Genomic DNA, 106,687 nt, shown 5'->3' on the forward strand with positions numbered 1-106,687 from the left:
AGATACCGGGGACGTCACTGTAATCCTGCAGAACCAGTATGGCTGCGATTCCGTCGTCGTCACTTCTACCGCACTGCTACCGACCGATTCCACCTTCATTTCCCTGCAGTCCTGCAGCCCTGCCGATACCGGGCACGTCACTGTAATCCTGCAAAACCAGTTCGGCTGCGATTCCGTCGTCGTCACTTCTACTGCACTGCTGCCGACCGATTCCACCTTCGTTTTCCTGCAGTCCTGCAGCCCTGCCGATACCGGGCACGTCACTGTAATCCTGCAGAACCAGTTCGGCTGCGATTCTGTCGTCGTCACTTCTACCGCACTGCTGCCAACCGATTCCACATTCATTTCCCTGCAGTCCTGTAGCCCTGCCGATACCGGGCACGTCACTGTAATCCTGCAGAACCAGTTCGGCTGCGATTCCGTCGTCGTCACTTCTACTGCACTGCTGCCGACCGATTCCACATTCATTTCCCTGCAGTCCTGCAGCCCTGCAGATACCGGGGACGTCACTGTAATCCTGCAGAACCAGTTCGGCTGCGATTCCGTCGTCGTCACTTCTACTGCACTGCTGCCAACCGATTCCACATTCATTTCCCTGCAGTCCTGCAGCCCTGCAGATACCGGAGACGTCACTGTAATCCTGCAGAACCAGTTCGGCTGCGATTCCGTCGTCGTCACTTCTACTGCACTGCTGCCACAAACCATTGACACCCTTAAGCTAAACCTATGCCCAGGCGACAGCCTGCTTATCAATGGGACATATTACCACAGTGGCAATACCAACGGCGTAGATACCCTCGTCAGCAGCAACGGATGTGACAGCATACTGATCATAGCGGTAGACAGCCCGCCTGCAGCGTCTATTTTAACGGTAAAAGATACCCTCTGTGCTGGAGATTTCCGGATTATTAATGGGCAAACCTACAACAGCTCCAACCCGACAGGTAGGGACACCGTATCCTATTCAGGTACAGGATGCGACTCCCTCATCATATCCGTCGACCTATTTTTCAGTGCGCCGGAGGTACAATACACCGTGCTAGCCCCCGGCTGCCCTGGCGAGAGCAGCCGGTTAAGGCTAGACAGCATCTACGGCGGTGTACCCCCTTACGTCGCCGGCGCAGACGGTGGTGGCATCCCTGTCAATAGCCTGCCCGTAGAAATTGCCCTGCCCTTGCCGGAGTTCAGCTTGCATATTGAAGACCTTTACGGCTGTAGACAGACTTACACGGGCATTGCGGATACCCTCCCACCCTTTCAAATCAGCCTTCCAGACACCTTGTACGTCTTGGCTGGCAGCACCATAGCCCTCACCCCCGCATGGGATTTCCCATTGGAGGAAGCCATTTGGGCACCGGCAGCAGGGCTTGAGTGTACCGACTGCCCTGTGGCCCTTGCCTCTCCAGAAGCGACCACTCGGTACACGTTGCAATTAGCCACCACTGACGGCTGCCTGGCATCAGCCGAGGTCCTTGTAATTGTAGAGGATGAGCCCCGGATTTTCACACCCAGCGGTTTTAGCCCTAATGGCGACGGGCAGAATGAGCGCTTCCGGCATTACAGCAGGCCCGGGCATGTAACCTCGACTGAACATTTCGAAATTTACAACCGATGGGGGCAACTGATGTACCAAGCAAGGGACATCCCTGGAGAAGCCACAAACTGGGGTTGGGACGGTATGCTGAGGGGAGAGCCTGCCAATACAGGAGTTTACGCTTATCGCTATACCGTCCTCTTAGGCAATGGGCAATTGCAGACCTATGCCGGCACTGTAACGCTAATGCGGTAAAGGCAAGCAAAATAGCCTTAACTTGCCTTAAAACTAAACCTATGCCTGAGCTGCCCACCTCCAAATGGACCTTAGACAGAATCATCAATATCCTGCTGTATTTGGGCGGGATCGTACTGTTTTTAGCCTTACTCGACTATCTGAGCCCTTACCTTACCTCTTTTTTTGTGGCTTTGCTTGTAGCGTACATCTTAGAACCTATTGTCAGCTTTTTCCAAACCCGTTTGAAATTGAAGCGCCGGTGGCTGGCCGTAATTGCCACCTTTCTGCTGATTTTTGGTTCGTTAAGCCTATTGCTTGCTATCACATTGCCAGCCGTGAGCAGTGAATTTTCCAAGCTTCAGGGGCTAATGGAAGAAAGCCCGCTGCTGCATATCGAAGACTTGCTGCCAGAAGGGCTACAGGAGGAGATTGAAGCTTACCTGTACAGTGAAGAAGTAAAAGAGCTGCTCACAGAAGAGAACCTGGCAGGGTATGGCACCAAGCTGTTATCCTACATCTGGGGAGCTCTGAGTAGTGCCATGGGGCTCGTTTTGGGCTTATTCAGCCTGATCACCTTCTTCCTGTATCTGGTTTTTATCATGCTCTTTTATGACGATTTTTCCAAAAACTGGAAACGGTCCATCCCACCCGCTTACCGACAAGGGGCTGTGACGCTGATACAAGATGTGGAAGCCGGCATGCAGGTTTACTTCAGAGGGCAGGCGCTTGTGGTCTTTTGGGTGTGCATATTATTTGCTACCGGCTTCAAAATCATCGGGCTGCCCCTAGGCATCCTGCTCGGCATAGTTGTCGGGCTGCTCAATTTTGTGCCCTACCTGCAGACCCTTGGCCTCTTGCCCGGCCTCTTGCTTGCAGGGGCACAAGCACTAGAGACTGGGCAAGAGTTCTGGCTATGCGCAACCTTGGTTCTTGTGGTCTTTGCCGTAGTGCAAGGCATACAAGAAGTTTTGCTTGTACCGCGCATCCTGGGCAATGCTACAGGGCTAAACCCGGCAGTCATCCTGCTCGCGCTTTCGGTATGGGGAGGCTTATTTGGCATTATAGGTATGATCATAGCACTACCGATGACGACTTTACTGATCAAGTATTATCAGCGCTTTGTCCTAAAAGAGGGGTAAAACCGCTGGCTCACATCCTTTTAACATGGTAGGTTAACATTCATGTGATTGCACAGCAAGGCATTAACCCGTTTCTTTGTATCGATACTAAGAACAACACTTACTACTGCATACGCAATAGTTCGTAAACGCTTAAACAAGCACTTGAATAGGCACATATTGGAGAGGGGAGAAACTATCAGGTTCAATTCGGAATAGGATTATTTTAAGGAGCGTAATTTCTATTTCATTGCAACTTGTTCTCCTCTTTTTTTTTGCCTAAGCTGAAACGACATTAATTTGACTTCCTGCTCACATATGCACAATTCTACACTTAAGCAGGGGGTGGACAGCAGCATAAACACACTACTCAACTACTTTCAGTAAGCTAGCAGCCTCAACCCATTTGCCTAAGCTTAGCTACAAGCGTTTCTTTACTGTTCACTCCCGCTTTTTTGTAAATCGATTTCACATACGTCCTCACGGTATTGATGCCTACCTCATAGGTATCGGCAATTTCCTTGTACAACATCCCTCTTATTAAAGCGTGGGCTATCTCCTTTTCCCTTGGCGTGAAAGACAAACCTAGCCTTTCCAAAGACTCTTCTAAATTGATGGCAGCCCCTTTTTGGAACGCCGGCTTTTGAAAGGTAGAGATCAGCGGCCCGGAAAGGGCGGGTTCGATATACCCACCGCCCGCCATTGTTGCCTTAATGGCTTCCTTTAGAGAAATAGCAGAGCTCTTGAGGTAAAAACCATTGGCCCCCTTCTGCAGGGCTTCCATCAAGGCTTCTGTATCAGACATTCCGGTCACAATCAGCACTTTAGCATCCGGCACCATCCGCTTGATCTGCTCCAGCTGTGCAAGGCTGCTCCTGCCTGAAAGGTCTAGATCGAGCAATAGCAGGTCGGGTGCCCCTACCTCCGGTAAATGCTCATAAAAGTTGCCAATGCTGTTGTAGCTGCCCTGATGCTCAAACCCTTCAAGCTGAAAGATTTCGAACTCGAGCGCATCGGCCATTAAAGGGTCATCATCTACGATGATTACTTTTTTGATCATAAAGAAGGTAAAGTGTTGTACATATTAGAGGGAAAGGTAACACAGGCTACGGTTTTATTGTTGCCATAGCCCCAATTTATGTGTAATTTGGGATTCGTTTCAGCCTAATTGACCGGGCGCAAACCAGATTGTCGTTTTTCTTGGGGCCTGCCCCTGCCCAATGGGCAGGTGCCGCTATGCTACGGGGCTCGCTATCCGCTCGGCCCTATCGGGCTTCCCACCCCTTCGCAGCGCTAGGCCAATGCCGAACTATAGCGCGAAAAGCATAAACGCCTGCGACATTTTGGTTTACGCCTAATTGACCTTATTCAAGACAAATATGGACACACTGTACCGCCATTTGCACATCGTGCTGATCCTCAGCAGTATCTATCCTTTTACCAATGCCAATGCCGCCCAATTGCCTGCTCCCGCAGTATTGGAAGTCAGAGCATTCGAAGAGGGTGATGCATCATGGCACACACTTCCACTTTCTCCTGACCGCCTGAGGATGCCGGTCCATTATGAGGCTTTTGAACTGCTTCTGCCTGCCTATCCTCAACCTATGGAGTACAAAATCGAAGGCCTTAGCCCAAAATGGTCGGCCTTGCCTCCCGCAAACAAGCTCCCCCTCCACCGGCTGCCCGATGGAGAATACCAGCTCCTCCTCCGGCCTGCAGGCGCTACCGCTGCTACTATGGCGCTGCCGATCAAAGCCCCTAGGGTTTGGTACCTGCAGACCTGGTTCTTGCTGTCTTTTCTAACCGCCAACATCCTAAAAGTCATCGGCTTTTTCCGTTGGAGAGAAAAAAGCCTGCGCAAAGAGCGCGATAAGCTGGAAGGCGAAGTAGCCGCCCGGACCGCAGAAATAGAAGCGGACAAAGCAGTGATCGCCAATCAAAAAGAAGAGCTGGAATCTGCCAACCAAACCAAAGACAAGCTGCTCGCCATGATCGGGCACGAGCTGAGAGGGCCGCTCTATTACCTCAGCAACCTCTCGGCCAGGGTAGAATACCTGCTGCAGAGCAATAAACCAGAAAAAGTGCTTCAGCTCACTTCTCAACTGACCACTTCCACCCGCAACCTCAATCAACTGATGAACAACCTCCTGCACTGGAGCCTGCTGCAAGCCGGGAAAATGAGCGCCCGTAAACAATCTGTAGCCTTGCACAGCATCATAGACCACCTGCTGCAGGTCAATAGCCCCAGCGCCAGCATGAAAAAGGTAGCGATCCGGCAAAATTGCCAACCGGGCATTACAGTTGAATCCGATCAGCAAGGGCTGACCATCGCCCTGCAAAACCTCATCAGCAACGCGGTCAAGTTCACTCCTGAAGGTGGAGAGGTCAATATAGAAGCCCGGGAAGAGGCCAAATACGTGACCATATGCGTGAAAGATACCGGAGTTGGAATGGACGACGCCCAAGTCAGGCAGCTGTTCAGCAACAGCATTAATGAGAGCCAGCAGGGCACCGCAGGAGAGAGGGGCACCGGGATTGGCCTGGCGATAGCCCATGACCTTATACAGCTCAACAAAGGCGAGATCAGTGTCTTCAGCAAGCCGGGCAAGGGGTCAGCTTTCGAAGTGCGCCTGCCCAAAACTACTGTGCAGATAGAGAGGCCAATGCTGCAAGAACGCGCCTGAACAGCAGCAGGGCCTAATCGGCCAAAGCGCTTCCGGAACTAAACGCCGGAAGCGCTTTTTATTTCTCCACAGCTGCCGGGATAGGGCGATACTGCCACCACATCGCTAGAGAGAAGGCGGAAATTAAATGCCACACCCCCCAAAATGCCGCCACAAGCGCCATGCCGCCAAGGCCGTCAAAGAAATTAAAAATCAATATCAGTGCTAGCCCTGAGTTCTGAATACCCGTTTCTATAGAGATCGCCCGCGCATCTGCCTGTGGAAGGCGGTTGCTCATTGCCCAAAAATAGCCTGTCAACAGTGCCAGCGCATTGTGCACAAAAACCAACAGAAAGACAATGTGGAGGTAGTTGATGATGTTGTCAAAATTGGCATAAAGCGCAAAAATCACAAACCCAATAAATATAGCCATAGACAACATCCGGACCGGCTGCTTCAGCCGGGCGGTAAAGAACGGGAACTGCGCGTGCAGCAACATCCCTGCTATCAAAGGAAGCAATATCAGCTGTACTATCGTAGCAACCATACTCCCTGGAGCAACATATATGTCCTGCTGTAGAGCATCCGCTCCAGGGACCAAAGGCGCCAGAAAAGTGAAATAGAGTGGGGTAACGACCACTGCCGCCAGCGTGGACACGCTCGTCATCAGCACGGAAAGGGCGGTGTTGGCCCCTGAGATGTGGACTGCAAAATTGGACACATTCCCCCCTGGGCATGCGGATACCAGCAGCATGCCCAGCGCAATACTGGGCGCAGGGCGGACAGCCGCAATCAACAGTAAGGTGAGCAAAGGCAACAGCAACAGCTGCGAGCTAAGGCCTACCAAGGGCGCTTTGGGCCGGCGCAATAGGTCCCGAAAATTGTCTACCCGCAAATCCAGGGCGACTCCGAACATAATGAATGCCAAGCACACATTGAGCAGTGACAGCTGGTCGGGGTTGAAATTGATCTTTATGGCGTCAATTGGGGTCGTCATAGGCTGCAATTTAAACGATAGCCTGCCAAAATTAGAAATATCTGGCTGAACACAGGTAAACCAGGCATTTTTGTAATTTCACACCAACGCCCTGCTGTTGCCTCAACAGACAGGTATTTTGTTAGCAGCTGCCCAAAACAATTCTCCTTTATGAAAATGCTCTTGCCTACCCTCTTTATCCTATTGGCCGGTACCGCCCTTCCTGCCCAAAACCCCATTTCCGAACTAAAAACGCAGGCCCGCAGCGACTATCATGTACTGAGCCGTAGCCAAGCGGATATGCCCTTACAACAAGCTGTCGATAAAGACTACCCCTACCTCAAACACCTCTACGAATACTACCACGCTCATCCAGAATTATCATTCCACGAGCAACAAACGGCGGCACGCATGGCCCAAGAGCTGAGGGCCATAGGGTTTGAAGTCACAGAACGCGTGGGGGGCACTGGCGTGGTAGGCGTACTGGAAAATGGAGAAGGGCCCGTCATCCTTGTCCGAGCAGATATGGATGCCCTGCCCGTAACGGAAGAAACCGGCCTGCCCTATGCCAGCACAGTTGTTGCCCAAGATGACAGCGGGCAGCAAGTAGGGGTAATGCATGCCTGCGGGCACGATGTCCACATGACTGTTTGGGCGGGTGCCGCCAGGCAGCTTGTGCGCTTGAAGGATAATTGGTCAGGGACGATCGTCTTTATCGGCCAACCGGCAGAAGAGCGCGGAGGAGGCGCCAGGGATATGCTGGCCGATGGGCTGTACGAACGCTTCCCGCTGCCCGACTTTGCACTGGCTCTCCACTGCAGCGCTACCCTTCCTGCCGGGAGCATCGGCCACCGGAGCGAGTATGCGCTTGCTAATGTAGATATGATGGACATCACGGTAAAAGGGGAAGGCGGGCACGGCGCTTACCCTCATACCACCAAAGACCCCGTTATGCTCGCTTCAAGGATTGTAGTCGCCCTACAAACCATCGTCAGCCGCGAAATCTCCCCTTTGGAGCCTGCCGTAGTCACCGTTGGCAGCATTCATGGGGGCACCAAGGGTAATATCATACCCAATGAAGTAAAACTGGAGCTCACGATGCGCTCTTACACCGATGAAGTACGGCAAGCCATCATCGAAAAAATAGAACGCATTTGCCGGGGCGTCGCCATTTCTGCCGGGCTGACGCCTGAACAGTACCCTGTCATACAGCTCCGGGAAGAGTTCACGCCTGCCGCTTACAACGATCCCGCCCTTTCAGCCCGCATGCAGCAGGCTTTTATACAAGCGCTGGGGGCAGAGCAAGTTGTGGAAGTCGCCCCTGTAATGGCTGGCGAAGATTTCAGCCGCTACGGGCGGACCGAGGAGGAAGTCCCCTGCTTTATCTTTTGGCTGGGCACTGTGCCGCCTGAGGACGCAGCGGCCGCAGAACGGGGCGAAACCACCCTGCCTTCTCTGCACAACTCCAAATTTGCCCCCCTTCCTGAGCCTAGCATCAAAACGGGCGTTGTAGCCATGACAACCGCTGTGCTCAACCTACTGAAAAGGCCATAGCTTTTTACCAGAACACAGGCCGCATATTGTAAGCATCAAGGTCTATTGCTGTGCCCCAGCCCATGACCGTTTCGTACCCGCCATCGTTTTGTTGCAGATGTACAACGCTGCGGGGCACAGCACGGGGCGAAGCCGCATACTTGGTCAGGATATCCAAATCGGTATCCCCATCTAAATCGGTCAGGAAACTATCCTGCTGCCGGCAGCCTTTTTCCCCACAATATGCGTAAGCAAGGACATTGATCAAACCCAACTGCTCCCCGTACAAGTCGAAAAGCACCAAGGTATGCTCGCCCTTCTCTGTTGGCAGCCGCAACAGATAATGCTCCCCACGGTTGCCTTTGATCCGGTAGACTGCATAGGCCGTGCCGCCCCGGCGCTGCAGCTCAGACAGATAGGGCTCCGGCAGCATATCCCAAAAGCGTTCTGGCACCGCTTGCCCTTTGAACGGGTACTCCCGGTCTAGCTCGCCATCACGGGCTGCATACACCCGAAGGTTGCCGACGTTTTCTGTATCAAAAAGACGGATGAAAGCTGCCGCCCGCGCAGAGGCCGGCCTGTTGCCCATAGGGTAAGGGCTGACGCTATATGCTTCATCTGCCCTGTCATTTTCCGGAGCTTGCGCAAAAAGGGCAGGGCCGGACAAGCATAATGCGACAAAAATAATCCAGGAAAGAGCAGACTGCTGTAACATGTGTTTAAAATTTATATTGGATAATCACCTGTTCAACAGAAGCCTCCCTGCCCATGTTCGGCTAATGCCCCCGGCGCTGCAAGCGTGCCACCTGCCTAACCTGGACCGGAAATGCCTTTACCTCCGGGATATCTTCGCCCTCATGTGACTGCCCTCCTGATGCCCGCACGGCTTCATGTTGACCAGAAATGATTTCGTAGTGCAGCTCTCCCCCATCCAGATAAGCGGTGCTCAGCAGCAGGCTGCCCATGACTTCAAATCGGCTGTACAAAGCCCCGCCTATATAATTGGCTTCCATAGCGATGGTATTCTGCTCGTCGATCAGATAAATGCCCAGCTCTGGGCGCAGCGGCTTAAGCAGGTAATCCCGCAGGCCCGCAACCTTATCCTCCCCATAGATGATGCGGTAAGTATGCCATGCCGAGTCGGTCGGCAAGATATGGAGCTCCATTGGCAACTCCTGCGCGAGCCCCTTGGCATGGTAAATTTGAAGTATCCCCGCCCATTCGCCTTCCCAAGAGGCCGGGAACCCCAGGCTATCCTGCGCTTGAGCAGCGGCGTTCGCTAGGCTACCGACAAAGGCCGCACAAAAAAACAGCCAACGGGCATTTTTCATTACTTTTAGTATCATCGCTAATCATATTTGTAAGGCAAGATTGCCACATGGTTTGGAATAGGAACTATACGCTGGTTGAAAATAAGGTTTGGAGCTAAAATGCAAAAGGTAAAAATAATTTTCCGGCTCAGGGCTGCATTGGCACTGCTCGCTACCGGGCTGGCAGCCCATTTGGCTGCACAGGGAGGCTACTTCCAACAGGAAACCGGCTACACCATACATGTGCGCCTAGACGACACCTCCCATGTCCTCCATGGGCACTTGGCGCTTGAATATACGAACAACGCGCCCCACGCCCTCGATACCCTTTGGCTACATTTATGGCCCAATGCCTACAGCAGCCGGCAAACGGCTTTCGCCAAACAAGCCCGTGCCATAGGCAGCCTTGATTTCCAATTTGCCCCTAAAAGCCAACTAGGGGGCATCGACTCCCTTTCTTTCGCCCAAGACGGCAACGCAACGCCCTGGCGCCCCCACCCGGAACACCCCGATATTGCCTTTATCCTCCTCCCCTCCCCCATCCTTCCTGGGGCCTCCACGACCATAACCACGCCATTCCGGGTAAAATTGCCAAAAGTCTTTTCCCGCTTAGGGCATACCGGCCAGAGCTACCAGATCACACAATGGCACCCCAAACCTGCTGTCTATGATGCCTCCGGCTGGCACCCTATGCCATACCTTGACATGGGGGAGTTCTATAGTGAGTTTGGCACATACACCGTCCACATCACCCTCGCAGACCGGTATACGGTAGCCGCCACTGGCACTTTGCAAACGCTGGAAGAACAAGAGCGGCTGCAAGCCCTGTCCCAAAACCAGACTGTTGGCCACAGCGGCCGCCTGAAAACCCTGACCTATACTGCAGACCGGGTGCACGATTTTGCTTGGTTTGCCGACGCCCGCTACCAGGTCAGGCAAGATACTGTGCAGCTGCCTAACGGGGACAGCGTACAAACCTGGGCTTTTTTCCTCGATGGCAGCAGCAGCTACTGGGCTAAGGCAGTCCCCTTCCTGAAGCGGGCCTTACGCTTTTACAGTCAGCAGGTAGGCAGCTACCCCTACCCACAGGCCACCGTGGTAGAAACAGAAGCCGGGGCTGGGGGCGGCATGGAGTACCCTATGATCACCAATATCAGCGGCGCATTTGACGAGCAGTCGCTTGACATCCTTATCGCGCATGAAGTTGGGCACAACTGGTTTTATGGCATCCTCGGCTCCAACGAGCGGGACCATGCCTGGATGGATGAAGGGCTCAACTCCTACTACGAACAGCGCTATGCCCGCACCTATTACCCCGGACAAAACACCCTGCTGCCAGAAGTGATCATGCGCAGGACCCCCATTCAGGAGCGGGAGCTGGGCTACCTATTTCAGGCCCGCCGGCACTTGGAGCAGGCGCCCGCAACCCCCTCGGGGGCCTTATCGCCCGCCAATTACTTCGTTGGGGCCTACGAAAAGCCAGCCTTGGCATTGCACCACTTGCAAGGCTACCTGGGCCGTGAAAAGATGGACAGCCTGATGCAAAGCTATTTTGAAGGATGGAGCTTCCGGCACCCCCAGCCCCAAAATTTCAAACAGCACTTGGAAGCGGGCAGCAAAGAAAACCTAGACTGGCTATTTGACGGCCTCATTGGCAGTGCCCAACCACTGGATTATGCCATCCGGAAAGTAGAACGGCGAGGCAGAAGCGTCAAAGTGACGGTGCGCAACCGGGGCGGGATTGCAGCCCCCATCCCCATCGCACTGATGCAAGGCGATACCGTGCTGAGCCAAGAATGGGCCTCAGGGTTCTCCGGCCAACGCACCTTCAGGCTCCGGGGCAAAGCGGCTGATGCCATCGTCATCGACCCTGAACGCCTGACGCCTGACCTGCGCCGGTACAACAACCGGCGGCAGCTAGAAGGGCTGAGCCTGCCAAAACTGCATTTCCTGGCCGGCCTCAACTCAGACGAAAGCGCCAACCTATTCCTCTCTCCCGCCGGTGGCTGGAATGCACACGATGGATGGATGGCAGGCCTGCTCGCCTATAACAGTGCAGTGCCCGAGCGGCCTTTTGAATTTCAGCTCGCTCCTGCATGGGGCTTCAATAGCCGGCAGCTGGCCGGTCTCGGGCATTTGGGCTACCACTTCTACCCCAATGCTTTACAACGCCTGTCGGTAGGCCTGCGCGCACGGCAGTTCAGCTACCGGAATGGCGGCGCAGCCGCCCCCACCCTTTCCTACCGGCGCTGGCAGCCCTACCTGACTGCCGATTTTAAACCCAATTTTTCCGCCACCGCCCGCTGCCAACTCGAGCTCAGCACACTCTGGCTAGACCGGGAAGCCTTCTCCTTCGCCGACCCGGCCAGCCCTTCCCTCGACCGAGACCCTGCACGCCTGCAACAAGCCCGTTTCACATTTGAACAGTACCGGCGGTTCAATCCCTATTCCTGGACTTTCCTGCTCGAACATCAGGGGTTTGAAGATGCATTTGGCGAAAGCCAGCGTTATGTCAAAGCCACGGCTATGATAGACTGGGACTTCCACTACGCACCACGGGCAGCCGTCCACTTACGGCTCTACGGTGGCTATTTCCTTTACAGCACTTTCCGGGAGGCAGGCTTTACAAGCCCTTTTGCCCTCAACCTCATTTCACAGGGGCACAATGATTACCGCTACGAAGGGCTTTTCCTCGATCGGCAGGCGGCAGGCACTTTCGCAGCCAATCAGCTCCTCACTCACGAAGGGGGCTTTAAAACGCCTATCGGGCCGGGGTTCCCCCTGGGGCGCAGCAACAATTGGGTGGCAGCCCTGAATTTCAGCATAGACCTTCCGCCCGATGCACTGCTGGGCATCCCGATCAAACCTTATCTCGATTTAGGCTATTTTGATAATGCTATGCCCACCGGGCAGAGCGATACTTTCGCCGATCAGTTCGTTTGGAACGGTGGCTTCCTGCTTTCTGTAGCAGATGAAGCACTGGCCATCTACCTGCCCGTAATCAGCTCCGCCAATTTGGGCGACCGGCTGGCTGAACGGGGCAGCTTCTTACAGCGGATTGGCTTTCAGGTCAACTTCCAAAAGCTGAACCCTTGGCGTATCCGCGACCGGATTACATACTGACACTGTATGCCCAAAACATCCGCCTTGCGGTAAAAGCTGAAGCTACAGCAGTATAGAGCCTGGCCAAAGGCTACCGCAAGCTCGCAGGACAAGCCTATCACGCAAAATGCCCCCTATCACCGCACAATGGGCAGCGTTAAGGGGCATTTTTTTGCCAATGCGCGCTATGACAGCCGCCCTACTCCCTGCAATCGAGGCATACCAAGCCCTGATCCGTCATCTCCCAGATGCTCCCCGGGTTGTCATAAATGCGGGGCCGGTGAGCAGCCTTGTCCGCTTCCTGAATGGAAAAACGCTCCGCGCCGTCAAAACGGATGAACTTGCCCTCCGGGATCTGCAAGGTGAGCTCCACTTCCTGCACGCGCCACTTCGTACCCCTTGGTATCGACAAATAATCTGGCAGGGTGAGGACATCCCCTTCTACCTTAGGCTCGTAAGCAATACCCAGCGCCAGTTCCTCTGCCAAGGCTTGGTTGGTGCCCCGGGATTGCAAGCGCTCCCGGAGCAGGAAGCCTTCTCCTTCCCCACGCCTGATGGCAATATCGACATTTCTGACCTTCAACTGCTCTGGGTAAAAGGACAGGTCATTGTCGATGGAAAACGCTGCACCGGCAGCGCTGTGCCGCTCAATGCGCAGATTGAGGGTATCAGTAGTGATGGCCGACAGGCCGACGGAGCGCTCAACTGAAGCCTCGTTGCTGAAATCGCGCACCATAAAAGTGAGGACCAGAAAAAGGCTGATGAAGTTGAGCACTCCGAAGCCTGACAGCCCAATCCGCCAAGGGCGGCTCATGCGGGTGCCGTACAACAGCCGGGTGATGGAAAGCCCTGCGCTGAGCAGGAACATCCCAATGATGATGAAAATATTAAAGGCGCCCAGCATGGAGAGCATCGGCCATTCCGGAGAGAAGTACTCCAAGTAAGGCCAGAAAAATACCGTACCGCTGATGGCTGCCATCCAAGAGGCCAGGAAGCCCAGGATGAGGGCACCACCGATAAGCACGAGTATGGGTTTCCACAAATTGCTGATGATGCCGATGATGGCCCCAAGCACTTTGCCAATGATGCTTACTATCTGCCGCAGGGCTTCATTAAGCGCGCTGCTCACGCTCTGTGCTTTTTTTTTACTGTCCTTGCCGCCAAGTTCGCTGCTCAGTTCGCTGACCTTGTTGGAGATATGTGCTACCTCCTCTTCTATGATCTTACCGATATTAGAAACATTGATCGGCTCTCCCCGCATGGCCAAGCGGTCGCTTGCGGTTTCTGCCTTTGGCAAAATAGCCCACAAAATCAGGTACAACGGCACCCCAAAACCACCAGAAAGGACAAAAACAATGAAGGTAAGCCTTACCCAAAGCGGGTCATTGACCCCAAAATAAGCAGCAATGCCAGAACAAACCCCACCAACTACTTCATCCTCAGGGTTGCGGAACAGGCGCTTTCCCGTCCGGTAGGTGCCCTTGGGCCCATCCTCTTGCCGCTGATGATGCCCCCCGCTTTCCTCCAAGGGCTCTGCACCGAAATCTTCGGGGGTGCCCATGATGACGATGGCGTCTTCCACATCTTTTAAAGCGACAATCTGCCGGTGCCCTAAGCCTTCTTGGAACAGCTCTGCCAGGCGGGCCTCAATATCCTGTGTGATTTCTTCATAACCCTCCGACTGACGGAAGTGAGCGTGGATGGTGTCAAGGTACCGGCTTAGGTAGCCGAGCGCGTCCTCGTCTATAGTAAAGGGCACACCCCCCAAATTGATCTGCTGTACCTTATTCATAATCGGGCAAGTTTTTAGTGGATTGATCTACAGCCTGTACAAGGGCGCCCCAGTTGTGCTGAAGCTCCTCTAGCAATTCTCGGCCAGTATCGGTAATAGCGTAGTACTTCCGCGGCGGCCCCATATTGGACTCGCGCCAGTTGTACTCCAGCAGCCCCTGATCTTTCAGGCGGCTGAGCAAAGGGTAGAGCGTTCCTTCCACCACAATGAGCTCTGAAGCTTTGAGTTCGGCTATTATGTCTGAGGGGTAAGCCTCCTTTTTGGAAACGATAGCCAAAATGCAAAGCTCAAGGACACCGCGGCGCATCTGCCGTACCAATTGCTGTCGGGTTTTGTCTATGTCTTTAGCTTTCATAGCCACAAATATAAGGGCACCTAAGGTACTATGCAACACAAAGTACCTTTCAATGCCTGGTATCTTCTATGAACAGCTGCCCTGAGCCGATGAAATCGGTCTGCCCTGCCGATGAGCAGGCGCTGCGGCCAGACTAGACTGCTTGTGGGCAAAAAAAATCCCGGAGCCAGCTCAATTGTGGCCCCGGGATGCTGCCGGCAAAGAGGATCGCCCCTTTTTACTCTTTCACCATTTCTCCGTCCCAGCCTTTCGCAAAGGCGACTTCCTGCAGCTGAGTCATCATTTGGTCCAGCTCTTCAGGGAAGCCATAATACAGCTTCATTTTTTTGGTACGCCCTTCGTGGGTAAATACGATGTAAGTCGTAGGCAGGTCGGTTACGTTGTCCGTGTATTCGTTCTGATATTGGAAAAGGTCCATTTCGACCAGCTGCTTGAAGACTGCATTAGTCGTATCAGCAGCATACTGCCGGCTGTGCTCCCCTTCCAGCTCTACAAAACGGCGGCCGTTGTAGGAGGCCATGCCATCGCCAGACAACTTGAAGGTGTATACGGGGCACTGCCCGAAACAGCCGGTTTTTGACATCTCGATGGAGGTCTCTGGCGTATAATCGTATTTGTTCTTGCTGCACTTTTGGGCGGTGAACAACATAAAGGCGCAGCTCAACATTAGGGCTGTACGAATAGTTTTAAACATAGTTGTGGATTGATTTTCTGTAAAATTAGCAAACGCACTGCTAATCGGCCCTATTATTCTGGCACTGCCGAAAAAAAGCGCTGCCCGTTTGCTTCATCTCCCTACTTGATGGACCGCAAATCCTTTCTCAAACTACTGGGGATCTCACCTCTATTTACACTTTGGCCTATGCAACGAAAAACACTGAGCCAGCTGGCTGCAGGCTGGGAGGCGACCCCGCGCATGCCTGTCCTATTCTTAGGGCATGGCAGCCCGATGAACGCCATAGAAGAAAATGAATTTGTGGCAGGCTTCCGCAGCCTAGGCCAGGCTATTGAAGCCCCGCGTGCGGTACTCTGCATCTCTGCCCATTGGGAAACCCGCGGGACTCAAGTGACCGCTATGAGCCAGCCCCGCACCATACACGATTTCGGGGGCTTCCCCAAAGCGTTATTTGAGGTACAGTACCCTGCCCCAGGCAGCCCTGAACTGGCGGGGGAAGCGCAACAGCTCATCAAAAGCGCCCCTGTTGCGCTCGACCACCAATGGGGCCTCGACCATGGTGCATGGAGCGTCATCAAGCATATGTACCCAGAGGCGAATGTCCCCGTGGTGCAGATGAGCCTCGATTACACCAAACCCCCACGCTATCATTACGAGCTGGCCCGGGAGCTAGCCGCCTTGCGCCGCAAGGGCGTATTGATTGCCGGCAGCGGCAATATGGTGCACAACCTAAGGCGGGTGGCTTGGGACAAGCTCAGCACGCCGGGCTTTGCCTTCGATTGGGCACTAGAGGCCAGCAGCCGGATGCGCGAATACATCCTCAATGGCGACCATCAGCCCCTCATACAGTACGAAGCACAGGGGGCTGCCTTCCGTGAAGCCATCCCTACCCCGGAGCACTACCTCCCTTTGCTGTATGCGCTAGCTCTGCAAGAGGAAGACGAGCAGCCTGTGCTGTTCAACGACAAGGCGCTAGGCGGCTCTTTAACGATGACCTCAGTGAGGATTGGCTAGCTTCCTGGTCAGAGCAGCTTTTTCTTAGAAACGGTAACATTTGGAGGCTTGAGGTAGAAAGGGCTGTAGTAGGCCGTATCCGAAAACGCCCCGGCTTCGAAGGCTCGCAGTGCCAATGGAAGGAGCATAGGGGCAGCACATTGGCCTACAGCACTAAAGATCACCCCATCCTCCGGAAGCACCGCCCTGCACTTTTCGGCCCCATTGCCCGATAAGATTACCGGAATGCCGCGGCGGTGCCATTCTTCGAAGGTGCCGGCTTCCATTATGACCGCTTCCGCCTTGCCCTGAGGGGCGTTCTGAGCATCAAAAGGGGCGGTGTACACTTCCATACGCCGGGCATCTATCATAGGGAAATAAACGCCCTCCTCCCGCTCCGCCTGCAGGCTGGCCAGCGCTAGGGCCTGCAGGGTGTCTACTGCGATCATGGGCTTATCAAGGGCATAACAAATGCCTTTGGCTACAGAGGTACCCACGCGCAAGGAAGTGTATGAGCCTGGGCCGCTGCTCAATGCCACAGCATCGAGCTCGGGCAGCTGCCAGCCCGCTTCCTTCAGGCATGCATCGATCAGGAGCGTTATCTCAGCCGCATGCTGGCGCGGGGCAGAAGCATCTTTGCGGGCAATGACCTGAAGCCCATCGCCAAGAGCGACAGAACAGGTATCAGTTGCAGTTTCTAAAAGCAGTATACGGGCCATAAGCGCGAAAATAGTCAAAGCCGCTGTTTTCTCAATACCCACAGAATATTAACTTTGCACCTCATTGGGCTGCAGCCCGCTACAAAGTGCAAGATGAAAACAACGCGAAACCAATCATTCACTTCCGCTCACCATTTCCATTAGCTAGCGTACTACCCGCCTGCACTGTACCCTTTTGCTATTGATCACTGAATAAAAGACCTCCTCATGCTGGATAAGCTTGAAGCTATAAAAGACCGTTACATCTATCTGGAAGAACAACTGGCCGACCCTGAGATCATTGCCGACATGAAACGGTATACCAAACTGAGCAAGGAATACAAAGACCTCAAGCCTATCGTTGATGCCTACGAAGCTTACGCCCTGGTCATGGGCAATATTGAAACTTCCCGCGAAATGCTGAAGGAATCTGACCCCGATATGCGCGAAATGGCACAGATGGAGCTCGATGAGCTTTTGCCCAAAAAGGCAGAGATGGAAGAGGAGATCAAAGTCCTCCTCATCCCTAAAGACCCGGAAGACTCCAAAGATGTCATCTTCGAAATCCGCTCGGGGACCGGCGGGGACGAAGCCAGCTTGTTTGCCGGCGACCTCTACCGGATGTACACCCGCTTCTTCGACGCCAAAGGCTACCGGGTAGAAACCGTCAGCATCAACGAGGGCACCGTAGGAGGCTACAACAAGATCGTGCTCGAAGTCTCAGGCGAGGACGTATACGGCACCCTGAAGTTTGAATCCGGCGCACACCGGGTACAGCGCATCCCACAGACCGAATCACAGGGCAGGGTGCACACTTCCGCAGCCACGGCAGTAGTGATGCCTAAGCTCGAAATGGAAGATGTAGACATCAATAAAGCAGACCTCAAAATCGATACTTACCGCTCAAGCGGTGCCGGCGGGCAGCACGTCAACAAAACAGAATCAGCCGTCCGGATTACCCACCTCCCCACAGGCATCGTCTCTGAAAGCCAAGATGGGCGGTCGCAGATCAAAAACCGAGAGATCGCACTGCAGCGCCTCTATGTAAAAATCATGGAAGTGCAGCGCGAACAGTTCGAATCAGAGCAGGCTGCCAAGCGCAAATCCCTCGTTGGATCCGGAGACCGGGCAGGCAAAATCAGGACCTACAATTACCCCCAAAACCGGGTGACAGACCACCGCCTCGAAGGCGAGCACAAAAACTTCAACCTCCAACAGGTCATCGAAGGCGATATCGAGCCCATCATAGAGCAGCTCAAGCTCGCTGAGAATGCTGAAAAAATGAAGGCAGGCGCTATGGAATAATGCGCGCCAGGGGGAAAAGCACAGGTGCTCAAAACCAAAGCGACCCCTGGGAGCAGGTTCGGAGCCACAAGGCGTGCAAAACAGTTTACCGTTCTTTTGAAGGGGGCCTGCCCCTGCCAGCAGGCAGGTGCCGCTATGCTCCGGGGCTCGCTATCCGCTCGGCCCTGTCGGGCTTGCCACCCCTGCGCAGCGCTAGGCCAATGCCAGCCTATAGCCCCATAAGCTTAGAGATGTTGGGATTTTGGCCTTCTAGCCGAAACCGGAGCTTAGCCAAGCCCCGCTTTTGATGCACAAAAACGGGAAGGATTTCCGGGGCGAAGCGTAAGCAAAAAAGTGTCCCGCTAGCTTAGCGGGACAGGCCGATTACTTAAGGCCCAACACGCTCGTAAATGCCCGCCACAAGAGGCTGACGGCCATTAATTAACCTAGCCTTAATCTTAGCTTAACTCGGGCTGCCGCTGCCTGCTGTAGTTTTGGGGAGTTTATTTTTCAACCCAAAATACGATCCATGCAGTACCCTTACCCGGTTATCAGGGCTTGGTGCATTCTCCTTTGCGCCGCCTTTGCCCTACCCCTCTCTGCTCAGACCGAGCAAGAATTGTTCCAGGGCTTTGAAGGCAATGAAGCCAACCCCTGGAATTTCACCGCATCACCTGCGGCCTACTCCCTGCCAGACATTGATGATGTCTGGGGCATATCCAATGCTGTCAATGATTTGTCGCCCGCCTCAGGCACTGCCTTTTGGTATATGCGCGACCTCGACAACCCCAACGGAGGCAACGACGGATTCCACACTCTCGATTTCGATGCCGTAGACGTTTCAAGTTTCGTTTTTAACACCGTCTCCTTCAAGTATTACTCCTTTGGGTACGAAGACACAGACTCCATCGGGTACATCATCGAGACAGCACCTGGCTCAGGCTTTGATATGTCAAACTATGTTGCCCTTGACGGGGATACCCAAGGCTGGCAGACGGTTTTCGTCAATTTGCCTGCCGGCATCCCCACCGTCCGCCTCCGGCTGATGGCCAAACAGAATGGCGGCAACGACTATGCCGGTTTTGATGACATAGCGGTATTCAGCAGCGTGGAAGACTTCCTCCCCCCTATCGTCTTGGGGGCAGAGCTGTTGGACGAAAACAGCATCCGCCTGACCTACAGCGAGCCGATGGACGTGGCCAGCGTGGAAAACCCGCTCAACTACACTACCGCCAACGGCACCATTGCCTCTATCGTTTATTCAGCCCCCGGCGGCATGGAATTCCCATTTGTGACCATCACTTACACTGAGCCATTCCTCAACGGCCAGGCCAACAGCCTCAGCCCAGGGCTGGTCACTGATGAGGCAGGCAACTTTCTCCTTGAAGCTTTCACCTTTGATTGGATCTATAACGACGCCACCCCTAACCTCGTCATTACCGAAATCCTGTACAACCCGCCTGGCAGCGACGACCTGGAGTTTATTGAAATCCTGAACGCTGGCAACAGCCCGGCGCCCATTGGCGGGCTTCAGGTCAATTCTGGCTTCAGCTTCACCTTTCCCGAGCTTGAGCTGCCAGCCGGCGGCATTGTCCTGCTGGCGCAAAATGAAGCCGAAGCAGAGGCTTTCTTCGGGATGGACTTCTACGACTGGGGAAACGGCGAAATCACCAATGGTGACGAAGAGATTGCCATCACCAACTTCTCCGGCACCCTCATCGATACCGTCAACTACCTCGACGAATCGCCATGGCCAGCCGAAGCCGACGGCAATGGCCCTTCCATAGAGCTGCTCGACGCAGGCTTAGACAACAATCAAGGCGCCAACTGGTATGCCAACACCATCCCTTTCAATGGCACCGAGATTTTGGCAACCCCGGGCTCTTTCACGCCAGCGATCACACCCGTTGCCGCTTTCGCAGACAGCGACCTTTTCCTTTTGGAAGGGCAAGGCGCTCAGGATATCATCGTTACCCTGACCAACCCCAACAGCCTCGCATCTACCCTGGTAGTGAACGTATCCCCTGCTTCTACTGCTATAGCTGGGGAAGACTACACCCTGAGCGGAGACACCCTGACTTTTGCCGGCAGTACCGGTGGCGACCTTACCCTGCCGCTCCAAGTTTTAGACAACAGCAGTGAAGGCGGGCGCTACCTTATACTCGAGCTTTCGGCTTTGGAAAACGCAGAGGCAGGCTCGGACAATCAGCTCGTCATCCTCATACAAGACAACGACTATGCTACACCTCAGGCTCCGGTTGAGCCTCTCGTTAGGCTCAGCCACTTGGGCAGCTTCGCAAGCGGTGAAGTAGCAGAGATCGTAGCGCACGACCCTGCTACTCAGCGGCTGTTCGTGACCAACTCTGCAACCAATACCTTGGACGTGATCGACTTCTCCAACCCTGCTGCACTGAGCAATATCAATAGCATAGACATGAGCGCCTACGGCGGCGGCATCAACTCCGTAGCAGTCCAAAACGGGCTGGTAGCTGTAGCCATGGAAGCCGAGGTGAAGACCGACAACGGCTCAGTCGTCTTTTTTGATGCCGATGGCACTTTCCTGGGCCAGGCCCCTGCGGGCGCCCTGCCCGATATGGTTGTATTCAGCCCCGACGGCACCAAGGTGCTGACTGCAAATGAAGGAGAGCCCAACGATGACTACACCATTGACCCTGAAGGCTCAGTTACGATCATCGACCTATCAGCGGGAGCAGCCAACCTGACGGCTGCCGATGCGGCCACGGTGAGCTTCGCCAGCTTCAACGCTCAAGAAGCCGAGCTCAAGACAGCAGGCGTGCGCATCTTCGGCCCGGGCGCCACCGTTGCCCAAGACCTTGAGCCAGAGTTCATCACCCTCTCCGCTGATGGCAACACCGCCTATGTTTCCTGCCAAGAGAACAATGCCTTTGTCCTCGTTGATATGGCGACGGCTACAGCCACAGCGGTGCGCCCCCTTGGCTACAAAGACTGGTCGGAAAGTGGGCCTTTCTTTGACGCTTCTAACCGCACAGAGGGCATTTTCTTCGCCAACTGGCCCGTGAAGAGCGCGTACATGCCTGATGCAGTACAGTTTTTTGAAGCAGGCGGGCAAGGCTACATCATCACAGCCAATGAGGGTGACGCCCGCGACTATGATGGCTTTACAGAAGAGTTCCGCATTGGGGATGACGAGATTGTGCTCGACCCCGGCACCTTCCCATTCGCTGAAGCCCTGAAAAACGATCAGCTATTAGGCCGCCTGCGCATTACAGCGGCCAGTGGAGATACCGATGGCGATGGCGATTTCGACGAGATTGTCGCATACGGTGGCCGTTCCTTTTCCATTTTTGATGCAGCGAGCGGCGCCCTAGTCTACGACAGTGGGAGCGAGCTCGAACGGGTTACCGCTGCCGATCCCCTGTACGGTGCCCTTTTCAACAGTGACAATGAAGAGAACAGCTTCAAAAACCGCTCTGACGACAAAGGGCCAGAGCCCGAAGCCGTGCGCGTAGCGGAGATCAATGGCCGCCTTTATGCTTTTATCGCATTGGAGCGCACCGGAGGGCTTGTACTGTATGATGTGACCAACCCAGCTGCACCACAGTACCTGCAATACCTCAATACTCGGACCATTGAAACAGAAGGTGGCGACTTAGGCCCCGAAGACATTCAGGTTATTGACGCGGCCAACAGCCCCAACGGAAAGCCTCTTGTGATCGTTTCCAACGAAATCAGCGGCACCATAGGCGTATTCGAGCTACAGGCAACGCCAACCGTTGAGTTTGCAGAAGGCACCCTAGAGACCTTTGAAGGCATAGGCTTTGAAACCATTGCCTTTGAAGTCACCAATCCGGGCGATTTGCCGGGCACCATCGCCTTTACTATCGCTAGTGCCTCCACTGCGGAGTTTAATGTAGATTACCGGCTGACAGCGCTGCAGCTCCAAGTACCTGCCGGCAGCACCGCACCGATCACATTTGACTTGGAAATCCTAGACAACAGCCATCTTTCCGGGCGCTACCTCATCCTGGAAGCCGACCCGGCCAACAGCACTGTACAAATTGGAGAGGAGAGCAGCATGATTGTCCTCATCAGCGATACTGACGACTTTGGCCCGCAGGCTGCGGACAACCCTGCCGTACAGCTCAGCCATAGCGGCAGTTTTGCACTGCCCAACGGTGGGGCTGCAGAGATTGTAGCTTTTGATGCCGGAACTCAGCGGCTGTTCGCGTCCAACTCCATCAACAACACACTAGAAATCCTGGATTTCAGCAACCCAGCCGGGATCTCCGCCATCAACAGCATTGACCTCTCCGTTTACAACGGTGCCATCAATTCCGTAGCTGTATACGAGGGGCTTGTGGCAGTAGCCATGGAGGCGAGCGTTAAGACAGACCCGGGCTTTGTCGCCTTTTTCGATACCGACGGCAACCTGCTCAGCACCACCACAGTAGGCGCACTGCCGGATATGCTCGTCTTTACAGCAGACGGACAGACCTTGCTGGTGGCCAACGAAGGGGAGCCCAATGATGACTACACCATCGACCCCGAAGGCTCGGTGAGCCTGATCGACCTGAGCAATGGCCCTGCTATGGCTATGGCTACGACGGTAGGCTTCAGCAATTTCAACGGGGACGAAGCCACGCTCAGCGCTCAGGGCGTGCGCATCTTCGGCCCGGGCGCTACGGTTGCCCAAGACCTGGAGCCAGAATACATCACCCTCTCCAATGACGGCTCCACCGCCTACGTTGCCTGCCAGGAAAACAACGCCATTATCCAGGTAGACCTGGCTTCGGCGGCCGCTACAGGTATCCTGCCGCTGGGGTATAAGGACTGGGCTGCAGAGGGCGCTACTTTTGATGCCTCCAACCGGACGGACGAGGTCTTCTTCTCCAACTGGCCCGTGAAGGGGATGTACCAGCCGGATGCCGTCTCTTTCTTCAATGTAGGCGGACAGGGCTATATCATTACAGCCAACGAAGGCGATGCCCGCGACTATGATGGGTACACAGAGGAGTTCCGAATTGGCGATGATGAGATTGTACTGGATGCAGATGCTTTCCCCCATGCGGAGTACCTGAAAGAGAACGTCCTGCTCGGCCGTCTGCGTATCACTGCAGCCACTGGCGATACCGATGGCGATGGCGACTTCGATGAGCTGTACGCCTATGGCGGGCGCTCGTTCTCCATCTTTGACGCAGCAAGCGGTGCCCTCGTATACGACAGCGGCAATGAGATGGAGCAGATCACTGCCAATGACTTCACCTATGGCGGCCTGTTCAACAGCGACAACGAGGAGAACAGCTTTAAGAACCGCTCTGACGACAAAGGGCCGGAGCCAGAAGCTGTGGTCGTAGCAGAAATTGATGGCCGCCCTTACGGTTTTATCGGGATGGAGCGCGTGGGCGGCATCCTGGCCTATGATTTATCTGACCCTGCTGCGCCCCAATTCCTACAGTACATCAACACGCGTACCCTCGATACAGAGGGCGGGGACCTTGGGCCAGAAGACTTGATTTTTGTCTCCAGCGCCGAAAGCCCAGATGGCAAAGCGTACATCCTAGCAGCCTACGAGATCAGCGGCACTATAGGCGTATTCGAGCTACAGCGCCCAAGCACCGTAGAATTTGCGCAAGCCGATTCTCAACTGGATGAAGGGGCAGGCACCATTCAGCTGGAGCTGAGCGTAGCTGAAGCGGGGGGCATAGCCGGTACTGCGCAGATCAACGTCCTCAGCGCTTCTACGGCAGTGGAAGGCGAAGACTTCACCCTGGCTTCTGCCACAGTAACATTTGATGGAAGCGCGGCTTCCCGCTTTGTATCACTGGATATCTTAGACAATAGCAGCCTTGGCGGGCGCTACCTCGTCCTTGAGATCGACGCCGATGGCAGCAGCGTGATGGTGGGCAGCAACAACCGCCACATCCTGCTCATCAACGATAATGACGATATGGCGCCGGTGGCCGCCGTTGATCCCTACGTACAACTGAGCCACCTGGGCTCTTACTTTACCGGAGGGGGCGAAGGGACAGCCGAGATTGTCGCCTATGATGGAGCTGCTCAACGCCTGTTCCTGACCAATAGCAATAATCAGCGAGTGGACATCCTGGACTACAGCGACCCCGCCAACGTTGCCTTGGTCAGTTCTATTGACATTACCCCATTTGGCGACAACGTCAACTCCGTAGCGGTGTACGAAGGCTTGGTCGCCGTTGCGATTGAAGGGGCCGGCACTGCGGATAACGGCATGGTCGGGTTCTTTGATACCGATGGGGTGTTCATCAGCAGCGTGACGGTGGGCGTGCTGCCCGATATGGTCACCTTTAGCCCCGATGGCACAAAGGTCCTGACTGCAAACGAAGGGGAGCCCAACGATGATTACACAGTAGACCCCGAAGGCTCGGTGAGCATCATTGACCTCAGCAATGGCCCTGCCGCAGCTACTGTGGCAACGGCTACTTTTGAGGCATTCAACGGGCAGGCCGATGCACTGCGCGCGGCGGGCGTCCGAATATTTGGCCCAGGTGCTACAGTGGCTCAGGACATGGAGCCGGAGTACATCACGCTCTCTGAGGACGGCACCACTGCCTATGTAGCTTGCCAGGAGAACAACGCTTTGGCTATTGTCGACCTGGCCACTCAGAGCATCACGGAGATCCGGCCGCTTGGCTTCAAAGACTGGACCGCAGAAGGGGTAACCTTCGATGCTTCTGACCGCACCGATGGCATCTTCTTTGCCAACTGGCCTGTGAAGGGGGTATACCACCCGGATGCCATCAGCTACTTCACCGCTGGCGGTGAGGGCTACATCATCACCACCAACGAGGGGGATGCCAGGGATTATGATGGATATACCGAAGAATTCAGGGTAAAAGACGACGAGATCGTACTCGACCCGACGGCCTTCCCAGATGCCGACCTGCTCAAGGAGGATGTCCTAATGGGCCGCCTGCGAATCACCGCCGCCAATGGCGATACGGATGGGGACGGCGATTACGACGAGCTGTATGCCTACGGCGGGCGCTCCTTCTCCATTTTCAATGCAGCGACCGGTGCCCTCGTTTATGACAGCGGCAACGACCTGGAGCAGATCACCGCAAACGACCCCGTTTTTGGCGCACTCTTCAATACAACCAATGACGAGAACGACTTCAAGAACCGCTCTGACGATAAAGGGCCGGAGCCGGAAGCTGTAGCAGTAGCCGAGATAGACGGCAGCACTTACGCTTTTGTCGGCCTGGAGCGTGTCGGGGGTATTATGGTGTACGACATCAGCAATCCGGCGGCGCCTGTCTATCTGCAGTACATCAATACCCGTACGGTGGAGACAACAGGTGGGGACCTGGGGCCAGAGGGCATTGCTTTCATCCCCGCTTCGGCAAGCCCAGACGGCAAACCTCTCCTCGCGGTATCTAACGAGATCAGCGGTTCTGTAGCAATGTTCGAGCTGGGCCTCAACTGCCCGGTCACCGGTCTGCCAGCAACCGTTGCGATCTGCGAAGGCGAGAGCGCTACACTTGAGATTACTGGGACATACGAGGAGGTCATCTGGTCGAACGGCGATATGGGCGAGCTGACCACGGTCACAGCGGCCGGCACCTATACTGTCATGGCCACTACAGACGGCGGCTGTATGGCGGCCGATACCGTTGTGGTAGAGGTGAACCCGCTGCCAGCCATTGAGCTGGGCGAAGACTTGTCCATTTGTGAAAACGAGGCAGCCACGCTTGATGCCGGAGCAGGATTTGAGGTATACGCATGGAGCAACGGGGCGGTCAGCCCAAGCATCACCGTAGCAGAAAGCGGCACCTACAGTGTGACCGTTACCAACGCGGAGGGCTGCACTAATACCGACTCCATCACTGTGAGCGTCAACCCGCTGCCTATGGCCAATTTCCCAATGGACACGGTCATTTGCGTAGAGCAAGCCTATACTTTTGACCCGGGCATGGGCAACCTCCTCCTGATCAACGGTGTGCCCGTGGAATCCTTCAGCACAGAAGGGCTGGAGCCCGGAGCATACAATATCGAGGCGGTAGTCACTAATGGCTTCGGCTGCGAGCTACCTGTTGTACTCAGCTTCGTGATCGATGTTTGCAACAGCACACGGGATCTGCTCACGGAGGAAAGCTTCAGCTTGTTCCCGAACCCGACCACAGGAAAGGCTACAATTGAGCTCGGCCGCTTGCAGGGCACGCCCTATGAGCTATCGGTAGTGACTGTGGCAGGACAGGCCGTACAGCTGCGTCAGATCCCTGCCAGTGCCGGGGCATTCCGTGCACAGATCGACCTGAGCGGGATGCCTACCGGGGTTTATCTGGTGCGCCTGAGCAGTGAGGCGGGCACCCTTACCCGCAGGCTGATCGTGGAGTAAACCCGCTTTAGTATTTTCCTGAATAATTGGGCCCCGCCCGGGATTTTGTTCCGGGCGGGGATTTTTTTGGGCTGTGGCCAAACTCCGGGCGCTGCTTTCCGTTTTGGAAAGACCTGCATTTCGGCAGGTGGCACTGCAGGGCTGCGTGAGCGATGTGGAGGGTGGCCGGTAGGCCAGCCGCCTGCTGCAGGCAAGGCGGCGGCACCCCGGAACGTAGCGCCCCCCAACAGGAGGGGCTGGCGGGCGGGGGGCACGCCCAAATCATCCTCATCCTGGCCGGCAGGGTATTGTAGATATTTGAACTATCACCAACGCCCCATTGATGAGCGGGGCAAAAAAAGATAACTATGGAACTGAAAGGAAAAGTAGCCCTGATCACGGGCGGAAGCAAAGGGATAGGGCTCGGTGTGGCTGAGGCCATGGTGGAGCACGGTATGCATGTAGCAGTGACGAGCCGGGAGCAGCCTGCTGCGGACGATGCGGCGAAGAAGCTGAATGAGCGCGGGCCAGGGAAGGCGATCGGCCTGGCGGCTGATGTGCGGGACCTGGTTGCGCAGGAGCGGGTCGTAAAGGATGTGATCGGGTCTTTTGGACAGCTCGATGTGGTGATCGCCAACGCTGGAGTAGGCCATTTTGCTTCTATTGAGGATATGACGGCGGAGCAGTGGAACAGTGTGATCGACACCAACCTGACCGGCGTATTTTACACGGCTAAGGCGGCCTTGCCGGCCCTTAAGGAATCTAAAGGGTACCTCATCACGATTGCCAGCCTGGCGGGCACCAACTTTTTTGCCAGCGGCTCGGCCTATAATGCCAGCAAATTTGGGCTGGTGGGCTTCTCACAGGCGGTCATGCTAGACTTGAGGCAGCATGGCATTAAGGTGACGACCATCATGCCCGGCTCGGTGGCCACCTACTTCAACGGGCATACGCCCAACGAAGCAGATGCCTGGAAAATACAGCCGGAGGATATGGGGCAGATGGTGATGGACCTGCTGAAAATGCACCCGCGTACGCTGCCCAGCAAGGTGGAGGTGCGGCCGACGATGCCGCCGAAACGATAGCCGGGACAGGACAGCGAGAGGTAAAAGCCCGGTAGCGCAGATTTGCGCTACCGGGCTTTTTGTGTTGGGGGTGGCTAGTGGGAACTATTTCCTAACCACCTGAGCGGTATAGGTCTGGCCACCGGCTTGAATTTGATAAATATAGGTGCCAGTTGGAAGGCTTTGGGCATCCAACTGCAAGGAGTAAACCCCGGGCTGAAGGCCCTCGTGCAATAGTTCGCGCACTGGCTTGCCCCCTATATCCAACAACATAATACGTACCTCTTCATGGCGGGATAAGCTGTAGTGCAAGGTATTGACCGAATTAAAGGGATTGGGGTAAGCTGCCAAAATGGCTAAACTGCCAGATGGTTTGCGGTGCTCGGCTTTCACCTGATTGATGACGACAGGTGGTTCATTGGGCGCAGGGATATCCTGTACCCCTTTTGGGGCTGCCGGAGCACCTGCTTGTTGTAAGCGGTTGGCATTTTCCGCAGTATACCAGCCTTCGCTGAAGGCTTCCTCATTTGTGACTTGGCTGATGATGCTGAAGTACCAATCGGCTTGTGCCTGCTCCTCCGTGATATCCAACAGGAAGTAACCGTGCTGTATAAGATCGGTGTACTTCATGTGAGGGTTGGGATTGCCTAACGAGAGGGGTGGGAAATTGATAGGGTTGTTGATCTGCCCCTGAAACACAGCTGCGGTTGGTGCATCCAAATTTTCATCAAAGTTTGCAGAAGTAATGCTCGGCGTAGCAAACTCAACTGCCACAGCCCCGCTACCGCTGGCAGGGTCGTAAGTAGGAGATGGGTTGTAAAAGGGCAGGGTGCCCACGCCAGGCACTTCTTGAAACTGTAGATCGACAGGCTCTGCTGTGACATCGTACGCAAAGGTGCTGTGAAAGTCTCCGGTAAGCACAACTACATTATCTATCTCTTCCGTACTGAGATAATCGATAATCTGAGCACGCTCTGCAGGGTAGCCGTCCCAAATATCCAAAAAGATACTTTCGAGCTCTTGGAAAGAAGGCCCACTAGGATCAATAAGCGCAGCCCAGCCTACGTTGAACTGCGAGAAAATGACCTGCTGCCCAATCACCTTCCATTTCGCCTGCGAAGTACTAAGTTCATTGAACAGCCAAGCTTTCTGTTCATTGCCCAGCAGCGTACGTTCGGGGCTATAAAGCTCGGGAGAAGTTACGTCTAAGATTTGTTCTTCCCGGCCCTCAAGGCGTGTATCGAGCATAATGAGGTCCATCAGATTACCATAGCGAATGGTACGGTAGATGCTTTCATCTGCATTTTCTCGTATGGGCATCCATTCAAAGTACACTTGCTTGGCTACAGCCTTTCGGTCGGTCCAGCTGCCTTCAGCGCCTTCAGTGTGGTTTTGGGCACCATCGGTATAAGCATCGTTCGCGCTCTCGTGGTCATCCCATACAGCAATAAACGGGTGCTGCTGATGGGCACGGGCCAAGGCGGTATCAAGGCGGTAAGTAGAGTAGCGCGCTCGATATTCCTCAAGAGTCACAATCTCGTTCGCAGGCTCCAAGGGGCGGTTGGAAGTGAGCGTGCTGTCACCGTAGCCACCATCGGCATATTCGTAGATATAGTCGCCCAGATGAATGATGGCATCAAGGTCGGTCCGCTCAGACAGGCGCTTATAGGCATTGAAATAGCCCGCTTGGAAATTGGAACAGGAGACAACGCCAAACCTGAGGTGGCTGGCCTGCCCTGCGATGGGCGTGGTCTTCGTTTTCCCGATAAGGGAATAGGCGCCATTGGCTGAAAAGACATAATAGTAGGTCTGGCCCGGTTCGAGCCCCTCCACGTCTACCTTGACAGTATAATCCCGTTCTGGGCCAGTGGTGTAGGTACCCGTTTGAACAATATTGTCCAAGTTGGGGCTTGTTGCAACAAACCAGTTCACGTCTACCGGCTCGTTACTCATAGATTCGGGAGTGACACGGGTCCAGATAATGACGCGGTCTTCGAGGGGGTCTCCGGAAGCGACCCCGTGAAAGAAGGGGCCCCACTCTGGGTTGATGCTAGTAGGGTTATTCCGGGCTTCAACCCGATCGTTGTGCAGTAGCCGGTCCGACTGTGCAGTGAGGAGGGTGCAGACGAGCAGCAGCCCAGAGAAGAAAAGTATTCGCAACATAGCAGAAGGAGTTTTTGATATGGGCTGTAAGAACGACTTGTCCTATGAATTGGAAGTTAACCAAACTTGAAGTCTGCCATGGCTTTTGTACCGAGCACGCTGCCTTCGTTCGGGGCAAGATTTTCATTTACGCCCCGTGTGGCTGGGCATTCATCCTGACCGATGAACCAAAGGCCTTTGCCCCAAGGTGCTTACAGTATGCTCCTGCTAAAACATCGGCAGCGTATACTGGGGTCCAAAATTGCTGATGCTAATGTCTATCCAACAACAGCCCTACTGCCCCCCTTTGATCCATACATCCCGTTGTGGGAAAGGGATAGTGACCCCATGCTCGCGGAAAGCCTGATCGATGGCAAAGCGCAGCTCGCTCTTGACGTCTTCGATGCCGATGAACTCGTGCGACCAGAAGTGCAGCTCAAAATCTAGGGAGGAAGCCCCAAAATCCTTGAAGCGGACAAACGGCGGGGGGTAGCGGAGGATGTCTGCATTGCCCCGCGCTACTTCCAGCAGCAGCTTCTTGACCAAAGCGGTATCGGAACCGTAGGCCACGCCCACGCCCACGTAAAAGCGGGCTTTATTGTCGTTGTGGCTCCAATTGACGAAGTGCTGCACAATCAGGCGGGAGTTAGGGACGATGACCGTGATGTTGTCCCGGGTTTCCATAAGGGAGGTGCGCACCCCTATGCGGCGGACTGTGCCGACCAGGCCATCTACCTCTACCACATCGCCTACTTCCACCCGGCGCTCGAAGAGCAGGATGACACCGGAGAAGAGGTCTTTGAAGGTCTCTTGCAGCCCCAGCCCTATGCCTACCAAAAGCGCAGCTGCCCCGCCCCAGATAAGGGTGAGCGTAAAACCGAGGGCCTCCAGGGCCATGAGGATGGCGATAATGTAGACGAAGTATTGCAGCAGCTGATTGATGGCGTACTGTGAGCCAACATTTATTTTTTTGTTGCGGTAGTACTGACTGAGGATGAGCTGTATGGCTACCCAACTGGCCAGGCGGGCCATGACAAGGATAAAACCGGCATTGAGCAGGTTGGAAACAGTGAGGCTTCGCGTCTGCCCATCTTCGGCCCCGGAAGGGGTGTAGGTGTAAAACGCCCAGTCTATTTCAAAGGCATTGACGATGAAGAGCATCGCCAGGATGTAGACGGCATATTGTACGGTACGGTTAGTTTTGCCCCGGGTGTCCGTTTGGTAGCGGTCGAGCTCCATAGGCTCCTCCTGCCGGCTTTTGTAGTAATTGGTAATGAGCAGGCGGGAGATGATGAAGTCGAGCAGGCGGGCAAACTGCCAGATGATGAGCGCCTGCAGAAAGGTGGAGATGTAAAGGTTGATCGACTCTTCGTTGGTCGTTTCGATCAGCTGCTGGTCTAGCCTAAAAACAGCCAGCCCCCCCCACGCGCCGAGCAGAATGAGCAACAGCCCAAGGATGCGGCGGGCTCTGCGCCGTTCTTCCGGAGCAATCTCCAAGCGCCCGGCCAGCAAAGGGAAGAGCCGTACGGCCAGCAGCCAATACAAGGCCGACAGCAATAGCGCCAAGCCCACTGCTGCTATCATTTGCCCTAGTGTGATATTGTGTTGGCCCAGGCTAAAAAGGGTTTGTTCCAAAAAGGCTTGCATGGGAGTGGTCTATGTCTCGCTGCAAGGTACACATTCGGATGAATTTGCGGAAGCGCAAGAGCTAAGGCGCCCCTTTTCATCGAAATTGCGCACCGGGTGGCCGTATTTATCGGCTCCCGCCCCATTTTTGCTTTACTTTGCAGCGGAATAAGGGGGAGCAAGCTCCCCTAAAAGGAAGGATTATGGTCATTGATGTCATATTTGCCGTTGCCAGCCTCTGGGGCTTCTATGTAGGCTTCTCCCGGGGCATCATAAAAACGATCTTCACCATTCTGTCTGTGATCTTCGGCTTGATGATCGCATTCCGCTTTGGCCCAGATGTGACCGGCCTGCTCGAGAGCACCGTATCCGACAACCCCCTGATGTTTGTGGCTGGCTTCCTCCTCACTTTCGTGCTCACCATGATGGGCATCCGGCTATTTGCCAACATGCTGGAAGGAGCACTCGAATCAGCCAATATCAACTTCATCAATCAGGTGATTGGCGGGCTATTTATGGCTGCACTGATGATTTTGCTGTACAGCGTGCTGCTATGGTTTGGCGACCGCTCCCACCTGATCAATAACGAAGCCAAAAATGAATCGCGCACCTATGTCTACCTAGAACAATACCCAGAAAAAGTGTGGGACTGGGGCGGCAGGGCGAAGCCAATCTTAGAAGACTTCTGGGACCACTCCATTGAATTTATGGACAAGCTCGATGGCGTGAAAGTAGAACGGGAAGAAAGCGACCCCATCATTTATGACCTGCCCGATGAAGATGAGCGCCCGCGGAGATAATCAATCCGCTTGAAAATCGAGCACCAAGTATTCTGGCCGCTCCTCCCCTATTACATCAATGATAAAGGTGTAAGCCCCATCGTATATCCGGGTCTCCCCCACGTAATCGATCGGCTGTAGGGTCAGGGTATCTGTACCGATAATGGTACGTACATACCCGTAGGCGTAGGTGAACTCAAAAGGCTGATAACCGGATGTCTGTCCAGGCTCAAGCCCGAGGTAAGTCTGCACACTAGGGGTGCCAGGCTGCAGAACGACCTCGTCAAGCTTGAATTTGCTGATATTCTGTACGCGCAGCTGAACCTCCCCCGGCACAAAATCTTCACTCATCAGGCTGTCGCTGCATGAGGCAGTGGCCATCAAAAGCCCAACCAATAAGCAGATGTGTTTTAGCTTGATCATAATATCTTTTTGCACCGTGGGCATGATAATCTACAGCCCGTAAAAATTTGCGCCCCCTGACCCATTCAGGGGCACGGCATAGCTATACCCTGTAAGACACCCTGCAGCCCGGCAAGGTTGGGGCAGCATGCCTACTTTGGACAATTTAGCCAGATTTTAGCACAGTGCTCAATTTAATCTTCCCACCCTTCTACCTTAAAACGGAGGTCGACCAGCCTGAGGCGGTACCGCTTTCCGGAAAGCCGTACTCTTTTGTATTTGAAAAAGCGCCGCAAGCCCAGTCCGGCTAGGGTTGACACACCTGTGACTGCAGCATCGGCCCAGCGGTAGCTCGTTTCGGGGTCCCCGTCTGTGGCATAGCCCACTGCTGCAAACCCGGACCATGCCAAACCAAAGACAACCAGGGACGTGCCCCCCGCCCGTGCCCAAGCGCGGTCAAAGCGCAGGCTTTCAATATCGTGCACATTGACGTAACGGTCACCAAAAATTATCAGGCTGTCCTCCATACGGAAACCTTCGATATACCCTTCTTGATAGTGATCTTCACCAGCCAAGCGGTACTCCAGTATGTCGCCTGCAAAGAATTTTTCTGTATCCGGGCTGCCGTACCGCTCAATCTGCAAGGCTTTTTGTGCGGGCAAGGCCAGGGCGAAAGCAAAAAGGATAATCAGTGTGGGCAAGCAGCGGTAGGTCGTCATATTGATGATAAGTTTGAGCAATGTGTTAGAAGTTGTCAGACTATAAACAGTAGACCTAGGCTTTAGGGTCGCGGTTGCCCGGCTTCCGGTATTTCAGGAAACGCTTGATCATGATATTGACGGCCCGCTCTATCTCATCAAACGGGGCTGGCTCCTTTGCCGTGTAGAGAATCATAAAATCATAAGCTTCGCCTTCTTCCAGCTTGAGGTAAAGGCGGTGTTTGTGCTTTCGCCAAGCTTCCCGCACTTTTCGCCGGATGTAGTTGCGGTCCGTTGCCCGCTTGAACTTCCGCTTGGGCACACTGAAAGCAGCCTGTACGGGGAACCCCGCGCGCGCCGCTTCTGCTTTCTGATAGACCAACCGCAGGGGGTACTGCCCAAAGGAGGGGGAAGCCCCTGAAAAAAGCCCTTCTATAGCTTTACGGCTCTTCAGCCGCTCGGCCCTGTACATTTTTTTTTCCTGCTTCATCGCCTGCAATTACTGGTTTTTTGCCCGCTTCTGAAATTTTTTTGCCCTTTTAATTATGGAAAAAAAGGATTCCTGCGACAGATAAGTAAGCCTTGGGGACAAGGCCCATCTTCAAACACCAAAAAAACCTAAAAACATGGAAAAGCAAGTTCTTTTTACGGAAACGGTCAAGTGTGAAGGGCGCACTTATTTCTTTGACCTCAAAGAAGCCAGCAACGGTAAGCCCTATTTGTGCATTTCCAGCTCCTCCAAAAACAAAGAGGGCGAATTTGAACGCAACCGCATTTTCATATTCGATGGCGATTTCGAGCGGTTTGCCCAAGCCATCGCCTCTAGCATGGAAGCTTACGCCAAACTTGAGAAAGCGGACGCATAAGCCCCGAAAGCGTATTTTCTATCTAATCCTAGAATTCGGTGCCTGCCTGGCATTCAGCCTGGCCCAATCAAGTGTAACGCCTTAATGAGCCGGCATTCTGCTCAGCTAAGCTTACTGAACGGAAGAAAGCCAAATGCCTGCCGCCAGCAGTGCAGCAAAGGGCGGGCACCTTTTTTACACCCCACCTGAAACCATGACTTACACACCCCCAAACCTCTCTATCAAGAGCTGGGCCGAGGAAGACCGCCCGCGGGAAAAGCTCCTGCACAAAGGGAAGTCCGCCCTCTCCGATGCCGAGCTGCTCGCTATACTCATCGGCTCTGGCTCAGCACAGGATTCTGCCGTCAGCCTAGCGCAGAAAGTGCTCCAGTCCGCAGCCAACAACCTCAATGAACTTGGCCGGCGCAGCATACCGGAGCTACAAACCTTCAAAGGCATAGGGCAGGCCAAAGCGGTCACGATCGCTGCAGCTATGGAGCTCGGCCGCCGCCGGCAGCTCTCCCGGATTGTGGATAAGCCGCAAGTTTCCCGTAGCCGGGATGCGTTCGATGCTATCGCGCCCATCTTGGTCGATTTGCAGCACGAGGAGTTTTGGATACTCAACCTCAACCGGGCCAACCGGGTCATGAGCCGTTCCCGGATCAGCATGGGCGGCATGGCCGGCACAGTTGTGGACGCCAAGATCGTCTTCCGCAAAGCCCTGCACGCAGAAGCCAGCGCCATCATCCTTTGCCACAACCACCCTTCCGGCAACCTCAACCCAAGCCAGGCTGATTTAGACCTCACCCGAAAGCTCGTGCGCGCCGGGCAATCTATAGATATCCCCGTGCTCGACCACCTCATCGTTTCGGAACGGGGCTACTACAGCTTTGCCGACGAAGGGAAATTGTAAAGCCTGCCTGCCTTGGGCGCAAACCCAATGGGGCCTGCCCCTGCCCGAGGCAGGTGCCGCTATGCTGCGGGGCTCGCTGTCCGCTCGGCCCTATCGGGCTTGCCACCCCTCCGCAGCGCTAGGCCGTTGCCATCAGGATGTCAAAGCCTGCAATATTTTGGCTCAAGCCCTGGCAACTTATCCTGTACTGCTGTGTTCCTTTAGTTGTGGAAAAAGCGCCTTGCCGCGCCCCAACTGAAACTGTCACCAATATCGCATGGCTTCAAAGGACAAGAACAGCATTGATTACCGCCTGCTCGGCCGGGTGTTTGCCCTGACCCGGCCCTACCGCAATATTTTCCTACTGGCCGCCAGCCTTGCGGTGCTGCTAGCCCCACTATCTACCGCCCGCCCTTACCTGATCAAAGTCATGGTTGATGATTACATCTTCGCCAATGACATCAGTGGGCTGACCAAGATGGCGCTCGTCTTGGTAGGGCTGCTGATGCTCGAGTCCCTATGCCGCTACTGGTTTATCTTCTCGACCAATCTGCTGGGGCAGTCTGTCATCCGCGACCTCAGGGTCCGTGTCTTCAAGCACATTACCAAATTGAGGCTGACCTACTTCGACCGCACGCCCATTGGAACCTCTACGACCCGCACCATCAATGATATCGAGGCCATCAATACTGTTTTTTCTCAGGGCTCTATCACCATCATCGCAGACTTGCTCACCCTCGTCACCGTGCTGGGGGTGATGTTTTATACAAGCTGGAAATTGACGCTGATCTGCCTGACGACCATGCCTTTCCTCATTCTGGCCAGTTATGTCTTCAAAGAGAAGGTCAAGAAATCCTATCAGCGGGTCCGTTCTCAGATTTCCCGTATGAACGCTTTCCTACAAGAGCGGATCACTGGCATGAGGATTGTTCAGATTTTCAACGCTGAAAAAGCGGAACTGAAAAAGTTCAGGCAGATCAACCGGGAGTACACTCAGGCCAACCTGGACTCAATACTTTATTATGCCGTCTTCTTCCCGGTTGTAGAGATCATCTCTGCCGCCTCTCTCGGGCTTATGGTTTGGTGGGGCGCTCAGGATGTGCTCAAGGCTTCGGGGGTCACCCTGGGGGCATTGGTGGCTTTCCCTGTTTATCTAGACATGCTGTTCCGGCCTATCCGGACGGTTGCCAACAACTTCAATAACCTCCAAATGGGCCTGGTGGCCTCGGAAAGGGTATTCGACCTAATTGACAAAGACGACCATATCGAGAACAATGGCACGCTGCAGCCTGCCCAACTGCAAGGGCACATACAGTTCAAGGGCGTACATTTTGCTTACCAATTGCCTGATTATGTCTTGAAAGACATCAGCTTCGAGGTCCAACCGGGCGAAACCCTCGCTATAGTCGGCAGCACCGGTTCGGGCAAATCTACCATCATCAATATCCTCAACCGCTTCTATGAGATACAGAAAGGGGAGATACAGGTAGACGGGCAGCGCATACAAGATTACGAGCTGGAAGCCTACCGCAAGCGAATTGCCATCGTGCTACAAGACGTATTTTTGTTCTCTGGCTCTGTACTGGAGAACATTACCCTACGGGACGAGCGCTTTTCTAGAGAACAGGTCATCGAAGCCGCTAAGCTCATCGGGGCTCATGAGTTTATCGAGAAACTGCCCGGAGGTTATGACTACGAAGTGATGGAGCGCGGGGCGACTTTATCTATGGGCCAACGGCAGCTGATCTCTTTTGTCCGGGCACTGGTTTTTGACCCCGATATCCTAGTCCTTGATGAGGCTACCTCTTCCATTGACCCCGAAACAGAATCTGTCATTCAGTATGCCATCGAAAAGCTGATTGCTAAACGGACATCTATCATCATTGCCCACCGCTTATCGACCATACGCCATGCTGACAACATCATGGTGCTGAGCAAGGGGCAGTTGCAGGAGTTTGGGCCACACGAGCAGCTGCTACAGAAAGAGGATGGGCAGTACCGCAAGCTATACGATATGCAGTTTCTCCAAGCTGCTGCTGAGGGGTAAGCCATTCTGCCTGCCCCCATCTCTTAAGGCATGCTGAGAGCATACGCACCTGCAGCTTTATCCTATTTTAAATCCATGTTTTACAAACCTGGCCTCCTCACTATATCTTCATTATGCCCGCTAAACTCAACGGGCATAAACCCTAATGTCGAGGGCGTTTATGCGTGTCGGGCTTTATAGCCTGGCATTGGCCTAGTGCCTTAAGTCATAAATCTCTGATACTTAAGTTGAAGTTATTTGCCAACTAATCAAGGCGAAGGTTCGCGACTTTAGCCCGAGCTAAAGGAACGGTTCTTTAACGAAGAGTAGGCGGAAAAAAACGAAACTTGGGGTGGCAAGGATTTATGGCTTGAGGCACTAGCGCTGCGAAGGGGTGGCAGGCCCCTATCCTTGCGGAGGGGCAGGCCCCCAAAAACGGCAACCTGGTTTGTGCCCCACTCAACTTTAGAACCCTGCTGGCCCTGCCGGCACAGCGATCAGGCATCAGCCCTTGATTTCCATAGCAAAACTACTCCAAATAAGCGCTAACTGAACCGCCCTTTGGGCAGCGGGCGGATGAGAAAAAAGCCATCGTCCCCCTGTTTTTGGTATAGGGGCATGAGTATGCGCCCAGCCTCTGCGGCCTTTATCTCTCCGTTCCGGTCATGTGCCAAAACCTCTCCCGCTCTCACTTCCTGGAAGTTCTTGTAATCTGGCAGCATTTGGAATGCATCTCCGGGCCGGATGCTGTGGCAGGTAATCAGCTCAGAAACCTTAGGCAGCCCCCTCGAATACTCGATGAGGAGTGCATCGTGCCGGTTCTCCACATGCTCTGCTTTTACACAGCCGATGGTGCGCATGCAGTTGATGATGGCGGCAATGGCCCGGTTCACAGAAAGGGTTTCATCATGCTGCCCAGACTCAAAGCAAACCGCAACGGTGGGCAGGCCGATCTGAGCAGTATTGAAGTAATGAAGGGTCGTGCCCCTTAGGCCAGACAGCAGCCCCTTGATAACAGGTGCGTGCAGCTCCACCGCGATACGCTCGCTCTCAGGGTCATCCGTCGCAATGGAAAAAATCCCGCCGTAGGCGGTAGTGGTATGCAGGTCCAACAATACAACCCGCTCCGGGGCATAAGCGCTGATCTCCTCCATGATTGCTGTATGCAACTCGAGCACCTCAAGGTCTTCTGCCTTCAGCTCATCCGGTGGGGACTGCAGGATGCGGGCAACGTTTTCTGGCGTCCATTGCCGGTTGAGGTCTTTCTCCAAAAACCGCGCCCCTTTTGCGATAGCACGAGCATTCCCTCTAAAGCCAACGATGCGCCCTTTGAACTTAAAATCCGGATTGGACTCCGGCTCCAGCTCCAGCAGTTTGAACAAAATATCCAATGCCTGTACGCCAGCAGGCTCATTTCCGTGCATGCCGCCCAGACAAATCAACAAAGGCCCGCTCTCTTTCCCAGAATAGGCTCCGATCAGTCGTTGATTATTCATAAACATATTGTTTTGCAGCCGTAACCGGCCTTGAGGGCAAGCGTTGGTGCCGCTATGCCCACACACAGCATATAAAAAACACCCTCCATTGAGATAGGGTTGGCCCTGGAGAAGGCCAATGCAGGCCAACTAACGGTTATCCAAAAAACGCCACAGCAAGCGAGTGGCGTAGCTGCGATAAGGGCGCCACTGCTCAGCCTGCTCCGCCATAGCCCGCTCAAGGGCTCTTCCCTTCCCTTCCAGCCCGTACAACTGCTGCATCGCTTTTTGTATGCCCAAGTCTTTCTCTGGAAAAATATCGGGCCGCCCCAAATTGAAAAGCAAAATCATCTGTACGGTCCAAACCCCAACCCCTTTGATAGAAGTCAGCGCGCTGAGCAGCTCTTCATCAGTCCATTGTAGAAGGCGGTCTGCCTCATGCTCCTGAAAAAAGGCAGCCACATTGCGCAGGTACCCCATCTTCTGCCGGGAGAGCCCTGCACCTCTCAATGCTTCATCAGGCAGCCCCAATAATAGGCTCGCCTGTGGGTACCCGTCTGGGAAAAGAGCAAGAAAGCGGTTGTGGATGGTCATCGCAGCTTTGCCAGATAGCTGTTGAAAGACAATCGCACGCAACAGCCCCTTGTACAGGTCAGGGCTGAGCTCTAGCGGTGGCAGCGCAGGCGGATGAAGGGCAGGGCGTAGCTGCTTATCCTGATGGAGGTGGGCAAAAATTTCTTTGGTCATACTTTAGGGGGCGGGCGGCACCAATGCTAGCCTGCATTTTTTGATAAGTTGGGAGAATTATGCGCATGACGAAGCTCAAGGTATTCCGCTTCGAAGCCCATCTGCTGGAAAATGCTTAATGCCGGATGGCCAGGCTTAACGTGCATAGCAATGTCGCCATCGGCATGTTGCAGGGCGCGCTCCAACAAGTTTTGCAGCAGGCCGTCAGCATGCCCCTCCGCCCTGCCTAAGGTTACGAAGACAAAGAGGTATTTTGGGTTATAGGCTTCCATGCCCGTACAATTGGCCACCACAGCTCCTAAGATATCAGAGCCGTCTATAGCAACTGTGATGAACCCGCCAAAAGAAGGTTTCCCTTTCACAGCATAATCCAATGCCTCGAGGATGCTCTCCCTGCTGCTATTGGGCTCGTGTGCAATCAGGAACCGGGCCAGCCGGTTCTTTTCCATAAGGCTAATACCTGAAAAAGCGTCGTATATCTTAATTTGGCGTCCCATTTTGTCCCGGATTTTGCTCTCTTTGATAAAATCGCCCCCTAATCCGTGCAAAATGTTAAATTACAACAATTTACTAGCTATCAAAAACATGCTCTGGCTTTTCCCTGCTTCTGAATACGGTAAGCAGCACTATCCTCCAGAAAAAGTTTCGCCTCTACTATCCTCAAATGTCACGACAATCATGAAAATCAATACCGCCACGCTATTATTTTGCTGCCTCAGCCTACTGGGCTTCGCACAAGGGCCTGCCAACCCAGATACAAAAATCAATGCCCCCTTGCTCAACAAACTCAAGGGCGGCGGGCAACATGCCATATTGATACGCTTCGATGCACAGGCAGATGTCTCTGCTGCCAGGCACATGGCCAGTAAGGAAGCCCGCGGCACCTTTGTCTACCAAGAAACGCAGCGCATAGCCCAGGAAAGCCAGGCAGCGGTCAGGCAGCTGCTGGAAAGCGCAGGCACCCCCTATCAGCCCTTCCATGTTGTCAACGCTATTGCCTGCAAAGCCGATTACAGCCTGGCGCAGCAGCTCGCCCGCCGGCCCGAAGTGCGTGAGCTGCAGGACAACGCCCCTGTACAGCTGCAGTATTTCCCAGCGCCCCAAGAAGCCAATGCCTTAGACTTCCGCAACGGTGTGGAATGGGGCATTGCCGCAATAGGGGCAGACCAAGTGTGGCAGCAAGGGTTCACCGGGCAGGGCGTAGTCATAGGCGGCCAAGACACCGGCTATGAGTGGGCCCACCCTGCCATAAAAGACAGCTACCGAGGGTGGGATGGCACTGCAGCTGACCACAATTACAACTGGCACGACGCCATCCACGCCATCGACTCCCTCAACGGGCCGCCCTATGACAGCGCTGCCAACCCTTGTGGGCTCGACAGCCCGGTCCCTTGCGACGACAACAACCACGGTACCCACACCATGGGGACTATGGCAGGAGGGCTATCTGATGAGGGCAAAAGCATTGGCGTAGCCCCTGGAGCACGGTGGATTGCCTGCCGCAATATGGAAAGGGGCTATGGCAGCCCTTCCTCCTACATCGAATGCTTTGAGTGGTTTTTGGCCCCGACCGACCTGAACGGCGAAAACCCCGACCCCGCTATGGCCCCGCACGTCATTGCCAACTCTTGGAGCTGCCCGGAGATCGAAGGCTGCAACCCTTCCAACTTTTCAATCATGCAGGCTGTGGTGGACAACCTCAAAGCTGCGGGCGTGGTGGTCGTCGTCTCTGCTGGCAACAGCGGCAGCAGCTGCGGGAGCGTTAGCACCCCGGCGGCTATTTTTGAGAACAGCTTTACCGTGGGCGCCACTCAGCAAAACGATACGATCGCCGGGTTCAGCAGCCGGGGCACAGTTTTGGCAGACAACAGCAACCGGCTCAAGCCCAATGTAGCAGCACCGGGCGTAGGCGTACGCTCAAGCATCAAAAACGGTGGCTTTGCCACTTTCTCGGGCACAAGCATGGCCGGGCCGCATGTGGCGGGGGCAGTAGCCCTCATCATTTCAGCCCGGCCTGACCTAGCCGGGCAGGTCGAAGTCATTGAGTCTTTACTGGAACAAACCGCCCGGCCTATGCAGAGCGGACAGGACTGTGGGGGCGTGAGCGGCATGGACATCCCCAACGCCGTATATGGCTTTGGCCGCATTGATGCCCTGCAAGCAGTGGAAGCAGCACTCAACCTCAGCAGCGTTAAAGAAGCGAAAGCACAAACTGCTGACATCACGCCCTTCCCCAACCCCTCCGCCGGGCTATTCCGCTTACACGCCAATTTCACTCCGGCCTCCTCCGGTACCGCCCGGGTATTCAATGTGGCCGGGCTGCCCATTTTGGAAGCAGCCTGGCCAGCTGGCGACCCCACCTTGCTCCTAAATGGCGAAAGCCTGGCCCCCGGTATCTATTACTTCGAAGTATGGATAGAAAACCGCAGGTTTACCGGCAAATTGATCCGGCATTGAGGCGCAAGCAGAAAAAAGCAAGGGCCATTTGAACTTGGGGGTAAGCAATTTTACCTTATTTTAGCCGAATGGCCCTTGCCCAATGCGTATGGGCAGGCTCATTATTACCCGCTCGCAAGAGCCCTGACCAAAGCCAACCGATATGCTGAAGATTGATATGCATACTCATATCATTCCACGGGACCTCCCACGCTATGCCGACCTCTTCGGGTATGGCGATTTCATCCACTTGGAGCACCACCGCCCCGGCTTTGCCCGGATGATCAAGGGGAACGAATTCTTTCGGGAAATCAAATCCAATTGCTGGGACCCCGAAGAACGTATTGAAGAGTATGCCCGGCACGGCACACAGGTCCAAGTCATTTGTACCATACCGGTCATGTTCTCCTACTGGGCCAAACCTTCAGACTGCCTGGAGCTCGCCCGCTTCCTGAACGATGATATCGCACAGACCGTCGAGCAATTCCCGCGCCACTACATTGGGCTTGGCACCGTGCCTATGCAAGACCCTGACTCAGCCATTCAGGAGCTGGAGCGCTGCCGCGAAATTGGGCTGGCCGGCATCCAAATCGGCTCTAACATCAATGGGGATAACCTCAGCGATAAAAAGTTTGAGCCCTTCTTTGCTGCCTGTGAGGATTATGGCATGGCCCTTTTTGTCCACCCTTGGGAGATGATGGGCTTTGACGATATGCGCAAATACTGGCTGCCTTGGCTCGTCGGCATGCCCGCTGAGACCTCCCGGGCCATATGCTCCATGATTTTCGGGGGCGTTTTCGAGCGGCACCCCAACCTCAGGACCTGCTTTGCCCATGCAGGCGGCTCTTTCCTGCCTACTATAGGCCGTGTACAGCATGGCTTCGATTGCCGGCCCGACCTCGTTGCAGTCGACAACGAGGTGCCCCCTCGTGATTACCTGGGCAAGTTTTGGGTGGACTGCATCACACATGACCCTGCTATGCTGGAGTACATCCTCAAAACGGCCGGCACCAACCGGGTCTGCCTAGGATCGGACTACCCCTTCCCTCTTGGCGACCTGGAAATCGGGGCTTTCATCGAGGAAATGGGGCTTAGCGAGGAAGTCCGCGCAGGTATATATGCCGACAACATTCTCGAATGGCTCAACCTAGACCGCAGTCAGTTTGAATAGGGCTCGCTTGTAAAGTCTTTAAAGTCAGGCTATATTTGCGCCCGCAACCCTGCACGCAGCAGGGTGGGAAGTACAGTTAGCAGCCCTGGGCTTTTGGCCCGGCAAGCCTGCAACTTGTTTTTTGTTAACGTACGCAATGAATATCATGCCAGCACTTTACAACCGCGTCAACAACGACGAGCTTAAACGCCGTATGTTGGAGAGCAACGAAGAGCGCGTCACGCTCTCCTTCTATCAGTACCACAACCTGGACAACCCTGAACGCTTCCGAGACGAGCTCTTCCTCCGGTGGAGCAAGCTAGGGGTATTCGGGAGGATCTATGTCGCCAAAGAAGGCATCAACGGCCAAATCTCTGTGCCCGAACAGCAATTTGAAGCCTTCAAAACAGATATGTACAGCATCCCGTGGCTAAACGGAGCCCGCCTCAATATCTCTGTTGATGACGACGGCAAGTCTTTCTACAAGCTCAAAATCAAAGTCCGTAAAAAAATCGTGGCCGATGGGCTCGATGACCACACCTTTGATGTCACCAAACGAGGCAAACACCTCAGCGCTCAGGAAGTCAACAACCTTTTAGACAACCCTGAAACCTTGGTCGTTGATATGCGCAACCACTACGAAAGCGAGGTCGGGCACTTTGAAGGGGCTATCTGCCCTGATGTAGAGACCTTCCGCGAAGCCCTTCCGCTAGTAGAAGATATGCTGGAAGACAAAAAAGATAAACCCATCATCATGTACTGTACGGGAGGCATAAGGTGCGAAAAAGCGAGCGCTTATTACCTGCACCGCGGTTTCCGGCACGTACACATGATAGATGGGGGCATCATTGAATACACCCGGCAGTGCAAGGAACAGGGGCTGCCCATCAAGTATGTAGGCAAGAACTTTGTCTTCGATGAGCGGATGGCGGAGCGCATCACCGAGGACATCGTATCCCGCTGCCATCAGTGCGGTGCACCCTGCGATGACCACATCAACTGTGCCAACGATGCCTGCCATATCCTGTTTATCCAATGCCCCTCTTGTGCAGAGCAGTACAGCCACTGCTGTTCTAAGGCTTGCAGTGATTTCAACAACCTGCCGGAAGAAAAACGGGAAGAGCTGCGCGGACAGCTTGAGTTCAATGGGACCAAGTTTGGCAAAGGACGCTACAAGGCGCTGCGAAAAGACGAACCCCTCGATATCTCTTAATGCCCTACAAACGCTTAATGCAGTAGAGAACGGTTGTGCCCCCTAACGGCACAACCGTTCCTCATTTTCGGCCCGGCCGCAACCATCAATCAGGGTGTTCTCTTCTTGCGCTCAAAGGCTTGGATGACTTGCGTGCCTACCTGCGCGCCTACCCTTAGGCCTACCTCATTATCGGTACGGAAATGTACGCCACCTTCAAACCTGGACTCGGAGCACTCCTCGGCAAGCGCATAGAACTCAGCCTGGTCCAATGGAAAAAGGTAAGAAAGCACTGCTGCCAGGGAGCCTGCTACCGTTGTATGCCCAGCCGGGTAGCCCGGAAAATTGGGCGTCTGCACCAAAATAGGCTTGAAAGTGGGGTCGTACTGAAAAGGGCGTATCCCCCAATAGTGGTACTTGCCGTCCCAGGCTGCAATAATGGCATCAAAACGAGCCGTATGGAAAACGGCGTTGGCAAAAGCGGCCTCTATTGCCCTCAGCCCATAGGCCATGATTTTGCGCTCTATCAGATCGTCCCATATTGGCTGCGACTTCCACTTCCACGCAATATCACTGTAAGCATGGGCTTGGTTGAACTGCCGGAGCTCCTCCATGTCTGCGCTCCAATCTGTAGGCGGCGGCGCTGGCCTGAACTGATCCGGCCGTTCAAGGGTAAGGGGCCGCCACTGCGCCTTCATAGGGTCCCAAGGGCCCGGCTCGCCCAGCCACAAGCCGTCTGAACGAGGCACCTGCCCTGCCCATTTTTTGTCCGTACGGTCATTCTTGGCGTAAGCCACGTACTGCCGTGCCACCTCCCTGCCGATGTAAAGCCCACGCTCTATATCTGATGGCAGCTGCAGCCCCGACTGTAGCCTAGCTTTGCGGAAAGCAGCCAACAACGAATCTGTGGCTTCTTGCTGCTCTGGGAAGTAATAGTTGATGATGGCATGTGCCGCACTTGCGGCGGCACTGTACGCGCAGATAAAGGAAGAGCCCTCCCCTACAAGGCCGAGGCACCCTATAGCCGGGCTTTGCACACATGGCGGCGGCACCTGGTAAACTGCTTTCAGCTTTTCCACCACGGTCAAGGCATCATAAACGGCCAAGTGCAAAATGGCAACCCGCCCCCCATTTTTATGCCCCTTATGCAACCTGCCGGCAGCCATCAAAGCCTGGTGCCAGCGATAGGAAGGATAAGCATTGTTCCAATAAGCCGCCCATAGCGTATCCGTCGCTTGCATGCCCGACTGCGCCCTTGCCACCTCCGCTAAGCCTTTGGCCAGCTCCGCTTCATCCGCTGGCTCAAAATCAGCAGGGCAATCGAACAAGAACGGCTTATAAAGATAAGCAGGCTGGGCAGCCCCACTCCCAGCCATAAAAACGGTAGCCAACAATAGTGCAAACCAGGTCGATTTAATGCAAGCTGTTGCCATTTGGGTCTTGATTTTAAGCGATAGGAAGGGAGCGCAACTTAATAGCAAACCAATGCGCAAATTGTTCAAGCAGGCCATACAGCCCACGCCAACTGGAAAACAGAGATTTCAAACTTGGCTGAACGGCTCCGCTCCGCCCCTACAGATGGCTCCGGGCCCAAAGCAGCCGCTTAGAAATGGCCATCCCTCCCGGCGGTACAGAACAGATTGTCGTTTGGGGCCTTCCCCTGCCTGACGGCAGGCGCCGCTATGCTGCGGGGCTCGCTCTTCGCTCGGCCCTAACGGGCTTCACACCCCTCCGCAGCGCTAGTCCAATGCCATCACAAAGCTAGTAAAGCCTAACTCTCTATAGCATTTCGGCCTATGCCCCCACCGGGCGGATCAAGCCTTCCTGCACCACAGAGGCCACAAGCTGCCCTTGTTGGTTGAAGATACTGCCCCTCGTAAACCCTCGCGCATTAGACGCGCTCGGGCTATCTATAGCATACAGTAGCCACTCGTCGGCCCGGAATGGGCGGTGGAACCACATGGCATGGTCCAAGCTTGCCAGCTGCACCTGTGTCTGTGCAGCCAGATCGCCGTGAGGCAACAAAGCGGTAGTCAGCAAATTGTAATCGGAGGCATAAGCCAGGACCGCCTGATGGGCGCGGCGGGCGGGCGGCATTTCTCCTTTCGACCGCATCCAAACGTGGCGCAACGGCTGCTGCTTGCCGCTCAGCATAGGGTGGACCCGCTCTACCGGCCGGAACTCGATCGGATGGGAAACTTCCAAAAAACGGCGGATCCCCTCGGGCAGCTGCCCTCCGTATTGCGCTACCAGCTCATCCCAGCTCATCAGTCCTTCTGGCGGCTTCACATTGGGCATGCTCAGCTGATGGTCGAAGCCCACCTGCTCCTTTTGAAAGGAGGCCGACATATTGAAAATGGCCCGGCCTTTCTGTATCGCTTTCACCCGGCGGGTCGTAAAACTACCCCCATCCCGGATGCGGTCTACCTCAAAAATAATGGGATGGGCCACATCACCGGGCAGTATAAAATAAGCATGCAACGAATGTACAACCCGGTCTTCCGGCACAGTACGCATAGCCGACTGCAAGGCCTGTGCCAGCACTTGCCCGCCAAAAACCCGCCCGCTGCCCACACTGCGGCTCTGCCCCCTGAACAAGTTCTCTTCTATGGGCTCCAAGTCCAGGAGCGACAAAAGTGCCTGTATATCATTCATAGCATAAATTAGGATGAAAGCCCAAATGTACAGCCTACTGCACGCTTGTGCAAGCACGGGCAGCCCTTGTAGGCTTCTATGGTGGCACCAAGGAAAAAAATCTCTATTTTGGCTCAGCGAATAAAACCGATACCTGCCATACCATGAGCCAAAGCAAGAAGAAAACCCAAATGCCAGCAACTACCCCGCCAAAAGGCTACCCCAAGTGGTTCGTACAGCCCAAGCTCCATGCCCTCGCCTTGTTCGCCTTCAGCTTTATCCTGTATGCCAACACCCTTGGGCACGGCTTCGCCCTAGATGACGCTATCGTGATTTATGATAATATGTTTGTACAGGAAGGGCTCAGCGGCATAAGCGGCATTCTGAGCAAGGATACTTTCTTTGGGTTCTTCAAAGAAGAAGGCAAGGCGGCCCTTGTTGCCGGAGGGCGCTACCGCCCGTTCACCCTCATTCTGTTCACCATCGAGCGCGCATTTTTCGGCAGCAGCCCAGCAGTAGGGCACTTGTTCAATACCTTGTACTATGGGCTGACAACCGTTATGCTTTACCTGCTCGCCCTGCAGCTGTTCCGCCCGGAGAACAGCAGAGTAAAAGCCTACTTCATCGCTTTGGCAACGGCTATGCTGTTTGCCGCCCACCCCATTCATACAGAGGTGGTGGCCAATATCAAAGGGCGGGATGAAATTTTAGCAATGCTGGGCAGCCTCGCCGCTTTGTACTGCTCCCTGCGCGCTTACCGCGAAAAAAAGCCAGTGCTTCATATTGCGGCAGCCCTCCTCTTCTTCATCGCGCTGATGTCTAAAGAGAATGCCATCATGTTCCTTTTCATCACGCCGCTTGCGTACTATTTTTTCACCACAGCCCGGGCTGGGCAGATCGCTGCCAACTCAGCAGTACTGCTGCTGCCAGCTGTTGCATTCCTCTTTATCAGGTTCAGCGTACTGGGCTTTGGGCTGGGCGAGCCCCCCATGGAGATGATGAACAACCCGTTTGTGAAAGTAGCAGGCGGTGCCTATCTGCCCTTCACGGCTCACGAGTGGTTGGCCACCGTCATCTACTCCCTTGGCAAATACCTGCAGCTGCTGGTGCTGCCCATCACCCTGACCCACGATTACTACCCCCGGCAAGTCGGCGTCATGACCTTTGCCGACCCGGCCGCCCTGCTCAGCCTTTTGGCCTATCTGGCGCTGGGCAGCTATGCCTTGCTCAAGCTCCCCCGCAAAGCGCCCATGAGCTTCGCCATCTTGTTCTACTTGGTCACCTTAGCTATTGTGTCCAACCTGTTTTTCCCAGTAGGCACCCACCTGGCTGAGCGCCTGCTCTTCATGCCCTCCGCTGGCTTCTGCCTGGCTTTAGCCATTTTAGGCTACCGGCTGGCCAGCCGAAATACAGGCAAGGGCAAAGCCCCTGCTTTCGCTAAAACCCGCACCGCCCTTGGGGCAATTGCACTGGCCAGCCTAATGTTCGGAGCCCGGACAATAGCACGGAACCCGGTCTGGGCTGACAATTACACCCTCTTCACCACCGATGTAAAACACTCCCCAAACAGCGCCAAGCTGCGCAATGCCGTTGGGGGCGAGCTCATCACCCGTTCGGTAGAAGTAGCTGCGCCTGAACAAAAAACGCGTATGCTCCGGGAAGCCATCGGGCACCTGCAGAAAGCCATCAGCATACACCCCAACTACAAAAATGCCTACCTCCTGCTCGGCAACGCCTACAACTATTTGCAGGAGTACGAGCCTTCTATCGCCAACTACCAACAAGCTTTGTCTATCGACCCCAACTACCGGGATGCTCAGCAAAACCTAGGTATCACCTATAAGGACGCAGGGAAATATTACGGGGAAAAACTGGGGCAGATCGATCAGGCGATCGATTACCTGAAAGAAGCAGATAAGCTGATCCCCGGCACCTACGAAGTTGTCCGCCTCCTTGGGGTAGCGCACGGCATCAAAGGACAGTCCGAATTGGCGGTGCAATACTTTTCCCGGGCCACCGAGCTCGCCCCGGAAAACGCTAGTGCGTGGTTCGATTTGGGCACTGCTTACTACAATCTTGGCGATGCTGCCCGAGGTGAAGCGTACCGGCAGAAGGCTCTGCAAATCGACCCCGATTTCCTTAACAACCGTGGCCAATAGCCTTCTTCTCTGAGCCAAGATTGAGCTTGCCATCCGCTTGAACCAATCTGTGTGCGCGCACACTTTTTTAAGGTGTACCGGATTTTTTTTGCCGTTTCCGTTAATTACACCGCATAATTTGAGAAATTAGAGGGTAAGCCTTGCCCCCCGGCAGCTTGCCCCCGCCTGCCAGCTTTGAATTGCCTTTTTTGCGACAAGCTTATCCTTTTTTGAAACAGACCTAGCATCACATGAAGAAACCGACAACGCTCTACCTCTCCCTGGCCCTACTTGCGCTCTGCACCACCTTGCACGGGCAGTCGCCTGCACATATTTGGGCAGACTCTCTGTACGCTACGCTTTCCGAACAAGAACGGCTCGGGCAGCTTTTCATGATCCGCGCCCACTCCGACAAGGGCCCTGCGCATGTGGCCGATGTGAAAGCACAAATTGAAAAGTACAAAGTAGGCGGGCTGTGCTTTTTCCAAGGCACGCCCAAGGCACAGGTCCAACTCATTAATGAGTACCAGGCCATGGCCAGCCCGGTGCCCCTCATGATGGCGATAGACGGAGAATGGGGCCTGGGCATGCGCATGAAAGCCACTACGATGAGCTTCCCCAAGCAGCTCACTTTAGGGGCTATTCAGGACAACCGCCTCATTTATGATATGGGGGCAGAAATTGCCCGCCAAATGAAAGTTGCCGGCATCCACGTCAACTTTGCACCGGTTGCGGATGTCAACAACAACCCCGCCAACCCCGTTATCAACAACCGCTCTTTCGGCGAAGACCGCCTGAATGTAACAGCAAAAAGCTGGCGCTACGCCCAAGGCATGCAAGACCACGGAGTAATGGCCTGTGCCAAGCACTTCCCCGGCCACGGCGACACCAATGTCGACTCCCACTATGACCTCCCGGTCATCAATCATGGGCTAGACCGCCTCGATAGCATTGAGCTCTTCCCTTTCCGGGAGCTTGCCAAACGCGGCATTGGCAGCATGATGGTCGCCCACCTCAATGTGCCAACCCTCGATGCCCGTGAAAACCGGCCTACCACCCTATCTTACGGCACGGTCACCCGTCTGCTCAAAGAGGGGCTGGAGTACGACGGGCTTATTTTTACTGATGCGCTGGAGATGAAGGGCGTCACCAAACACTTCGAAAGCGGACAGGTGGAGGCAGAAGCCTTGGTTGCAGGCAATGACGTTTTGCTCCTGCCCGAAGACATGGAAGCAGCCTTCTCAGAAATTCGCAAGTACTTAGCTGATGGCCGCCTGAGCTGGGAGCAGCTAGAGCATAGCATCAAAAAAGTGCTGCGGGCCAAGTACGAGCTCGGGGTCACCCAGTTTGAGCCCCTCTCCACCGATGAGCTGCACGAGCAGCTGCACACCGACGATGCCTACCAACTGAAGCGGGAGCTCCTCGCCAATGCCCTCACCCTTGTCCGGAACCCGGAAGGGCTGATCCCTTTTCAGGACTTGAGCGCTACAAAAATGGCCGCCTTGGATATAGGCAGGAGCACAGCCAGCCCCTTTCAACAGCGCCTGCTCGAATACCGGCAAATGCCCACCTTCCAGGCACCGGCTTCCCTCCCGCTCGACCAACAGCGCAAGCTGATGCGGGAGCTGAGCCAAGCTGACGTTGTTATCGTTGGGCTGCACAACATGAACAAATCTGCAGAGCAGCAATTTGGCATCAGCGGCAATGCCCGGGAGTTCCTCCGGGTGCTCAATGAGCAGACCAAAGTCGTACTCACCGTATTCGGCAACCCTTACAGCCTGCAATACTTCGATGATATCCCTTGGGTACTGGAAGCTTATGAAGAGGAAGAGGACATGCAGGCGCTCGCTGCAGAAGGCCTCTTTGGCGCTCGTGCCTTCCGGGGGCGCCTGCCGGTCACTGCTTCACCCATCAGCCGTTTTGGGGACGGCGTGATCACCCGCCCGATTGGCAGGTTTGGCTTTGCACCTCCTCAGGAAGCCGGCATGGATGCTGCGACCTTGGCTGAAATTGATGGGATTGTAGAAGAAGCCATTGCAGAAAGGGCAACACCGGGCTGTGTGGTCTTGGTGGCCAAGGATGAGAAAATCGTTTTAAAAAAGGCTTACGGCTACCACACTTATGCCAAAGAACAGCGCGTGCAGGAGGATGATGTTTATGACCTGGCCAGCATCACTAAAATTGCTGCCTCCACCTTGGCCGTGATGAAGCTGGCCGAGCAAGGGCTGGCCGACCTTGACGCGCCCCTTGCCAACTATCTGCCCCAATTGGCGGGCACCAACAAAGCTGCCCTCACCCTTCGCGATATCATGGCGCACCGGGCAGGGCTCAAAGATTGGATCCCCTTTTACCAGCGTACCGTTGCCCGCAATGGGAAGCGGATGGTCCGGGATAAAACGTTGTACCGGGCAGCAGCTGAGCCCGGGTTTTCCACAGCTGTAGCCCCACAGCTTTTTCTCAAGGATGATTTCCGCATGGCTATTTTCCAAGAAATTTACGACTCCCCTGTAGACGAGCGGCCACGGTACAAATACAGCGACCTCGGCTTTTACCTGATTGCCGACTTGGTAGAACGGCTGAGCGGGCAGCCTTTGGACCAGTTTGTCAAGGGCCATTTCTACCAGCCGCTCAATTTGGAATCCGCAGGGTTTAACCCTATGCTCCGCGGTTTTGCAGACCGCATACCGCCCACAGAAATAGACGATTACTTCCGCTTGCAAGCTGTGCGCGGGTATGTCCATGATATGGGCGCAGCCATGCTCGGTGGCGTCAGCGGCCACGCCGGCTTATTTTCAAACGCAAAAGACCTGGCCGTGCTCATGCAAATGCTGCTGAACGGCGGCAGCTATGGCGGCGAACAGCTCTTAGCTGCAGAGACCATCAGGCAGTTCACCTCGCGCCACCCCAAAAGCACAAGAAGAGGGATAGGCTTTGACATGAAACAGCTCGACCACAGCAGGTGGATGAACCTTCCGCCAGAAGCGGCCAATGGCACTTTCGGCCACACCGGCTTTACGGGCACCTGTACTTGGGCCGACCCCGAGCAGAATTTGGTATTTGTGTTCCTTTCCAACCGGACCTACCCGGATATGAGCAACTTCAAGCTCAACAAATTGGGCACCCGCCGCCGGATCCTCTCCGTGATCTACGAGTCGATCGCACAATACGAACAGCAGACGGCCATGCTGGCCTCTCCGCATAAAAACGCATGGGCACAAGCGCAACCTTCTGCACTTGTGCCCATTGGAGCGCCCTGATATCAGGCTGGCTTAGCGCTTGCCTGGAGCGGTTCCGTTATAAAAACCAAGGGTTTATGCCCGCCCACTGTACCTGCACGGCCAGCAGGGCCCTGGCGAGGTCACTGAATTTAAGTTTAGCGGGCCAAATAAAAACTCAGCGAAGAAGCCAGGCTCATAAAGCACTGATTTACAACAAGGGCGAGCCCCAAACGTACGCTTAGTACTTGATCAACGGCAGCGCTTTCACTTTGCCCTTGTGGCTGACACGGACCCGGTATGCCCCAACTGCCAATCGCTGCACATCGAGGGCAGCTGTAGCTTGCCCCCCATCCACCTGAAGATTGCTGCTTTGCACCACCTGCCCATTGAGCGAAAGGATATCGATTTGATACCTACCGTTCTCGGCCTGCGCCAAAGACAACTGGGCTACATCTTGGGCGGGGTTGGGGAACAACCGGATCTCGCCCTGCAAAGCGGCAATGCCCGAAGTGCTGTTTGGGCTCATCTCACTGAGCACAACTGGGCTATCTAGCGTGGCAGCCCCATCTCCGCCCGATCCTGCGGCACTATTGGCCGCCACAGCCGAGCTAAAGAAGCGTACCTCTCCAGTACCTGCAGCCGGGGCTACCCATTCCATCTCAAAAGTATTCGTAGCAATGCGCTGACTTTGCTCCGGATACTGCCTGCCGCCCAGCATGGTAATCTGCTGCCCAGAGCCAGGGTTCTGAAAAGTGCCAGCCTGCATATTATCGCCCCCTGCCAAGGCCACAGCCTGATAGCCATAGCTCGAAGGGCTGCCTGTTGCATTGACCGTCAGGCGCATGGTGTAGACCTGCCCTGGCTCATAGCTCGTGACGGGCGTTCCGCCATCCAGGATTTCCAAATCCAGAGACGGAGAAAAAGCACCTGCACTGTGGCAGGCTTGGCAGGTTGCATTACTGAAAGGCGAGCCTGTACGGTCCTGCCCTTGCACTTCCGCAGCACCAGAGCTGTTGTTCATAAAGAGGAAAGCGGCACCTGACAGTGCCATGCAGATGTAAAGGATCTTGAATTTCATAGTCTGAATTGGGTAACAAAATGGGGGTTCACGACGGTAATATACGTGAGCATTCCAACGCAGGGTTGATTGCCCTTGGCATAACTTCGGTTTTGCCGTGAATTAGACAAGAAGAGGCGGGAATGGTTTAAGCATTGACCGGATAGCCGTAGCCCAGCTCAGGGTGGAAACCCGGCACCCCCCGAAAAAAGGCTTCTACCACCTCACGGTCCTGCTCCCAATCGCCGGTAGGCCAAAAAGGGGGGCTGATGCGGATCACTTTGTGCCCCCAATCAAAAGCAGCCATAAAAATGGGCACCTTTGCGCCAAGCGCCATATAGTAAAAGCCTGTCCTTAGCCGTTCCACCCGCTTCCGGGTCCCTTCCGGAGCAATACAGAGGGCAAAATGTTCGTGCTGCTCAAACAGGCGGACTACCCCATCCACATAACGAGAGCTACGGGAGCGGTCGACCGGGTGCCCCCCCAGCCTACGGAAGAGGATGCCCCACGGGCCACGGAATAGGCTGTCTTTGCCTACAAAATTGATGGAAAGCCCAAGGGCAGAGCGCGCTAATATGCCAATCACAAAATCCCAGTTGGAGGTATGGGGGGCTGCAATGAGGACGTACTTTTGCGGCAGCACCTGTACCTCCTGCTCTATTCGCCAGCCCAACCTTTGCAGCAGGTAGCGGCTCAGCTGTTGTCCTCTTTTCATTTCACCTTTGCTTTATGACCGAAACAATATACTGCCATTTGCGTATAACCACCAGCATTTGGCGCCTAACAGATCGCCCTGCAGCAATATCCGGCCATTCAACCGGCCAGAAGGCCGGAGCACTGTACTCGGATTCAACATTGCCAGGCCCTGATAATTTGCGTATTTTGCGGAGCTGCACTGCTGAAGTGCCTGCCCATGAACCGATTCCTGAAAGCTACGAACACCAGACACCTTGAGAAAAACTGCCGCACACATCATTGCGCTCCTGCTTTGTTCAGCCTGCCTAAGTGCACAGCCTGTCAGCGAGAAAGCAGACAGCTTTGCTGTACCACCACCAGCCGAGCTCATCGTTTCCCCACCCGGCGGTTTTTACCCCACAGGGCCGGTCACAATTGAAGCCCAATGCCCTGGAGGGCAGCTCTACTATACACTTGATGGCAGCACCCCTACTCGTCAGAGCAACAAATACACCAACCCGTTTACGCTTACAGCAACCCGCATTATCCGCTTCCTGGCTGCTTACCCCGATGAGCGGGGCGAAGAGCGATGGAGCCATACCTACTTTATCGGAGAGCCCGAAACCAACTTCCCGGTAGTTTCTATCGGCATCGACCCGCCCACCTTGTTCGACCCCTTCCACGGGCTATTCGTAGCCGGCCCCGAATCTGACGACAGCTACTGGAAAAAGCCCGGCGCCAACTTTTGGAGCAAGCGGGAGGTGGCAGCTAATGTAGAAATCTTTGAGCCTAGCGGGCTATGCACCTACCGCAGCGAATCCGGCTTCCGCTTGTTCGGCGGCATGAGCCGGCTGTTCCCCCAAAAGTCCATCGCACTGATAGCCCGGGACCGCTACGGCGACCACCGGATCAAGCATGAAATATTTGGGGAGCAGGGCGAAAAGAAGTTCAAGTTCCTGGTCTTGAGGAATGGAGGGAGCGACTTTGGCAAGAGCCATTTCCGCGATGCATTGATTGCCAGCCTGACAGAGGAGTGGGATATTGAAACGCAAGACTACCGGCCGTCGCATGTGTACATCAATGGCGAGTACTGGGGCATCTACAACATCCGGGAAAAAATTAACCGGTACTTTATCGACAGCCACTTCAAAGGGGTAGAGAATGACAGCATAGACCTGATGGAGCACCGTTTTACCGTCAAATATGGCAGTGCTGCTCATTACCGAAGGATGATCTCTTTTTTGGAACAGAATGACCTGAGCATAGCCGAGAACTTTGCCTACCTCAACACCCTCATGGATATAGACAACTTCCTGAACTATCAGATTGCGCAGATTTATATCGACAATCAGGATGCGGGGGGCAATATCCGGTATTGGCGCCCACAAACGCCCAATGGCAGATGGAGGTGGATCCTGTATGATACCGACTGGGGCTTTGGGCTGCACGACCCCAACGCCTATCAGAACAACAGCCTGGCTTTTCATACTGCAGCAGACGGGCCTTCCTGGCCCAATCCGCCGTGGAGCACTTTTATTTTGCGGAAGCTACTGGAGAACGAGGGCTTCCGGGCCCGGTTCGTCAACCGGTTTTCCGACCACCTCGCCACTTCCTTTGAACCCAAGCGGGTACATGAGCGCATCAATACCTTTTACCACCGGCTCAAGCCAGAAATCCCCCGTCACTTCGACCGCTGGAAACTCCGCGCCGCTACTTGGGAACACCACATCAGCCGTATGCACACTTTTGCCGAGGAGCGCCCACGCTATATGCGCATGCACCTGATGGAGCATTTCCAAACCGGCCCACAAAGGCTGCTTTCGGCAGGAGCGGGCCGGGGCGGGCAGGTGGTGCTGAACAGCCATGTACACATTTCCCAAGACACCCTCACCGGCACCTATTTTGAGCGTTACCCGGTCACGCTCAAAGCCGTTGCCTACAATGGCTTCCGGTTCTCTCACTGGGAAGGTAGGGGCGTGCCTGACAGCCTGGCCCGGGAGCTTCAGCTGCAGCTGAAGCAAAAGCATACGGAAGCTTATGCTGTATTTGAACCTTATCAGCACCCGCTCGAGAGCCAATTGGTCATCAATGAGGTATCGCCCAAAAGCGGAGAAGCAGGAGACTGGCTTGAGCTTTACAATGGCTCCTCTGAGGTTGTCGACCTCTCTGGCTGGTCTATCAGCGACTGCAAACAGAACGAGCTGCACCTCCCAAAAATCTTGCTAAAACCCAGAGAATACCTAGTCATCACTGAAGACGCCGCACGGCTGCGGCAAGTGCACCCCGGAGTGTACAACTTGCTGGGCGGGATGAAGTTTGGGTTAAACAAGCGGCACGAATCTATTGCGCTTTACGCCAGCGACGGGGCTATGGTCGACAGCATCAGCTACTGGGCCCCACCGGTAGATTCCGCCTTTACCCTGAGCTTACTACTGCCTGACCTCAACAACGCAGATCCGGAAAACTGGGCTTTCCGCCCCGGAAAGGGCACCCCAAACAGTGCCAATCCTTATTATGTAGAAAGCACGGTACGTGCAGAGCAGGCAAGGTGGGTACAGCTTGGCCTTGCAGGAGGAGTGCTGCTGCTGTGTGGGCTGATGCTCGCACTGAGGTTCAGAGGCATCCTTTGATCATTCTTTCCGGCTGATGACCCACTTGAAATGCAGCCCTTCGCGGTCTTCGCGATCACGGGCGCGAAGGAGGATATCTGGCCCGCCAAGACGTGAGCCCCCCCATTTTTCCCGGTTGAACAAGTTGGAAAGGGGGACTTCGAAAAGCAGGTTGGTCCGCCCCTGCTCTCCCATATCGTACTGGCCTCCAACAGTAAAGGACAAAAGGGAGGCCCGGACAGGCAGCTGGCCAATATGAAGAAGCTGCCCATTGAGGACAAATGCACCTTCTAACCGCCCAAATTCTACGCGCCCGAGGTTGCTGCGGCTGAACAACAGGCTGCGCAGACTGTCGAGCGCTGGCAGCCCGATCAAAGCACCGTTCTCCACGCTCAGCTTCATGTACCCCTGCATGTCCTCTGGCAACAGGTCGTAGTTGGCATTGGCACGCGCACGGAACTGTACATCAGCCGTAAGCTGGCCTTCCAAATTATTGCTGCGGATGGCACGCTGGCCGAAATTATCGAACGCATGAAACGCACTGCGGATATCGGTATCAGCCAGCCGGGCTTGAATGTCAATCGCTGGCCGGTTGGCGTCTATCCCATCCACTTCTCCTGCCAGTTCAAAACGGCCGCCAGCCAGCCCCATACGGACGCCCTCCATCCAAAAACGGCCTTGGCCCAACCCGACAGCCCCCTCCACATCCAAAGCCTGGAAATTGCGGTAGCTCAGGGTATCAATGGAAAGGCTAAAATCAGCTTCTGCGGAAGACAAGCCAGCATTGATCAGGCGGGTAATGACCGTGGGCTGTTCTGCTGCCCCCCCTGTGGCCTCCTCCCTAAATTTTTCGGGAGCCCGGAAGCGGCCCAGGTCGAAGTGGCCGGCGTGCACGTCCAAACTAGCCCGAAGGCGATGCTGTGGCAGAAAGATAAAGGGCAGGAAATCACAGATCACGCCGTGGCCCTGCAAGCTGTTGCCGTTCAAACTGAGGCCGATGCCATCAAAGTGCAGGTCATTGCCATTGAAGGCAAAAGCCGCATCCACTTTACGGAAGGCATAGCCCCTGGGCACGAAAGTAAAGCCTGCCCCTTTGATTTTGCCGGTGCCACTGACCTTTGCGTTAAGCAGTGCATTTTTGGCATCTACATGCCGATGAGGCTGGCCAGAATAGCGGAACCGCAGCTGTACAGTGCCCGTATCAAACCGCAGCTGGCTTGGAGAGAACATACGGCTGAGCTCGCGTACTGGGAAGGCGACCTCTGCCTCCGCAGCAAGCATAGGGTCTGAAGGATTGGAAAAAACTGCTTTCGCCTGTATGGGTGCACCACCAAAAACCTTTGCGCTCAAGGTATCCACACGGGCAAAAGGCTCTTCGGGAGTGAGGGCCCCTTTCCAGTACACTTCATCAAAGCGTGCAGCACGAAAGCGCAGCGAGTCGGAACGGGCTTCCAAACGGGCTTCCAGCCGAGGCAACAGCGCTCGGATAGCCCTCCTAACTGGGTTGCTGCCTGGCGCTTCCACATCCGCCCACCGCCCGGGAAAAGAAAACCGGTTCAGGTCGATGCCCCGGCTATCCAAAGTCATATCCACAATAACGCTTTCGCGCCTTTGGCCCAGCAAAAAAGGGACAACCCCTTCCGATTGCCCAGCCAACGTTGCCTGGTTGCCATTGAGCACCACCGAAAGGGAATCCCAATACAATCGGCCTTGTTCCCAAAACAGCCCTCCTGATACCGTATCGAAGTCCAGCTTTGCAGTTGGTACGCTCCAAGCTGCATTGTGCAACCGCACCTGCCCTTTGAGCAGGCCTACCAGCACTTTGGCAGACAGCCCGGCATAGCCCGACAAGTCTCCATTGTAGGAAAAGCCGGCACTTGCCTCGCCGGCGCGCAGCAACAGCTGGGAAGAAGGCACCAAGGGCTGTAATGCAGTAAGCGGTATGTGCGACTTGACCGCTAGGGCAAGCTGTTTGCTCCCTGTTGGGGCGCTGCTGATACCAGCCTGCGCCTGAAAAGGGATGTGCCCAAAAGCTACCCCCTGCATGGATGAGATATTGGCCTGCCAACCCTCCCCCTTTCGTTTAGACAAGGAGGCCCGCAACGTTACCCCATCCGCAGCAAGCCGCTGAAAGGCTGCTCTAGGCGCCTGTACCTGTAAAGTTGCCGTCACCTCATCCCATGGCAATGGCTGCGAAACTGCTGAATCTTGCACCAGTGCCAGCCAAGGCTCCAACTGAAAGGGCGGGGCTTCTACATCGGCATGCAAGTTCAGTTTCCCTTCTCCGAGCAGGGCACGCAAGCCAACCGAATACGCTCCCCCCCCAAACTCAAATGTACCACCGGAAAAACGCAGTGCCTTTCCCGTAAGGGCCCATTGCCCGGAAAGCTTTTCCCACACAGCCCCGCTAGCAACCTGACGGGCGCTCACACCTTCTACCCGCCCTTTGCCTTCCCATTGCAGCGCTCCCCAGTCTGGGCTTGAACCAGCTAGCGACTGCATAGGGCCCCTCACTGAAAAGGCTGCTGTTAACCGCCCTTTGTCTAGCGCCCAGCCAGCTTGGTTTAAGAAAGGCTGCAGGCTGCTGGCCGGCCATTGCAATCCACCCGTTACCCGGGCAATAGGCTGCTGTAGATTGGCTTGCTCATAAACCAGCGCAAAAGGGTAACGGGACCGCCATAGGGCCGTATCCACTTCGATACGCAACCGTCCGGTCTCTGGCGTGATAATGTGGCTGAGGTGATTGTTGATAAAGCCTGCTCGAAGCCCTACTCCGGTAAGCTGTTCCTCTGCCAAACGTACCGAAAGCGGATAGCCTGAGACCGATACCGATACCGGGACGGGGCTGCCCGGCACGACCTCTCCATTTACATGGACGCGGACAGCCAAGGACCCCTCTACCGATATTCCGCTCAGCGCGTCCCGTATGCCCGGTGCAACTATCTTTTCGCCCCGCTCTTGGTTAATGCCCTCAGTGGAAAGCTCTAGCTGTAGGCATTCCCTGCTCAACACCCCAGCAACACGAATGGTGTCCGGGCCAATCTTCAATTGCGCGCCAGGCAGGAGGGCTATTGCCCCTTGCCCTGCCGTTAAACTGAACCGTAAATCCAATCGGGCTGCTGCCCCTTCTGCATAGGCCCCCTGAGCAGGCCGGAAGGTAAGGCCATGAATATAGCTCTCCCCATCGAGCCCCACCTCAAGCGTATCCTTGCGGGCCGCAAACGACAATCTGCCATCCCGGATTTCAAAACGATGGAACTTATACCGGAGCGAATCCTGATAATCAAAGTATAACCCGTTGATGTGAAGCCGGCGGAGCCCGCCCAGCTCCCGTACCATAGCCGTATCTAAGTGGGCATTGCCCCCCACCCTTTTAAGGAAACCAATATTTGAGGCCCCATCTCCTGATTTGAAAATCAGTATGCGGGTATCGTCCAGCCAAAGAGAACGCAAGCCTAGCTCTCCATAAAGGAGGCGGGAAGGCTTTAGTACCAGATCAGCCTCTTTGATGCGCAATAGCTCCCGACGGTGGGCTGCAGGATCAGGGCCTGTGAGGACTAAGTTGCGGAGGGAAAGGGAAAGGAAAGGAAAGTGGTCGAAGTATTCAAATCGGTAATCAGAAAAGGAGAGTTCTACCCCAAGCTCATTGCGGGACCACTCTGCGGCTAACTCAGGTACGCGCCCCTGATTGGAGACGGCTACATAATAGACTGCCCCGGTCGCCAACAACAGCATAACTACGCTACTGCCCAGAAAAGCCAGTATGTAATAGGTTATCGTTTTTAAGGTGTGGGGGCTTGGCATAGCCTTATTGCTTTATCCCTTATAACGCTTGCCAGCGCCGATATGTGCTAATCAGCACAGTGCCTTCCCCGAGCGTGAACCAAAATACCGCAGGTGTTTATGCTTTTGAGGCTTTATATCCTGGCATTGGCCTAGCGCTGCGCAGGGGTGGCCGAAGGCCAGACCCGACGCCTGCAGGGCGAGGGGCCGAGCGGGCAGCGAGCCCCGGAGCATAGCGGCACCTGCCCTTGCGGCAGGGGCAGGCCCCATCACATTGTGCAGGGCAAAAAAAACGCCAATCTGATTTGCGCCCTCTTCCCCTGTTCAGCGCTTTTTCACTCCATCTCCAACAGCAGCTGCCCCTTTTCTACAGCCTGGCCTTTGCTGACATGGATAGCCTTGACCACGCCATCGCCCATACTCTTGATGACGTTTTCCATTTTCATCGCCTCCAAAATCAGCAGAGGCGTCCCCTCAGCGACTTCTGCACCTGCTTGCGTGCTCACTTCGAGCACCAAGCCTGGCATTGGTGCGTGGATATCTTTGACCACTTGCTGAGAGACAACGCTTAAGCCGAGCTGCTTGACCAGTTGGTCGTACTCATCTTCCAGCACCACATGGTAAACGACGCCATTGATTTTCAGCTCAAAGGATTTGGCGTTGAAATCTGCCGTCAGGATTTCTGCATTGTAGGACTTATGCCCCTGAATGATGTGGAAACGGCCCTCTGAAGTAGGGATAATGTCCAGTTCTCCGGTAATCCCTTCGAAGGTATAAGCATCATTTACCGTTGCCCGGTAGGTTTTTTCATTTACCATGGAAGCAGCTTTACTTGTTTTGATCGGTTTGCCCCAATTTCATCATCACGTAGGTTTCGAAGATCGTATAAATCAGGTAAACGCTAAAAAAGGGGATGATGAACTGTCGGTCATCAGGCTGAGCAAGATAGTTATAACCCAGGATAAAGCCAATTGCAAAGAAGAGTTTACCTACCGTGACCCCAAGAGCGACATTAGTGAAATCGTGTTTATTTTCGCTGACTGCGGCTTTGCGCCCGGCGTAATACATCCCAAGGCTGATGAGCACAAAGACCCCAAGGCTGGCCCACCCCACTACAGCATGGCTGGCAAAACGGGGCCAGGAATTCATCCAGAAAACCAAGCCTGCTGAAGCGGCTGAAACCAGAGCTAACTGAATGAGAAAGGTGCGTACATTCATGAGGCTGACGTATTATCGGTAGGCATGCCGGGGAAGAGGGGGCGGAAGGTCAATCTTCACCATTTTGCCCTCCGAAGAGCAAGTCCTTTAAAGTAACATATAGCGCTGCAAAAATGGAAAGGAGGGCCAGCAGTACCGTCAGGTAAGGGCGTTCGGTCTGAAAATAGGTATCTAATTTTTGCCCGCCCAAAGTGCCTAGCAAAATAATGGCTCCCATTTGGAAAGCCATGCCAGAATACTTCAGATAGGCATCGACTTTCCCCCGGGGCCCTTTCCGCTTGCCGCTGTTTTTATCGGGCACTGGCCGCTTTGTTTGATTTCGCGCTATTACTGTCTACTGTGCTTTTGTCTTGTGCGCTAGCTTTACTTCCGTTTTTGGAGGAAGTAATGCCACCCCCCATAGAGCAAGTCACATTGAAAGTAGCTCCGGACTGTACAATCAGCTTTTCGGTAGATACTTCACCGCTCACGGAAGCGGACTCGCGGATGTTCAGCAGCTCTGCCACTTGTATGCTTCCTTCGAACTTCCCCTCCACTACAGCATTCTGGCAACGGATTTCCCCTTCTACATAGCCTGTAGGTCCGATGATCACTTTGGCATCGCAATGCAAGGTGCCCTTGATGGTGCCATCTACCCGGATATCGCTTTCGGACTTGACCGTACCTTCCACCACAGTGCCTTTCACCAGGCTGTTCAGGCCGCTAGACACAGAAGTTGAGCCATTGCTCTTGGCTGTGCTTTCCTTTTTGTTATTACCTCCAAACATAGTCCTGCTGTTTTAATAGTTGTTGATTAGCGTTGATACTTGCGAGGGGCGGGGGGGAACGAGCTGTTTCCGATTGCGCCCAAGCTTTTCCAGGCATTCGGCTAAAACGCGGGATGCCTCAAAGCAGCACGGAGCGGCCTAGCAGGCCTCATTTCGGCCGTGTAGCCCCCAGACAAGTCAACCCTATTTAGTCTAAGGGATTGATTTCGGCTGAAAATTACCACTTTGTCATCGATTTGCCAACTTCCAGCACAAACGAAAAGACCCTGCAGGCAGGGCAAGGCGCCTCAGGCTGCAGGGTCTTTTCTATAGTTAGGCGGGTTCCCGCCTAGAAATTAGGGCAGTAAACCCCGCGTCGCTCCATGCCGCAGATCTTATAAGCCAGTGCGAATTCGAACCCGCCATTGGCGTTGCTTGCCGTACGCAGTGGAGAAACATTGATATCGTAGCTAAAGCCGAGGCTAAAGTTTTCGTAGTCAAACCGGGTAGACAGGATGGCCGCGTCGTTCAGCACACCTGACTCAATTTTATTAGACACCCGAGTCCAGAGGCCAAACTGAAAGGCTTGGTTGGAGCGGCCATTGCCGAGCAGGAATTTGAAGCTCGTACCTGCATTGACTTGGAAAGAAGGCCCCTGAGACATTACAATCACGCCCGGTACAAGGCCGAAGCGGCGGCCCATCATGAATTCGCCCCCCGCGTGGAAAGTGAACCGGCTGTAGAGCAGGTCTTCATCATCGGAGTTGAAGGACTGATTGGAGCGGTTGAGGTGGTGGAAAGCGCCGCCAAAGTAGAGGCTATTATTCTCGTCGAACACCATGAACCAAAGCAGCCCTGCAGCCAGATCGGCAAAGATAAAGTTGTCGCGGTCAAATACATTTTCCTCGCCAGAAGGCAGGGTGCCATCGAAGCCGCCCTCACCATCGTGCTGCAAGCCCCAACGGAGCTTCAGGAAGTCGATACTGCGCTGAGCCACGCCTGCCTCAGCTCCGACCACCAGGTAATTAGCCTGTTTGCGATAACCGCCCATGCGCTTGGAATAAGAAGCAGAAAGCTTGCCGGTGAGCGTAGAGAAGTTCGCTTCTCCGGCCTCATCGCCCCAAAAAGTACCCCCGATGCCAAAATAATCGTAGCGGCCTACGGGGATGCGTTGGTCATACGAAAAGGAATAAGTATTGTAAGCATTAGAGCGGAGTACGCTGGCCCACTGATTCCGGTAGTTGGCTACCATGCGGATGTTACAGTTCATGACCCCCGTCATGGCTGGGTTGAGGTTGAGGGGGGAAAGATAGAACTGAGAGAAGTGGATGTCCTGCGCACCAACGGAAATCGCTCCCAATGCTAACAGACAAGTGATAATAATCGACTTGAAATTTTTCATACAGGCGGTTATTTGTAAAAAGCTTTCAATGAGTCCAAAGTGGTTTTTTCGTGATGCTTAAGGCTGTGGCAGTCTTCTTTAGGGTTTGATTTTGTGCCAGAGCCCATTGCTGAGGGAAAGCACAGAGATAGTTAGCTTGCGTGAGCAATACAGCCGGCTGCCGAGGAGCGCCTTTTATGCTGCATTGATTTTGTATGATTTTTGCCCGTAGCCTCAGGCACGGAAGCCCGTAGCGCTGCCACCTACGAAACAAGTCACAATAATAGCGAATGTTAAGCAAATGCCGGGCATTTTTTCTGTTAAAGCCTGTTGACAGACAAGATTAGCGGTGCTGCTGCAGGAATACCGAATTAACGAGCATCCCGGTAGTTGTATTTTGTCATGCTATGTCCTCTGCCCGCCAAAGAGCGCCATACTGCTCCACTAAGATGTTGTCATAGTAATCTGCCCGTTCAAAAAGGTGGCGGAACAGCTTCATGCCGGTATCGAGATTAAGGTAGCGGTCGAAGATGAGGAGGGAGAGGACGATGTCTTGGTCTTTGATGCTGAAAGAAAGCCCCTCAATTTCAAAATTTTGCCTCAGCAAAAATTCGTAGATCGGCTTGATCTGCTCCGTGGGCAGCGTGCACAAATAGGCATCGCCCATGATCAGCCCGGTATCCTCATGATAAGTGATGGCAATCCGTGCGCTGCCCTCCTGTATCTCCCAATTGTTGGGCCCACGCCTAGACAGCGGCACCTCCTGCCCGATAGCCCTCAGGAGCTCCTCAATGCGCTCGGCTATGCCTACAGGCTCGTACATTTCTGCGTGAGAAGGCAGGTATACCCTGGCCCCACAATGAGGGCAGTACTTGCCATCCGGCACTTGTTGTTCAGCCACTACGTTGCTACAAGACTCGCAACGGACCTTCACACCGGGCGCGGCAGCCTGAAACTCAGACAGCGCTTGCTGCAGATAGACGGCAGGCAGGGAGAAACCGATATTGTCGCTCTGCTCCATGCTCAGCGTATTCACTCCGATCACCTGCCCTTTGGTATTGATAAGAGGCCCACCGCTGTTGCCGGGGTTGAGGGCCGCATCGTGCTGTATGTAACGTACCCCCTCTACTTCCCGGTTAGTACTTGAAATGACACCTTGCGTAACAGAAAACTGCAGCCCAAAAGGGTGCCCTATAGAAACGACCGTCTCCCCTTCGTGCAAAGCCCCGGCGCCAAAAATATCAAGTGCAGGAAGCCCTTCCGTACCGCTCACCTCCAAAAAGGCAAGGTCGAACTTGGGGTCGGCATAGACTACCCTGGACAGCTGCCGGGGCAGTTTCTCCCCTTGCACCACCGCCTCCCGGTTATCGTGCACGATGTGGTTGTTGGTCACAACAACGCCTGCCTCCTTCAAGTAAAAGCCCGTGCCCGTACTATAAGGAGTGGCAATTTGAATGACAACCTCCCGGATTTGATCTAAAATGGCATTCATAGATGGATTCTTGCGCAGCATGAAGGTACGAAATCAGAACATTTGCCCCCGGTTTGCAGTTGCCTTTTCCTAAACAAAGCTTCCTGCCATGCCAGAACTGCCAGAAGTCAATGCCAAACAGCTCCACTTTGAGCAGTGCGCCCTGCAGCAGCGCATTGCCAAAGTAGACCTCATCGACCCCAGCTATATCCTAAAGGAAATCGCACCAGCTGATTTTGCTACAAAACTCAGGGGGCGGCAATTCGTTAGCAGCTACCGCCGGGGGAAATACTTCTTCGCAGCGCTCGACAATGGGCACTACGTTTTGTTCCACTTTGGCATGAGCGGCCGTTTCCGCTATTACGATGCGATAGCGGAGCAGCCCAAGCACGAACGGTTCGCCTTTGTTTTTGAAAATGGCTACCGCCTTGGCTTCGACTGCCCCCGGAAGTTTGCCCGTATTCATTACGTGCCCAGCCTTGATGGTTTCATAGCCCGCAAAAACCTCGGCGAAGACGCCCTGCTCATTTCCGAAAGCCAATTTTTGGCACTCGCTCAAAACAGAAAGAGCACCCTGAAAGGGTTCCTGCTCAACCAGAAATACCTGGCCGGCATGGGCAATCTCTACGTGGATGAAGTATGTTGGCAGCAAGGCATCCACCCTGCTTCCCGCATCAGCGCTTTGCCCCTCGAAAAGCTCAAGGCGCTGTTCCACAACATGCAGGACATTCTGCGGCAGGCGGTCGCCCTCAATGCAGAATATAGCGCCTATCCCGAATCTTGGCTTTGGAACCACAGGGTGCCAGACGGCCTATGCCCTAAATGCCTTTCCTCGCTAGAACAAGACAAAGTAGCCGGGCGGACCACGTACTATTGCCCACAGTGCCAGGCATTCTTGGAATGAGCTACAGGCTGATGGCCAGGCCAAGGCTGCCGCCCGCCATCCGAGGGGAGACTTGCAGCCCGAAGGTCCTGGTCTCGAACGCCCCTTCTATGGCTGCAGCCGATTCCAGCTTATGGTTTTCCCATAGTATGTTGATCATGGCCAGGCCAAGGCTCGCTTCAAGCGAACAGCGCCCGGCCAATTGATAGCGCAGCCGCCCTAAGGCTCCCAGCCCTGTCCTGAACATCCACCCTTGATATGGCACCCCGCTTACATTGAGCGGGTTGAAAGAGCGGTACGAGAAGGAGGGCTGCAGCATCGCCCCTGCAAACCCCTGCAAGCGGCCGTCAGCCGTGAAATCAGCGGCCAGCCCGGCTTCCATCTGAAAAGTTGCCGACGCCCTTTTCCATTCGCCCTCTTGCCGGACCGTCTCCAAGCCCGAAAAACTAATGCGCTGACTGGTGTTGTAACGCCCAGCCCCTATGGCTGCGATGCCTGCTCCCCAGTACCAGCCTTGTGCATCTGGCTCGCTGATAAATGATAGGCTAAGCCCGTAGGCAGGATAGCCAATCTCGTAAATCTCAACCGTAGTAGAAAGCAGCCCGCCATTGCTGAAAGTTTCGGAAAAGCTTAGCCCCGGCAGGCGCTGCAGGGCAATGCTCAGGGAGGATTGTGCCAAGCCTGCTTGAGTCAAGAAAAACAGGAATGCCACTGTGAAAAAGGATGTCCGGATCATGTATCTTGGGTTGGGTGATTAAATTACATTACAACAAACTAACGCAAGCCCCCTATCCCAATCCGCTTTTTTAACAGTCTGCCTGAAAAAACATACCCTATGAAAACCCGCCGGCTTTTCACTTTATCCCTACTTGCGGGCGTTGCATGGGCGGCCCTCGCACAGCCTGCCTCTGTAGATACGCTTTACCTGCAAAGCAGAGCCCTGAAGCGTACCGTGCCTGCTCTAGTCATCAGCCCGGCAGGAGGAGCCCCCTGCCCTACCCTTTTCCTGCTACATGGCGCAACAGGCAACTACACCAACTGGCTGGAGCGGGCCCCGGAAATCCTCAGCTATGCAGAAGCGCAACAGATCCGCATCGTATGCCCTGACGGAGGGGCCTTCGGCTGGTACCTCGATAGCCCCATGCTAGACACTATGCAATATGAAACTTACTTTTCGGAAGAACTGCTGCCCGCTATCGACAGCCTTTACCCTACACTGGCCGTACGGGAAAAAAGGGCAATTGCAGGGCTTAGCATGGGCGGCCATGGCGCATGGCACCTTGCCTTGCGCCACCCCAATCTGTGGGGGGCAGCCTTTAGCATGAGCGGGGGGCTAGACCTCAGGCCCTTCCCCAACAACTGGGAACTGCCCCGCCTGCTTGGCCCAAGATGGGCTTTCCCACAACATTGGCAGGACAACAGCGTGGCGGGACAGCTTTACCGCTACCGGCCCGGCCTGCCCGTCGCACTTTGGCTGGATTGTGGGAAGGATGATTTCTTCCTGCAGGTCAACCGGCAGGCCAAGCAGGAGCTAGACCGCTTGCAAATCCCTTACACTTACCTTGAACGGCCCGGCGGGCACAATTGGGAATATTGGCGGGAGTCTTTACAATACATCATGGTCTTTCTGGAGCGGCACTTCCGGAGCTGAAGCCTGCAACAGCAGACGCAGCAGCGCACAGCACAGCCTCCTGCCAGCTGTCAGGCATTGAACAAATCGTCAATTTCCCGCTGTAGGTCCTCAAGGTCACCGCCAGGCGGGATATGGCCATCAGACCGCTCGCCAAGCCATTGCCCAGCCGATGGTGGAGCCGCCGGCAGCACAGGCGGGGCTTTCAATTGCAGCACCGAGCGCAGCGCGTGAAGCACGTTGGGGTCTTCCGTCGCAACAATCTGAGCAATGAGCGCTACTTTCAAGTCGTTGAGGTCCATGCCTTGATTTTTGTAGATAGGGCACAAAAATGCAAAATCAACCGGGCACAAGCAACCCCATCAAGGCGCGAGGCGCTCAATGCCCCAACGGCCATCGGGCTGAAGGGAATACAGGAAGCGGTCGTGCAAGCGGTGCTCCCGGCCCTGCCAAAACTCAAAAGCCTCGGGCAATACGCGGTAGCCACCCCAAAAACTGGGCAGCGGCACCTCCCCTGAGCGGAACTTCTGCCTCATTTCAGCAAATTTAGCCATCAGCAGCTGCCGGGAAGAGATCGGGCTGCTCTGCTCAGATACCCAGGCCCCTATCTGGCTGCCATGCGGGCGGCTCAAAAAATACTTGGCAGATTCTGCTGTGCTCACCCGCTCTACCCGGCCGGTGATGTGCACCTGCCGCTCCAGGCCCAGCCAGGGGAAAAGTAGTGCCGCCCGCTTCTGCCCATCCAACTCACGGGCTTTGCGGCTGCCGTAGTTGGTAAAAAACACAAAGCCTTGTGTATCAAAGTACTTCAGCAACACCGTGCGCAGGCTTGGCTGCCCATTGCCTGCAACGGTAGCCAACGACATGGCGTTGGGCATGCGCATGCCACTGCCTTCTGCATCGCAAAACCATTGTTCAAACTGTGCGACAGGGTCTTCCTGCAAATCTTCCCGGGACAAGCCCGATTTCGTAAACGCTTCGCGCATCATGGCCAGGTCCATAACTACAACAGGTTGGTGAACTGCAAAGCTCCACAACCTATCTACAGCACACACTGAGGAATATCAGAGCTTGCATTATTTTTTTGCACCTATGGGAAAAACCCCGCCCTTCGCGCTGTCCAATCTAAACTGGCAACACCAGTGTAAATCAAAAAACATGAATACGAAAACGCTACTGCTGTTAGCTCTCGCCCTCCTTTCCTCCCTCGCTCTCGGCGCACAATCTTATCAGGTGTTTGGCCGTGTAGCAGACGGCAAAACGGAACAGCCCCTCCCCGGAGCCCACATCTACCTTTCCGGCAACGGGAACGAATATACCGCCCTTACCAGTGAGAGAGGGGGGTTCAGAATTGCCGGCCTGCCCGAAGGGGCTTATCAGCTGCAGGTGTCCTTTGTTGGCTATGCTACACTGAACCGGGAGGTTGCTATCGCCGGCCAGGACCTGAGGCTGGGCTTGTTGGCTTTGCAAGAAATTGCGCTGGACCTGGACGAAATCGAGATCACCGGCAAGGTGCCCTTGGCCACACAACAGGGCGATACGACTCAGTACAGCTCCGCTGCCTATAAAGTCAACCCGGACGCTAACGCAGAAGACCTCATCCGGAAAATGCCGGGCGTGGTGCTAGAGAATGGGCAGGTACAGGCTCAGGGCGAACAAGTGCAGCAGGTTTTGGTAGATGGCAAGCCATTTTTCGGCAACGACCCTGCCGCCGCACTGCGCAATCTCCCCGCAGAAGTCATCGACAAAATCCAAGTCTTCGACCAACAGAGCGATCAGGACCGCTTTTCTGGGTTCAACAGCGGAGAAACGACCAAAGCCATCAACATCATCACCAAGCCAGGCATGCGGCAGGGTGAATTCGGCAAACTGTACGCAGGGATTGGCCCCGACGCCAAATACCAGGCTGGGGGCGCGCTCAATATTTTCAAAGGGGATAGCCGCATTTCCCTTATCGGGCAGACCAACAACATCAATCAACAGAACTTTGCATCCGAAGACCTCACCGGGCTGCTCGGAAACTCCGGTGGCCGTAGCGCTAGAGGCGGCAGAGGCGGCGGCCGGCCTGGCCGTGGCAGCAGCGGAGGCAATGCTAGCGATTTCCTGATTGGCGCTCAAAACGGCATCGCCACTACCCATGCATTTGGCTTAAACTACACCGACAAGTGGGGCGAAAAAACGGAAGTCACCGCCAGCTACTTCCTCAACTACACGGACAACGAAGCAGCTGTGAACGAATACCGGGCCTATCTGAACGAGGAGATCGAAGGGCAAGTTTTCCGGCAGCAGCAAAGCGCCAACAACCAAAACCTCAACCACCGCTTCAACCTCAGGGCTGAACACAATTTCAACGACCGGAATGCCCTTATCATTCAGCCACGGCTGACCCTCCAAGAGAGCCAAGGCATGGAAAGGGCTATTGCACAGACTACTTTTGGCGACAGCCTGCTCAACCTCACCAATTACGGGCTTAGGGCCGACCTCTCCGCGACAGACTTCTCCAACCGGCTGACCTACCGCCACCGCTTTGAGAAACGGGGAAGGACACTCTCCCTCAGCACCGACGCAGGCTATAAACGGCAGAACGGAGACCGCTTCCTTGACTCAGAGAGCCAGTTTTTTGAAGACACCCTCTACACAGAGCAGCTCCAACAGTACGCTGGGCTCGACAGCAAAACCTGGCAGTACGGAGCAGATGTGCGGTACAGCGAGCCCCTTGGAGAAAAAGCACAGCTACAGCTCAGCCTGGCCTCCGGGCTGGAGCGCAATGACGGGCAGCAGGAGACCTTTGATTACCTCGCCTCCGATGCAGCCTATTCCCTGCTCAACCCGGCCCTTTCCAACACCTTCAACAGCAACTACCGCACCCACAGCGGCGGGGCAGGGCTGCGCATCAATAATAAAGGGCTCATGTTCAACCTACAGCTCACCGCCCAATGGGCCAACCTCGAAGGGGAACAGGTTTTCCCCAATGCTGGCCAGGTCGGCCAGCAGTTTTTCAACATCCTGCCACGGGCATTCCTGCGCTACCGCTTCTCCCAGTCTGCCAACCTCCGGGCTGGCTATTTCACCCGCACCTCGCCCCCGGGCCTTTCCCAGCTTCAGGAAGCCGTCAACAACAGTAACCCCGTACAGCTCACCACAGGCAACGCCGAGCTGGAGCAAGACTACAGCCACCGCCTTTTCGCCCGCTACTCCAATACCAATACCGAAAAAGGGACCGTCTTTTTTGCACTGCTCAGCGCACAGTACACCGCCAACCATATCGGCAACAGCACCCTGACCGCCGCCAGAGATACCGACCTGGGCAACGGCATCATCCTCCCCAGAGGGGCACAGCTCATACAGCCGGTCAACCTCAATGGCTATTGGAACGCACGGGCATATACCACCTATGGCTTCCCCCTCAGCCCCCTCCGCTCCAACCTCAACACAGACCTTTCCCTAAGCTACATCCGCAGCCCAGGGCTCGTCAATGGCGCAGCCAATTTTGCCAACACCCTGACTTCAGGCCTGGGGCTTACGCTCAGCAGCAACATCAGTGAGCAGGTGGATTTTACAATCGGCTCCCGCACCAGCATGAGCCAGGTGCGCAATACCCTGAACAGCGCACTCGACAACTCCTTCATCAACCAAAGCTCAAGGGTAGGGGCCAACTTTATCTTCGGGAAGGGATGGGTCATCCGTACCGACCTCAACCATCAGCTCTACAGCGGCCTGTCAGACGGGTTCAACCAAAACTTTTGGCTACTGAATGCAGCCTTGGGCAAAAAATTCCTGAAAGATGACCGGGCGGAGCTCACCCTTAGCGCATTTGACCTGCTCGGGCAGAACAACAGCATCAGCCGGGAAGTGACAGACGCCTACCTGCAGGATACGCAGACACAGGTACTCCGGCGCTTTTTCATGCTCACCTTCACCTACAATATCCGCCACTTCGGCAGCCCCCAAGGGTAAGAGATGCTTGGTTAGCATCTGTAAAGCCAACCACAGGCAGCCCGGAGGTGTTTTGGGTAGGAAACAAACCGGAAGCTATGCCGACTACCTGCCCGGGCTGCCAGCAAACATTCGACTGCGGGCTGCACAGCTCTTCAAATTGCTGGTGCACTGCCCTGCCCCCCATCCTTCCCGCCGCGCAGGAGGGTGCAGGCTGCTACTGCCCACAATGCTTGCAGGAAAAGGTAGCAACAGCCATAGAACAGTTCGTGGCGGCCTACCAAGCCGGCGAGCAGCCCAATACCGCACCTCAGTACGCAGCCCCAAAGCTTGTGCCCGGGCTAGATTACTATCAGGAAAACGGGCTGATGGTGCTTACTTCCTGGTTTCACCTGAAGCGGGGGAAATGCTGCGGCAACAAATGCCGGCACTGCCCCTACGGCCATGTCAATGTCCCTAACGCTTGACCAAGCCCGCGATAAAGAGCACAAAAACAGCACCGGCCGCCGCTTCAATGATATCGCCTATAAGGCCTGCTGAAAGGGTAATCCCCAAAAAGCCGAAAAGCCAATTGCCAACAAAAGCGCCAAAGATGCCCAAAATGATGTTGATCAAAAGGCCATAGCCTGCCCCCTTCATGATTTTCCCAGCCAGCCACCCAGCTATTGCCCCCATGATTAGCGTGTAGATCAGGTTTCCCATTTTACTATATTTTTTGGTCCATTAAGCTGAAATTGAAAGCGATGGCTAAACGCACAGCCCAAGTGGCTCCCCTTTTGGGGCCTACCCCGGCCATACGGCAGGGGTCGCTATGCTACGGGGCTCGCTATCCGCTCGGCCCTGCCGGGCTTGCACCCCTCCGCAGCGCTAGTCCGATGCCATTACCATAGGCTGAATGCCTGTGCTCTTTTGGTTTATGCCCGATTAGAATAGTACCGCCGACCTGAAGACCGGCACCTGCGGCAGCTGCTGTGGCACGATGAGCTCAAGGCAGGAGCCCTCACGGCACAGGCCTTCAGCCCAGCTGCCCTGCGATGAAGCCAGTAGTCCAGGCCGCTTGGAAATTATACCCTCCGGTGATGCCGTCAATATCGAGTACCTCCCCGGCAAAGTAAAGCCCTGGCAAGGCGCGGCTTTCCATGGTCTTGAAGTTAACACTTTCCAAGCTAACGCCCCCGCAAGTCACGAATTCTTCTTTGAAAGTCGTTTTGCCCCTCACGGCGTAAGTATCGTTGGTGAGCAGTGCAGCCAGACGGTTGACCTGCTTTTTGCCAGCCTCCCCCCATTTTTTAGCCTCTGGTATCTCAGCCTTTTGCAGCAGGAAAGCCCAAAGCCTTTTGGGTATAGCCGGCAAGCGCTGATTGCCCATGCTCTTCTGAGGATGGGCGCCGCCAAGCTCCCATAACGCTTCCGCCACGCGCTCGGTCTGAGGCATGTTCACCCAATTGACCTGCACCTTGAACTGGTACTGCTGCTCGCTGAGCAGGCGGGCTCCAAATGCGGACAGCTTCAAGATAGCTGGCCCGCTCATGCCCCAGTGGGTAATCAGCAGGGGGCCTTCTGCAGATAGCTTCTCCCCCTGAATACTGGCAGTGACCGGCTCAACGACCACCCCCATCAGCTCCCGTACCGGCTCGTCTGGCATATTGAACGTAAAAAGCGAGGGCACCGGGGCTTCAATTTTGTGCCCCAGTGCTTCCAGCCAGGCCAGGCCTGTGCGCTTGGGGCTGCCGCCGGTAGCCACAATGACTTTATCAAAAAGCGCTGGCTCCCGGCTATTGCGCAAAAAAGACAGCCTGATCTGCTCCCCTTTACGCTCTAGCGCCTCCACGCCTGTGCCAGCCCATACCCTTACGCCATACTCCCGCGCCTGGCCCTGCAGGCAGTCTATGATGGTCTGGGAAGACTGCGAAACAGGGAAAACACACTGATCCGGCTGTATCGTCAACGCTACCCCCCTGCGCTCGAACCACTCCATCGTATCTGCGGTGCTGAAAGTACGGAAAGCCTTTTTCAGCTGCTTCCCGCCCCGGGGGTAGGCCCGGGACAACTCCGCAATAGAGGTACAGCCGTTGGTCACATTGCAGCGGCCGCCACCCGATACTTTCACCTTGGAAAGGACTTTGCCAGACTTCTCAAAGATATGGATAGCCGCCCCCGGATGGTGTTCGCCTACAGAACAAGCAGCGAAGAAGCCCGCAGCCCCTCCACCAATAACAGCAACTTTCAGATTGGAAGACATATAGAGGTACTATTGCTTATAATCGGGGATATACACTTTGTGCTCGCAGAAGTCAAAATCCACAGCGGCGTTGGAAGCAATGACCAAGGTGCGGCCAGTGCCAAACCGGGCGATCAGGCCGCGGTACCAGCCAATGCCCTCCTCGTCTAGGTTAGTAGTCGGCTCATCCAGCAACAACAAAGGCGACTCCGTAACGAGGGCCAACGCCAGGCGCAGGCGCTGCTTCATGCCCGAAGAAAAATTGCGCACCTGCTTGCTGCGGGCTTTCCTGAAGCCCAACAACTGATAAATGGCCTCATCGTCCATGCCCGGCTTGGTCGCTTTGAACTGCCGGTGGAAGCGGATCGCCTCGGTAAGGGTCAGCTCTTCGATCAGCTCGATATAAGGTGCGGCAAAAGATAAGTGGCGGTATACCTCATGTACCCCCAGCTGCCTCCCATCTAAACTGAAAGATACCTGGCCTTTGGAAGGGGAAAGGAAGCCAGAGAGCATTTTCATCAGCGTAGACTTCCCCGAGCCATTAGGCCCAGTGATGGCATAGCGCTGCCCCGGCGCCACCTCCAGGCTGAGCCCCCGGATGATCCACTCCGTTTTGTAGCGTTTGCCAACACTATCCAGTTCAATCTTCATCAAGGTTCTTGCCATTGAGCTGCTGAAAACCGCGCATGATGCCGGGGTCTGCGCTCTTGATAAAATTCAGGATGGAGTCCCGCTCTTGGGTAGGCTCCAGAGAGTCCTCTATAATTTCCAGTGCATGAGAAGTACTATACCCTTTAACAAACAGGATGCGGTAAATCTCCTGTATCTCGTTGATGGTTTCGGTCTTAAACTGACGCCGGCGCAGGCCGATACTGTTGACGCCAGCATAAGAGAGCGGCTCCCGGGCTGCTTTGACGTAGGGCGGGACATGCTTGCGCACTAGAGAGCCGCCAGCAATGAAGCTGTGCTGCCCGATTTTAATGAACTGCTGTACCGCGACAAGCCCCTCGAGTATAGCCCAGTCGCCTACTTCTACATGCCCGGCCAAGTTGACATTATTGGCCAAGATGACATGGTCGCCTAAAATGCAGTCGTGTGCAACATGTGCATAAGCCATGAGCAGGCAATTGCTGCCCACAGCCGTCTTATTGGCATAAGAAGTGCCCCGGTTGATGGTGACATACTCCCGGATAGTCGTATTGTCGCCCACCTCTGCTGTTGTCATCTCCCCTTTGAACTTAAGATCTTGCGGTATGCCTGCAATGACCACCCCCGGGAAGATCCGGCAATTCTTGCCAATGCGGGCACCTTCAAAAAGGGTAGCAGAAGGCCCTATCCAAGTGCCATCGCCTACTTCAACCCCCTTATCAATGTAAGTAAAAGGTCCAATAACGACGTCTTTCCCAATTTTGGCTTCCGGATGGATAAATGCCGTTGCGTTGCTGTTATTCGTCGTATTCATTTTATGATCGCTTAACGATTTGAGCTGTCAGTTCTGCCTCGGATACAATTTTGTTGCCGACATAAGCAGTAGCCTGCATCTGGCAGATCCCACGCCGGATAGGGGCCATAAGCTCCATCTTAAAGAGTACCGTATCTCCCGGGACTACCTTGTTCTTGAATTTGGCATTCTCGATTTTAAGGAAGTAGGTATCCCAATTGCCGGGGTCATCTACTGTGGACAATGCCAGTATGCCGCCCGTCTGTGCCATAGCTTCGATCTGCAGCACCCCGGGCATAACCGGGTTGTTGGGGAAGTGCCCCTGGAAGAACTCTTCGTTGAAGGTAATATTTTTAACCCCAACAACATGGTTGTCAGACAGTTCAATTATCTTATCTACCAACAGGAAGGGGTAGCGGTGGGGCAGCCAAGCAGCAATTTTCACAGAATCGAACAGCGGCTCCGCGTCCGGGTCGTAGTGAGGCTTGCCTTTCAGCTTCCGCTTTTCTACGGCCACTTTTTTCAGCAGGCGGGTAAACTCTATATTCGCGGTATGCCCGGGCTTGGTGGCCATTATCTTGCCCTTGATGGGCATGCCCAACAGAGAGATGTCGCCCACCACGTCCAGCAGCTTGTGCCGGGCGGGCTCGTTCTTGAACCGCAGCTTGAGCGTATTCAGTATGCCCTCTTCCTGGTCTACGGTCACACTAGGCCTGCCGAGCTTCTCCGCCAGGCGGTCAAGCTCCGACTGGCCAACCTTCCGGTCTACAATCACGATGGCATTGTCCAGCGTCCCTCCTTTAATCAGGTTCTGCTCTGCCAGGTACTCCAGTTCATGCAAGAAAACGAAGGTGCGGCAGGGCGCAATTTCCTTGGCGTAATCGGTAGTGCCATTGAGGTGTGCATACTGCTGCCCTAAGACTTCCGAGTTGAAATCGATCATAGAAATGACCTCGAAGCTGTCGTGGGGCAAGGCCACGAGCTCTGAACCGGTGGCCTCGTCTTTGTAAAACAGCGGCTCCTCAACAATGAAATATTCCCGGGGCTTATCCTGCTGTTCTATGCCAGCTTCCTGTAGCAAGCTCACAAATGGGCCCGCACTGCCATCAAGGATGGGGATTTCGGGCCCGGTCAGCTGAATGAGGCAATTGTCGATCTTCAGGCCGGAAAGGGCTGAAAGGACATGCTCGACGGTGTGCACCTCAGCTTGCCCAACCTTAAGCGTAGTGCCCCGCTGAGTGGAGATCACTCGGTTGATATCTGCGCTAAGGACCGGCTGCCCCTCGAGATCCATGCGCTGGAATTTATAGCCGTGATCGATGGGCGCAGGGTTGAACGTGAGCTGAACAGGCTGCCCAGTATGCAGGCCAACGCCTTCTACACTTACTGCTTGCTTTATGGTTTGTTGTTGTTCCATGGAAAGTCTTCTGCTGGAATTTTTTGCAAAGATAGGTTTTTCACCTTAGCGGAGGGCCTGCTGCCGGCCTTTCGAGCTTATTTGGAGCAGTTTTGCTATGATAACCAAGGATTTACCCCTCTGGCGAAGCCCCTAAATTTGGGTTTAGCGGGCTAAATAAAAACTTAGCGAGGAGGCCTGGCTCATAAAGCACTGACTTGCAACAGGGACGGGCTCCAAACAAGCGCTTAGCGCCTTGGAGGCAGCAGCAGCGGCCCGGGGCTCAATCCCGGCCTTTCTTTTCGGCAGCATCAAATGCCCGCTGCAGCCTGCTCAAAGACCGGTACAAGTCTGGCAATTTTTTGAAGACCGAATGAGCGCGGATGAAATCCCGGTAAGGGATGGCAGGAGAGCCGAACCATGCTTTGCCAGGCTCTGTGATGGAGGCAGCGATGCCGCTCTGCGCCTGAATCTGAGTGCCGTCCGCTATTTCAGCATGCCCGACAAAGCCCACCTGCCCGCCGATACGGCAGTAACGCCCTATTTTCGTACTGCCCGCAACGCCAGTCTGTGCCGCAATGACCGTATGAGCGCCGATTTCTACATTGTGCCCAATTTGGATAAGGTTGTCCAATTTTACGCCTTCGCGTATGATGGTACTGCCCATCGTAGCGCGGTCTACTGTGGTCTGAGCACCGATCTCCACCCGGTCCTCTACGATAACGTTGCCCACATGGACAATTTTCTGATAGCTGCGGTCTTCTTGTGGGGCGAACCCAAAGCCATCGCTCCCGATCACCACGTTGGCGTGCAATATGCAATCCTCACCAATTATGCAGTTGTCCAAAATGCGGACCCCTGGATAAAGGACAGTGCGGGCGCCGATTTTCACATTCCGGCCAATAAAAACTTGAGGATGGACCACCGCTGCAGGGCCGAGCATAGCCCCTTCGCTAACGATGGCAAAGTCGCCTACTGCAACGCCTTCTGCCACACTGGCCTGCGGGCTGACTACCGCCCGTTCTGAAATGCCCGAAACGCCTGCTTCCTGTGCACCGAACTGCTGCAGCAGCTGCCCCACTGCACCGTAGACATCCTCCACCCGGATCAGCGTGGCAGAGAGCGGCTCCCGGGGCTCGAAGTCTTGGCTGACAAGGAGGACAGAGGCCGTTGTGGTGTAAGCATACTTTTCGTACTTCAAGTTGCCCAAGAAAGAGATAGAGCCTTCTCCACCCTCTTCTATTTTGCTGGGCCTGTTGACCGTAACTTCGGGGTTGCCTTCCACCGTACCGCCAAGAAAATGTGCTAATGCTTGAGCTGTTATCTGCATTCCGCAAAGGTAAGAAAAAGGAAGAAATAGCCGGTGCCCGACTTTTCAACCGGACAGCGCCTTTGTTCAGCAGTGCCCTGCAAATGGTTTGCCCTAAATGTTGCAATCCATTTGTTTAAGCTCCTATCTTTGCAGCACCCAAAAAAGGGTTTTCCTTCACCTGTAAGCTAAAATATTTTGAGCAAAACGATACGTATAGGCACCCGTGGCAGCAAACTAGCCCTGTGGCAGGCACACTTTACTCAGGACAGGCTGCGCGAAGCCGGCATTGACTCCGAACTGATCGTCATAAAAACACAAGGGGACCGCATACAGCACCTCAGTTTCGATAAAATGGAAGGCAAGGGCTTCTTTACCAAAGAAATAGAAGAAGCGCTGCTGCGAGATGAAATAGACGTGGCCGTCCACTCCATGAAGGACCTGCCCACCAACTCCCCCGAAGGCCTCTGCATCACAGCGGTTTCCTACCGGGAAGACCCTGCCGACTGGCTGGTCATCCGCAAGGAAAAAGCGGACGCCCAAAAACCACTGCTGCTGCCTGATGCGGCTGTGATCGGCACCTCCTCTGCACGGCGGAAAGCCCAAATGCTGGACCTCCGGCCCGATATACAGATCAAGGACATCCGGGGGAATGTACCAACCCGGCTCGGCAAACTGCGCGACGGGCACTTCGATGCCATTCTCTTAGCAGCGGCGGGCCTTACCCGCCTCGAGATCAGCCTCAGCGAATTCGAAGTTGTCCGGTTCAGCCCCCGGGAGTTCATCCCGGCCCCCGCTCAGGGCGTGCTCGCCTGGCAGGCCAGGGAAGCGGACAAGCCTACCCGCCGCCTCCTAAAACAGGTGCATCAGTCAGCCGTTGCTGAACTGACCAACCTAGAGCGGAAAGTCCTCAACCTGCTCGATGGCGGCTGCCAAATGCCTTTAGGGGTTTACTGTGAAAAAGACGGAGAGGGCAACTTCCATGTATGGGCAGCCCTTGCCAACGGGTGGGATCAGCCGGTGCGCCGGTGCCGGCTCTCACAAAGTACAAAACACGGGCTGCCAGAGCGGGTTATCGAAGCTTTGCGCTAACCAACCGGGGTTGTCCCCTAGATGTTGAACTTGACAGCCCCACCTGATGTTGTTATCTTGTTTCGTGGCTGAGCCGGAGCTAGCGCCTATGGCAAAGAGGATACGCCGGTTCTGCCCAGATTTTTATTCAAAACCTAGGTTGTACTATGATTCAAGTGGCTAAAAGTGCGAAAGAAAGAATTGAAGCCATCCGCTCTGCTGAAGGGTACGGCGATGATTACTTTGTACGGGTTTGGGTAACAAGCGGAGGGTGCTCGGGTCTGACTTATCAGCTGGAGTTTTCCAATGAGCTGAAAGCCGATGACCAGGTTTTTGAAGACAATGGGGAAAAGGTCGTCACCGACCTGCGCAGCTTCATCTACCTGTGCAATACTACGCTTGAATTCTCTGGCGGCCTGGACGGGAAGGGCTTTTCTTTCAACAACCCTAATGCCTCCCGAACCTGTGCCTGCGGGGAGAGCTTCTCCGTATAAACGCCCCAAAAACGTCCCCACCATGAATGCCGATCAGCCCCCTTCGGAGGATGCCGATATTGGCCCTGGCCAAACCTCAAACCTATGCTGAGGATAGGATACGACAGCCGTGCGGTCTTTGGCAACTTTGCCGGGCCCGGTAGCTATAGCCGAACACTGCTCTACAACCTGGCCGAGTACTTCCCGGACAATGCCTACTTCTTGTTCACCAATCAGCTACAAAAGTCTCCTGAAACCTCCTTTTTCCTCAGCAGTGCGCTATACAATGTACAAACGCCCAGGCACCGGGCTTTTCAAAGCCTATGGCCCATATTTGGCGTACGCCGTGAGCTGCGCAAAAAGAAAGTACAGCTTTATCATGGGCTCAATCAGGAAATCCCCTATGCACTGCATAAAGAAGGCATACAGTCTGTCGCTACCGTCCACGACCTGGCTTTCCGCCGCTTCCCAGAGCAGTACACCCTACAGCAGCGCCTCCTGCTGAACCTCAAGCTGAGGTACATCTGCCGCCATGCCGATCACATCATCGCTACCAGCAAAAGCACTAAGGAGGAGCTGATGCACTTCTATGAAGTGCAAGAAGAACGGATTTCCGTTATCTATCAATCCTGCCACGAGCGTTTCATGCAGGAGACGTCGCAAAAAACAAGGGAAGGCGTGCGCAACCGCTACAACCTGCCTGAGGAGTACCTTTTGTCTGTTGGGGCACTGACTCCCCGCAAGAACCTCCTAGGGGCCATCCGGGCCATAGCCCTCTTGCCACCATCCGACCGGCTTCCGCTTGTGGTAGTTGGGAGAGGGGGGAGCTACAAAAAGTACATTCAGGAAGCGGCTAAACGGCTAGGGCTTGCAGCCCTCATCCGGTTTGCAGAAGTACGTTTTGATGACCTGCCTGCCGTATACCAAGGGGCTCGTATGCTACTTTACCCGTCCTTTTACGAGGGCTTTGGCATCCCAATTTTGGAGGCACAGTTTAGCCAGGTGCCGGTGCTCACCTCCAATACCGCTTCTCTGCCAGAAGCAGGCGGCCCGGGCGCATTGCTAACGGACCCCAACAACCCGGAGGCGATACGCGACGGGATTGCGAAGATACTAGGCGACGAGGCTTACCGCCTGCAGTTGGTCCAAGCCGGCTTTGAACACGCACAGCAATTTTTGGGCGGGCCTTTGTCACAGCAGATGATGTCTCTATACGAGAAACTGATCGGCCAAGAATATCTCAGCCCGGAGCCCATTACCTGAACACAGCAGCCCCGGGCTTTCCTACGCTATGCAGTTCATGCGCTGGCCAGCAGCTCCCTTGCTTTAGCCAGTGCCCTTCCAAGGCCGGCCTCATCTTTGCCGCCTGCTGAGGCGAAGAAAGGCTGGCCACCGCCACCGCCTTTGATTTCTTTGGCCAGCTCGCGGATCATCTGCCCGGCATTCAGCCCTTTAGCCGCTGTAAGGGACTTGCTGATGATCAGCGTGAGCTGCGGCTTGCCTTGGATGGACGCACCGAACAGGATGACGGCATCCCCCAGCTCTTCCTCCAGCTGATAAGCCAGGGTCTTGATAGCATTGGCGTCGTCAAGGGGGAGCTCTTCGCTCAGGAAGTTCACCCCATCAATATTTTCGACCTTTTCTTTCAGCGTGCCTTTTAGTGCGCCGGCCTGCTCTGCCCGCAGCCGCTCGATCTCCTTTTTAAGAGACTTGTTCTCCTCCTGTAGTGCTGCTACATTTTTGGCAACCTGCTTTGGCGCTTTCAACAGTGCCCGCACCTCATTGAGCTCTTCCAGCTCAGCCTGTACAAACCGGGAAGCTTCTTCGGCTGTTACGGCCTCTATGCGGCGGATGCCTGCAGCAACTGCCCCTTCTGAAAGAATTTTGAACTGCCCAATCTCGCCCGTGGCCGGGACGTGGGTGCCTCCGCAAAGCTCGGTGGAAAAACCTTTATCGAAAGTGATGATCCGGACCGACTCGCCATACTTTTCACCAAAAAGCATCATAGCGCCGCTTTCTTTAGCCTCTTCTATAGGCACATCGCGCCGCTCTTCCAATTGGATGTTCTCCCGGATTTTAGCGTTGACGACCTCCTCTACCCGCTTGATCTCTTCCTCCGTCATGCGCTGGAAGTGAGAAAAATCAAAGCGCAGGCGCTTGCTATCCACATCCTGGCCCTTTTGGAGGGCATGCCCGCCCAAGATATCGTGCAGGGCTGCGTGCATGAGGTGGACCGCAGAGTGGTTGCAGGAAGTAGCCTGCCGCCTGCCCGCATTGACTTCTGCACGCACGCTGGCCTGCATATCTGCGGGGAATTGCTTTACAATATGTATGATAAGGTCATTCTCTTTTTGGGTGTCGATGACCACCACCTTTTCCTGGCCAAAAAAGAGCAAGCCCGTATCGCCAGCCTGGCCACCGCTCTCTGCGTAAAATGGCGTGCGGTTGAGGACAACCTGGTACTGCTCTTTGTCTTTCACGGCAACAGTACGGTACTTGAGCACCGCAGCCTCCGATACGGACAGTTCATCATAACCGACAAAGGCTACTTCTTCGCCCTCCCGTACGATGTGCCAGTCGCCCACTTTTTTGTGTGCGTCTGCACGAGAGCGGTCTTTTTGAGCCTGTAGCGCCTTTTCGAAGCCGGCCTCGTCCACCTGCCAGCCCCGCTCAGCAGCCATCAGGCGGGTAAGGTCTATGGGGAAACCGAAGGTGTCATAAAGCTCAAAGGCATCCTGCCCTTGAATGAGGCCTCCCTTGGCATCTAAGCTCTCGAACCGGCTGATACCCTTCTCCAGCGTATTCAAGAAAGTCTTCTCCTCCGCTTCTATTATGCGTACGATCTGCCCCTCCTGGCCTTTGAGCTCAGGGAAAAAGCCCCCCATCTCTGCTGCCAATACTGGCACCAATTGGCAAAGCAATGGCTCCTGCATATTGAGGAAGGAGTAGTAATAGCGTACCGCACGGCGCAAGATGCGGCGTATAACGTAGCCCGCCCCGGTATTGCTGGGCAGCTGCCCATCGGCAATGGTGAAAGCAACAGCCCGGACGTGGTCGGCTAGTACCCGCATCGCCATGTCTGCTTTGGCATCAGGCGCATAGCTGCCACCGTATGACAAACCCGTAATCGTTTCAATTTTGCGGAGCAAGGGGGTAAATACGTCCGTATCATAAGTTACCGTCTTGCCCTGCAGTACCATGCACAAGCGCTCGAAGCCCATGCCCGTATCCACATGCGCAGCAGGCAGCTTTTCCAAAGCCCCGTCTGCTTTACGGTTGAACTGTATGAAAACGTTGTTCCAGATTTCCACCACCTTAGGATGGTCCATGTTGACCAGTTCTGCACCGGGCTGTGCCTCGATCTCGGCTTCAGGCCGGAGGTCGATATGAATCTCTGAACAAGGCCCGCAGGGCCCTGTCTCCCCCATTTCCCAGAAATTGTCCTTCTTGTTGCCATAAAGGATATGGCTGGCCGGCAGGTACTCCATCCAGAACGCCTTGGCCTCCTCATCTGATGGCAGGCCCTCGCCCTCATCGCCCCCGAAAACGGTAGCGTAGAGACGGTCTTTGGGTATGCCGTATACCTCAGTGAGCAGCTCCCATGACCATGCGATGGCTTCCTTTTTGAAATAGTCGCCAAAGGACCAGTTCCCTAGCATTTCGAACATCGTGTGGTGGGTACCATCCCTGCCCACGTCTTCCAGATCATTATGCTTGCCGGACACCCGCATACATTTTTGGGTATCTGCTATACGCGGGATATCAGGCGTCTGATTGCCCAAGAAAAAATCCTTGAACTGGTTCATGCCTGCGTTGGTGAACATCAGCGTAGGGTCGTCTTTGCTGACAATTGGGGCTGAAGGGACTATTTTGTGCCCTTTCGAGCGGAAGAAATCCAGAAAAGCTTGTCTTATTTCCTGTGCCGTCATCATGAGGTAGCTTTTTAGAAAGGGCGAAGATAGCAGGATTGAGGGAGTTTAGGAAAGGCTGCCTCAGTTTTGTTGAGCTGTTAAGGCAGCGTTAATTTTTAGGCCTGAGGCTATAAAAAACGCAAGGGATTTCTCATATTTGACATCTGCCGGGTTGACGGCAACTCACCCCATGAACATCTACCGCATTCTGCGGTTATTTTTCTGCTGATTTTCCTAAAAACACCCAAATATTGACACTATCCTGTTTACAATTGCTTTTTTGTACGCAAAAAAGCTCCATAAGCGTTAAATGTCAGCGCTTATTTTGTAAATCATTTTGGCAAGTCTATTTTTGGGGCCGCCATAAGTGTTATTTTGAAAGCGAAGCAGCGCAGCCGGCACGTAAAAAACAACTAGCCAACGGGCGATGAAAGGCACACTGCTTTTGGAGAGGGGGAAGCTAATCTGACTCAGTATTGATTATCATCAGGGGGGATTTGGATGATTGCCAAAATCCTGATTAAACTGAAAAATTAGTTTCAACTGGCTAAGACCAAACACACATGGGAAAAGAAAAATTTGTCTACAACACTCAGACCCTTCGCTATGAGAAGGTAGAAGAGTCTACCACACAGCGGGTACTGAGGGTTCTGGGATTCATTTGTGCAGCCGTTGCGACTGCATTTTTGTTCACCCTTGCTGCTCACGAATGGCTGCCCTCTCCTAAGGAGAAGGCCCTCATGGACGAGATTGAGTTCATGGAAGCCAACTACGCAGAGCTTGGCACAGAACTGGAACGGCTCCGTGCCGTTCTCAACAAAGTACAAGAGCGCGATGCTTACGCCCACCGGATGGTATTCGGTGTCGACCCCATCGATCAAGGGGTATGGGAAGGCGGGGTTGGCGGCCACGATAAGTACGAAGGCCTCCGCCAATATTCAAGCGGCGACCTGATGGCCTCGGTACAGCAGGACATCGATAAGTTTAAGCGTCAGCTGGATTTGCAGTCACGCTCTCTGGATACGATTATCAACTTGGCCAAGGAGAAAGAGGAAATGCTCGCTAGCATCCCTTCCATCAAGCCTGTGCGTTCTGACAAGCTGCCCCGCAGTGTCCGTTTGCTTTCCGGTTTCGGCCGCCGTATCCACCCTATCTACAAAGTCCCTAAGATGCATTATGGCATTGACTTTACCGCGCCAAGCGGTACGCCTATTCAGGCAACTGGTGCGGGCAAGGTAGTCAAAGCAGGCCGGGGCTCAGGCTATGGCAACCGGGTGATAATAGACCATGGTTTTGGCTATGAGACCCTGTATGCGCACATGAAGCGCATAGACGTCAAGGTGGGGCAAACCGTGAAGCGCGGGCAGCAAATCGGGCTTGTGGGCAATACCGGGGCGTCAACTGCCCCACACTGCCACTATGAGGTCATCCACAAAGGGCAGAAGGTCAATCCTATCCACTATTGCCTGGACGGCCTCTCTCCCGAAGAGTACCAAGAAATGGTACAAGCCGCCGAAATGCCCAACCAATCATTCGATTAAGCGATAAAACTGGATATAAACTTATGATGGCACAGACTTCTGGCCGCAAAAAAGGCTTCCGCTCAGGAAGTCTTTTTTGCTTATGCGCATTCCTCCTCTGCTTTACAATAAGCTGCCAAAACAGCCCCTCCGGCGCTTCCCAACAACTGGGGGCTTCACTGGCTGGCACACAGGTAGCTCATCAACCTTATACCCTGCCACAGCCAAAAGCTACCGCAGACACCCTACCGGAGAAACCCCAACGGGCCCGTATCGCGGGTGTAGGGGATATGATGCTGGGCACCAACTACCCTTCTGCTTCCTACCTGCCGGCCAATGGCGGCAAGGATATGCTGGCCCAAGTCGCGGCCTACCTGCGCGAGGTGGATGTGGCTTTTGGCAACTTGGAAGGGGCTATCCTCGACGAAGGGGGCACGCCCAAGCGCTGCAACAACCCCAAAGCCTGCTATGTTTTCCGCTCTCCAGAATCCTACGCGCAGCACTTTGCCGATGCGGGGTTCGATTTCCTTAGTATCGCCAACAACCACTCTGGCGACTTCGGACTGGCCGGGCGCAAGCGGACCAAAGCGGTGCTCGATGAAGCGGGCATTGCTTATGCAGGCCTGGCTGGCACCGACGAGTACGCCATCATTGAACGGGGCGGCCTCAAATATGGCATGGCTGCTTTTGCGCCCAACTCGGGCACCGTCAGCATACACAACTATGCCAAAGCCCGGCAGTTGGTACAACTACTAGAAGACAGCTGCGATATTGTGATCGTCTCTTTCCACGGCGGTGCTGAAGGCGCTGACCATCAGCATGTCCCCAGGAAAAGTGAAACCTACTACGGCGAAAACCGAGGTGACGTTTACCAGTTTGCGCATGCTATGGTAGATGCAGGCGCTGACATCATCTTCGGGCATGGGCCACATGTCACCCGTGCCATGGAGCTGTACAATGACCGCCTGATCTGTTACAGCCTTGGCAACTTTTGCACCTACGGCCGATTCAATCTGCGGGGCGAAGCAGGCATAGCCCCTTTGGTCACTGTTGAGACCGATGCTTCTGGCAAATTCTTAGGCGGAGAGGTCATCCCTGTTTATCAGGGTTACAACCATGGGCCTAAGGTAGACGGGCAGAAGCGCGCCATCCAAACGCTGATCCGCCTGACCAAAGCTGATTTCCCTGAAACAGCTCTTGAAATCACTACTGAGGGGCAGCTCCTAAAAAGCGCTAATTGACCTCTCTGGCAACCTGCCAACTGCCCGACGGGGCAGAGCTGGGCTACTGCCTCTACGGGGACAAGCGTTCCGGGCTGCCCGTTGTCCTCCTGAATGGAATCCTCATGAACTACAAATCGTGGGGCGCCCAAGCTTCAGCCATCAGCAAGCAAAACCCCGTGTTGTCATACGACCTGCGGGGGCAGCTGCACAGTACTTGGGAGGCAGGAGGCCGTACCTTGGAAAGCCATGCCGAGGACCTTTGCCACCTGCTCCGTGGGCTGGGCATTGAGCGCTGCCACTTGGCGGGCACCTCCTTTGGCGGGGAGGTCGGGCTGGCTTTTACTCACCGTTACCCTGCTATGGCTGCCTCGCTCACTGTGATTGCCTCCGTCTCCTACAGTGATGCCCTTTTGAAAAGGCAGGTGGGCTTATGGCAGGCATTAGCCGGACAGCCGGAGCTGCTTTTTGAAGCGGTGGCCACAACCGCCTACAGCCCTAGCTACCTGTACGCTCAGCCTCACTTCCTTGCACAAAGGAAGCAGGCTTTTGCTCAGCTGCCTCCCCTTTTTTTCCAGGCATTTGAATCGCTTTGCGAACAGTTTTGTGCGTTCCATTTTCCGGATACCGCCCTATCCGGCATTGCCTGCCCGGCGCTGATCGTAAGCGCGGGGGCGGACCTCCTTAAGCCGTCAAGGTACAGCCGCCATATCGCCCGGCAAATACCCGGGGCCCTGTACTGGGAAGTTCCCGGGGCGGGGCATGCTGTTGTGGCGGAACAGCCCCAAACGATCACCCAGCTAATCTGTGCGTTTGTCGAAAGGGGGGAGCTGCCCTCAGAAAATTTGGTATTTTAGGCAGCAAGTCCTGATATGCTCATGCCTACTGACCGTACCACATATTGCCCCAATTGCTACTACCCGATGCCGCAGACAGGCCCGTATTGCGGGCATTGCGGGCAAAAATACACTACAGGGCGGGTACGCATTTGGACCCTGATCGGGGACTTCCTCGAATCTATTTTCAATGTAGATTCCAATATTTTACGGACCACTTTAGCCCTATTTGTCCCTGGGAAGCTCACGCGAGACTACTTCGAGGGCAAGCACAAGCGCTATGTTTCCCCATTGCGCCTGTTCTTCGCTACTGCCGTTGTCCTTTTTGCCGTGCTGGGGCTATACTTGTTCACCAATCTGGAATCCCAGATGACCAGAGCCACCAACAAATCCAGGTATCAGGCCTACCTTTCTTCATTTAGGAATCAGCTGGACAGTGCACGTGCCCAAGCAGCTGCTCTCTTCCCGGAAGGAGAGGCCCAACTGCCCGGGCTCGACTCCCTTTCCGCTCTGATAGAAGACCCGAGGAAGGACAGTTTCAATCTGGTCTATTTCAAAAGAGTCCGTACTGGCCTTGTAGAGTCGGTGCCGGTAGCCGTCTCTATGGAAGACTTGATGGAAATGCCTTTGGACAGCCTGCCTCCGCACTATGGCATACGAGGCTTCTGGCACCAACTGCAGGTAAGGCAATTGGCCAAGCTCAACCGGGAGGGAGGCGACTTTACCCGTTTTGCCCTGAGTAAGCTCATTTGGATGGCCGTGCTTATGATGCCTGCGATTGCGCTGATGCTGAAGCTCCTGTACATCAGAAGGCGCTATTTTTATGTGGAGCACTTGGTTTTCACACTGCACTACCATGCCTTCGCCTTCTTTTGCCTGAGCGCTGTGCTGCTAGTGGCCAATACGGGATGGGGGTATACCCTGGGGGAATTCCTTTTCCCGATATCAATTTTGGGCACGGCTTTCTACCTGTACAAGGCCATGCGGCGGTTCTACCGGCAGAGGCGCTTTAAAACCCTGCTCAAGTTTGGGCTGCTCAACTTTGCTTACCTCTGTATCTTTACGGCCTTTGCGCTATTGATGGCTGTAGTTGCCACCTTAGCCTATTAAGAGAGCTATGTTAGCATCCAAACGAGCGATAGGCTTGGTGTGTTGGGGGTTATTATGGGGGCTCCATGCTCTTCCCTTTGCAAAGTTTGGCATTTTAGGAGTGCCGGCCTAGCGCTGCGGAGGGGTGGCCAGCCCGATAGGGCCGAGCGGGCAGCGAGCCCCGCAGCATAGCGGCACCTGCCGTTGGGCAGGGGCAGGCCCCAACCGGTGTTGCGGTTTATCCTCGTTCGGGCTTTGAAGTGAGCCTATTTCTCTCAATCTTGATTATATTCGGGCTGGAAAGGAATTGGTTAATCATACATTCAGACCACACCACCATGATGCCATATGATCAGTACGAAACGGTTATCGGGCTGGAAGTCCACGTTCAATTGAATACGCAGAGCAAAGCGTTTTGTGGGGACAGCGCAGCTTTTGGCGGTGCCCCCAACACCCATATCAGCCCCATTTCGCTGGGGCACCCGGGCACCCTTCCCCGCCTGAATGCACGGCAGGTGGAGTACGCAGCAAAGCTGGGGCTCGCCCTGGGCTCCAAAATCAACATGGCCAATACCTTTGACCGCAAGAATTACTTCTATGCGGATTTGCCGAAAGGCTATCAGATCACGCAAGACCGCAAGCCCATCTGTATAGGCGGGCAGCTCAACATCCTTGTGGACGGGGCAGTAAAAACCATCCGGCTGCACCACATCCATATGGAAGAAGATGCCGGCAAGTCTACGCACGAAGAGTACAGCCCCTACTCCCTGATCGACCTCAACCGGGCCGGAGTGCCCTTGCTTGAGATTGTATCCGAGCCGGACCTTCGTTCGGCGGCAGAAGTAGACGCCTTTATGAGCGGGATGCGGCAGCTGGTGCGCTACCTGGGCATATCGGATGGCAATATGGAGGAAGGCTCGATGCGGTGCGACTGCAACGTCTCCGTCAGGCCCAAAGGCAGTATGGCTCTAGGGGAGCGCTGTGAGATCAAAAACCTCAACTCCATGCGGTACGCGCGCAGGGCTATTGCTTACGAGGTAAAGCGGCAAGTAGACTTGATAGAAGCCGGAGGGCGGGTACAACAACAGACCCTCAACTTTGACCCGGAGACTGGTGTGACAGCCCCATTGCGGGATAAGGAGGATGCGCACGATTACCGGTATTTCCCCGAGCCTGATCTGCCGCCGGTGGTTATCCGGGAAGAGCAGCTCCGGAGCTGGCACCAAGAGATGCCTTTGCTGCCCTGGCAAATGCGCGAACGCCTAAGCCAAGATTTTGGGCTGCCCGCGTACGATGTGAACCTCCTGAGCGAAGACCCGGCCCCGGCCCGATTTTTCGAACAGCTTGCAGCGCATACCCCGGTTTATAAGGCGGCTGCCAACCTCATCATCAATAAAGTGCTTCCGTGGTGCAGTGAAAATGGGGTGCCCCTTGAGCAATTCCCCTGCCCGCATGCACACCTTGCACGCCTGCTGCACATGATAGAGGAAGGCCTCATTTCCAATACGGCTGCCTACCAACAACTGTTCCCTGCTATGGCAGAACAGCCAAGCACCCAGCCCGACGAGCTCGCTAAGGCGCTCAACATTTTGCAAAATTCCGATGAAGGGGCGCTCGAAGCTTGGATAGCGCAGGCCATCGCCAACAATCCCGATGAAGCGGAGCGCTACCGCAAAGGGAAAAAAGCGCTCATTGGCTTCTTCATGGGCGAAGTCATGAAAATATCCCGTGGCAAAGCAGACCCCAAAGCAACACAGGCGCTATTGCGACAAAAATTAGGATAACCCTGCTGTAACATGAAAAAGCTGCCCATCCACGAAACAGACAAAAGCAACCTTAAACGCTACTACTCCATAGGAGAAGTGGCAGACATGTTTGAGGTGACCAAATCGCTTATCCGGTTTTGGGAAGGAGAGTTTGATTGGCTCAGCCCCCACAAAAACGGCAAGGGGGAGCGACGGTTTACGCTAGAGAATATAGAACAGCTGCACCTGATTTACCAGCTCGTCAAAGAGCGGGGCTTCACTATAGACGGGGCGAGGAGCGAGATTGTCAGGATACAAGCATTCCAGCGCGAGAAGGAAGCCGTGCTCAGTCAGCTCGAAAAAACCAGGGACGGGCTTATGCATCTCCGAAAGGCGCTTTTCCCAGGCGAAACCCCTTAAATACCACACCACCACACATCAACCAACCCTATGGCGACGACAACAACAACAAACGCAGGTGCGCAGGCTGCTCCGGGCAAGCCCCGCCTTTCTTTCTGGGACATCTGGAACATGAGCTTCGGCTTTTTGGGCATTCAATTTGGCTTTGCCCTGCAAAATGCCAACACGAGCCGCATCTTTGAAACCCTTGGGGCCGACGTGGAGCAGATCCCCATCCTCTGGATTGCAGCGCCACTGACCGGCCTGCTCGTACAGCCGGTAGTCGGCTATTTTAGTGACCGGACCTGGCACCCGCAGCTGGGGCGGCGGCGCCCCTATTTCCTCATAGGGGCCATCTTGGCCTCCCTGGCCCTCTGCATTATGCCCAACTCCCCTACCCTATGGGCAGCAGCCGGCACCCTATGGATCATGGACGCCTCCATCAACATCACTATGGAGCCCTTCCGGGCTTTTGTTGGCGACAACCTCCCCTCAGAACAGCGCACGGCCGGCTTTGCCCTGCAGAGTTTCTTTATCGGGACGGGGGCTGTCATCGCCTCTATGCTCCCGTGGATACTCACAAATACTTTTGACATCAGCAATACCGCTGGGGAAGGGCAGATTTCGGACTCTGTGAAGTGGTCCTTCTATCTGGGGGCTGGGGTTTTCCTGCTTGCCGTCCTGTGGACGGTCTTCCGGTCTAGGGAATATTCACCTGCAGAGCTGAGCCGCTTTGAAGCAGCAGAAGGGGCTGCCGCTACTGAAGCTCACGAAACGCTGGCTGCAGCGGAACAAACCCAACGCAGCCACAGGCTGAACAAAGCGGGCATGCTCACTGCAGCCCTCGGTGTGGGCGGGCTGATCGGGCTGACACAGGCCGGGCTGCAAAAAGAGCTCTATGTCTTGGCCGGGATGCTGATCATAGTTGGGCTGCTGTGGAGCATTGCCGGCCGGCTGATGAAGCAGGGCCGCTATAAAAATGGGTTTGTCGCCATCATGGACGATCTCCTGCATATGCCCAAAACGATGAAGCAGCTCGCGCTGGTGCAATTTTTCTCTTGGTTTGCCCTATTCTCCATGTGGATATATACCACCTCGGCAGTGACCCGCCACATTTACGGGGCTACCGATGCAACTTCTGCTGCGTACAATGAAGGGGCAGACTGGGTGGGCCTGCTCTTTGCCATATACAATGGCATTGCAGCAGTAGCCGCTTTGGCCCTGCCTTGGCTGGCCAAACGCACAAGCCGGCGGTTTACGCACATGCTCTGCCTGATCTTGGGGGGGCTGGGGTTGATATCTGTATACTTCATTACAGATCCTGGCCTGCTGCTCGTTTCTATGCTGGGCGTAGGTATTGGCTGGGCGAGCATACTCTCTATGCCTTATGCGATGTTGGCCGGTGCCCTGCCTGCACAGAAGATGGGGTACTATATGGGCGTTTTCAACTTCTTCATCGTCATCCCGCAAATTGTGGCGGCGACCATCCTGGGCTTTATTGTTGGCACCTTTTTCGACGGGCAGGCCATTTACGCCCTGATAGTGGGCGGTGCCGGGATGATACTGGCAGGCTTGCTGGCGCTCCGGGTAGAAGATGAAGGGTAGCCTGCAAGGGCCAGCACAAAGCGGGCAGCCTGAGACAGGCTGCCCGCTTTGTGCTGGAACAAATGCCCAGGTTATTCGCCGCGTTCCGGGCTGCCGCTCGCCCTTTCTACCGCAGCTCCGCTGATGGTGTGGCCGTAAAAAATACTGTTGGCCAGCACGCGGTTCGTCCCATACCAAAAAGCTCGGAAATTGGGGTTGAAAGACAGGCAGATGACTTTCCCCCTGCCAGCCCCGCTGACTATTGCAGCGGCAGACCCTCCCAACTTTTTGAGGTGTTCTGGGCGTGCATAACCGCTCAGCAGTGGGTTTTCGGCGTAAACCGCAGGAGAAGCATACTGGTTTTCAGCAGGTGCTATGGCTAGCGTGCCGCGTTGGAAAATGGGGATTGCCTCTCGCTGATAACCGTAGAACAATGGATGGCTAAGGTCGGCTTCTACTTGGAAAATCGCCCCGCCGATGCGGTCTGAGCCGAGGTCATCGCTTATTTTGGCATAAGGCCGGCGCCCCTGCTCTTGGCTATCCTGGCTGCGCATTTTCACCTCTGCAAGCCCTTGCCCTTTGGCCCAGCTGACGGCATCCTTCCAAGCGATGAGGGTGCCGCCCCCTTTCACCCAGTCGCGGATATTGCTGCTGCCACGGCTGCCTAGCCCGCTGTACCCCCCGTCTACCATGATGATGCTGGTATACCTGCTCAGGTCGGCACGCCCCACATCTTCCTGCTCTATCATAGTGACAGGGATGCCGTAGCGCTGATCCAGCAAATGCCAGGCTTCCCCCGCTTCGTAGGGTGATGCCCCAGGCCCTACGATGAGCAGCACATCGGGCTTTTTCAAAAGCTCGAAGCTCCGGCTACCGAGGTCGATCCCTTGTGGCGTAAGCCCTGTGCCTACGCCAATGATTACAGCTTTATGCTGCTCGGCCACTTGCCGCATGAGCTCGTATACCTCATCTGCGCCTTTATCCTGCCCCTGTACCGGCACCATGACAGTGCCCCGAGCATAAGCTTTGCCCTCTAGCTCAAAGGGCTCGGAGGCTACCTTGGCGCGTAGCCCCCCATTCATGATAGCGTAGAGTGCTGCTGGTGCAGAATAATGCTCCCATTCCAGCAGGTAGGCATAGCTGCTGCGCTGGGGCACCGGCTGATTTTTGAGGGCCAGCTGCCCATTGTAGCGCCCTCCGAGGCTGTTCCGGTTGAAATCTTTCCGGGCGATCGGCGCATAAGGGATTTCAAAAGCAAGCGGTAGGGTCCAGCTTGACACATCATAAAAGATGCTGTCCTGAAAGGTAGTCATGGTCTCGAAAATGCCCCGCACTAAGCGGTATTGCGGCTGTTCCAAAGGGACGACATAAGCCGCTCCTGGCTTGAAACGGCCAGCCTGGCCCTTCAGCTCGTATACTTCAATCTGGTGCTGCAGCAAGAGGTCAAGAAAAGCCTGAAGCCGGACTGGGTCGGCAGTTTCGCCAAAGACAAAGGCTCCGTTCTCCCCTTTCCGGGCTTCTGCCAGCCCATCCCGGTAGAAGTCACGCTGATATTGCAACAGGTCTTTGCGCAAAGCCACGCCTGCTTTTTGAGTAGAAAGCGCTGTGCGCACCTGATTGCGTATGGTAAATGGGAAAGTCAGCAGCCCATTGTCTGTTTCCTGTACGTGGCCACGGGAGCTGGCTTGCTCAAACAAGATGCCGATCCCCCCATTGGCATCAGGGTAAGTAGAGCCCTTGCCATAGTAGAAGTCGTCAAAGCTCTCCTTGGTATAGTACAACGAGCCAATCTCATCGAGGGCTTCCGCATGGTAATCGCCGATCCTGGCCGTAAGCTCCTGATTGAGCGGAGGGGTGATGGGGTTGGTACGGGAGGGGATGCCCGGCATAAAGAAGAAGGTAGCGTTGGAGCCCATTTCGTGGTGGTCGGTGAGCACATTGGGCTTCCACTGGTGGAAGGTGCGGATGCGCCCCTGGCTTTCCGGGTGCTGCACCAGCAGCCAGTCTCGGTTCAGGTCAAACCAATAGTGGTTGGTACGGCCGCCTGGCCAGGCTTCGCTGTACTCCCGGTCTTGTGGGTCGGCCGTAAGGTTTTTATTTTTGTGCATATTGGCCCATGTGGAGAAACGGTTGAACCCGTCTGGGTTGAAACAAGGATCGAGGAGTACCACGGCATTGTCTAGCGTCTGCAGTACCTCATCGCTCTGTCCTGCTGCTAAGTAATACGCGACCAAGGGGGCAGCATTGCCCCCGCTGGGCTCATTGCCGTGGATGCTAAAGCCCTGATAGAGCACCACCGGCTGGCCGTCTTCTACCTTTTGATCGGAAGCCGGGTCAGACAAGGCCACATGTGCGGCCCGGATCTCTTCCAGCCGGCTATGATTTTTTTCGGAGGTGATGGTGAGGTAAATCAGCGGGCGGTGCTCGTAGCTCCGGGCATACTCTGTATAGGTGACCCTTGGGCTGCTGTCGGCAAGTGCTTTGAAGTAATACACTAATTTATCGTGGGTGAGGTGCCATTCGCCTATCTGATGGCCAAAAAAGGCTTCCGGAGAAGGGACCTGCGCATCGTACTCGATATCGGGCAGGTAATAAGTAAGAGGGCGTTGTGCCCAGGCTGACAATGCCCAAACCAGCAAGGCGGCCAGAGATATCCATCGCTTCATAAAAGTTAGCTTTTCTTTAAGGTGATCAATTGGGCTGTCAGCCGTCATAGGCAGGACAACCTCTGTGGGGTTTAAAATAACAAACTCTAGTGAATGTTCAGGGCAACCAAAGCGGCTGCCGGCAGTTGTATAGCAAAAGGAGGGCCGATGGAACAGGAATGGGGCCTACAGGCCAGGCGGATGGAAGATATAAACGGGCATGGGGCAGCGGCGCACCGGCACGATGGCTACACCATTATTTGGGTGGAAGAGGGGCAAGGAAAGCACTATATTGATTTCGAAGCTTATGAAGTACGGGGCCGGCAGATATTCCTATTGGCGCCAGAGCAGATGCACCGACTGGAGATTCGGGGGCCGCACCGGGGCAGTGTATTGCAGTTCACACCCGATTTCCTGATGTTTACCGGGCTGAGCGAAGCCTTTTTGATAGAAGAAGGGCTTTTCCCGGACTTTGGCCATGAGCCGCTAACAGCAAGCCAAGCCTTTGAAGCAGCAGCCCCCCACCTCGTACAGCTGATTTTCTATGAGACCAGCCAGCCAGCACCAAGGGGCAAAGCACTTTGCGGAGCCTTGCTTAAAGCATTCCTGCTGCTGCTGCTGCGGCTACGAGGGCAGCAGGGAGAAGACGGCCCGCCCTCACCTGGCAATCGTGCACAGGCTATTGTGTGCGATTTCAGGAACCTCCTCAACAGTGAGCACCTGTACAAGCACAAAGTCAGCGAGTATGCCGAAGCCCTGCATCTAAGCCCCGACTATCTCAATGAGGTGCTGCGGGCTGCCACTGGCAAAACGGCCAAAGCACTGATACAACAGCGGCTGATTGCTGAAGCACAACGGCAGGCGCTGCATACCGATTGCACACTGCAAGAAATCACTTACCATTTGGGCTTCAAGGCCCCCGCCCATTTCAGTAAGTTTTTTAAAAAACATACCGGCATGACCTTTTTAGCCTACAGAAGCCACTTACGGCAACTTTATGGGATGCGCTGAGTTTTCTATTTTTGCGCTAAATCCTATCGACTATGTACATCCTGCTCGTCACCATCGTCATTGGCCTGTTTGTGGCTATGTTGTTCCTGAACATCTACTTCCGGGTGAAGGTGATGAAAAGCTACCGCAAATTGGTGCAGAACCGGGTGGAGTTTGGCGCGGCACACCTGTTCAACAAACAGAAGATGGAAGAGGAGGTCCTGCCCAAATACCCGGCGATGCGGCAAGAGATTGAGACCTTCACCAGCCATATTCAGTACTCTATGCGCATGGCGACCGTGCTCATTGCACTGATCACCCTCTTCGGGGCCATACTGATGTACTATCGGGAGTAGTGCAGAAAGCTAGGGGCACAAAACAGATTGTCATTTTTGGGCCTGCCCCTGCCCGATGGCAGGTGCCGCTATGCTACGGGGCTCGCTATCCGCTCGGCCTTATCAGGCCTGCCGCCCCTTCGCAGCGCTAGGCCAATGCCAGGCTAGTGGTCTGTCAAGTGTTAATTTATGGGTTGAGTGGGAGCGAATTTTGAGGCTAATCAAGGCGGATGTTCCCGCGCATAGCAGCGCTACGTAAGGGGTTGTCCAACGAAGAGTAGCCTCAAAATTCGCCGCAGGCAACCCCTAGTTTTAGCCTTGACAGACCACTAGTGCCTTAAGCATAAACACCTGCGACATTTTGGTTCATGCCCAAAGCTAGGGCGTATTGCCATAGCCGGTTTCAAAATAAACCCCTACTTTTGCCCAGCTTTCTAACAATACCTTCCTACCATGCTCAAAATTGGCGTACTGGGTACCGGCCACCTTGGCAAAATCCACCTCAAATGCATTCAGCTTGCATCAGAAGCTTATGAGCTCATCGGTTTCTTTGACCCCAACGATGAAGCCGCCGCTGCTGCCGCTGCAGCATACTCCATCAAACGGTGGACAGACCTTGATGCCCTGATACAAGCCGCTGACGTCATAGACATCGTCACTCCCACGGTTACTCACTTCGAGCTGGCGCGCAAGGTCATCAGCCACGGCAAGCACTTGTTTATCGAAAAACCCGTGACCAATACCCTGGAAGAAGCGGAAGAACTGCTAGCGCTGGCCCAAGAAAAAGGGGTGAAAGTACAGGTGGGGCATGTGGAGCGGTTCAACCCAGCCCTGCTGGCCCTGGGCGGCACCCCCCTCGAGCCTATGTTCATAGAAGCCCACCGCCTGGCCGTTTTCAACCCTAGGGGCACAGATGTCTCCGTGATACTCGACCTGATGATACACGACCTCGACATCATCCAAAGTCTGGTGCGCTCAGAGGTGCGCTCGGTGAGCGCGAGCGGTGTAGCCGTAGTCAGTGATTCCGCAGATATCTGCAACGCCCGTGTGGAATTCGAAAACGGTTGTGTCGCTAACCTGACAGCAAGCCGGATTTCCATGAAACAGATGCGCAAGCTGCGCCTTTTCCAAAAGGATGCTTACATCAGCTTAGATTTTCTGGACAAAGAAGCGCAGGTGGTCAGGATGTACGACCGCCCGGAGCAATTGCCCGATGACAACCGGATGGAACTGGAAACGCCCAATGGCAAACGGTATATCCACCTTTCGGCACCGCAAACCGAGCCCGTGAATGCCATCAAGATGGAGCTGGAATCCTTTGCGCAAAGCATACAAGAAGATGCCCGCCCTGTCGTTTCATTAGAAGATGGCTACCGTGCACTGAAGCTGGCTTACCAGATAATCGAACAAATGGAGGAGCGCGCCCGCACAACAGCCCAAGGATAAGCCGCCCTTCTCCAGTACACTACCGGGCGCCACTTACCAGAACTGCTTTTATTCGGAAAACCTCGTTGTGCTATGAAGACCTATTTATATTTCACGCTCCTGCTCTTTGCCGCTGCCTGCTCGAGCGGATGCGATCTTATCAATCCTGAAGAGCCCATCCCCGGGTACATCCATATCCCTGAAGTGAGCGTGCAGGCCAACCTAGCTGCCGAAGGCTCTGCTTCCTACAACCTGACAGAAGTGTGGGTCAACGTGAACGGCAACTTCGTAGGCGCTTACCCCATCCCTGCTACCATCCCTATACTAGACGAAGGAGATGTGGAAATTGCGATACAGGCAGGGATCAAAGACAATGGCGTTTCCGGCACCCCTGAAATCTACCCCTTCTATGCCCCCTATGTGGAAAGGATCACGCTAGGCCCCAATAGTACAGATACCATCCGGCCGGTATTTGAATACCTCGATCAGACCAAGTTTGCTTTTATCGAAGATTTTGAAGGGGGCGCACAGGTTTTTGAGGACGTCCGCCTCGGGGAGCCCGATCAGCTCAGCATCAGCGCAGAGGATGTCTTTGAAGGCAGTGGGTCTCTAAAAATCACATTAGACTCTACCTCTTCAATTCTAGAGGTGGCAACGAACATCCGCTACGCAGATATCGTCAGCGCGCTCACGAGCACCGTTTATCTGGAAGTGAATTACAAGTCCGATGTACCTGTTATCTTTGGGTTGGTCAGCTATGATGCCAATGCGCTTCCAGGGCAGGGGGAAACCACATTTGACCCCGGCTTCAACCCATCCGGCGAATGGAATAAGATTTATTTCAACCTCTCCGCTATGGCTGTTGAATCTGGCAAGACAGAGCATCAGGTCATACTACAGGCTTTCATCCCGGTCTCCGGCCAATCGCTGACCCGGAACCAGGCCGTGGTACGGCTTGACAATATCAAACTTCTTCATTTTTAATCAACCATTAGGATCCGGCCCAAACGAATGGCGACATCTACGCTACCCAGCATGACCCGGCTCCGCCGGCGTCATACGCTTTACTACCAGGCAGCAGATTTCCTGACAGCTATGCTGTCCTGGGCTTGTTTTTTCCTTTACCGCAAAAGCTTGGAAGGCCGCCTCCCGAGCTTAGAAGAAGCCATGGCTGACACCAATTTCTGGTACGGTATTCTAGTCATCCCAATGGGCTGGGTGCTCTTCTACTCCATTTTCGACCAATACCGCGACATATACCGGCTGTCCCGGCTAGCGACCTTGGCACGTACCTTTTTTCTTAGCTTTCTGGGGGTCACTTTTCTGTTTTTCACCCTGATCCTGGATGACTTTGTCACCAACTACACCACCTACCGGTCTTCCTTCATCACACTTTTCGCGCTGCACTTCCTGCTAACCGCAACGGTGCGGATGTACATCCTCACACGTGCCAGCCAACGGCTGAAAAAAGGGCTGATCACCTACAACACCCTCCTGATTGGGGGCAACCAAAAAGCCGTAGAACTGTACCGGGAAATCAGCAGCCGCGAAAAAGGGCTGGGCAATAAATTCATAGGGTTTATCAGCATCAACAGCCAGGAGGAGCACGAGCTGGCGGGCCACCTGCCGAGGCTGGGCGGTATAGAAGAGCTGGAACAAGCGGTCTTGGACTTCAACGTGGAAGAGGTCATTATTGCTATCGAAACCTCTGAGCACAACCGCCTGCGCGAGGTGCTGAACATTCTCTTTGACTTTGACGACCAGGTGTTGGTCAAAATCATCCCAGATATGTACGACATCATGCTGGGCACGGTCAAGATGAACCACGTCTACGGTGCTGTACTCATCGAAATACGGCAAGACCTTATGCCGCGCTGGCAGCTGCTGATCAAGCGGCTGATAGATGTTGCAGCCTCTGGGATCCTGCTTTTATTGTTGAGCCCGCTCTACCTTTATATTGCGGTACGGGTGCGGCTCTCCTCAGAAGGGCCTATCATTTTCGAACAGGAACGCATCGGGCTCAATGGAAAACCCTTCACGATTTATAAGTTCCGCTCCATGTACACCGATGCAGAAAAGAACGGCCCCATGCTGAGCAGCGATACCGACAACCGATGTACTCCTTGGGGCGGGGTCATGCGCAAATGGCGGCTGGACGAGCTGCCGCAGTTTTGGAATGTGCTCAAGGGGGATATGTCCCTCGTTGGGCCTAGGCCTGAACGCAAGTATTATATCGACCTGCTCACCAAGGAAGCGCCACATTATAAACACTTGCTGAAGGTGAGGCCGGGCATTACCTCTTGGGGGCAGGTCAAGTATGGGTACGCCTCCAACTTGGAACAAATGCTGCAGCGGCTGAAATTCGACATCCTCTACATCGAGAATATGTCCCTCGCCTTGGACTTCAAAATCTTGTTTTACACGGTGCTCGTCCTATTGCAGGGCAAAGGCAAATAACCCGGCACAGCCCCACTTTCCCTTCAGAAACTTTCTCCCCTTAACCATTGGCAAATCAGCCAGATAGTTGTATCTTTGCCGCTCGAATTGAACATAATTATTCATTTACAAAGATCATAGCTAATGTTCGCGATCGTAAAAATAGCTGGTCAGCAATTCAAAGTTGAGGAGGGGCAGGAGCTCTTCGTCCACCAGCTAGAAGCCAACGAGGGAGACAGCCTCGCATTTGAGGACGTACTCCTCGTAGACAACGGAGGGAACGTCTCCGTAGGCACGCCGGTGCTGAACGCCAAAGTCAACGCAACGGTACTAGGCCATCAGAAAGGAGACAAAGTCCTTGTATTCCGCAAGAAGCGCCGTAAGGGCTACCGCAAGAAGAACGGGCACCGTCAGCACTTTACCAAAATCAAGATCGACAGCATCGCCGTTTAATCCCCGGCACGGGAAACGGTTTCTATTTCTAATTTCAAAATTGATTAAGACATGGCACATAAGAAAGGTGTAGGTAGTACCGATAACGGCCGGGACAGTAAATCGAAACGTCTCGGCGTTAAGCTCTTCGGTGGCCAAGAGGCTATCGCTGGAAACATCCTAGTCCGTCAGCGCGGCACCAAGTACCACCCTGGTGAAAACGTGTACATGGGCAAAGACTATACCCTGCACGCAAAAGTGGACGGCACGGTTTCTTTCCGCCGCCGCAATAAGAACCGCATGTATGTCAATATCATACCTGCTGGCGCTGCGAACGGCGCCGCAGTTGCTACTGCTCCGGCCAAGCCTGCTGCAAAGAAAGCTGCTCCGGCTGCACCAGAAGCTGCAACTGCGCCCGCTGCAAAAGCAACTGGAAAAGTCACGCTCCCTTCTGGCAAGAAAGTCGCTCAAGACGACCTGAAGCTGGTCGAAGGCATTGGCCCGAAAATCGAAGGCCTGCTGCACGATGCTGGCATCAAAACTTGGGCAGACCTTGCTAACGCCGACCTCGGAAAAGTACAGGCTATTCTGGATGAAGCAGGCCCTCGCTACCGCATGCACGACCCCGCTACCTGGGCTAAGCAGGCTAAACTGGCTCACGAAGGCCAGTGGGAAGAGCTCGAAGCGCTTCAGGACCGCCTCGATGGCGGCCGTGAAGTAGACGGCGAGTAAGCGTATCTCAATCAGATACTGCTCCAAACTGAAGAATTTAGTTTTCATAGCTTTATATCAGGGGCCCTACTTTCGTAGGGCCTTTTTTATGCTCCTATCGTAGAGCTGTTCCGCCACGAAAATCCAAGGGCTACTTACTCTCTCAGGTATGTCCGGATGGGTTCTGGCGAAGCCGCTACATTTGAGTTTAGCGGGCTAGATGAAAATTTTGCAAGAAAGCCAGGCATTAATTTACAATAGGAGCAAGCCCCAAACCTGCTCCAAGTTTCTACCTACAACTGCATCACTACACCACAGCCACCACATCCTTGGGCAGCCAACCTGCTGTGGTATCCCCCAGCCTGACTTTGTACCAGCCGCTGAGCTCATCGGTCACCTCCAGAATCTCGCCTGGGACAAGCTCCCGGACCTGCTCGCTGATGCTATCGGGCGCGAGGTAGAGGGAAGCTTCGGGAGACATCACCACCGCTTCCGTGCGCAGGTATTCCTGCTGAGCCCGGCTGTAGCTCAGGCTCAGGGGCAGGATGGCCGCCAACAATGCCAGCAGGCCTAGAAAGAAGCCTGCTTTCCGGTAAGTGCGGGACGAGCCCCATTTCCACGCTGCCAGCCCACTTGCGCCGATCCAAAGGAGCAGTATGCCCAGCCAAGCCCAGCCACGAGCACGCAGGCGGCCAGCCAGCCCGTTCCAAAGGCGGACCGTAGCCGATTGCCTAATTTGCACTACGGGCGCCCCTAGCTCGTCTTGCACAAGCTGCAGGTTGGACCTGACCTGCTGATTTTTGGGCGCCAGCCGCTGTGCACGCCGGTAATGCAGCACGGCAGCTGCCAAATCGCCGTTCTTGTAGTGGGCGTTGCCCAGGTTGTACCAAAGGGCTACAGATTCGTAACCCGCATCGCGCACCGCTTCATAGCGGCTAATGGCAGCGGGATAGTCTTTATCCTGATACGCCTCATGGCCTGCCTGTAGCAATTGCTCAGGAGCTGAAGCAATGGCCAGGCTCTGTAGCCCAAAAAGCAAGGCCACAAATATCCAAAACTGCTTATCCATCTTTACTCGGTTGTTTTTTCCTTTCCACCGGCAGTAGCAGGCCGCTCCGGTTTTTTCACCTGCCGCCCGTTGACAGGCAGCGGCTGCAATTCCCGTTTCCGGGAAAGGTCGAACAGGTCGTCCAGCCCTCCGGGCCGGAAATCGGTATCCCAGCGTACCCCCTCCAGCTTTAGCTGCTCGTGATTGGCCTGCCCCATAGGCAGCATTTGCGCCTTGGGCTGATTCATGAATTTGATTTTCTCAACTTCGTTGTCCCCAAAGTAAAGGACCATTTCGCTACAAACGGTCTTGTTGACGCCTACATATTTTTTGCTGTCGTCAATCGCATAGTACACCGACTCCGCATTGCCGTTCACATCCATGCGCCGGAGCTCGTTTTTGCGGAATACCGCCGTGATGAATTTCCCTTTCACTTGGTTGAACAGGATCTCATCCGGGGAGTTGACGATGAAGGCGTTCTGCCGAAGGTAAATGCGGTCGATCTGATCGTTGACCAGCTGAATGTTCACCGTATCGGCGTAAAATTGAGAAGTGTCCGACCAGACTAATGGCTCGCGGAACAGCCGGAAAATGGAATCTGTAGTGCTATAAACCAGGGAGTCGCAAAGCGCCTGCAAATCAGACTTGTAAATGCGTACGTCATGATAAGCCCTGAGCTGCCGTGCGCTATCCTGCCCCAGGCTATCCTGCCCCAGGCTATCGGCCCGGAGGGAGAGCAAAGTATCCGAAGCCATGAAAAGGGAGTCGCCATCAAGCAGGGTAATCAGCAGCGGGCGGCCGTTGCGGCCGCCAAAGGCTTTTAGGTAATCCCGCTGCCGGTCGTATTCTGCTGTATCACAACGAATGGCGAGGTTTGCTGCCGTATCCTGCCAGATGACATCCCCAAGTGCCAGCCCCATCCCGAGCTCTTCGCTGTAATCTACCTGGTTGGCCTCAAGGATTTGAGGGGGGTCGCTGATGCGGGTCCTGCCTCGGGTAGAATAGACCTCGCGCTTAGCATCGTATATGATCTCATCGCCTTGGATGTCCTGTTCGGCATCCCGGTAACGCCCATTGCCACGGATGGAAGTCCGGTCGAGTTCCTCTTCATAGCGGATCACATCCCCCGTTGCTTCCCTTTCGCCTTCTGTAAAAATGGCATTGCCGCGCAGATCGTAGGCTTTTTCCTGCCCATCGTACCGTATAGTATCGGCAACCGCCAACTGCTCTCCGCGTTGGTACTGCGCATTAGACCTAAATTCTGCAATATTGCGCCCGGTATCATAAAAGCCCGTTTCACAGTACAGCCGGGTCGTATCACTGTTGATGAGCGTGGGGCCAAGAAAACGGACTACTCTGCTTTCGGTATTAAAAGCGAGCGTATCCGCCAATAGGTTGAAAGCCGTATCGATGACGATCACACTATCCTTGAAGTAGATTTCTTTATCCGACACATAGTAATAGCCCCGCTTGCTCGTCAGCTGAGTTTCTCCCTGTGTAAGCGTCGCGCCATTTTGGTAGGTCGCCACTTTGGTGCTGAGGTCGTAGGTCAGCCGGTTGGTGAACAGCCGCTGCTCCCCTTTTTGAAGGATGACATCCCCAAAGAGCTCAGCAATGCGGGTACTGCCATCGTAATAGAGAGAGTCTGCAAAAACACTGAGGGAATCCCCCTGCTGAATGAGGACATCGCCCTTGGCGTAAACCTCCATATCATTGCGGATGGTAGCCGTGTCGCAATACATATAAATGCTGTCTTGCCGGAGCTCTACATTGCCATTGAGCTTTTGCAGCACATCGCTCCCAGCTTGCAGGTACTCGAACACATCTGCGTGGTCTACCTCAACTTCCTGCCGTGCAGTATCTTGCGCCGGCGCCTGCTGAGCAGATAACGGCCCTCCCAGCAAGAATAGAGCGGCACCTATCAGTACCCTTTTCTTTACTTCAACTTGAAATCTAATCATGTTGCAAACTTCCGGCTTTCCCGCCATTAACCAGCCCTTTATGGAATACTTTTTTGAAACGCGCACCTCCTGCAAGCCGCTGTGCCCCTATACCAGGTTAACCCTTCTTTAACAAGGGCGCAAACCAGATTGCCGCTTATGGGGCCTGCCCAGCCTGTTTCGCGGTAGGGGGCCTGCCCCTGCCGCAAGGATGGGTCAGCGGGCAGGTGCCGCTATGCTACGGGGCTCGCTGTCCGCTCGGCCCCTCGCCCTACAGGCGTCGGGTCTGGCCTTTGGCCACCCCTGCGCAGCGCTAGGCCGGCGCCAAGGAGGTGGCACTGCCCTACCGGCAGGCTGTTTTTTTTCTATTGGCAAGTAGGCAGCATTGTGGCCTTTTTTCTATATTGTAGCATCGTCTGAGCTACAGCGCGGCGCACCGGGCGCTGCAAGCAGGTTGGCTCAGCCTGGGCAAAGTGGGAAAAAGAACGACAAATTGGGGGGATAAGTGCGTGTATTAGCGAGTTAGTCACCATTAAAAAAATAGAAACAATGAAAAAACATTTAACAATCACATTTGCTTTAATTAGCAGTTTTCTTTCTGCACAAGTAACTTTTACTCCAAACTATGTATCTGGCGGATATAATGGGGCAGAGCCTCTTTCAGTGTTTACGACTGATATTGACGGCGACGGCGATAAAGATATTTTCGTTTCATCAGAGGGACCAGTTGTTCCTGATAATAAAATGTATTGGTTTAGAAATTTAGGCAATGAAAATTTTGAAAGGCTAACCCTCTCCGAAGAGTATGGTTCGACGCTGATTGAGGGAATTGATTTTGATAGCGATGGAGATATTGATATTGTATCAACTGAAGGTGATATTGTCTGGTTTGAAAATGATGGAACTGGTATATTGACAGAAAGAATTGTCCCCTTTGAGGCAGGAGGAATGTTTCCAATGGGTTCAGGTAAATCTGATATAATTGATTTAGACGGAGATGGGGATTTAGACATTTTATTGCCTTCAACTACATTTTACAATATTCCCCCTTGTGATGATTACACATTGTTTTGGATGGAAAATGATGGCAATATGAATTTTACTCCGAAATCAATTACCTGTGATGAATTCGATGACGCAAATGATGTAATAGCAGAAGATTACGATAACGATGGAGATTTGGATTTCGTTGCTGCCGCAGGATGTAATCCTGTTACAATTTCATGGTACGAAAACAATGGGAATGAAGATTTTATCTATCACTTTATTGAGGAGATTCAAACCTGTAATTCAGGAAGACTAACAAAAGGCGATTTGAACAATGATGGAAATAAAGACTTCCTTTTGTCCAATAGCAATTTTATTTATTGGTATAATAACGATGGAAGTGGAAACTTTGCCAAGACAACAATTTCATCTGACGTTTCAGGAATTAGGCAAATATCTGTGATTGATTTGGATGAAAACGGTAACATTGACATTGTAATAGCTCAAGGTGGGTCTAATAGTGTTATGTGGTTTCAAAATAATGGTAGCCAGCAATTCGCAGAAAATATTGTAGGTGAAAATATATTCGGAAGCGCATCATTTGTTTTTACTGACGATATTGATAATGACGGAGACTTTGATATTATTTCCTGCTCATCTGGTGACAATACTATATCATGGTTCGAGAATGATGGACAGGAAAAATTTTTTGAACACCAAGTTCAGAATAAATCATTTGGAGCATCTGATGTTTATGGGGCAGATATTGATGGAGATAATGATATTGATATTGTATCAGCATCGAGATATGATGATAAAATTTCGTGGATTGAAAATTTCAACAATGATGTGTATTCAGAACATGTAGTCGGGAAAATAGATTATGCAACTGCCGTTTTTGCAATAGATATGGATAATGATAATGATGTAGATATTTTAGGAGCAGGACAATATGTAGCTTGGTATGAGAATGATGGTAACAACTATTTCACCGAACATATTGTCACATTAAATACAAGTTCAATAGAAACAGTTCATGCAATTGACTTCGATGGAGATAACGATGTTGACATAATAACAGACCCTTTGGGCATTTTTTGGTATGAAAATGATGGTAGCCAAAACTTTACAGAGCATTCCGTATATGACAATACAGGCTCTTGGTCTGCTTTCCCAATTGACATGAACAATGACAATAAAATTGATGTAATCTCTGCATTTGAATATGATGACCAAGTTGGTATTTTCACCAATGATGGCAGCCAAAATTTCACAGAACAATTTGTCGATTTGAGTTCATTTAATGCCCAAGCAGTTTTTCCCATTGACATTGATAATGATGCGGATATGGATATAATTGTTGCGACAGGCACGCCTTATTCTCTGGTTTTAATCAAAAACAATGGAGGTCAGAGTTTTTCTGAACAAATAGTGACATTAGATATTTTTCAGCCAATTGCAGTTGGCGCTGGAGATATGAATAATGATGGAAATGTGGATATTGTAGCATCTGGGGCTGACGGAATCCTTGCTTGGTATGAAAATGATGGCAATCTCAACTTTGACAAAAAAGTCATTTCTTCTAATTCATTGGATGACCCTGTCAACCTTCTTGTAATTGATGTAGACAAGGACGGAGCTTATGATATTATAACCAACTCTATGCATGATGACCAAGTTGTTGTTTTCTATAATGACATAGAAACAACACCTGTAAATGAAATATATTTAGAACGAGAATTATTAAATATATACCCAAATCCATTATCAAATTATTCGGACTTGTTTTTTACCGTTAAAGAAAATGGTTTGGCAACAATATCCATATATAATCATCTTGGAGTTGAAGTGAAAAAAAATCACTCTGCCCAAGTGACAAATGGAGTTAATTCAATTAATATTAGTGGAGTTAATTTGCCATGCGGTGTTTACACCTTAAATATAAATATTAATAACAAACTACTTGTAGGAAAATTTATTATAATAAAAGACTAAAGAAGAAAACGGTGACTAACAAAGTGCAAAACGGCAATAGCGGCTATGCGCCGCTACTGCGTTTGCACAGAC

81 protein-coding genes are annotated in these 106,687 nt (G+C 54.2%); 41 read left to right on the top strand and 40 right to left on the bottom strand.

Features of this window, described 5'->3' with window-relative positions:
* Together FRY97_RS10840 and FRY97_RS10845 are read left to right on the top strand one after the other, a co-directional pair.
* On the top strand, window positions 1-1,789 hold a 1,789-nt coding region (locus FRY97_RS10840), incomplete at its 5' end, for a T9SS type B sorting domain-containing protein (protein ID WP_147167551.1).
* Window positions 1,790-1,830: 41 nt separating this feature from the next.
* Window positions 1,831-2,910 carry an AI-2E family transporter gene (locus tag FRY97_RS10845; RefSeq protein ID WP_147167552.1) on the top strand — a complete coding sequence of 360 codons (1,080 nt, stop codon included), beginning with the start codon at window positions 1,831-1,833 and terminating at the stop codon, window positions 2,908-2,910.
* Window positions 2,911-3,286: 376 nt separating this feature from the next.
* On the opposite strand, the gene FRY97_RS10850 is transcribed toward FRY97_RS10845, so the two are convergent.
* A complete protein-coding gene (locus FRY97_RS10850) occupies window positions 3,287-3,949 on the bottom strand; it encodes a response regulator transcription factor (RefSeq protein WP_147167553.1) in 663 nt (220 codons plus the stop codon).
* 319 nt (window positions 3,950-4,268) lie between these two features.
* Here FRY97_RS10850 and FRY97_RS10855 point away from each other — a divergent pair, with 319 nt between their 5' ends.
* Complete coding sequence (locus FRY97_RS10855) at window positions 4,269-5,573, top strand: sensor histidine kinase (protein WP_147167554.1); 1,305 nt, start codon at window positions 4,269-4,271, stop codon at window positions 5,571-5,573.
* Window positions 5,574-5,631: 58 nt separating this feature from the next.
* Here the strand turns inward: FRY97_RS10855 and FRY97_RS10860 are convergent, their stop codons facing one another.
* Entirely contained in the window at window positions 5,632-6,549 is a 918-nt protein-coding gene (locus FRY97_RS10860; RefSeq protein WP_147167555.1) for a bile acid:sodium symporter family protein, read from the bottom strand.
* A gap of 150 nt (window positions 6,550-6,699) precedes the next feature.
* Between FRY97_RS10860 and FRY97_RS10865 the strand changes: the two genes are divergently transcribed.
* Window positions 6,700-8,082, top strand: a complete 1,383-nt coding sequence (locus FRY97_RS10865) for an amidohydrolase (RefSeq protein WP_170254594.1) — start codon at window positions 6,700-6,702, stop codon at window positions 8,080-8,082.
* A 4-nt stretch (window positions 8,083-8,086) separates the two neighbouring features.
* On the opposite strand, the gene FRY97_RS10870 is transcribed toward FRY97_RS10865, so the two are convergent.
* Window positions 8,087-8,776 (bottom strand): hypothetical protein, encoded by a 690-nt coding sequence (locus tag FRY97_RS10870; protein WP_147167556.1) that lies wholly within the window; start codon window positions 8,774-8,776, stop codon window positions 8,087-8,089.
* Window positions 8,777-8,837: 61 nt separating this feature from the next.
* Complete coding sequence (locus tag FRY97_RS10875) at window positions 8,838-9,407, bottom strand: hypothetical protein (RefSeq protein ID WP_147167557.1); 570 nt, start codon at window positions 9,405-9,407, stop codon at window positions 8,838-8,840.
* An 84-nt stretch (window positions 9,408-9,491) separates the two neighbouring features.
* Between FRY97_RS10875 and FRY97_RS10880 the strand changes: the two genes are divergently transcribed.
* Complete coding sequence (locus FRY97_RS10880; RefSeq protein ID WP_147167558.1) at window positions 9,492-12,494, top strand: M1 family metallopeptidase; 3,003 nt, start codon at window positions 9,492-9,494, stop codon at window positions 12,492-12,494.
* A gap of 178 nt (window positions 12,495-12,672) precedes the next feature.
* On the opposite strand, the gene FRY97_RS10885 is transcribed toward FRY97_RS10880, so the two are convergent.
* The 3 genes from FRY97_RS10885 to FRY97_RS10895 all read right to left on the bottom strand — a co-directional run bounded on the left by FRY97_RS10885 (window position 12,673) and on the right by FRY97_RS10895 (window position 15,314).
* Window positions 12,673-14,265, bottom strand: a complete 1,593-nt coding sequence (locus FRY97_RS10885; RefSeq protein ID WP_147167559.1) for a PspC domain-containing protein — start codon at window positions 14,263-14,265, stop codon at window positions 12,673-12,675.
* Complete coding sequence (locus tag FRY97_RS10890; RefSeq protein ID WP_147167560.1) at window positions 14,258-14,620, bottom strand: PadR family transcriptional regulator; 363 nt, start codon at window positions 14,618-14,620, stop codon at window positions 14,258-14,260. The genes FRY97_RS10885 and FRY97_RS10890 overlap by 8 nt, the downstream gene beginning before the upstream one ends.
* 217 nt (window positions 14,621-14,837) lie before the next feature.
* The gene (locus tag FRY97_RS10895) at window positions 14,838-15,314 is read right to left on the bottom strand and encodes a DUF6438 domain-containing protein (RefSeq protein WP_147167561.1); all 477 of its coding nucleotides are present in this window, start codon (window positions 15,312-15,314) and stop codon (window positions 14,838-14,840) included.
* 168 nt (window positions 15,315-15,482) lie between these two features.
* On the opposite strand from FRY97_RS10895, the gene ygiD reads away from it, so the two are divergent.
* The gene (ygiD, locus tag FRY97_RS10900; RefSeq protein WP_246141678.1) at window positions 15,483-16,310 is read left to right on the top strand and encodes a 4,5-DOPA-extradiol-dioxygenase; all 828 of its coding nucleotides are present in this window, start codon (window positions 15,483-15,485) and stop codon (window positions 16,308-16,310) included.
* 8 nt (window positions 16,311-16,318) lie between these two features.
* Here ygiD and tsaB read toward each other — a convergent pair whose 3' ends face one another.
* A complete protein-coding gene (tsaB, locus tag FRY97_RS10905) occupies window positions 16,319-17,026 on the bottom strand; it encodes a tRNA (adenosine(37)-N6)-threonylcarbamoyltransferase complex dimerization subunit type 1 TsaB (RefSeq protein ID WP_147167563.1) in 708 nt (235 codons plus the stop codon).
* Between the two features lie 189 nt (window positions 17,027-17,215).
* Here tsaB and prfA point away from each other — a divergent pair, with 189 nt between their 5' ends.
* The 3 genes from prfA to FRY97_RS10920 all read left to right on the top strand — a co-directional run bounded on the left by prfA (window position 17,216) and on the right by FRY97_RS10920 (window position 27,688).
* On the top strand, window positions 17,216-18,292 hold the full coding sequence (gene prfA, locus FRY97_RS10910; RefSeq protein WP_147167564.1) for a peptide chain release factor 1: 1,077 nt from the start codon (window positions 17,216-17,218) through the stop codon (window positions 18,290-18,292).
* Window positions 18,293-18,800: 508 nt separating this feature from the next.
* Window positions 18,801-26,624: a choice-of-anchor I family protein gene (locus FRY97_RS10915; protein ID WP_147167565.1), complete on the top strand. Its 7,824-nt coding sequence runs from the start codon at window positions 18,801-18,803 to the stop codon at window positions 26,622-26,624.
* Between the two features lie 347 nt (window positions 26,625-26,971).
* On the top strand, window positions 26,972-27,688 hold the full coding sequence (locus FRY97_RS10920; protein ID WP_147167566.1) for an SDR family oxidoreductase: 717 nt from the start codon (window positions 26,972-26,974) through the stop codon (window positions 27,686-27,688).
* Between the two features lie 84 nt (window positions 27,689-27,772).
* Here the strand turns inward: FRY97_RS10920 and FRY97_RS10925 are convergent, their stop codons facing one another.
* Entirely contained in the window at window positions 27,773-29,830 is a 2,058-nt protein-coding gene (locus FRY97_RS10925; RefSeq protein WP_147167567.1) for an alkaline phosphatase D family protein, read from the bottom strand.
* A gap of 273 nt (window positions 29,831-30,103) precedes the next feature.
* On the bottom strand, window positions 30,104-31,393 hold the full coding sequence (locus FRY97_RS10930; protein WP_211356848.1) for a mechanosensitive ion channel family protein: 1,290 nt from the start codon (window positions 31,391-31,393) through the stop codon (window positions 30,104-30,106).
* Window positions 31,394-31,638: 245 nt separating this feature from the next.
* Here FRY97_RS10930 and FRY97_RS10935 point away from each other — a divergent pair, with 245 nt between their 5' ends.
* Window positions 31,639-32,235: a CvpA family protein gene (locus FRY97_RS10935; RefSeq protein ID WP_147167568.1), complete on the top strand. Its 597-nt coding sequence runs from the start codon at window positions 31,639-31,641 to the stop codon at window positions 32,233-32,235.
* On the opposite strand, the gene FRY97_RS10940 is transcribed toward FRY97_RS10935, so the two are convergent.
* The 3 genes from FRY97_RS10940 to FRY97_RS10950 all read right to left on the bottom strand — a co-directional run bounded on the left by FRY97_RS10940 (window position 32,236) and on the right by FRY97_RS10950 (window position 33,804).
* Window positions 32,236-32,637: a hypothetical protein gene (locus FRY97_RS10940; RefSeq protein WP_147167569.1), complete on the bottom strand. Its 402-nt coding sequence runs from the start codon at window positions 32,635-32,637 to the stop codon at window positions 32,236-32,238.
* 173 nt (window positions 32,638-32,810) lie between these two features.
* Entirely contained in the window at window positions 32,811-33,356 is a 546-nt protein-coding gene (locus tag FRY97_RS10945; protein ID WP_170254595.1) for a hypothetical protein, read from the bottom strand.
* A 34-nt stretch (window positions 33,357-33,390) separates the two neighbouring features.
* On the bottom strand, window positions 33,391-33,804 hold the full coding sequence (locus tag FRY97_RS10950) for a ribonuclease P protein component (protein ID WP_147167571.1): 414 nt from the start codon (window positions 33,802-33,804) through the stop codon (window positions 33,391-33,393).
* Between the two features lie 136 nt (window positions 33,805-33,940).
* On the opposite strand from FRY97_RS10950, the gene FRY97_RS10955 reads away from it, so the two are divergent.
* The 3 genes from FRY97_RS10955 (at window position 33,941) to FRY97_RS10965 (ending at window position 37,098) form a co-directional block, all read left to right on the top strand.
* Window positions 33,941-34,180 (top strand): DUF3276 family protein, encoded by a 240-nt coding sequence (locus FRY97_RS10955; RefSeq protein ID WP_147167572.1) that lies wholly within the window; start codon window positions 33,941-33,943, stop codon window positions 34,178-34,180.
* A gap of 193 nt (window positions 34,181-34,373) precedes the next feature.
* The gene (gene radC / locus FRY97_RS10960) at window positions 34,374-35,072 is read left to right on the top strand and encodes a RadC family protein (protein ID WP_147167573.1); all 699 of its coding nucleotides are present in this window, start codon (window positions 34,374-34,376) and stop codon (window positions 35,070-35,072) included.
* Window positions 35,073-35,328: 256 nt separating this feature from the next.
* A complete protein-coding gene (locus FRY97_RS10965; protein WP_147167574.1) occupies window positions 35,329-37,098 on the top strand; it encodes an ABC transporter ATP-binding protein in 1,770 nt (589 codons plus the stop codon).
* Window positions 37,099-37,622: 524 nt separating this feature from the next.
* On the opposite strand, the gene FRY97_RS10970 is transcribed toward FRY97_RS10965, so the two are convergent.
* The 3 genes from FRY97_RS10970 to FRY97_RS10980 form a co-directional block, all read right to left on the bottom strand.
* Window positions 37,623-38,573 (bottom strand): succinylglutamate desuccinylase/aspartoacylase domain-containing protein, encoded by a 951-nt coding sequence (locus tag FRY97_RS10970; protein WP_170254596.1) that lies wholly within the window; start codon window positions 38,571-38,573, stop codon window positions 37,623-37,625.
* 129 nt (window positions 38,574-38,702) lie between these two features.
* A complete protein-coding gene (locus FRY97_RS10975) occupies window positions 38,703-39,299 on the bottom strand; it encodes a DNA-3-methyladenine glycosylase family protein (RefSeq protein ID WP_147167576.1) in 597 nt (198 codons plus the stop codon).
* A 26-nt stretch (window positions 39,300-39,325) separates the two neighbouring features.
* Window positions 39,326-39,796, bottom strand: a complete 471-nt coding sequence (locus tag FRY97_RS10980) for a GNAT family N-acetyltransferase (RefSeq protein WP_170254597.1) — start codon at window positions 39,794-39,796, stop codon at window positions 39,326-39,328.
* A 181-nt stretch (window positions 39,797-39,977) separates the two neighbouring features.
* Between FRY97_RS10980 and FRY97_RS10985 the strand changes: the two genes are divergently transcribed.
* The 3 genes from FRY97_RS10985 (at window position 39,978) to trhO (ending at window position 44,098) form a co-directional block, all read left to right on the top strand.
* The gene (locus tag FRY97_RS10985) at window positions 39,978-41,756 is read left to right on the top strand and encodes a S8 family serine peptidase (RefSeq protein WP_170254598.1); all 1,779 of its coding nucleotides are present in this window, start codon (window positions 39,978-39,980) and stop codon (window positions 41,754-41,756) included.
* A 145-nt stretch (window positions 41,757-41,901) separates the two neighbouring features.
* Window positions 41,902-42,906, top strand: coding sequence for an amidohydrolase family protein (locus FRY97_RS10990; protein ID WP_147167624.1), 1,005 nt, complete (start codon window positions 41,902-41,904; stop codon window positions 42,904-42,906).
* 145 nt (window positions 42,907-43,051) lie between these two features.
* Window positions 43,052-44,098 carry an oxygen-dependent tRNA uridine(34) hydroxylase TrhO gene (trhO, locus tag FRY97_RS10995; protein ID WP_147167625.1) on the top strand — a complete coding sequence of 349 codons (1,047 nt, stop codon included), beginning with the start codon at window positions 43,052-43,054 and terminating at the stop codon, window positions 44,096-44,098.
* Between the two features lie 89 nt (window positions 44,099-44,187).
* On the opposite strand, the gene FRY97_RS11000 is transcribed toward trhO, so the two are convergent.
* Together FRY97_RS11000 and tesB are read right to left on the bottom strand one after the other, a co-directional pair.
* Window positions 44,188-45,510 carry a vanadium-dependent haloperoxidase gene (locus FRY97_RS11000; protein ID WP_246141682.1) on the bottom strand — a complete coding sequence of 441 codons (1,323 nt, stop codon included), beginning with the start codon at window positions 45,508-45,510 and terminating at the stop codon, window positions 44,188-44,190.
* A gap of 361 nt (window positions 45,511-45,871) precedes the next feature.
* On the bottom strand, window positions 45,872-46,732 hold the full coding sequence (gene tesB / locus FRY97_RS11005) for an acyl-CoA thioesterase II (protein WP_147167579.1): 861 nt from the start codon (window positions 46,730-46,732) through the stop codon (window positions 45,872-45,874).
* Between the two features lie 170 nt (window positions 46,733-46,902).
* Between tesB and FRY97_RS11010 the strand changes: the two genes are divergently transcribed.
* Window positions 46,903-48,870: a tetratricopeptide repeat protein gene (locus FRY97_RS11010; protein WP_170254599.1), complete on the top strand. Its 1,968-nt coding sequence runs from the start codon at window positions 46,903-46,905 to the stop codon at window positions 48,868-48,870.
* 230 nt (window positions 48,871-49,100) lie between these two features.
* Window positions 49,101-52,106 (top strand): glycoside hydrolase family 3 N-terminal domain-containing protein, encoded by a 3,006-nt coding sequence (locus tag FRY97_RS11015; protein WP_147167581.1) that lies wholly within the window; start codon window positions 49,101-49,103, stop codon window positions 52,104-52,106.
* A 199-nt stretch (window positions 52,107-52,305) separates the two neighbouring features.
* On the opposite strand, the gene FRY97_RS11020 is transcribed toward FRY97_RS11015, so the two are convergent.
* Both FRY97_RS11020 and FRY97_RS11025 read right to left on the bottom strand, forming a co-directional pair.
* A complete protein-coding gene (locus tag FRY97_RS11020; protein WP_147167582.1) occupies window positions 52,306-53,145 on the bottom strand; it encodes a choice-of-anchor V domain-containing protein in 840 nt (279 codons plus the stop codon).
* 127 nt (window positions 53,146-53,272) lie between these two features.
* Window positions 53,273-53,839, bottom strand: coding sequence for a 1-acyl-sn-glycerol-3-phosphate acyltransferase (locus FRY97_RS11025; RefSeq protein WP_147167583.1), 567 nt, complete (start codon window positions 53,837-53,839; stop codon window positions 53,273-53,275).
* A 235-nt stretch (window positions 53,840-54,074) separates the two neighbouring features.
* Between FRY97_RS11025 and FRY97_RS11030 the strand changes: the two genes are divergently transcribed.
* Entirely contained in the window at window positions 54,075-56,429 is a 2,355-nt protein-coding gene (locus FRY97_RS11030; protein WP_147167584.1) for a CotH kinase family protein, read from the top strand.
* Here FRY97_RS11030 and FRY97_RS11035 read toward each other — a convergent pair whose 3' ends face one another.
* The 7 genes from FRY97_RS11035 to FRY97_RS11070 form a co-directional block, all read right to left on the bottom strand.
* On the bottom strand, window positions 56,430-60,212 hold the full coding sequence (locus FRY97_RS11035; RefSeq protein ID WP_147167585.1) for an AsmA-like C-terminal region-containing protein: 3,783 nt from the start codon (window positions 60,210-60,212) through the stop codon (window positions 56,430-56,432).
* Window positions 60,213-60,526: 314 nt separating this feature from the next.
* Complete coding sequence (locus FRY97_RS11045) at window positions 60,527-61,009, bottom strand: biotin/lipoyl-containing protein (protein WP_147167587.1); 483 nt, start codon at window positions 61,007-61,009, stop codon at window positions 60,527-60,529.
* Between the two features lie 10 nt (window positions 61,010-61,019).
* Window positions 61,020-61,409, bottom strand: a complete 390-nt coding sequence (locus FRY97_RS11050) for a hypothetical protein (protein WP_147167588.1) — start codon at window positions 61,407-61,409, stop codon at window positions 61,020-61,022.
* 49 nt (window positions 61,410-61,458) lie between these two features.
* Entirely contained in the window at window positions 61,459-61,710 is a 252-nt protein-coding gene (locus FRY97_RS11055) for an AtpZ/AtpI family protein (RefSeq protein WP_246141684.1), read from the bottom strand.
* Window positions 61,700-62,176 carry a bactofilin family protein gene (locus FRY97_RS11060; protein ID WP_147167589.1) on the bottom strand — a complete coding sequence of 159 codons (477 nt, stop codon included), beginning with the start codon at window positions 62,174-62,176 and terminating at the stop codon, window positions 61,700-61,702. Before FRY97_RS11060 ends, FRY97_RS11055 begins: the two co-directional genes overlap by 11 nt.
* 328 nt (window positions 62,177-62,504) lie before the next feature.
* A complete protein-coding gene (locus tag FRY97_RS11065; protein WP_147167590.1) occupies window positions 62,505-63,557 on the bottom strand; it encodes a PorP/SprF family type IX secretion system membrane protein in 1,053 nt (350 codons plus the stop codon).
* A gap of 379 nt (window positions 63,558-63,936) precedes the next feature.
* Window positions 63,937-65,028 (bottom strand): trypsin-like peptidase domain-containing protein, encoded by a 1,092-nt coding sequence (locus tag FRY97_RS11070; RefSeq protein WP_170254600.1) that lies wholly within the window; start codon window positions 65,026-65,028, stop codon window positions 63,937-63,939.
* Between the two features lie 88 nt (window positions 65,029-65,116).
* On the opposite strand from FRY97_RS11070, the gene FRY97_RS11075 reads away from it, so the two are divergent.
* Window positions 65,117-65,911: an Fpg/Nei family DNA glycosylase gene (locus tag FRY97_RS11075; protein ID WP_147167592.1), complete on the top strand. Its 795-nt coding sequence runs from the start codon at window positions 65,117-65,119 to the stop codon at window positions 65,909-65,911.
* Between the two features lies 1 nt (window position 65,912).
* On the opposite strand, the gene FRY97_RS11080 is transcribed toward FRY97_RS11075, so the two are convergent.
* Entirely contained in the window at window positions 65,913-66,626 is a 714-nt protein-coding gene (locus FRY97_RS11080) for a hypothetical protein (protein WP_147167593.1), read from the bottom strand.
* A 99-nt stretch (window positions 66,627-66,725) separates the two neighbouring features.
* Between FRY97_RS11080 and FRY97_RS11085 the strand changes: the two genes are divergently transcribed.
* Window positions 66,726-67,541, top strand: a complete 816-nt coding sequence (locus FRY97_RS11085; protein ID WP_147167594.1) for an alpha/beta hydrolase — start codon at window positions 66,726-66,728, stop codon at window positions 67,539-67,541.
* A gap of 50 nt (window positions 67,542-67,591) precedes the next feature.
* On the opposite strand, the gene FRY97_RS11090 is transcribed toward FRY97_RS11085, so the two are convergent.
* Both FRY97_RS11090 and pdxH read right to left on the bottom strand, forming a co-directional pair.
* Complete coding sequence (locus FRY97_RS11090) at window positions 67,592-67,822, bottom strand: hypothetical protein (protein ID WP_147167595.1); 231 nt, start codon at window positions 67,820-67,822, stop codon at window positions 67,592-67,594.
* Between the two features lie 60 nt (window positions 67,823-67,882).
* Window positions 67,883-68,521, bottom strand: coding sequence for a pyridoxamine 5'-phosphate oxidase (pdxH, locus tag FRY97_RS11095; RefSeq protein WP_147167596.1), 639 nt, complete (start codon window positions 68,519-68,521; stop codon window positions 67,883-67,885).
* 157 nt (window positions 68,522-68,678) lie between these two features.
* Here pdxH and FRY97_RS11100 point away from each other — a divergent pair, with 157 nt between their 5' ends.
* Window positions 68,679-71,477 (top strand): TonB-dependent receptor, encoded by a 2,799-nt coding sequence (locus FRY97_RS11100; protein ID WP_170254601.1) that lies wholly within the window; start codon window positions 68,679-68,681, stop codon window positions 71,475-71,477.
* Between the two features lie 77 nt (window positions 71,478-71,554).
* Window positions 71,555-71,923: a cysteine-rich CWC family protein gene (locus tag FRY97_RS11105; RefSeq protein ID WP_147167598.1), complete on the top strand. Its 369-nt coding sequence runs from the start codon at window positions 71,555-71,557 to the stop codon at window positions 71,921-71,923.
* Here the strand turns inward: FRY97_RS11105 and FRY97_RS11110 are convergent.
* The 6 genes from FRY97_RS11110 to lpxD all read right to left on the bottom strand — a co-directional run bounded on the left by FRY97_RS11110 (window position 71,913) and on the right by lpxD (window position 77,844).
* Window positions 71,913-72,158, bottom strand: coding sequence for a GlsB/YeaQ/YmgE family stress response membrane protein (locus tag FRY97_RS11110; RefSeq protein WP_211356850.1), 246 nt, complete (start codon window positions 72,156-72,158; stop codon window positions 71,913-71,915). The genes FRY97_RS11105 and FRY97_RS11110 overlap by 11 nt on opposite strands.
* Before the next feature lie 313 nt (window positions 72,159-72,471).
* A complete protein-coding gene (locus FRY97_RS11115) occupies window positions 72,472-73,686 on the bottom strand; it encodes a BaiN/RdsA family NAD(P)/FAD-dependent oxidoreductase (RefSeq protein ID WP_147167629.1) in 1,215 nt (404 codons plus the stop codon).
* 21 nt (window positions 73,687-73,707) lie between these two features.
* On the bottom strand, window positions 73,708-74,328 hold the full coding sequence (locus FRY97_RS11120; RefSeq protein ID WP_147167599.1) for an ABC transporter ATP-binding protein: 621 nt from the start codon (window positions 74,326-74,328) through the stop codon (window positions 73,708-73,710).
* Window positions 74,318-75,139, bottom strand: coding sequence for an acyl-ACP--UDP-N-acetylglucosamine O-acyltransferase (gene lpxA, locus FRY97_RS11125; protein WP_147167600.1), 822 nt, complete (start codon window positions 75,137-75,139; stop codon window positions 74,318-74,320). Before lpxA ends, FRY97_RS11120 begins: the two co-directional genes overlap by 11 nt.
* A gap of 1 nt (window position 75,140) precedes the next feature.
* Entirely contained in the window at window positions 75,141-76,535 is a 1,395-nt protein-coding gene (locus tag FRY97_RS11130) for a bifunctional UDP-3-O-[3-hydroxymyristoyl] N-acetylglucosamine deacetylase/3-hydroxyacyl-ACP dehydratase (RefSeq protein ID WP_147167601.1), read from the bottom strand.
* Window positions 76,536-76,797: 262 nt separating this feature from the next.
* Complete coding sequence (lpxD, locus tag FRY97_RS11135; protein ID WP_147167602.1) at window positions 76,798-77,844, bottom strand: UDP-3-O-(3-hydroxymyristoyl)glucosamine N-acyltransferase; 1,047 nt, start codon at window positions 77,842-77,844, stop codon at window positions 76,798-76,800.
* A gap of 177 nt (window positions 77,845-78,021) precedes the next feature.
* Here lpxD and hemC point away from each other — a divergent pair, with 177 nt between their 5' ends.
* The 3 genes from hemC to FRY97_RS11150 all read left to right on the top strand — a co-directional run bounded on the left by hemC (window position 78,022) and on the right by FRY97_RS11150 (window position 80,630).
* Window positions 78,022-78,915, top strand: coding sequence for a hydroxymethylbilane synthase (gene hemC / locus FRY97_RS11140; RefSeq protein WP_147167603.1), 894 nt, complete (start codon window positions 78,022-78,024; stop codon window positions 78,913-78,915).
* A 146-nt stretch (window positions 78,916-79,061) separates the two neighbouring features.
* Window positions 79,062-79,388 carry a HesB/IscA family protein gene (locus FRY97_RS11145; RefSeq protein ID WP_147167604.1) on the top strand — a complete coding sequence of 109 codons (327 nt, stop codon included), beginning with the start codon at window positions 79,062-79,064 and terminating at the stop codon, window positions 79,386-79,388.
* An 84-nt stretch (window positions 79,389-79,472) separates the two neighbouring features.
* Window positions 79,473-80,630, top strand: a complete 1,158-nt coding sequence (locus tag FRY97_RS11150) for a glycosyltransferase family 4 protein (RefSeq protein ID WP_147167605.1) — start codon at window positions 79,473-79,475, stop codon at window positions 80,628-80,630.
* Window positions 80,631-80,665: 35 nt separating this feature from the next.
* Here the strand turns inward: FRY97_RS11150 and alaS are convergent, their stop codons facing one another.
* The gene (gene alaS / locus FRY97_RS11155; RefSeq protein WP_147167630.1) at window positions 80,666-83,296 is read right to left on the bottom strand and encodes an alanine--tRNA ligase; all 2,631 of its coding nucleotides are present in this window, start codon (window positions 83,294-83,296) and stop codon (window positions 80,666-80,668) included.
* Between the two features lie 545 nt (window positions 83,297-83,841).
* Here alaS and FRY97_RS11160 point away from each other — a divergent pair.
* The 7 genes from FRY97_RS11160 to FRY97_RS23135 all read left to right on the top strand — a co-directional run bounded on the left by FRY97_RS11160 (window position 83,842) and on the right by FRY97_RS23135 (window position 91,692).
* Window positions 83,842-84,819 (top strand): M23 family metallopeptidase, encoded by a 978-nt coding sequence (locus FRY97_RS11160; RefSeq protein ID WP_147167606.1) that lies wholly within the window; start codon window positions 83,842-83,844, stop codon window positions 84,817-84,819.
* Between the two features lie 23 nt (window positions 84,820-84,842).
* On the top strand, window positions 84,843-86,039 hold the full coding sequence (locus tag FRY97_RS11165; RefSeq protein ID WP_147167607.1) for a CapA family protein: 1,197 nt from the start codon (window positions 84,843-84,845) through the stop codon (window positions 86,037-86,039).
* Complete coding sequence (locus FRY97_RS11170; RefSeq protein ID WP_147167608.1) at window positions 86,036-86,875, top strand: alpha/beta fold hydrolase; 840 nt, start codon at window positions 86,036-86,038, stop codon at window positions 86,873-86,875. The genes FRY97_RS11165 and FRY97_RS11170 overlap by 4 nt, the downstream gene beginning before the upstream one ends.
* A 15-nt stretch (window positions 86,876-86,890) precedes the next feature.
* Window positions 86,891-87,964 carry a DUF3667 domain-containing protein gene (locus tag FRY97_RS11175; protein ID WP_147167609.1) on the top strand — a complete coding sequence of 358 codons (1,074 nt, stop codon included), beginning with the start codon at window positions 86,891-86,893 and terminating at the stop codon, window positions 87,962-87,964.
* A gap of 317 nt (window positions 87,965-88,281) precedes the next feature.
* Window positions 88,282-89,727: an Asp-tRNA(Asn)/Glu-tRNA(Gln) amidotransferase subunit GatB gene (gene gatB, locus FRY97_RS11180; RefSeq protein ID WP_246141688.1), complete on the top strand. Its 1,446-nt coding sequence runs from the start codon at window positions 88,282-88,284 to the stop codon at window positions 89,725-89,727.
* 12 nt (window positions 89,728-89,739) lie between these two features.
* Window positions 89,740-90,108 carry a MerR family transcriptional regulator gene (locus FRY97_RS11185; RefSeq protein ID WP_147167610.1) on the top strand — a complete coding sequence of 123 codons (369 nt, stop codon included), beginning with the start codon at window positions 89,740-89,742 and terminating at the stop codon, window positions 90,106-90,108.
* A gap of 30 nt (window positions 90,109-90,138) precedes the next feature.
* A complete protein-coding gene (locus FRY97_RS23135) occupies window positions 90,139-91,692 on the top strand; it encodes an MFS transporter (RefSeq protein WP_147167611.1) in 1,554 nt (517 codons plus the stop codon).
* Window positions 91,693-91,763: 71 nt separating this feature from the next.
* Here FRY97_RS23135 and FRY97_RS11195 read toward each other — a convergent pair whose 3' ends face one another.
* Entirely contained in the window at window positions 91,764-94,337 is a 2,574-nt protein-coding gene (locus FRY97_RS11195) for a M14 metallopeptidase family protein (protein WP_147167612.1), read from the bottom strand.
* A gap of 147 nt (window positions 94,338-94,484) precedes the next feature.
* Here FRY97_RS11195 and FRY97_RS11200 point away from each other — a divergent pair, with 147 nt between their 5' ends.
* From FRY97_RS11200 to rpmA, 7 genes are all read left to right on the top strand, one after another.
* Window positions 94,485-95,327, top strand: coding sequence for a helix-turn-helix domain-containing protein (locus FRY97_RS11200; RefSeq protein WP_170254602.1), 843 nt, complete (start codon window positions 94,485-94,487; stop codon window positions 95,325-95,327).
* Between the two features lie 32 nt (window positions 95,328-95,359).
* A complete protein-coding gene (locus tag FRY97_RS11205) occupies window positions 95,360-95,662 on the top strand; it encodes a hypothetical protein (RefSeq protein ID WP_147167614.1) in 303 nt (100 codons plus the stop codon).
* A 432-nt stretch (window positions 95,663-96,094) separates the two neighbouring features.
* A complete protein-coding gene (locus FRY97_RS11210; RefSeq protein ID WP_147167615.1) occupies window positions 96,095-97,087 on the top strand; it encodes a Gfo/Idh/MocA family protein in 993 nt (330 codons plus the stop codon).
* Window positions 97,088-97,159: 72 nt separating this feature from the next.
* Entirely contained in the window at window positions 97,160-98,050 is an 891-nt protein-coding gene (locus FRY97_RS11215) for a hypothetical protein (protein ID WP_147167616.1), read from the top strand.
* A 27-nt stretch (window positions 98,051-98,077) separates the two neighbouring features.
* A complete protein-coding gene (locus tag FRY97_RS11220) occupies window positions 98,078-99,523 on the top strand; it encodes a sugar transferase (protein ID WP_246141690.1) in 1,446 nt (481 codons plus the stop codon).
* 123 nt (window positions 99,524-99,646) lie between these two features.
* Entirely contained in the window at window positions 99,647-99,955 is a 309-nt protein-coding gene (gene rplU / locus FRY97_RS11225; protein ID WP_147167617.1) for a 50S ribosomal protein L21, read from the top strand.
* A 51-nt stretch (window positions 99,956-100,006) separates the two neighbouring features.
* The gene (gene rpmA / locus FRY97_RS23320; protein ID WP_147167618.1) at window positions 100,007-100,666 is read left to right on the top strand and encodes a 50S ribosomal protein L27; all 660 of its coding nucleotides are present in this window, start codon (window positions 100,007-100,009) and stop codon (window positions 100,664-100,666) included.
* A 286-nt stretch (window positions 100,667-100,952) separates the two neighbouring features.
* Here rpmA and FRY97_RS11235 read toward each other — a convergent pair whose 3' ends face one another.
* Together FRY97_RS11235 and FRY97_RS11240 are read right to left on the bottom strand one after the other, a co-directional pair.
* Window positions 100,953-101,714, bottom strand: a complete 762-nt coding sequence (locus tag FRY97_RS11235) for a tetratricopeptide repeat protein (RefSeq protein ID WP_147167619.1) — start codon at window positions 101,712-101,714, stop codon at window positions 100,953-100,955.
* Between the two features lie 2 nt (window positions 101,715-101,716).
* On the bottom strand, window positions 101,717-103,654 hold the full coding sequence (locus tag FRY97_RS11240; protein ID WP_170254603.1) for an OstA-like protein: 1,938 nt from the start codon (window positions 103,652-103,654) through the stop codon (window positions 101,717-101,719).
* A gap of 528 nt (window positions 103,655-104,182) precedes the next feature.
* Between FRY97_RS11240 and FRY97_RS11245 the strand changes: the two genes are divergently transcribed.
* Window positions 104,183-106,615: an FG-GAP-like repeat-containing protein gene (locus FRY97_RS11245; RefSeq protein ID WP_147167621.1), complete on the top strand. Its 2,433-nt coding sequence runs from the start codon at window positions 104,183-104,185 to the stop codon at window positions 106,613-106,615.
* The last annotated feature ends 72 nt before the right edge of the window (window positions 106,616-106,687 follow it).

Source organism: Phaeodactylibacter luteus (assembly GCF_007993045.1).
Lineage (GTDB): Bacteria > Bacteroidota > Bacteroidia > Chitinophagales > Saprospiraceae > Phaeodactylibacter > Phaeodactylibacter luteus.

What these genes read in the sequence shown, in the direction of transcription:
- FRY97_RS11160 (WP_147167606.1), top strand. Translation starts at nt 83,842, where the DNA reads ATGGGAAAAGAAAAATTTGTCTACAACACTCAGACCCTTCGCTATGAG.
- FRY97_RS11205 (WP_147167614.1), top strand. Translation starts at nt 95,360, where the DNA reads ATGTACATCCTGCTCGTCACCATCGTCATTGGCCTGTTTGTGGCTATG.
- FRY97_RS11100 (WP_170254601.1), top strand. Translation starts at nt 68,679, where the DNA reads ATGAATACGAAAACGCTACTGCTGTTAGCTCTCGCCCTCCTTTCCTCC.
- FRY97_RS11195 (WP_147167612.1), bottom strand. Translation starts at nt 94,337, where the DNA reads ATGAAGCGATGGATATCTCTGGCCGCCTTGCTGGTTTGGGCATTGTCA.
- FRY97_RS10870 (WP_147167556.1), bottom strand. Translation starts at nt 8,776, where the DNA reads ATGTTACAGCAGTCTGCTCTTTCCTGGATTATTTTTGTCGCATTATGC.
- FRY97_RS10850 (WP_147167553.1), bottom strand. Translation starts at nt 3,949, where the DNA reads ATGATCAAAAAAGTAATCATCGTAGATGATGACCCTTTAATGGCCGAT.
- lpxD (WP_147167602.1), bottom strand. Translation starts at nt 77,844, where the DNA reads ATGCAGATAACAGCTCAAGCATTAGCACATTTTCTTGGCGGTACGGTG.
- FRY97_RS11150 (WP_147167605.1), top strand. Translation starts at nt 79,473, where the DNA reads ATGCTGAGGATAGGATACGACAGCCGTGCGGTCTTTGGCAACTTTGCC.
- FRY97_RS10950 (WP_147167571.1), bottom strand. Translation starts at nt 33,804, where the DNA reads ATGAAGCAGGAAAAAAAAATGTACAGGGCCGAGCGGCTGAAGAGCCGT.
- FRY97_RS11000 (WP_246141682.1), bottom strand. Translation starts at nt 45,510, where the DNA reads ATGGCAACAGCTTGCATTAAATCGACCTGGTTTGCACTATTGTTGGCT.
- prfA (WP_147167564.1), top strand. Translation starts at nt 17,216, where the DNA reads ATGCTGGATAAGCTTGAAGCTATAAAAGACCGTTACATCTATCTGGAA.
- FRY97_RS11080 (WP_147167593.1), bottom strand. Translation starts at nt 66,626, where the DNA reads ATGATCCGGACATCCTTTTTCACAGTGGCATTCCTGTTTTTCTTGACT.
- FRY97_RS11145 (WP_147167604.1), top strand. Translation starts at nt 79,062, where the DNA reads ATGATTCAAGTGGCTAAAAGTGCGAAAGAAAGAATTGAAGCCATCCGC.
- FRY97_RS11010 (WP_170254599.1), top strand. Translation starts at nt 46,903, where the DNA reads ATGCCAGCAACTACCCCGCCAAAAGGCTACCCCAAGTGGTTCGTACAG.
- FRY97_RS10875 (WP_147167557.1), bottom strand. Translation starts at nt 9,407, where the DNA reads ATGATACTAAAAGTAATGAAAAATGCCCGTTGGCTGTTTTTTTGTGCG.
- FRY97_RS10970 (WP_170254596.1), bottom strand. Translation starts at nt 38,573, where the DNA reads ATGAATAATCAACGACTGATCGGAGCCTATTCTGGGAAAGAGAGCGGG.
- FRY97_RS11175 (WP_147167609.1), top strand. Translation starts at nt 86,891, where the DNA reads ATGCTCATGCCTACTGACCGTACCACATATTGCCCCAATTGCTACTAC.
- rpmA (WP_147167618.1), top strand. Translation starts at nt 100,007, where the DNA reads ATGGCACATAAGAAAGGTGTAGGTAGTACCGATAACGGCCGGGACAGT.
- FRY97_RS11120 (WP_147167599.1), bottom strand. Translation starts at nt 74,328, where the DNA reads ATGAAGATTGAACTGGATAGTGTTGGCAAACGCTACAAAACGGAGTGG.
- tesB (WP_147167579.1), bottom strand. Translation starts at nt 46,732, where the DNA reads ATGAATGATATACAGGCACTTTTGTCGCTCCTGGACTTGGAGCCCATA.
- FRY97_RS11210 (WP_147167615.1), top strand. Translation starts at nt 96,095, where the DNA reads ATGCTCAAAATTGGCGTACTGGGTACCGGCCACCTTGGCAAAATCCAC.
- FRY97_RS10920 (WP_147167566.1), top strand. Translation starts at nt 26,972, where the DNA reads ATGGAACTGAAAGGAAAAGTAGCCCTGATCACGGGCGGAAGCAAAGGG.
- FRY97_RS11220 (WP_246141690.1), top strand. Translation starts at nt 98,078, where the DNA reads ATGGCGACATCTACGCTACCCAGCATGACCCGGCTCCGCCGGCGTCAT.
- FRY97_RS11235 (WP_147167619.1), bottom strand. Translation starts at nt 101,714, where the DNA reads ATGGATAAGCAGTTTTGGATATTTGTGGCCTTGCTTTTTGGGCTACAG.
- FRY97_RS10845 (WP_147167552.1), top strand. Translation starts at nt 1,831, where the DNA reads ATGCCTGAGCTGCCCACCTCCAAATGGACCTTAGACAGAATCATCAAT.
- FRY97_RS11075 (WP_147167592.1), top strand. Translation starts at nt 65,117, where the DNA reads ATGCCAGAACTGCCAGAAGTCAATGCCAAACAGCTCCACTTTGAGCAG.
- FRY97_RS11245 (WP_147167621.1), top strand. Translation starts at nt 104,183, where the DNA reads ATGAAAAAACATTTAACAATCACATTTGCTTTAATTAGCAGTTTTCTT.
- FRY97_RS10885 (WP_147167559.1), bottom strand. Translation starts at nt 14,265, where the DNA reads ATGAATAAGGTACAGCAGATCAATTTGGGGGGTGTGCCCTTTACTATA.
- FRY97_RS11065 (WP_147167590.1), bottom strand. Translation starts at nt 63,557, where the DNA reads ATGAAAAATTTCAAGTCGATTATTATCACTTGTCTGTTAGCATTGGGA.
- FRY97_RS11110 (WP_211356850.1), bottom strand. Translation starts at nt 72,158, where the DNA reads ATGGGAAACCTGATCTACACGCTAATCATGGGGGCAATAGCTGGGTGG.
- FRY97_RS10865 (WP_170254594.1), top strand. Translation starts at nt 6,700, where the DNA reads ATGAAAATGCTCTTGCCTACCCTCTTTATCCTATTGGCCGGTACCGCC.
- FRY97_RS10980 (WP_170254597.1), bottom strand. Translation starts at nt 39,796, where the DNA reads ATGGGACGCCAAATTAAGATATACGACGCTTTTTCAGGTATTAGCCTT.
- FRY97_RS10880 (WP_147167558.1), top strand. Translation starts at nt 9,492, where the DNA reads ATGCAAAAGGTAAAAATAATTTTCCGGCTCAGGGCTGCATTGGCACTG.
- FRY97_RS11015 (WP_147167581.1), top strand. Translation starts at nt 49,101, where the DNA reads ATGAAGAAACCGACAACGCTCTACCTCTCCCTGGCCCTACTTGCGCTC.
- FRY97_RS11050 (WP_147167588.1), bottom strand. Translation starts at nt 61,409, where the DNA reads ATGAATGTACGCACCTTTCTCATTCAGTTAGCTCTGGTTTCAGCCGCT.
- FRY97_RS10985 (WP_170254598.1), top strand. Translation starts at nt 39,978, where the DNA reads ATGAAAATCAATACCGCCACGCTATTATTTTGCTGCCTCAGCCTACTG.
- FRY97_RS11215 (WP_147167616.1), top strand. Translation starts at nt 97,160, where the DNA reads ATGAAGACCTATTTATATTTCACGCTCCTGCTCTTTGCCGCTGCCTGC.
- FRY97_RS11130 (WP_147167601.1), bottom strand. Translation starts at nt 76,535, where the DNA reads ATGGAACAACAACAAACCATAAAGCAAGCAGTAAGTGTAGAAGGCGTT.
- FRY97_RS11035 (WP_147167585.1), bottom strand. Translation starts at nt 60,212, where the DNA reads ATGCCAAGCCCCCACACCTTAAAAACGATAACCTATTACATACTGGCT.
- FRY97_RS10925 (WP_147167567.1), bottom strand. Translation starts at nt 29,830, where the DNA reads ATGTTGCGAATACTTTTCTTCTCTGGGCTGCTGCTCGTCTGCACCCTC.
- FRY97_RS11240 (WP_170254603.1), bottom strand. Translation starts at nt 103,654, where the DNA reads ATGATTAGATTTCAAGTTGAAGTAAAGAAAAGGGTACTGATAGGTGCC.
- radC (WP_147167573.1), top strand. Translation starts at nt 34,374, where the DNA reads ATGACTTACACACCCCCAAACCTCTCTATCAAGAGCTGGGCCGAGGAA.
- FRY97_RS10890 (WP_147167560.1), bottom strand. Translation starts at nt 14,620, where the DNA reads ATGAAAGCTAAAGACATAGACAAAACCCGACAGCAATTGGTACGGCAG.
- gatB (WP_246141688.1), top strand. Translation starts at nt 88,282, where the DNA reads ATGATGCCATATGATCAGTACGAAACGGTTATCGGGCTGGAAGTCCAC.
- FRY97_RS10860 (WP_147167555.1), bottom strand. Translation starts at nt 6,549, where the DNA reads ATGACGACCCCAATTGACGCCATAAAGATCAATTTCAACCCCGACCAG.
- FRY97_RS10975 (WP_147167576.1), bottom strand. Translation starts at nt 39,299, where the DNA reads ATGACCAAAGAAATTTTTGCCCACCTCCATCAGGATAAGCAGCTACGC.
- FRY97_RS11070 (WP_170254600.1), bottom strand. Translation starts at nt 65,028, where the DNA reads ATGAATGCCATTTTAGATCAAATCCGGGAGGTTGTCATTCAAATTGCC.
- FRY97_RS11105 (WP_147167598.1), top strand. Translation starts at nt 71,555, where the DNA reads ATGCCGACTACCTGCCCGGGCTGCCAGCAAACATTCGACTGCGGGCTG.
- FRY97_RS10955 (WP_147167572.1), top strand. Translation starts at nt 33,941, where the DNA reads ATGGAAAAGCAAGTTCTTTTTACGGAAACGGTCAAGTGTGAAGGGCGC.
- FRY97_RS11185 (WP_147167610.1), top strand. Translation starts at nt 89,740, where the DNA reads ATGAAAAAGCTGCCCATCCACGAAACAGACAAAAGCAACCTTAAACGC.
- FRY97_RS10915 (WP_147167565.1), top strand. Translation starts at nt 18,801, where the DNA reads ATGCAGTACCCTTACCCGGTTATCAGGGCTTGGTGCATTCTCCTTTGC.
- FRY97_RS10895 (WP_147167561.1), bottom strand. Translation starts at nt 15,314, where the DNA reads ATGTTTAAAACTATTCGTACAGCCCTAATGTTGAGCTGCGCCTTTATG.
- trhO (WP_147167625.1), top strand. Translation starts at nt 43,052, where the DNA reads ATGCCAGCACTTTACAACCGCGTCAACAACGACGAGCTTAAACGCCGT.
- FRY97_RS10965 (WP_147167574.1), top strand. Translation starts at nt 35,329, where the DNA reads ATGGCTTCAAAGGACAAGAACAGCATTGATTACCGCCTGCTCGGCCGG.
- lpxA (WP_147167600.1), bottom strand. Translation starts at nt 75,139, where the DNA reads ATGAATACGACGAATAACAGCAACGCAACGGCATTTATCCATCCGGAA.
- FRY97_RS11165 (WP_147167607.1), top strand. Translation starts at nt 84,843, where the DNA reads ATGATGGCACAGACTTCTGGCCGCAAAAAAGGCTTCCGCTCAGGAAGT.
- FRY97_RS10935 (WP_147167568.1), top strand. Translation starts at nt 31,639, where the DNA reads ATGGTCATTGATGTCATATTTGCCGTTGCCAGCCTCTGGGGCTTCTAT.
- FRY97_RS11090 (WP_147167595.1), bottom strand. Translation starts at nt 67,822, where the DNA reads ATGGACCTCAACGACTTGAAAGTAGCGCTCATTGCTCAGATTGTTGCG.
- FRY97_RS10940 (WP_147167569.1), bottom strand. Translation starts at nt 32,637, where the DNA reads ATGATCAAGCTAAAACACATCTGCTTATTGGTTGGGCTTTTGATGGCC.
- FRY97_RS23135 (WP_147167611.1), top strand. Translation starts at nt 90,139, where the DNA reads ATGGCGACGACAACAACAACAAACGCAGGTGCGCAGGCTGCTCCGGGC.
- FRY97_RS11045 (WP_147167587.1), bottom strand. Translation starts at nt 61,009, where the DNA reads ATGGTAAATGAAAAAACCTACCGGGCAACGGTAAATGATGCTTATACC.
- FRY97_RS10855 (WP_147167554.1), top strand. Translation starts at nt 4,269, where the DNA reads ATGGACACACTGTACCGCCATTTGCACATCGTGCTGATCCTCAGCAGT.
- alaS (WP_147167630.1), bottom strand. Translation starts at nt 83,296, where the DNA reads ATGACGGCACAGGAAATAAGACAAGCTTTTCTGGATTTCTTCCGCTCG.
- FRY97_RS11060 (WP_147167589.1), bottom strand. Translation starts at nt 62,176, where the DNA reads ATGTTTGGAGGTAATAACAAAAAGGAAAGCACAGCCAAGAGCAATGGC.
- FRY97_RS11200 (WP_170254602.1), top strand. Translation starts at nt 94,485, where the DNA reads ATGGAACAGGAATGGGGCCTACAGGCCAGGCGGATGGAAGATATAAAC.
- pdxH (WP_147167596.1), bottom strand. Translation starts at nt 68,521, where the DNA reads ATGGACCTGGCCATGATGCGCGAAGCGTTTACGAAATCGGGCTTGTCC.
- FRY97_RS11025 (WP_147167583.1), bottom strand. Translation starts at nt 53,839, where the DNA reads ATGAAAAGAGGACAACAGCTGAGCCGCTACCTGCTGCAAAGGTTGGGC.
- FRY97_RS11020 (WP_147167582.1), bottom strand. Translation starts at nt 53,145, where the DNA reads ATGAAATTCAAGATCCTTTACATCTGCATGGCACTGTCAGGTGCCGCT.
- rplU (WP_147167617.1), top strand. Translation starts at nt 99,647, where the DNA reads ATGTTCGCGATCGTAAAAATAGCTGGTCAGCAATTCAAAGTTGAGGAG.
- FRY97_RS10930 (WP_211356848.1), bottom strand. Translation starts at nt 31,393, where the DNA reads ATGATAGCAGCAGTGGGCTTGGCGCTATTGCTGTCGGCCTTGTATTGG.
- ygiD (WP_246141678.1), top strand. Translation starts at nt 15,483, where the DNA reads ATGCAACGAAAAACACTGAGCCAGCTGGCTGCAGGCTGGGAGGCGACC.
- FRY97_RS11085 (WP_147167594.1), top strand. Translation starts at nt 66,726, where the DNA reads ATGAAAACCCGCCGGCTTTTCACTTTATCCCTACTTGCGGGCGTTGCA.